Source organism: Glycomyces endophyticus (genome assembly GCF_039531525.1).
GTDB lineage: Bacteria > Actinomycetota > Actinomycetes > Mycobacteriales > Micromonosporaceae > Glycomyces > Glycomyces endophyticus.
In genome coordinates, this window is record NZ_BAAAQF010000003.1 from 1 (window position 1) to 85,237 (window position 85,237).

Below are 85,237 nucleotides of genomic sequence, written 5' to 3' on the forward strand. Positions count from 1 at the left end.
GGGCCCCGGCCCGCGCCCGGTCGGCCCGGCCCCGACGCTCGCCGCGGCCTGACCCGCCGCCGGGCCTGCGCGGCCCGGCCCCCGGACCAGGGTGCGGACCGCGGCGGCGGTTTGGACGCCTGCCGCGGCAGGACGCGGCCCGCACCCTCGATACGACTCGCAGTCGACACAAGGGGGCCGGTGCGACTTCTCGTCGCACCGGCCCCCTCGGGCGTCTTGCGGTTCTGCGGTCGGCGCCGTTCAGGCTCCTAGCGCCGGAGTTCGGCGGTGCAGCACTTGACGGAGCCGCCGCCCTTCTTGAGTTCGGAGAGGTCGACGGGGACGGGTTCGTATCCGGCGTCGCGGACCTTGCGGGCCATGCCTTCGGCTTCGGCGTTGACGACGACGTTGCGGCCGTCGGAGACGAAGTTGAGGCCGAATCCGGCGGCGTCCTCGGCGTCGGCGATCACCGCGTCGGGGAAGAGCCGCTCCAGGAGGAGGCGGCTGCCCGGGGCGAAGGCCTCGGGGAAGTAGGCGATGTTCTCGTCGTCGAGGGGCGCGAGGGCGGTGTCGAGGTGGTAGTAGCGGGGGTCGACCAGGCGCAGCGAGACGACTTGGCGGCCGAACACGTCGGCGGCCTCGGCGTGGGCGCGGGCGTCGGTGCGGAAGCCCCAGCCGGCGAGGACGAGTTCGCGGCCGGGCAGGTAGGTGAAGTCGCCTTCGCCTTCGTTGATGTGCTCGGGTTCGGCGAAGGTCCAGCCGGAGGTGCGGTACCACTTCTCGTGGGCGTCGGCCTCGGGGCGGCGCTCGGGGTGGCGGAAGCTCGCGCCGTAGGCGATGCCGTCGACGACGAAGGCGCCGTTGGCGGCGTAGACCATGTCGGGGAGGCCGGGCTCGGGTTCGAGGCGCAGGACCTCGTGGCCGAGGCCGGTGTAGATGTCGGCGAGCTCTTCCCACTGCGCGCAGGCGAGGGCGGCGTCGACGGGGGCGGTGGTGTCCATCCAGGGATTGATGGCGTACTCCACCGCGTAGTAGGCGGGGCGGCACATGAGGTACGTGCGGCGACCGGGCGACCGGGTCGCGGTCACCTGGTCAGGTGAAGAACGGTGTTTCTCCATTGCGCGAGTGTAGACAGCCGGGGCCCCTGATTCCGAGCCCGGAACCCTCCGACACACGGGAGTGTGACCAAACCGCCGCATTTCCCGCGCCAGCAGGGCCTTTGCACGATCAAGAAGCTTTCTGAACTCCCGCCACCGCCACCGCCACCGCGGCCGTGATTCCCGAGCAGACGGAGTCCAGAGCTTCTGGCCCGTGGGCAGGGTCGTCGCCGCCGACGACGGCCACCGGCCACCGGCCACCGGCCACCGGCCACCGGCCACCGGCCACCGGCCACCGGCGCCGAATTCTGGGCCCCTCCCCCCCCCGCCCACCCTCCGCCTTCCTGCCTGCCTGGTCGCATGCCGTTGATCGCGCGGTCGTCGTCGTGCTGTTTCCGGGTCCCCGGCGGCCTGGCCTCGGCCGCCGGGGGCCTTGTGGTTCGTTGTCGAACTCGGTTATTCGGTGAGGACCGGGCCGGCTCGGGAGACTGCTCGGGCGGGGCCGAGGGCCTGCGGGATGCCGGTCGGGGTCTCGTTGACGTAGACCGTCACCTCGAGGCCGTCGACCTCGCAGTGGACGAACTCGGTCGCGGACCTGTCCACCATCGCCTGCGCTGCGGCGCACGCCTCGCCCTCACCGAGCAGGACCTGGGCCGCGCCCGCGAGGGCCGCGGCGTCGGCCGCGCCCTGGGCCCGGTGGCGGGCCGCGCTGGCCTGGCCGACCGCGGTGAACGCCACCGCGGTCGCGACCAGTGCCACCGCCACGCCGGCCGCCAGGACCGTCGCCGAACCCCGTTCCCCCGATACGTCCGGCGAACCGCGAACGGGTTCCCCACTGCCGGGCTCCGGCGGCCTCCCGCGGATGGGGTCTCGGGTGTGCGGGCCCGTTGCCCTCCTGCGTCCGGCGCCGGCGTCCGAGTCCAGCGGCTCGCCGCGGACGGGATCTCCGTCCCCCGAGCTCGGCGGCCGCCCCCAGCCGGGCGCTCCGGCCATTAGGTCGGGTGGCCGCCCCCAGTTGGGCGCTCCGGCGGTCAGGTCGGGCAGTTGCCCCCGAGCGGGCGCTTCGGTGCTCGGGTCCGGCGGCTTTCCGCGGGTGGGTCGGCGGGTCGTCCGGTCCTCCGTACTGCGGCAGCTGCCGCCGCTCCGGTCTACTGCTGTCGGGCCCTTCGGCTTGCGGCGGTTGCGCGCCAGGGCATCTCGGCGGAGCCTCCTTGTCCGTGTCATGGGTCGAGTCCCGGTTCGAGCGGGGCAACGGCCGTCGCGGTGACGGTCAGCGCCGGTGTCAGGGGCCCGAGCGGCCGGGTCGCGGTCGTGACCACGGCGCGGGCGATCTCGCCGTCGTCGGAGACGGCGACCGTCGCGCCGTCGGGCAGGTAGGCCATGGCGACCGCTTGGGCGTCCTCGCCGCGGGCGGCGGCGATCGCGGCACTGTTGGCCGCGTCGATCGCCCTGACCTTCAAGCCGACCGCCGACACCGCCCACAGCCCGAGCGCCAGGACCGCGACCACTGCGGGCAGTGCCGCCGCCGTCTCGGCCGTGACGAACCCGCGCTGGGCCGGGTCGTCTCGGGCGCGGGGCCTTCGGTGGGGCGAACGGTCCCGACCTCGGTGCGGTGGTCGGCCGCGGCGGCGGATGGCGCTGGTCGTCGGGTTCACACCAGGGCCCTCTCGATCAGGGACTGGAGCGCGCTCTGGACAGTCCCGGAGGTCAGCACCTTCATGAGAACTCCGGCGAAAGCGACCGCTGCGAGCGTGCCGAGGGCGTACTCGGCGGTGCTCATGCCGCTCTCGCCGCGCATCTTGGAGGCGAACCGGCCGCCCCAGCCGGGCTTCGCGGCGGCGCGCATGCGGCCCGGTCGCCATTCGTCGGGTTCGCCGGGGCCCGGGCGGCGGTAGCGCGAGGTCGGGCGGTCGTCGGGGACCTGCGGCGTCCCGGCGGTGATCGGCGTGCGGGCGCGGTTGCTGCCGGGCGACCAGGCCGGTGCGTTCACCGGGACCGCGCTGATCCGGACGGTGGGCTCCTCGACGTCGTCGTGCTCGGGTTCGGGCTCCGGCCGGGCGGCACGGCATCTCGGGGCGACGCAGGTCGCGGTGCGGCAGGTGGGCCAGCGGAGGGTCTCGGGCCGACACGCAGTCCGGTGGGGGGCCGGGCGGTCGTGGGCGGGGCGGCGGCGGGTCGGGAGGGCGACGGTGGTCTCGGTGTCGGTTCGCATTGCGATGCCTCTCTTCAGGTTGTGGCGTGGACGGTCAGAGCGCGGGGCCCAAGGTCTCGGCGACGACGCCGAGGACGACCGGGCCGATGCCCGCGATCACGAACGCGGGCAGGAAGCACAGGCACAGCGGGCCCACGAGGGCGACTGCGGCGCGTCCCGCGCGTTCTTCGGTCTGGGTGCGCTGGTCGGCGCGAAGGGAGGCCGCGAGCTGTTCGAGGCCTCCCGCGACGGCGGCGCCGGTGTCGCCGGAGCGGTCGAGCTGGCGGGCGAGCCGGGCCGCCCCGGGAAGCCGGCCGAGTTCGGGCAGCGCCTCCGACGCGGTGGCGCCGAGGTGGATCGCCCCGGCGAAGCGGCTGAGCCGGTCGCCGATGGGCGAGTCGTCGGTGTCGGCGACCGCGAACGCGGCCTGCGGGAACGGGGCGCCCGAGCGGAGTCCCGCCGCGATCAGGTCGAGGGTCCAGGGCCAGTGGGGGGCGAGTCGCGCGGCGGCGGCGCGCTCCTTGCGGTGCGGGTCGGGCCGCAGGAGGCGGGCGGTGATCCACCAGGTGGCGAAGCCCGCGAGGATGCCGATCGGTCCGCCCACGACGACGGCGGCGGCGGTGCCCGCGAGAGGGCCGGCGAGTCGTCGCAGCATCACGCGCCTCCCGTACCGACGGAGCCGATGAGCGCGGCGGTCCAGGCGGCGCCCGCGGCCTGGAGACCCATCGCGGTCGCCACGCCGGCCGTGCCGAGCGGGTTCGCGAGGAGGAACGCGATCGGCTGGGCGCCGAGCATCTCGCCGAAGCCGACGCCGGCCAGGGGGAGTGCGATGAGAAGTGCGGCGGTGGTGCGGATCGACGCCGTCTGGGCGTGGGCCCGGGCGTTGGACTGCTCGGTCTCGCGGAGGTGCTCGGCGAGGCGGCGGCAGAGTCCGGCCGCGGGAGCGCCGAGCTCGGCGGCGATCGTGAGCGCGGCGCGCAGGCGGGCCGCGGTGGCGGCGGCTTCGGCGGGCCAGTCGGGTTCGGCCGCGGCGAGGGCCCGGACCGGGTCGGTGCCGGCGGCGAGGTCCGCCGCGAGGTAGGCGACCGTGTCGGCGGCGGCCCGCTCCGCGTCGCGTCTGCGTTTGCGCCGCAGGGCCCGGTGCCAGGCGGTGACCGCGGCCGCGGTGTAGACGGCGGCGACCGTGCCGCCGGTGGCGGCGGCGAGCGGACCGAGGCCGCCCTGGTGTCGGTAGCCGGCGAGCCAGGCCGCGAGGAGCGCGGCGGCGACGGCGACGCAGGCCGCGGTGGTCTTGGGGCGGTGGACGAGCAAGGCGTGGGCGACGGCGGTCATGCGGTGCGCTCCCTCAGTAGGCGTTCGAGGATCCCGGCGGACTGGCCGGGACCGTGGCGGGTCCAGGCGGAGGTGACGGTGAGCCCGGCGGGTCCGGGGCCGGATTCGATGACGGCGATCTCCGTCGCCTGGCGGCCGGAGCCGGTGCGTTTCAGGTGGACGACGACGCGCAGGGCCGCCACCAGCTGCGCGTGGAGCCCCGCGCGCGGCAGCCCGTGCGGGAGCGCGAGCGCTTCGAGCCGCGCGGGCGCGTCGGCCGCGGCGTTGCAGTGGAGCGTGCCCGCGCCGCCTTCGTGGCCGGTGTTGAGCGCGGCCAGGAGCTCCACGACCTCGGCGCCGCGGCACTCGCCGACGACGATCCGGTCGGGTCGCATCCGCAGGGCCTGGCGGACCAGGGCCGCGAGGTCGACCGCGCCGGCGCCTTCGACGTTCGCCGGTCGCGATTCGAGCGTGAGCGCGTGCGGGTGGTCGAGCGCGAGCTCGGCCGCGTCCTCGACCACGACGATGCGCTCCTCCTTGGGCGCGTGGGAGAGCAGTGTGGCGAGCAGCGTGGTCTTGCCCGACCCCGTGCCGCCCGTGACGATGAACGGGAGCCTCGCCTCGACCACGCGCAGCAGCAGGTCGGCCATGTCGGCGGTGAGCGTGTCGGCCTCGACCAGCTGCGTGAGCGTGAACGCCTTCGACCGGTGGGTGCGGAAGGACAGGTACGGCCCGGCGGTGGCGATCGGCGGGAGGACGGCGTGGAAGCGGGTGCCGTCCGGGAGGCGCACGTCCGCGTACGGGCTGCCCGCGTCGAGCCGCCTGCCCGCCGCGGCCGCGAGGCGGCAGGCGAGCGCGCGCACGGCGTCGGCGCGGCCGAGGCGGACGTCGGTGCGGTGCAGGCCCTCGCCGCGGTCGACCCAGACGCCGCCCGCGCCGTTGACGACGACATCGGTGACGGCGGGATCGTCGAGGAGCGGCTGGAGCGGCCCGGCGCCGATCAGGTCGCTGCTCAGCGCCTCGGACAGGCGCAGGAGCGACGTCTGGTCGGGCGGGGCGGCCCCGGAGGCCCGCAGGGCCCGCACGATGTCGGCGGTGGCGGAGTCGCGGCCGCCGGGCCGGGACTGGGCGGCGAGTTGGCGCCGGACCTTGTCCAGCAGTTCGAGGCTCATCGCGCGGCCCGGGTCCGGCCGGCGAGGGCGAGGTCGCGGCGCGGGCGTTCGCGGCTGAGCTCGGCGGTGAGGTCGTGGACGCCCTTGGAGAGGCGCCCGCGCGGGACGCGGCCCTGGCGGAGCAGGGCCGGGAGCCGCCGGTCGGTGGGGAGCGCGCCCCACACGGGCGGTTCGGACCAGTGCGCTTCGAGCGGGCCGTCCCAGGCGACGCCCGACGGGCGGGGCCGGGCGTCGCCGCGGAGGACCACGCCGAGGTGGGCGTTGTACAGGCCGTAGGCGGCGGTGACGCTGCGGGCGGCCTCCCAGGAGCGTTCGCCGGGGCCGATCGCGACCGCGACCGAGCGGGCCGCGGCGGCCGCGCGGACGCCCGCGGCGGTGCGGGCGCGGGGCAGGTCGACCACGACCAGGTCGGCGGCGAGTCGGGCAGCGCGCAGGACCTGGTCGAACGCGTCGGCCGGGATGTCGGCGGGGTTGCGCGGGTCGGGGCCGACGACGTGGAGGCCGCCGCGGCGGGGCAGGCCGTCGAGGAGCCGTTCCGGTTCGAGGAGGCCGGTGCCGCCGGTGAGGGACGGCCAGCGCCAGCCCGGTTGGGCGGCGAGTCCGGCTGCGGCGTCGATGCCGCCGCCGGTGTGGTCGAGGTCGATGAGGACGGTGCGGCGGCCGTCTCGGGCGGCGCCGGTGGCGGCGGCGAGCGCGAGTGTGGAGGCGCCGGCGCCGCCGTGCCCGGCGACGGTGGCGACGACGGGTGCGGGTTCGGTGTCGAGTGCGGTGCGGGTGAAGAGGTCGAGGAGCCAGTCGTCGGCGCCGGGGAGGGCGATGACGCTGCCGGCGCGCATCTGGATGGCGAGGGGCCAGAGCATGGAGGCGTCGGTGGAGTCGGCGCCGAGCCAGGCCATGGTGGTGCAGAGGACGAGGTGGTCGCGGGTGGGGAAGTCGGAGGCGATGCATTCGGGGGCGAGGTCGGGTCCGACGAGGACCATGGGGGCGCGCTGCCAGGCGCTTTCGGCGTCGGCGGCGTGGTGGACGCGGCGGAGTGGGTGGCCGGCGGCGGCTGCGAGCGGGGTGACGACGTCGGCGAGCCGGTCGTCGGCGGTGACCAGGAGAGATTCGGCGCCGGGTGCGGCGGTGGCGGTGGTGCGGTCGAGTGTCGCGGCCATGATTGCTCCTACGCTCAGTGGTGTTCGCGTGACTTGGAGCAACCTTGGCGGGTGGGGCGGGGAACTGTCGAGGAAAACTTTCCGGGCCTGTGGATAACCGGCGGCGCGGGCCTGTGGACAACTCCGGGGAGACGGCGAGGGACCGCCCCGTGCGGGGCGGTCCCTCGTGCGCGTTCGCGGTTCCTATTCGGGGCGGATGCCCCAGACGCCGAACCAGGCCTCGCTGGGCGAGAGCTCGATGAGGTCCTCGCCGGTGGCGAAGGCGTTCGGCGGGCAGGTGGTCGGTTCGATGGCGACAGAGGCGCGCTTGCGGTCGCCGTCGAGGCCGTCGGAGGTGTAGATGTGCACCCAGCCGAAGGACTCGTCCATCCAGACGGTGACGGCCTGGCCGGAGACGGGGTCGGCGAGGCGCACTTCGGCCTTCCCGTCGGAGCCGCGCTTGAGGTCGCCGTAGGCGTCGTCGACGACGAGGTCCTTGAGAACGGTCGGCTCGTCGAAGTCGCCGCCGCCGGAGCCGACGGGGATGCGCTGCTTGTCGAGTTTGAGCTTCTTCGCCGCGGGCACGTGGAGGGTGGCCTCGTCGATCCGCTCCAGGGACCCGGGGAGCATGTAGGAGTGGGTCCCGAAGCCGAAGGGGGCGGTCTTGGTGCCGGGGTTGGAGACGGTGTGCGCGGCGCGCAGGCCGCCGGGCCCGACGGACCAGCGGGTGCGGAGCTGGAGCGTCCACGGGTAGCCGAGGCGGGCCGGGAGGCGGCATTCGAGCGTGACGGAGGTGTCGGTGACCTCGACGGCGGACCATTCGGCCCAGGCGACGAACCCGTGCAGCGAGGTGTTCGTCTCGATCTCGTTGACGGGGAGCTGGTACTCGATGCCGTCGTACGTGTACTTGCCGTCGCGGATGCGGTTGGGCCAGGGGGCCAGCATGTGCCCGGACCAGCCGGGGGCGAGTTCGTCGTCGCCGTAGGTCATCACCACGGGTCGTCCCCGGTAGGTGTACGAGCGCACGCCGCCGCCGACAGCGACGATGGTGGCCTCGTGGTCGTTGTAGGCGATCACCCATTGCTCGCCGGACAGCGCCATAGGGGGTACCTCCATGTCGTTATCGATGGGCTGGATGTGCTCTGACGTTAGCTCATGGCCGATGACCTGCGGCACGCGTGTCGATGTGGGCGAGATCGCAGGAAACCGTTGAAACCAACAAGACTCATTATCGAAACCCTCCCATCAAAAGCGACAAACATGGACAAATGACCAGGCTCACGATGCTTGTCTCATATTTTGCGCCACTTCCGTACCGCCATTCAGGATCACCCCCGCACCGCGGGCACTTCCGTCGCGGACGGCCTTGAGGCACCATTTCCAGATAACTACGAACCGTCGCCTCCCGGAAGCCCCCGGTCGGCAACCTCAGGGACAACACACTCAGGAGTACAACGATGTCTGAGTTCAAGCCCGGCCTCGAGGGCGTCATCGCCTTCGAAACCGAGATCGCCGAGCCTGACAAAGAGGGTGGTTCGCTCCGTTACCGCGGGGTGGACATCCAGGACCTGGTAGCGCAGAGCACCTACGGCGACGTATGGGGACTCCTCGTCGACGGGAAGTTCGGGAGCGGCCTGCCCGCCGCCGAGCCCGTGCCCGTCCCGGTCTCCTCCGGCGACACCCGCGTCGACGCCCAGGCCGCGGTCGCCATGCTCGCCCCGTACTGGGATCTGAAGCCGCTGCTCGACATCGACGACGAGACCGCCCGGGACGATCTCGCCCGAGTGTCCGTCACCACTTTGTCGTTCATCGCCCAGTCGGCGCGCGGCTCCGGCCGCCCGGCCGTGCCGCAGTCGGAGATCGACAAGTCCGAGTCGATCACCGAGCGCTTCATGCGCCGCTGGCGCGGCGAGCCCGACCCGGCGCACGTCAAGGCCGTCGACACGTACCTGATGTCGGCCGCCGAGCACGGCATGAACGCCTCCACCTTCACCTCCCGCGTGGTCGCCTCCACCGGGGCCGACGCCGCGGCCGCGATCTCCTCCGGCATCGGCGCGCTGTCGGGCCCGCTCCACGGCGGCGCCCCCTCCCGCGTGCTCCACATGATCGAGGGCGTCGAGAAGTCCGGCGACGCCGAGGGCTATGTCAAGAACCTCCTCGACTCGGGCGAGCGCCTCATGGGCTTCGGCCACCGCGTCTACCGCGCCGAGGACCCGCGCTCGCGCGTGCTCCGCGCCGCCGCCAAGGCCCTGGGCGCCCCGCGCTACGAGGTCGCCGAGGCCCTGGAGTCCGCGGCCCTCGCCGAGCTGCGCGCCCGCAAGCCCGACCGCGTGCTCGCCACCAACGTCGAGTTCTGGTCCGCCGTGCTCCTCGACTTCGCCGAGGTCCCGCCGGAGCTGTTCACGCCGATCTTCACCTGCGCCCGCGTGGCCGGCTGGAGCGCCCACATCCTCGAGCAGAAGAAGCTCGGCCGGATCGTGCGCCCGTCCGCGACCTACGTCGGCCCGGGTCCGCGCGGCCTCGACGAGGTCGAGGGCTGGCAGTAGCCCCCAAGCGCCGAGAGCGGCCCGCACCCCCGTGGGTGCGGGCCGCTTCGCGCTCCCGGCGAGGGCCCTGCCGGGCGGGTCCGGGATAGGATCGGGCCGGAACCCGAACCACCCGAACGAGACGACGCATGCCCTCCCCCCGGCCACCGCACCTGCGCCGCCGCGACCTCCTGGTCGGCGGCCTCGCCGGGCTGGCCGTGGCCGCCGCCGCGGTCGAGTCCACCCGCGCCGTGTGGGACGCCGCCTCCGGCTCGGCCTTCCCCGAGCCGCCCCGCACCGGCCCCGTCCACATGCAGATCGGCGCGCACGCCGACGACTGCCTCTACTTCGTGAACCCGAGGGTCGCCCGCCTCCTGGAGGACGGCGCGAACCTGTGCACCGTGGTCCTCACCGCGGGCGAGGCCGACGGGCGCAACACCTGGGACACCGCCGCCCCCGTCGACTACGCGGGGTACGCCGCCGCGCGCGGCAGCGGCCTGCGCCGCGCCTACGCGCGCATGGTCCTCGGCGACCCCGACGCCCCCTGGGACCGGGTCCGGGCGTCCCTCGACTCCGGGCAGGACGTCGAGCTGTGCGTCCTGCGCGACCGGCCCGAAGTGCACCTCGTGTTCTGCTCCTTGTGGACGAACCTCGGACGCGTCACCGGCGACTTCACCCGCCTTCTCGCCCTGTGGGAGGGCCGCCTCGACGCCGCGGCGGTCCTGCCGCCCGCCGACTCGCCCCTCACCTCCGAGTCCACGGTGGACCGCGAGACCGTCCGCGCCTCCCTCGTCGAGCTGCTCGAACGGTACGCACCCGTCGCGGTCAACACGCTCGACCCCGACCCGGACCCCGTCGTCGGCGCGAAGCTCGGCGCCGAGCAGGACGGCTACTCCGACCACATCGACCACACCGCGGCCGCGCTGTTCGCCTGGGACGCCCTCGGCGCCTGGGGCGGCGCGGCGGCCGTCGAGTCCTGGCGCGGCTACTACAACCGCCGCTGGCCCGGCAACCTCGGCCCCGCCGACCTCGAGGCCAAGGGCCGCGCCCTCGACGCCTACGCGTGGGCCGACGGCGCCGGCTGCGACCACGCCGCCGGATGCGGCGACCGCCTCATCGTCGGCCCCGGCGCCGGGACCACGTACGGCCACGCCACCCACCCCCGCTACACGCAGGCCCTCGCCCCCGTCGACACCGCGGACGGCATCCTCGCGGCCGCCGTCCGCGGCGACCGCGCCGCGGTCCTCCGCCCCGGCGGATGGGACGACCTCGGCGGCCCGGCGCTGCTCCCCTCGGTCACCCGCGCCGGGAACCGGCTCTACGCCGTCGGCCCCCGATTCGCCCGCGACCCCGCCGGCCACGCCCGCGACCTCCACTGCCTCGACCTCGCCACCGGCGAATGGGAGGACCTCGGCAACCCCGGCGGGACCGGCCCGGCCGCGCGCACCGCCGGCCAGCCGGCCGCCGCCGACGACGGCACCACCGCCGTCGCGTTCCTGCGCCACCCCGACGGCGGACTCGCCGCCCGCACCCGCACCGGCGCGGCCTGGGGCGAGTGGACCCGCCTCGACGGGCCCGCCGTCCACGAGGCGCCCGCCGCGTTCGGCGCCGCCGGGGCCTTCACCGTCGTCGCCGCCACCCCCGACAACACCGCCGCCTGGGAAGGCGACGGCACCACCTGGACCCACCGCGACCTCGACCTCCCCGGCCCCGACGGCGCCGTCCACATCCCCGCCGGCGCCGTCACCGCCGCCCTCGCCCCCGACGGGCGGGCCGTCATCGCCTCCCGCGCCGCCGAGAGCAGCGACGTCGTCCTCCACTACGGACGCGGCGACTCGTGGACCGGGACGCTGATCCCCCTCGAAGGCGGCATCCTCGCGCCCGCGGTCGCGATCGGCCCCGACGGCGCGCTCGCCGTCGCCTGCGACGACGGCAGCGGCGCCCCCGCCGTCCTCGTCCTCGGCCTCGCCGACCTCGACCACGGCGGCCCGTACACGCTCCTGTCGCGGCCGTGGACCCGCGGCGACGTCACCCTCGTCAAGCGCCCCGCGGCCGCGTTCGGCTCCGACGGGACCCTGCGGCTGTGGGCGGTCGCCGCCGACGGCGAACTGTGGACGGCGCAGGCCGGGCCCGGCGCGCCGCCGCCCGCCGGGTGGGAGCCCGCGGCCTGACCTGCCGGTCCGGCCGTCCCAGCCAGCGGCCCGGCCGGGCCCGCGCGATCACGCCCCGCAGGGCCGGGTTTACAGTGAGGCCCAGGACCGACCCAGATGGGAGCCTTACCGTGACCGACCAGATCACCATCCCCGCAGAGCTGCTGCCCGCCGACGGGCGCTTCGGATCCGGCCCCTCCAAGGTGCCGTCCGAGGCGATCAGCGCGCTGTCCGGGCTCGGCAGGTCCGTCATGGGCACCTCCCACCGCCAGAAGGCCGTCAAGTCGCAGGTCGGGCGCCTCCGCGCCGGCCTCGCCGAGTTCTTCTCGCTGCCCGACGGGTACGAGGTCGTCCTCGGCGTCGGCGGCGCGACCGCGTTCTGGGAGGTCGCCGTGTTCGGCCTCGTCGACGACCGCGCGCAGGCCGCCACGTTCGGCGAGTTCGGCTCGAAGTTCGCGAAGGCGGTCAAGATCGCCCCGCACCTCGGCGACCCGACGATCGTCACCGCCGAGCCGGGCACCGCCGCGTACCTCTCGTACGAGGAGGGCGTGGACGTCTACGCCACCCCGCACAACGAGACCTCCACCGGCGTGGCCGTCGACGTCAAGCGCGTCGCGCACGAGGGCGCGCTCATGCTCCACGACGCGACCTCCGCCGCCGCGGGCCTGCCGGTCGACCTCGCCGAGACCGACTGCTACTACTTCGCGCCGCAGAAGGGCCTCGCGTCCGACGGCGGCCTGTGGATCGCGATCCTCAGCCCCGCCGCGATCGAGCGCGCCGAGCGCATCGCGGCCTCCGGCCGGTACATCCCCGCGTTCCTCGACCTCAAGACCGCGATCGACAACTCCCGCAAGGACCAGACGTACAACACCCCGGCCGTGGCCACTGTGGTGCTCGCCGCCGAGCAGGTCGACGCGCTCAACGCCGCGGGCGGGCTCGACGCCGCCGCGAAGCGCTGCGCCGAGTCGGCCGGTGCGATCTACTCCTGGGCCGACGCGAGCACCATCGCCGCTCCGTTCGTGACCGACCCCTCCCTCCGCTCGAACGTGGTCGCCACGGTCGACTTCGAGGGCGTCGACGCCGCCGAGATCGCGAAGGTGCTGCGAGCCAACGGCATCGTCGACACCGAGCCGTACCGCAAGCTGGGCCGCAACCAGCTGCGCATCGCCACCTACCCGGCGGTGGACCCGGCGGACACCGCCAAGCTCACCGAGGCCATCGACTTCGTGGCGGCGAAGCTCGGCTAGCGCACGACCCTCGGCTTCGGCCGGTCGGGCGACCCGGCACCCGCATGCCGAGCCGCCCGACCGTCACGACCGTACCGGCGGCCACCGACATCGCCCCGAACGGCACCTTCGAACCGCGCACCGCGAGGGCCGGGCCGCACCGCGGCCCGGCCCGGTTCCGTCTCGGGCGCAACCGGAACGCGCGCCCCGGACCGGCCGTCCGAATCGGAAGCACGCTTCATGCCGTGGCACCGCATCCCCCTCGGCTACATTGAGACCGTGAGCGAAGCACCCGACCTCCGCCTGCTGCCGCAGCTGATCGAGCATCAGCGGGTGCGCACGACCCCGGTGAAGGCCGGCGACTTCTCGATGCCCCTGGAGACCCCGAGCGCCGGTTCGGCGTCGGCGCAGCGGCTCACATTCGACGACGGCTCGCACCTGTTCGCGAAGTTCGCCGAGGGCCGCGCCCCCGGCTACCTCGCCGCCGAGGCGAACGGGCTGCGGTGGCTCGCCGAGGCGACGGACGCGGTGGTGCCGCTGCTGTTCGCCGACGACGCGATGCTCGTCGAGCCGTGGATCGAGGCGGCCGAGCCGACCCCCGAGCACGCCGCCGGGCTCGGGCGCGACCTCGCCCACATGCACGCCGCCGGCGCCGACCGGTTCGGCGCGCCCTGGCGCGGCTACATCGGCGAGACCTTCATGGACAACGACCCGGCCGGGCCGGCCTGGGCCGAGTGGTACGCCGCGAGGCGGATCGCGCCGTACCTCCGGCCGTCGCGCGACAACGGGGCCCTGGACGCCGACGATGTTGCCGCGGTCGAGCGCCTCGCCGAACGGCTCGGGGCGCTCGCCGGACCGGAGGAGCCGCCCTCGCGCGTCCACGGCGACCTGTGGTGGGGCAACGTCATGTGGGGCGCGGAGCGCGCGTGGGTCATCGACCCGGCCGCGCACGGCGGCCACCGCGAGACCGACCTCGCCAACCTGCGCCTGTGGGGCGGCACGCCGCTGCTGGACGCGGTCCTCGCCGGGTACGCGGAGGTCGCGCCGCTCGCCGACGGCTGGGAGGAGCGGACCCCGCTGCACCAGCTGTTCCCCCTGCTGGTCCACACCACCCTCTTCGGCCGGGCCTATCGCTCCCAACTCATGGGACTCGTGTCTCACTTTACGAAACTGTCATAGTGGGGGACTACGCTCGAACCATGCCTGCACCGATCCCCGCACCCGGCGCCCCCGAGGCCCGTGCCCAGGGCCGCGGCGCCCTGCGGGACCGGCACGGACGCGTCGCCACGGACCTCCGCGTCTCCCTCACCGACCGCTGCAACCTGCGCTGCGCGTACTGCATGCCCGAAGCAGGGCTCCCGTGGCTGCCGAAGCCGACGCTCCTCACCGATGACGAGGTCTCGCGCCTCGTCGGCATCGCCGTCCGCGACCTGGGCGTGCGCGAGGTCCGCTTCACCGGCGGCGAGCCGCTGCTGCGCCCCGGGCTCACCGAGATCGTGCGGCACGCCGCCGCCTTGGACCCGCGGCCCGAGATCTCCTTGACCACCAACGCAATCGGCCTCGACCGGCTCGCCGAGGCGCTCGTCGGCGCCGGGCTCGACCGGGTCAATGTCTCGCTCGACACGCTCGACGCGGGCACGTTCAAGGAGCTCGCCAAGCGCGACCGCCTGGAGGCGACGCTGCGCGGCATCGAGGGCGCGGCCGCCGCCGGGCTCGCCCCCGTCAAGATCAACACCGTCCTCATGCGCGGCGTCAACGACGCCGAGGCGCCCGCGCTGCTCCGCTTCGCGATCGAGCACGGCTACGAGCTGCGGTTCATCGAGCAAATGCCGCTCGACGCGGCCGGGGTGTGGCGCCGGGACGAGATGGTCACCGCCGCCGAGATCCTGGAGTCGCTGCGGGCCGAGTTCGACCTCGCGCCCGACCCGGCGCACCGCGGTTCGGCCCCGGCCGAGACGTGGCTGGTCGACGGCGGGCCCGCGAAGGTGGGCGTCATCGGCTCGGTGACGCGCCCGTTCTGCGGCGACTGCGACCGCACTCGCCTCACCGCCGACGGGCAGGTCCGCAACTGCCTGTTCGCGCGCGGCGAGACCGACCTGCGCGGCCTCCTGCGCGAGGGGGCCTCCGACGCGGAGGTCGCCGACCGCTGGCGGGAGGCGATGTGGGGCAAGCTCCCCGGGCACGGGATCGACGACCCGTCGTTCCTCCAGCCGGCCCGCCCCATGTCGGCGATCGGAGGCTGAGGGTGGTCACGGTGCGGTACTTCGCGGGCGCGAAGGCGGCCGCGGGACGCGGCGAGGAGCAGGTGAGCGCGGCCGACGTCGGCGAGCTCAAGGCGGTCCTCGCGCAGCGGCACGGCCCGGTGCTCGACAAGGTGCTGTCGGCCTCGACGCTCCTGGTCGACGGCCTGGCCGCGAAGGATCCGGCGACGGTGCTCCCCGCGGAGGTCACGGTCGAGGTGCTGCCGCCGTTCGCCGGCGGCTGAGCGCGGACCGCCGCGGTGCGGCCGGTCCACGCGACGGGCCGGGGCCTCGGGAGACCGGTTCGCGGGAAGCGGCGGCCTCGTGCGGCCTTGCGGCCTGCTCCGTGTGCGCGGCGGGTCCGCCCGCGGGTGAAATGTGAAAGCGGATTTTCCGGATTTGTCCTTCTCGATGTCCCCTATCCATGACCGTACGCCCCGGGTCCGACACGGTGCGCGTTCGCATGCGGGAGGCGGTTCCCGAAGGGCGCTGATGCGGGAGCGGAGCGCGGATCGGGGCAGGGGCGGAGTACGGATCGGGGTGGGCGGCGGGGGGAGGTTCGGGAGCCGCTGGCTCGGGGGCGTCGCCTGTCTGCGAGGATGCATGTGTGCGCCGTCCTGATGAACGAAAGCAGCCGCAGGTGGCGTCACCGCTGTTCGAGCTCTCGGCCGACATGCGGACCACCGCCGAGCGGCGACGCCGCTCGCACCGGCCCCACTCCCGATACGTCCGCGAGGCCGTGCCGATGCCCGAGCCGGCGTTGACGACGCGGACGCCCGACCCGTGGCTGGATTCGGCGCCGCTGCTCACCGGTATGGACGAGGTGGGGGCGGGCCTCCTCGACTCCCTTGACGCGATGCAGCGCGTCGCCGCCTCCGCGGGCCCCGGGCCGCTGCTCATCAACGCCTCGCCCGGCACCGGGAAGACCCACCTGCTCATCCGCCGCACCGCCTACCTGGTGCAGGAGCTGGGCGTGCCCGCGCGGCAGTGCCTGGTCCTGGCCGCGTCGAAGCCCGGCGCCGCGCGCATCCGCCGCGAGCTGGGGACGCTGCTGGGCCGGGAGGCCGCCGCGATCACCGTCGCAGAGTTCGACGACTTCGCCGCCGCGGCCCCGCCCGAGCTGGGCCACATCTTCATCGACGACCTGCCGCGCATGCCGATGCGGCTGTTCCGCCAGCTCACCGAGCACCGCGGGCCGGAGGCGGACGTGACCGCGACCGGCGACCCGGACTCGGCGCTGTGCACCGGCGAGCCGGCCGCGTTCGCCGCGTTCGGGGAGCAGTTCCCGCAGGCGCACGTGATGCGGCTGTCGCGCAACCATCGCAGCCCCGCCGCGGTGCTCGTGGCCGCCTCGCAGGTGATCGAGCCGATCAGCCGCGTCCCGGGCCGCCTCGTGCAGCCCGAGCGGCCGGCCCTGGAGGGCTCGGGGATCGGCCGGTACTTCGCGGTCGACGCCGACGACGAGAAGCGGTTCGTGGAGGTCCTCACCGACCGGCTCGCCGAGCTCGGGGTCGCCCCCGACGAGCTCGCGGTCATCGGCCCGGACGGCCTGTCGGTCGCCGCGGCCGCCGACGGCGAGTACCGGGTGGTGTGCCTCACGGGCGCGACCGCCGAGGACTGGCCGAACACGGCCGCGGCCCGCCGCGAGCTGTACGTCGCGCTCGGGCGCACCCGCGACCTCGCCTACGTCTCGCACACCGGGGCCGGGTCCCCGCTGCTGGCCGATGTGGACCAGGGCCTGTTCAGTCCTTTCGGGATGGTCCCGCAACTGCGCTCGGGCCCTGAGCAGCCGCGGCTGCTCTAGCACACGCGGCCCGACCACGCGGAGTTCCCGCGCGGACACGGAAGCATGGGACACAATAGGCGGGTAACCGCCGTCTCACGCTGGGAGTCCCGATGGAGCACACCGAAGAGGACACCGTTCCTCTGCACCGGCCGGATGCTCCCGCGTGGTCGCCGTTCGCCCCGCCGGAGGTGAACGCGCAGTACACCGCCGACGGCGGCCGCAATCCACGCACCTCCGACCACGTGCCGAGCGCGCCGCCGCCTCCCGCGACGCCGATGCCCGCCGCACCGCAGGCGCCCGGCCCCCAGGCGTCCGCGCCGACCGCCGGCGGCTGGCCGACGCCGCCGTCGCAGGCGCCGCCCGCGCAGCTCCCGGTGCCGTTCTTCCCCGACCACGCGGGCGCGCTGGAGCGCCTCGGAGTCACCGCCGACGACTTCGCGTCCCGCCGGGTCGTGCCGCCACGGCCGCCGGTCGCCGAGACCGGCCTGCGCGGGGCCCTGCACCGGTTCAGCTTCGGGATGGTCGCCCTGCCGCCGGGCCCGCGGGAGCGCGCGAGGCAGCGCGCAATCGAGACCGTGCGCCGCAACTTCGGGGGCCTGCGCCAGGTCACCGTCGTGAACCCGAAGGGCGGGGCGGGCAAGACGGTCGCGGTCCTCATGCTCGCGAGGACGTTCGGGCGCCACCGCGGCGGGTACGTGCTCGCGTGGGACAACAACGAGACGCAGGGGACGCTTGGCATGCGCGCCCAGCAGGACTTCCATGTGCGGACCGTGCGGGACCTGCTGCGGGACCTCGACCACTTCAAGGGCCCGACGGGGCGGATCGGCGACCTGTCGCAGTACGTGCGCGCCCAGGGCGGCGCGATGTTCGACGTGCTCGCCTCGGACGAGTCCGCGACCGCCGGGGAGATGCTGACGGCGCAGTCGTTCGGGGACCTGCGCGAGGCGGTGTCGCGGTTCTACAAGCTCATCGTGGTCGACACGGGGAACAACGTGCGGGCCGCGAACTGGCAGGCGGCGATCGACGCGACCGACCAGCTGGTGGTGACGATGTCGGCGCGCAACGACTCCGCGGAGACCGCGGCGCGGATGCTCGACCACCTGGAGCAGACCGGGCGGCGCGACCTGGTGCGCGGGGCGGTCTCGGTGGTGTCGATGCCGGCCCACAGGAAGGACGTGGACCTGCCGGCGGTGCAGCGGCACTTCGCGGCCCGGACCCGGGCGGTGCTGCTGGCGCCGTATGAGAAGCTCCTCGACTCCGGCGAGCCGATCCGCTACGACTCGTTGAGCAAGGCGTCGTCCGCGGCCTGGCTGCGGATCGGCGCGGCGGTGGCCGAGGGGCTGTAGGACGCCAGGAGGTCGACCAGGCCGGCGGCGGCGTCGGCGAGGCGGCTCTCGTCCTCGTCGGCGTGGCCGGTGACGAGCGCGCCCTGCACGAACACGAGGGCGGTGCGGGCGAGGCGCCCGGGGTCGGCGGCGGCGTCGAGCTCGCCCTGGGCGACGGCGCGGGCGAGGATCGCGGCGAGCTCGTGCTCGAGGTCGTTCCAGGCGTCCTGGACGCGGCGCATGGTGGCGGGGTCGTCGGCGAGTTCGACGGCGGCGCGCACGATGAAGCCGCCCTCCTTGGAGTGTCGGACGACGACGTCGAGGAGTTCGCCGAGCGCGCGGAGCGCGTCGTCCCCTGGTTCGCCCTCTTCGGCGGCGCGTCGGGAGATGGCGCGCAGCTCGGGTTCGGTGTCGTCTCTATATCGTTGCAGCGCTGTGATGTACAGCTGATGCTTGGAGCCGAACGCGGCGTAGAGCCCGGCGCGGTTCATGCCGGTTGCGGCGACGAGGTCCGACATGGAGGTCGCGGAGAACCCCCGGTCCAGGAACACCCGTGTCGCAGCGCGCAGGACTCTGTCCAAATCGGCGTTCTTATTTCTGCTCACGTTGTGCACCGTATCGACACCCGGTGCTACGGGTCAATAACCGCAAGGCGGGAGTTGACTCACGAGGCGCGAGTGAACGGTCGCACTGCGAAGCCGATCGGCTTGACACCCCTCGCGGCGACCGGCGAGAATGGGCCCCAAACTGAACAGGCGCCAGGCGGGGGAAGTCCGGTGAAAGGCCGGCGCTGACCCGCAACGGTAGTCGCGGTCGTCCCTGGACGACAACCGAGCACCCTTCTCTTCCGCTCGGTCCACCCGCGTGAGCCCGAATGCCCGCCGCGCCCCGGAAATGTCAACGCCTGTCGTGGTCTACAGGCGCTTGCGGCGCCGCTGCTTGCCCGAAGACCCAACTCGCTCAAGGAAAGGTCAGGCAATGCGCCACCTTGCCGGCCGTCTGCTCACCGCAGCGGCCCTGCCCGTCACCCTGCTCGCCGCGGCCTCGCCCGGCCACGCCCAGACCGAACCGTTCGCCGAGCCCGCCGAGGCGGCCTCGTCCTGGCTGGTCGCGCAGTCCGACGGGACCTCCTGGAACCAGGACCCGGCGACCTCGCTCGACGCGATCCTCGCGCTCGAGGCCGCCCGCGTCGGCGGCGACCAGGTCGAGGCCTCGCTCGGCTGGCTCAACGACCCGGCGATCCTCGAACCGTACGTGAACACCGCGGCCGACGGCGCGACCGGCTTCAACGCCGGGTCGGCCGGGAAGGTCATGTACGCCGTGGCGACCGCCGGCGGCGACCCGACCGACTTCGGCGGCGTCAAGCTCGCCGAGCAGGTGACCGGGGCGCAGACCGCGAACGGCACCTACGGCGACGGCACCGCCGGATCGACCGCGTGGGCCGTGCTCGGCCTCTCGCGCACCGACACGCCCGCGACCGAGGCGGCCGCGGCCGGACTCGCCGCGATCCAGTGCCCGGACGGCGGGTTCAACTACGCGGACGTCGACGGCGGGGACGACTGCGTCTCCGACCCGGACACCACGGGCCTGACGGTCTCGGCGCTGGTGGCGCTCGGGGCCCCGGCCGCGGCCTCCCTGGAGACCGCGGTGGCCTGGCTGGAGTCGGCGCAGGGCGAGGACGGCGGGTTCGACGGCGGCTTCGGCGCGAACGCGAACTCGACGGCGATGGCCGCGCAGGCGTTCCTCGCGGCGGGCCGCACCGACGCGGCCGAGCGGGCCGTGGCGTTCCTGCTGACGCTCCAGTTCGACTGCGACGGCGCCGCGCCCGGCGCGTTCATGTACACCGACCCGGAGGACCCGGACTTCGGCGAGGCGACCCGCCTGCTGGCGACCGCCCAGGCGATCGTCCCGGTCTCGGGACAGAACCTCGCGACCCTCGACGCCTCGGGCGCGGCCGCCGACGTGCCGTCCGACCCGTGCGCCGCCCCGGCCGAAGACGACGCGACCTCCGCCTCCGCGGACGACGAGTCCGGTTCGAACTCGTGGCTGCCGTGGGCGATCGTCGCCGCGGTCGTCGTCATCGGCGCCCTGATCCTCGTCTTCGCCCTCCGCGCCCGCCGCGGCAGCGACGCCGGTGCGGCTCCGGCCGACGACGCCTCGGCGCCCGCGGGCGACGAGACGGCCGACGGCGAGTCCGCCGCGGACGAGCCGCAGGCCGACGACTCGGACGAGGGCAAGGACAAGTAGTCCCGCCCGTGCACCTGATAGAACAGCAAGCAGGCAGCGCCCGCCGGATCGGCGGGCGCTGCCTGCGCGCTGTCGCACCTAGAAGGCACCCTTGGTTCGAGGGGGCCCGGGTTCGGACACTCCCGACCTCGGGGAGCGGTGCGGCACCGCGAAACCGGGCACTCCCGGCTGTGGAGCAGGAGACCGCGCCGCGGATTCGGTTCCTTTCGCAGATCGGAGCCGCACCCCGAGGTCGGACGTTCCCGGAGTCGTTGCGCGGTGCGGCACCGCGGGATCGGACGCCTCCGGCTCCGGCGGGCAGCGCCTTCGCCTGCGGGAGGCGCTGATGCGGCGCATCCCGTCCGACTCGCCTGGCGCGCAGTCCCGAAGCTCCGGCCGCGGGGCCCGGAGCGCGCGCAGGACCGCTGCGGTCCGCCGAGCCGCCGCCCTGCTGGGTGCGGTGGTGTTCGCCGTCGCGGTCTCGGCCGGGTCGCCCGCCGGTCCGGCCCGGGCGCAGGAAGCCTGCGCCGGGGTGACCGTCGTGGTCGACTTCGGGACGCTCGGGGCCGAGCCGAGGACCGGCTGCGCCGACGCCCCGGCCGACGGGCTCGACGCGCTCGCGCAGGCCGGGTTCGCGGTCACCGAGGTCGCCTCGATCCGCGGCATGGTGTGCCGCATCGACGCGCTGCCCGAGACCGACTGCGGCGCTTCGCCTCCCGCCGACGCGTACTGGTCGTACTGGCACGCGAACCCCGGCGACGAGGAGTGGAGGTACTCGATGGTCGGCGGCGCCGACGCCTCCCCCGATGCGGGCGACCTCGAAGGCTGGGCGTTCGGCGACGGTGCCGCGCCGCCCGCGGTCGCGCCCGGCGACGCCGTCGCGGACCCGGCCCCCGAGACCGAGGCGCCGGCGCGGGACTACACGTGGATCATCGCCGTCGCCGCGCTCGCCGTCATCGGCGCGCTCGTGGTGTGGCGGCTCCGACGCGACCGGCGCGCCTGACCGTGCCGACCGCCGCCGTCCGCCCGATGCGCCGCCGCACCGCGCACCCCGTCGCCTGGTGGGGGTGGGCGCTGCTGCTCGCGACCGCCGCCGGACGGACCGGGAACCCGTGGCTGCTGCTGCTCATCGCCGCGGTCGCCGGCCTGGTCGTGGCGTTCTGCCGCGGCGACGAGCCCTGGTCGGGCGCGTACCGCGTGTTCCTCTACATCGGACTGAGTGCGGTCGTGGTCCGGATGGCGTTCTATGTCGTCTTCGGCGGCTCCGACGGGCCGACGGTCCTGTTCACGCTCCCTTCGGTGACGCTCCCGGACTGGGCGGCCGGGTTCCGGCTCGGCGGCGGTGTGACCGCCGAGGGGGCGCTCGCGGCCCTGTACGACGGGATGCGGCTGGCGGCGCTCCTGGTGTGCGTGGGCGCGGCGAACGCGCTCGCGAGCCCGCGCCGGCTCCTGCGCTCGGTCCCGGCCGCGCTCTACGAGGTGAGCGTCGCCGTCGTGGTGGCTTTGTCGGTCGCCCCGCAGCTCGTGGCCGGCGTCGGCCGGGTGCGGCGTGCGAGGGCCCTGCGCGGCAACACGAGCCGCACCCCCGCGAACCTCATGCGCACCGTCGTCGCCCCGGTTCTGCACGACGCCCTGGACCGGTCGCTGCACCTGGCCGCCGCGATGTCCTCGCGCGGGTACGGCCGCGCCGCGGGCGTCCCGCCGCAGGCCCGCCGCGCCACCGGCGCCGCGCTCCTGTTCGGGCTCTTCGGGCTCTGCGCGGGCGCGTACGCGCTGCTCGGCACGAGCACGCCCGCGCCGCTCGCGTGGGCGGTGCTGACGGCCGGGGCCGCCGCGGCCGTCTTCGGGATCGCGTTCGCCTCCAGGCGGGTCCCGCACACCAGGTACCGGCCGGACCGCTTCGGCCCCAAGGACTGGGCCGTCGTCGCCTCCGGTGCGGCGGCCGTCGCCGGCACCGTCGTCAGCCTCGCGGTCGAGCCCTCGGCGCTGTGGCCCGCCACCGCACCGCTCCACGCGCCCCCGCTGCCGCTCGCGGCCGCGGCCGGAGTCCTCCTCGCCGCCGCCCCGGCGCTCCTGGTCCCCTCCGCCCCCGAGGGCACCGCCAGCCGGGCCGGCACGGCGCCCCGCAGCAAGCCGAAGACCACACCGGACGGCGCCGCGCCGCCTCCGACTCGGCCGGAAGGGCTCCGATGACCAGCGACACCTCGGCAGAGGAGGGCACCAGATGACCGTCGACGCCATCGCGTTCGAGCACGTCGGCTTCGCGTACGGCGCGCCGCCCGCCGGGGCCGCGCCCGCCGCGGCCCGGCCGGTGCTCGACGACGTGTCGTTCGCGCTTCCCGAGGGCGAGTTCTGCCTGCTCGTGGGGCCCACGGGCGCGGGCAAGTCGACGCTGCTGAAGGCCGTGAACGGGCTCGTCCCGCGGTTCACCGGCGGCGACATGCGCGGGCGGATCACCGTCGGCGGCCGCGACGTGCGCGGGGCGACCCCCGCCGACCTCGCCGACGTCGTCGGGTACGTCGGGCAGGACCCCCTCGCCGGGTTCGTGACCGACGAGGTCGAGCTCGAACTCGCTTATACCGCCGAGCAACTCGGCGTCGCGCCTGCGTCGATGCGCAAGCGCGTCACCGAGATCGTGGACCTCCTCGGCCTCGCCGACGTGCGGGACCGGGCGCTCGCGCAGCTGTCCTCAGGGCAGCGGCAGCGGGTGGCGATCGGCGCGGCGCTCGTGGCCGGGCCGACGGCGCTCGTCCTCGACGAGCCGACCTCGGCGCTCGACCCGACCGCGGCGGACGAGGTCCTCTCGGCCCTGCACCGGCTCGTGCACGACCTGGGGATCACCGTGCTGCTCGCGGAGCACCGGCTCGAACGCGTCGTCCAGTATGCGGATTCAGCCCTCCTTCTCGACGGCGGCAAGGTCGCCGCCGGTCCTCTGGGCGAGATCCTCGCCGTCTCGCCGGTCGCGCCGCCGGTGGTCGGGCTCGGACGCCTCGCCGGCTGGCCGGGTCCGCCGGTGACGATCCGCGAAGCCCGTCGTCACGCGGGTCGGCTTCGCGAGATCCTCGCCGAACGTGCCGGAACCATAGCTCCGGGTACCGACATTCCGGCGGCGGCGCAGGCGGGGCCGCCGCTGCTGGAGGCGCGCGCGGTCACCGTCGACTACCCGGGCGTGCGGGCCGTCGCCGGAGTCGACCTGGTCGCCGCCCGCGGCGAGCGCATCGCGCTCATGGGCCGCAACGGCTCCGGGAAGTCGAGCCTCCTGTGGGCGCTGCAGGGCACCGGGAGGCGCTCGGGCGGCACAGTCGCGATCGGCGGCGCCGACCCGGCCGCGCGCAGGCCCGGGGAGCGGCGCACGCTCGCCGGGCTCGTGCCGGCCGAGGCCGCCGACCTGCTGTACGCCGAGACGGTGGCCGCCGAGTGCGCGGGCGCCGACGAGGACGGGCGCGCGCCGAAGGGCACGTGCGCGAAGATCCTCGACGACCTCGTCGAGGACGTGGACCCCCGGGTCCACCCCAGGGACCTGTCCGAGGGGCAGCGCCTCGCGCTCGCCCTGGCCGTGACCCTCACGGCTGCACCGCCGCTGCTGCTCCTCGACGAGCCGACCCGCGGCCTCGACTACCCCGGGAAGGCCGCGCTCGCGGCCCGGCTGCGGGCGCTCGCGGGGGCCGGGCACTGCGTGGTCGTCTCCACGCACGACGTGGAGTTCTGCGCGGAGTTCGCCTCGCGCGTGGTGGTCCTCTCAGACGGCGAGGTCGTCGCGGACGGTCCGGCGCGGCAGATCACGGCGGCGTCGCCGATGTTCGCGCCGCAGGTGGAGAAGATCCTCCCGGGGTGGATGACGGTGGCCGAGGTCGCGGCGGCGCTGGAGTCCGGCGATGGCTGAAGCGGACGGGCCGGGCCCGGGGGCGCGGCGACCGGGCGCGCCCGGTCCGGAGGCGTCTGCGGACCGTGCCGCCGGGCCGCTCGCGGAGGGCCGCCCCGCGGAGAGCGGGGACGTCGAGTCGGGGCCGCCCGCGGCGGCGGCGCACCGGAACCGCGTGCCGGCGCCGGGCGCGCCCCGTCCGGCGGTGCGCCGCCGCGCGGCGGTGGCGCTGGTGCTCGCGGCGGCGTTCGGGCTGGTGGCGATGTCGTGGCCGCTGCTGGCGGCTCCGGGCGGGGCGCTCACCGAGACCACTTCGGGCCCTTGGCTGTTCGCGCTGCTGCTGCCGCTGGTGACGGCCACGGTCGTGGTGCAGTTGTCCGACGGGGGCCTGGACGCGCGCGCGGTGGCGATGCTCGGGGTGCTGTCGGCGGTGGTCGCGGCGGTGCGGCCGTTCGGGGCGGGCGCGGCCGGGGTGGAGACGGTGTTCTTCCTGATCATCCTGGCGGGCAGGGTGTTCGGGGCCGGGTTCGGGTTCCTGCTGGGCTGCACGGGGTTGTTCGCGTCGGCACTGCTCACCGGCGGCGTGGGCCCGTGGATGCCGTACCAGATGTTCGCGGCGGCGTTCGTGGGCCTGGGCGCGGGGCTGCTGCCGCGCACGCCGGACACGCGGGCGGGCCGCGGCGGCGAGACCGGGCTGCTCGCGGCCTACGGGGTGGTCGCGTCGCTGGCGTACGGGCTGCTGATGAACCTGTCGTTCTGGCCGTTCGCGATCACGCAGGGGGCGCTCGCGTACGTCCCGAGCGGCGGCCTCGGCGAGAACCTGCCGCGCCTGTTCGCGTACACGATCGCGACGTCGCTGGGATGGGACGTGGGCAGGGCGGTGACCACCGCGGTGCTGCTGGTCCTGACGGGCCCGCTGCTGCTGCGGGTGCTGCGGCGCGCGGCGCGGCGCGCGAACTGGTCCTAGGCGTCGATCGAGGCGACCAGGCCGCGCAGGCCCGCGGCGATCTCGTCGGGGCCGGGCGCGGTGTCGGGGTTCGACATCCACTGCATCACCACGCCCGAGACGAGGGCGAGCTGGACGGCGCCGACGGTGCGGATCGTCTCGGCGTCGATGTCCTCCTCGACCTCGCCGGTGGCGAGCGCGGCCATGGCGGCGGTCGCGCCGGGCTGGCCCTGGGCGTAGACGGCGGCGAGCTCGGGTGAGCGCCGCGCCTGCATGAACAGTTCGAAGCTGGCCGTCCACATGGTCGGGTTCGCGCGGATGTGCTCGATGAGCAGGTGCCACACGGCCGCGAAGCGCTTCGGGCCCTTGGGTTCGTCGAGGCGCGAGAGCTGGGCCTGGAGTCCGGCGTCCCAGTCCTCGAGGGACTTGAACAGGGCCTGCTGGAGGAGGGCTTCGCGGGAGCCGTAGTGGTAGCCGATGGCGGCCATGCTCACGTTCGCCGCGGTGGCGATGTCGCGCACCGTGGTCCGGTCGTAGCCCTTCTCGAGGAGGCACTTCTTCGCGCCGTCGAGCAGCGCTTCGCGGTTTCCCATGCGGGCCACTGTAGCAGCGACCTGCGCATCCGCCTGGATCGATCGCCTTGCGCAGATTTCTGAGGCAAACGCATTGCGCAATCGCCCAAATCCTTGTTACGGTCTGCGGGACGCGGACGAACCCGTTCCGCCCGAACCGAAAGCGAGCACCCCAATGGCTTTCCCCAAGACCGCCAAGGCCGTCGCCGCGGCGTTCGCGGCCGCCGGCATCGCCGCCGCGACCGCCGTGTACGGCGCCACGGCCGCGGACGCCGCGCCCCGCGGCGTCGGCACCCTCGTGGACACCGGCCTCGGCGCGCTCCAGGGCGCCACCGACGGCGCCGTCCGCTCCTGGCTCGGCGTCCCCTACGCCGCCGCGCCCGAGGGCGACCTCCGCTGGGAGTCGCCGCAGCCCGCCGCCGCATGGGAGGGGGTGCGGGAGGCGACCGCGTTCGGCCCCGCCTGCGCCCAGGGCGCGGCGAACATGCCGACCGTCCCGAGCGAGGAGGAGGACTGCCTCTACCTGAACGTGTACGCCCCCGACTCCCACCGCGGCGACCGGCCCGTCATGGTCTGGTTCCACGGCGGCGGGAACTCGTACGGCGCCGGATCCCAGTACGACCCTTCACGACTGGTGGAGGAGGGCGCGGTCGTCGTCACCGTCAACTACCGGCAGGGCCTGTTCGGGAGCATGGCCCACCCCGCGCTCGACGAGGGCGGCGCGACCACCTCGGGGAACTGGGGGCTGGAGGACCAGCAGGCCGCGATGCGGTGGGTCCGCGAGAACGCGGAGGCGTTCGGCGGCGACGACCGGAACGTCACGATCTTCGGCGAGTCCGGCGGCGGCTACGACGTCTGCGCGCACCTGACCTCGCCGACCTCGGCGGGCCTGTTCGACAAGGCGATCATGCAGAGCTCGCCGTGCGGTGCCGACTGGGCGCCCTCCCGCGAGGAGGGCCGGGCGCGGGACGTCGGCGTCGCCGAGTCCCTGTGCCCCGGCGTCGAGGCGCTGGACGCGGTCGAGGCGTGCCTGCGGGCCCTTGAGCCCGCCGAGCTGAACGCGGCCACCGCGGGCCTGTTCGAGGTGCAGCCGGTGGTCGGCGGCCCGGTCATGCCGGTCGCCACGGCCGACGCGATCGCGGCCGGCGATGTGGCCGACGTGCCGGTCCTCATCGGGATCAACCGCGAGGAGGAGCAGCTCATGACGGGCGGCCAGGAGGTCCTCTCCGGCGAGCGGATCACCGAGGCGGACTACGTCGAGGCGCTCGGCGCGCGGTTCGGCGCTGACGCGGACGCGGTGGCGGGCGAGTACCCGGTGGGCGACTACGCGAACCCGGCGAAGGCCCTGGCGGCGGTGCTGACCGACGCGGACTGGGCGCTCCCGCTGTCGCGCACGGCCGCGGACCTCGCCGAGCACACCGACACGTACGTGTACGAGCTCGCCGCGACCGACACCCCGTGGTTCTCGGCGTTCGGCGCCCCCGAGTGGCCCACCGACTCGTACCACATGGTCGACGTGGCCTACCTGTTCGAGCCGGACTTCTTCGAGCCCCGCACCGCCGCGCAGGAGGCCGTGGCCGGCGACATGGCCGCGGCGTGGACGACCTTCGCCCGCACCGGCGACCCGGACGGCCGGGGCCGCTGGAGCGAGGGCGAGTGCGCCGCCCGCGCGTTCACGAACGACGGCGTGCGCCGCACCGACCTCGCCGAGGTCCACCACCTGGCGTTCTGGAAGGGCCTGGGCCACTAGGAGATGCGACGGCGGGCCCGAGGCTGATGCCTCGGGCCCGCACGCGTCTCCGGGCGGGCGGCACCCCGGACCGACGACGGAGCACGGGCGCCCCGGCCCGGCGCTCGCCGAACCCGCCGCCCCTGCGGTCGACCGCATCGAGACGTCGCCACCACTCCTCAGTGACGCTGGTCACTGCCGGTCACGTCCGGTCCGCCCGCCGGTTCACACGGGCAACACCATCGAACCGAACCGGAGCACTCCCATGAACATCGCCTTCACCATCGTCACCGTCGCCGCGGCCCTGTGGACCGGGTTCTCGGCCTACTCGATCTGGGCGAAGGCCCCGTACGTGGTCGAGCCCCTCGCCCACTACGGCGTCCCGCAGTCCTGGTGGTTCCTGCTCGGCCTCGCGAAGGCCGCCGGGGCCCTCGGCCTCCTCGCCGGCCTGGTCGTCCCCTGGATCGGGATCGCCGCCGCGGCCGGGCTGGTCCTGTACTTCCTCGGCGCGGTCGTCACCGTGGTCCGGGCCCGCTCGTGGGAGACCCTGGTGGCGCCCTTCCTGTACCTGGTCCCGGCCGCCGCCGCGCTCACCCTCGGCGTCCTCGCGTAGGACGGCAACGGGAAAGGGCCCGCGCGCCGCGCGGGCCCTTCCGTCGCCTCCTGCTACCGCACCCACTGCTCGTGGAGCGCGACGCCGACCTTCGGGGAGCCGATGAGCGCGAGCGGGATGAAGAACCCGATCTGCCCGAGGACGCCGATGAGGACGACGATCTCCTCCTCGGTGAGGTGCTTGCGGGCCGCGTCGACGAGCTCGTCGCTGACGCGCTCGCCGGCCGGGTTCGGGGTGTGGACGGCCTCGGCCAGGGAGAGCGCGGCCCGTTCGGCGTCGGTGAACAGCGGGGAGGTGCGCCAGGTGGCGACGGCGCCGAGCCGCTCGGCGGTGTCCTCTGACCCGGCGAAGTGGCGGGCGGTGAAGTAGCTGTCGCCGAGGAGCTGGCCGACGCGCAGCTGCACGAGGCCGACGGTGGTCGCGGGGAGGACGCCGTCGGCGTTGACCTTGTTGACGGCGGCGGCGATCTCGTTGACGACGGGCAGGTACTGGACGGGGTTCTCGATGCGGGGCTTGATGCTCATGGCGGTGTTCCTTCGCTTCCGTGGTTCGCTTGCACTCCCCTGACGGATGCCGGGCCGCCGATGTGACCGCACATCGTGCGATGCGCGTCACACGAGCGAGCGGACGACGGCGGCGAAGTCCTCCGCGAGCGGGTTCCCGGGCCGCCAGGCGAGGGCGACGCGCAGGGGCTCGGCGTCGGCGAGCGGCACCCACACGAGGTCGGGGCGGGCGTAGTAAGCGGCCATGGAGGCGGGCGCGAAGCACACGGCGGCGCCCTCGGCGACCTGTTCGAGCATCTCCTCGACGTTGTCGTTCTTGGGTCCCCACCGGGGTTCGGACCCGTCGGGGCGGGGGTTCACGGCCCACCAGTCGACCCATTCGCGGGGCGCCTTGTCGGTCCACATGAGCGGTTCGCCGTTCGTCTCGACGACGTCGACGGCGGCGCGGCCGGCGAGGCGGTGCCCGACGGGGAGGCCGACGACGCGCGGTTCGGTGTGGACGAGGGCGGACTCGCAGCCGGCGAGGTCGGCGGGGAGCCACACGAACGCGGCGTCGACGGCGCCGTCGCGCAGCGCGGCGGCCTCGCCGCCCCAGTCGAACCGCTTGGGGACGACGCGCACGCCGGGGCGGCGGCGCGCGAACTCGGCGCGGGCGCGCGTGGTGAGCTCCCCGGCGCCGCTGGCCTCGAAGCCGACGCGCAGGACGCCGCCGTGGCGGTGGCGGTCGGCGGCGGCGCGGACCCGGTCGGCGGCGGCGAGGGCCTCGGCGGCCGCCGCGATCACCTCGGTCCCGGCGGCGGTCGGCTCGACCCCGGCGGGCGTGCGGTCGAACAGCCGGACGCCGAGTTCGGCTTCGAGCCGTTTGAGCGCGTAGGAGAGCGCGGGCTGGCTGACGTAGAGGGCCTTGGCGGCCCGCCCGAGGTTCCCGTGGTCGGCGATCGCCGCCAGATACCGCAACTGCCGCAGCTCCATGCAGCGATGATAAGCCGCGTTTATGGCATCGTCGAATACCGGTATTGGACGGCCCGCGGGCACCGGGGGGATAAAAGAACGGCACACCGACGGAAGGAAACCCCATGAGCGCCAACCCCACCCGCACCGCCGAAGGCCGCGTCTGGCTGATCACCGGCACCTCCTCCGGGTTCGGCCGCGCGATCGCCGAGGCGGCGCTCGCCGCGGGCGACACCGTGATCGCGACCGCGCGCCGCCCCGAGGCCCTCGACGACCTCGCCGCCGCGCACCCGGGCCGGGTCGTGCCGGTCGCCCTCGACGTGACCGACCCGGCCCAGGTCAACGCGGTCGTCGCCGAGGCCGTCCTCTGGTACGGCCGCATCGACGTCCTCGTCAACAACGCCGGCCGCGGCCATGTGGGCGCGGTCGAGGAGACCACCGACGCCGAACTCCGGTCCCTCATGGACCTGCACTTCTTCGGGCCCGCGAACCTGGCCCGGGCGGTGCTCCCGCACATGCGCGCCAACGGCTCCGGCGCGATCGTGCAGCTCTCCAGCATGGGCGGGCGCATGTCGTTCCCGGGCGTGGGCGCCTACTCGGCCACCAAGCACGCCCTGGAGGGGCTGAGCGAGGCGCTCGCCGCCGAGGTCCGCCCGCACGGCGTCGACGTGATGATCGTGGAGCCGAGCGCGTTCCGCACCGGCTTCGCCGGCGGCGTGCACTCCGAGTCCGCGCCGGTCGAAGGGTACGAGGCGACCGTGGGGCCGTTTCGGTCCTCGTTCGCGGCGTCCGACGGGAACCAGCCGGGCGACCCGGTGAAGGCCGCGGCGGCGATCGTCGCGGCCCTCGCGGCCGACGAGGTCCCGCTGCGGCTGGCCCTGGGGGACACCGCGATCGACCGCATCCGGGAGTCGCTGCAAGCGCAGGAGGCCGAGCTGCATGCGTGGGAGCACGTCTCGCGCGCGATGGACTTCGACTAGCGCACGGTCAGCAGCCACCGCCAGCGCGGCAGCTCCGCCCACAGCGACGCGAGCGCCAGGGCGCTGAGCAGGGCCGCGGCCCACCAGGGCCAGGCGGCCCACGCGGCGGCGACCCCGGCGGCCATGGTGGCGGCGAGGATGAGGATCGTGGCCGGTCCGGGGACGGGGACCGCGGCGGTGGGCTTGTCGCCGGGGGTAGCGAACACGGCGGGGATCGCGATCGCGACGACGGCGGCGATGCCGAGGGCGAGGTGCACGTGGGCGGCGGCGGTGCCGATCGCGGCCCACGCGCCGATCTCGGTGAGGAATCGGAGGGCGGCGGCGCGGCGCCGTTTCGGGGAGGCGGCGCCGAGGTCGTGCACAGGGGCGGTGGTCACCGCTCGATGATCCCCGCCGCGGGCCGGAACGGCAACCGGGCCCGACCTGTGCAGGTCGGGCCCGGTTCGCGTCGTGCGGCCGCTACCCGATGAGGGCGCCGGCGCCGAGGAGCGCCTTCAGGTCGGCTGACAGCTCGATCGAGGGCCGCACCCGCCAGGCGTCGCCGAGGGCGAGGAGCGTGGTCTTGGGGCCGTTCGCGAGCTGGACCCGCACCTGGGCCTCGCCGCGGTGGGTCTTGAACGTGTCGGAGAGCTTCTCGATGAGCGCGGGGTTCACCGACGCGGCCCGCAGCGCGAGCGTGATCGGCGCGGAGTTCGACTCCGGGCCCGTCGACGTGTCGAGGACGGCGAGGTCCTGGGCGATGAGCTGCGCGGTGCCGTCGCGCCGGTCGAGCTTGCCCTTGACGCAGCACACGAGGTCGTCGGCGAGCGACTCGGACACCAGCTCGTACGTGTTCGGGAAGAACCGCACCTCGATGGAGCCGGCGAGGTCCTCCAGCGTGGCCGAGGCCCACAGCTTGCCCTGCTTGGTGACGCGCTTGGCGACGTTCTGGAGGATGCCGGCGACGCGCACGTTCGCGCCGTCGGGGACGTCCTCGCCGTGGAGGAGCGCGATCGGCCGGTCCGCGTTCGAGGACAGGAGCCGCTCGAACCCGTTGAGCGGGTGGTCGGAGACGTACAGGCCGAGCATCTCCCGCTCGAACCCGAGCTTGTCGCGCCGGTCCCACTCGTCGTCGGCGATGGTCAGGTCCACGCCGAGCGTGTCGGTGGTCTCCTCCATCATCCCGCCGAACAGGTCGAACTGGCCGCGCGCCTCCTCCTTCTTGATGGAGACCATCGCGTCGATCGCCTTCTCGTGCACCTCCGCGAGCCCGCGGCGGGCGTGCCCGAGCGAGTCGAACGCCCCGGCCTTGATGAGCGACTCCACGGTCCGCTTGTTGCACACCGGCGCGGGGACCTTCTGGAGGAAGTCCTTGAAGTCGGCGTACGCGCCCTTCTCCTCGCGGGCCTCGATGATCCCGGCGACGACGTTCGCGCCGACGTTCCGGACCGCGCCGAGCCCGTACCTGATGTCCCTCCCGACCGGGTGGAACATGTGCCGCGACTCGTTCACGTCCGGCGGCATGACGGTGATGCCCATGCGCCGGCACTCCGACAGGTACACGGCGGCCTTGTCCTTCGAGTCGCCCACCGAGGTGAGCAGCGCCGCCATGTACTCGGCCGGATAGTTCGCCTTCAGGTACGCCGTCCAGTACCCGACGAGCGCGTACCCGGCGGCGTGCGACTTGTTGAACGCGTACCCGGCGAACGGGAGCATGATGTCCCACAGGGTCTTGATCGACCCCTTCGAGAACCCGTTCGCCTCCATGCCCGCCTCGAACGACGCGAACTGCTTCTCCAGCACGTCGAGCTTCTTCTTGCCCATGGCCTTGCGGAGCATGTCCGCCTGGCCCATCGTGAACCCGGCGAGCTTCTGCGCGATGCGCATGATCTGCTCCTGGTAGACGATGAGGCCGTACGTCTCGGCGAGGATCTCCTCCAGGGCCTCCGCGAGCTCGGGGTGGAGCGCGACGACGTCCTGGCGCTTGTTCTTGCGGTCGGCGTAGTTGTTGTGCGAGTTCGCGGCCATCGGGCCCGGCCGGTACAGGGCGTTCACGGCGATGATGTCGTTGAACTCGGTGGGCTGCATGCGTTTGAGGAGCTCGCGCATGGCCCCGCCGTCGAGCTGGAACACGCCGAGGCTGTCGCCGCGCGACAGGAGCTCGTACGTCTTCGGGTCGTCCGTGGCGAGCGTGTCCAGGTCGAGGTCGATGCCCCGGTTGATCTTGATGGCCTCGATCGCGTCGCCGATGACGGTGAGGTTCCGCAGCCCCAGGAAGTCCATCTTCAGCAGGCCGATGTCCTCGCAGGACGGGTAGTCCCAGCCGGTGATGATCGACCCGTCGGGCCTGGCCCACATCGGGATGCAGTCGACCAGCGGCTGGGAGGAGAGGATGACCGCGCAGGCGTGCACGCCCGCGTTCCGGATCAGCCCCTCGAGACCCAGCGCGGTGTCGAAGATCGTGCGGACCTCCCCGTCGTTCTCGATGAGGCTCCGGACCTCGCCGGCCTCCTTGAACCGCGGGTGCTCGGGGTCCATGATCCCCGACAGCGGGATGTCGGTGGCCGCCACCGGCGGCGGCAGGGCCTTCGTGATCCGCTCCGCGATCGAGAACCCGGGCTGGCCGTGGTGGATGCGCGCGGCGTCCTTGATCGCGGCCTTGGTCTTGATCGTGCCGAAGGTGATGACCTGGGCGACGAACTCCTTGCCGTACTTCTCCGTCGCGTAGGTGATCATCTCGCCGCGGCGGCGGTCGTCGAAGTCGATGTCGATGTCGGGCATCGAGACGCGCTCGGGGTTGAGGAACCGCTCGAACAGGAGCCCGTGCTCGATCGGGTCGATGTTCGTGATCTTCATGGCGTACGCGACCAGCGAACCGGCCGCCGAGCCGCGGCCCGGGCCGACGTAGATCCCGATCGACCGGGCGTGCGAGATGAGGTCGGCGACCACGAGGAAGTACGACGGGTACCCGGCGTTGATGATGACGTTCAGTTCGAGCTCGGCCCGCTCGAGGTAGTCCGCGGGCACGTCCTGCCCCGGGAACCGGTCCTTGAGGCCGATCGCGACCTGCTCGCGCAGCCACGTCCCCTGGTCGTGGCCCTCCGGCACCTGGATGATCGGCATCCGGTCCTGCACGGCGAAGATGTCGTCGTACGACGAGACCATGTCGGCCACGCGCATCGTGTTCGCGCAGCCCTCCTGCCAGAAGTCGTCGCCGCGCAGCCCGTACATCTGGTCGGCCGAGCGCAGGAAGTAGCCTTCGCCGTCGAGCTTGAACCGCTTCGGGTCGTCCAGGGTCGTCCCGGACTGGACGCACAGCAGCGCCTCGTGGGTGTCCCGCTGGTCCTCGGTCACGATGTGGGAGTCGTTGGTGACCAGCGGCGGCAGGCCCAGCTTCTTCGCGAGGGTGTACAGCTCGTCCTTGACGCGCTGCTCGATGCCGATCCCGTGGTCCATGACCTCCAGGAAGTAGTTCTCGGCCCCGAAGATGTCCCGGTAGTCGGAGGCCGCCTGCATCGCCTCCTCGACCTGGCCCAGCCGCAGCCGCGTCTGCACCTCGCCGGAGGGGCAGCCGGTCGTGGCGACGATCCCGGCCGCGTTCGCGGCGATGAGCTCGCGGTCCATGCGCGGCTTGTAGTAGTAGCCCTCGAACGACGCGAGGCTGGAGAGGCGGAACAGGTTCCGCAGGCCCGCGGAGTCCTTCGCGAGCATCGTCATGTGCGTGTACGCGCCGCCGCCGGAGATGTCGTCGGGGCGCTGGCCCGGCTCGCCCCAGAACACGGGCTTCTTGTGGAACCGGTCGTGGGGCGCGAGGTACGCCTCGATGCCGATGATCGGCTTGATCCCGGTCTTCTTCGCCTGCTGGTAGAACGCGTACCCGCCGTACATGTTGCCGTGGTCGGTGAGCGCGATCGCGGGCATGCCGAGGCGCTCGGCCTCGGTGAACATGGGTTTGAGCTTCGCGGCCCCGTCGAGCATCGAGTACTCGCTGTGCACGTGCAGGTGGACGTACTGGTTCGACACGCTTCGCTCCCGCTTGACCTGTGGTGTTGTCCTCGCCGACGCCGGTCCCGCGCCCCCGCCGAGGAGCCGCTCCGGACCCTCCAGCCTAGTCCCCCTCCCGGCTCGTCCGCGCGGCCTCCGCGGCCCCGATGGGGTCCGTCCCACCCCCGCCGGCGGCCGCCTCGAAGGCCCGCCGGGTGGTGTCGTCGAGCGGGAAGAACAGCTCCACGGCGAGTTCGGCGACGGTGACGTCGCGGGGCGCGCCGAACGTCGCGATGGTCGTGAACATCGACAGGTCGCCGCGGCTGCTCCGCACCCGCAGCGGCAGCGCGATCGGGCTCGGCGAGGCCCCGTCCCAGCCGCCGTCGTCCTCGGCGACCGGCCGGTACGCGCGCACCTCCTCGATGAGCCCGGTGACGTCGGGGTGGTCGTCGACGGCCAGCTGCGCCCGCAGCCGGTCGAGGAAGTACTGCCGCACCTCCCCGAAGTTCCGCAGCCGCGGCGCGAGGCCGCGCGGGTGGAGCGCGACCCGGGCGAGGTTGACGCGGCCGCTCAGCAGCTCCGCGTCGACGCCCTCCATGAGGAACCCGGCGCCGCCGTTGAAGTCGAGGAGGTTCCCGAACCGGTCGACGACGACCGCCGGGAGCGGGTCGTGGTGCTCCAGGATCCACCCGACGGCCTCCCGGGCCACGGCGAGGCGCTCGTCCCAGTAGTCGGTCTCGGCCCAGGCGGGCGCGAACCCGGCGGCGACGAGGAGGGCGTTGCGTTCGCGCAGCGGCACGTCGAGGGCTTCGGCGAGGCGGAGCACCATGGCGCGGCTGGGTTCGGCGCGGCCGGTCTCGATGCGCGACAGGTGCCTCGCGGACACGCCGGTCTGCACGGACATCTCGAACTGGCTGAGCCGGCGGCGCTCGCGCCACTGGCGCAGGAGCCCGCCGAAGGCGGGGAGGGTCTGGACGGTCACGGCGCAACCGTAGCCGCGCCCGCGCCGCCGGGCCATGACCTCCGAGGTCATTGCGGGCCGGACCCGGCGGGTCGAGCATTGGCGGCATGCAGGGACGACCCGAGTCCCGCCCGACCCCCTTGTGGAGGAACCCATGACCGCTCTCACCGCCACCGCGACCGCTGCCGCCACCGCCGAGACCCGGCTCCGCTCGATTTTGCGCCAGGACGCCGCCGCCTGCGCGGCCTTCGGCCTCCTCATGACCGCGGGCTTCGCCCTGGTCGACTCGCTGCTGGGCCTCGGCCCGGCCTGGGCGGTGCCGTTCGGCGTGTACTTGCTCGGCTGCGCGGTCGCCCTGGCCCTGGTCGCCGGGTACCCGAACCTGGTGCGCGGCCAGGTGGTCGGCGTCGTGGTGAACAACGCCCTGGCCGCGCTCGCGCTCGCGGTGCTGCCGTTCACGGGCCTGGTGGACCTGACGGTCGCCGGCTACATCGTGATGCTGGGCGGCGCCGCGCTGGTCGCACTCTTCGCGGTCCTCGAAGCCGCCGGTGCGGCGCGGATCTAGGACGCCGGGGCCCGGGCGGCGCTGCCGCGCCGCCCGAAACCCGGTACCACTTCCCGACAGAACACGCCAAACAATCCACAGGCCTGATTCGGTTATCCACAGGCGAAAATTTAATTCTTGCCAGTTATCGCCATGTCACGGACAGTTGAGCAATGAACATGACACAGGCGCGAATCAGCATCAACGGCCCCACCGACCTGCTCACCACGGTCCCGCTGCTCCTCGGATTCACTCCCCAGCACAGCCTCGTGATCGTGGGCCTGGTCGACCGGCGCCTCCAGTGCACCTTCCGGGTCGACCTCCCGGGCTCGGCCGACCACCTCGAGCACCTGCGCGACCTCACCGGTCAGCTCAGCCTGAACGAATGCGACGAGTGCGTGATCATCGCCTACGGCGAGAAGGAGGTCGCCGAGGCCTCGATCGAACGCGCGGCCTCCCGCCTCTTCAACGCCGGTGTCACCCCGCTCGACCGCCTCCGAGTCGACCGGGGCCGCTGGTTCAGCCTCACCTGCGACAAGCCTTGCTGCCCGGCCGAGGGCACCCCGATCCCGGAGACCACGCCCGCCTCCTGCGAAGTCGCGGTCGCGGGCTGCTACGCCGCCTCCGACCGCGCGGAGATCGCCGAACAGCTCGCCCCGGCCCCGCCGGGCCGCCGTGCGGCGGTCGAACGGGCGGTCGCGGCGGCCCTCGCCGCCGAGGCCGACCTCGACTGGGCGACCCAGCGCTCCCAGGACCTCCACGCGATCGACCACTGGCTGAGCACGAACACGCTCCCCGGCCCGGAGGACACCGCCGCGATCGGCCTCGCCCTGGGCGACCTGGACATCCGCGACTACGCACTCCGCCGCATCGGCTCCGGCGCCCTCGACGCCAATCGGATCGACCTGTGGCTGTGGGTGGCCCGCCACATGGCCGACGACCTCCGCGCCCCGGCGGCCACGGTCGCGGGTTTCGCCGCCTACCGCTTCGGCAACGGCGTCCTCGCCCTGGAGGCTTTCGAGGCGGCGCTCAAGGCCAGCCCGAACTACCGCCTCGCCCAACTCCTCATGGCGGCCCTCCAGGCCGGCTACCCGCCCGCCTCCCTCACCAACATCGGCACCGCCGAACTGGAGGCCGCCGCAAGCGAGGAATGAACCCAGGCCCGGGCAGCGCTCAGGCCCAGGCGGCACTCAGGCACTCAGGCACTCAGGCACTCAGGCACTCAGGCACTCAGGCACTCACCGAACACCGAACCACCAACACCCGGCCTCCCCCGCCACTGAACCGCAACCGAACCGACAGAAGGGAACCGAATGACCACACGAGTACGCGGTGGGCGCGGTAGACGCTCTGGAACCGCTCCGGCCACAGGCCACCGCACGACGAACCTGCTCGCTAGTCTGGGTGCATGGGTGAACTCCCGAGCGATTTCGCCGCGATCCTCCTGGTCGGCGGCAAGGCCCGGCGATTCGCCGGATGCGCGAAGAGCGAACTGGTCGTCGAGGGCACCACGATCCTCGAACGGGTACTGGCGGCCTGCGGGGGCGCGGCCGCCCGGGTGGTGGTGGGCACGCGGCCCGCCGACGCCGCGGCCCTGCCCGCCGGGGCGGTTCAGGTCCTCGAGGACCCACCGGGCTCAGGCCCGGCGAGGTCGGTGCGGACCGGTCTGGAGCATGTTCCAGACGACTGCTCGCGGGTGGCGGTCCTCGCCGGGGACCTCCCGTTCCTGTCGCCGGAGGCACTGCGCCTCCTCATCGACACCGCGAACGCGGTCGGCCCCGAGTCCGGAGCGGTCTTCTGCGACAACGCCGGACGCCGGCAGTGGCTCTGCGGCGTCTGGCCGGCGGCCCCGCTCCGCCGCAACGCGGCCGAGGTCGAACCCGGAGCCCCCGCACGGCTCCTGTTCACCGGGATCGACGTCGAGACCGTGGTCTGGGAGGACGCCAGTCCGCCCCCATGGTTCGACTGCGACACCCCGCAAGACCTCGACCAGGCCCGATCCTGGGCAGCCGACCTGAAATAGCGACCGACTCACACCAGCGATACGTCGACACAGCGACACGGCACGGCGATGACCGGCCGATCGCGCCATCGCGCCATCGCGCCATCGCGCCATCGCGCCATCGCGCCATCGCCGAGTGAGAGTCGACCATCGCGGGCGGTCAACGACGACCGCCGGCCGCCGCAAAGGCGACGGCCCTCATGATCTTGCAGGCAATCGACATTCGGGGCGGGTGGGCGAGGGGGGTGGGGGGGAGGGGAGGGCCCCGGGCCGGATTCGAGCCGGAGGAGGGCCGTGCCGAGATCGAGCCAGAGCCCGGTGGGCTCCCGGTCCAGATGCGGGCCGGTCTCCGGTCTGCGCGTCGCCGATCCGGGCCGGAGGAGAGCCTTGACGACACCGAGCCGGGCCCGGTGGGCCCCCTGGTCCAGATGCGAGCCGGTCCCCGCTGGGCGCGTCGCCGATCCTCACCCCGGAGCGCCTCGGCCCGAATGCGGGCCGGCGCAATGAAACACCCCCGCGGCCGCCTGGCGGCGGCCCGGGGGTGTCGTGTCCGGAGGGGTCAGACGACGTCGAAGCGGTTGTCGAGGGCACCGGTCTGGAAGAACGTGACCGCGGCGAGCGCGATCAGGAAGACCGCGAAGCCGATCCAGTGGAGCCGGCGCCGCTCGCGCGGCGTGAAGGTCAGGATCGCGCCGCAGATCAGGCCGCCGACAAGTCCGCCGACGTGGCCGGCGAGGCTGAAGTTCATGATGATCGTCAGCACCAGGTTGAGGCCCAGGAGCACATAGATGCCCTGGTTGTCCCGCCGCAGCTTCCGGTTCACCATGATGAGGAGCCCGAATAGGCCGTAGACGGCGCCGGAGGCGCCGACCGTGAACGAGTCGTAGGAGAACAGGTACACCGCGACCGAGCCGGCGAGGCCGGACAGGAAGTACGCCGCGAGGAACCGCGCGGGACCGAGGTCGCGTTCGAGGATGCGCCCGAGCATCCACAGCACCACCATGTTGAACAGCAGGTGGATGGCGCCGAAGTGCAGGAACATCGCCGTGATCATCCGGTAGTACCCGCCCGCGGCCACGACCGGCGCGGTGATCGACGTGCCGAAGACCTCCACGGTGACCTCGGTGGAGTAGCCGGGGAGGAAGCCGATCTCGGCGCCGAGCCAGTGCAGCGGCGTCATCGCGGAGGACGTCGCCGCCGCGAGGCTGCCGCCGGCGACGAGCGCCAGCACGAACACGGCGACGTTCGCGCCGATGAGGACCTTCGTGACGGTCCCTGCCGCGCCCGCGCGGGCGCCGCCGCCGAACGACGAACGCGTCTTGCGCATCGTCCGGCGGCCCTCGGCCACGCAGTCGGGGCACTGGAACCCGACGGGGGCGTCGATCCGGCAGTCGGCGCAGATCGGCTTGTCGCAGCGCACGCAGCGCAGGTAGGTCTGGCGGTTCCGGTGGCGATAGCAGACCGGGGCCGACTGCTCTTCGCTCATCGAGTCCTTGCTACTTCTCGATGACGACGGACTCGATGACGATCTCGTTGACCGGGCGGTCCATCGGGCCGGTCGCGGTCTTGCCGATGCGGTCGACGACCGACTTGGAGTCCTCGTCGGTCACCTTGCCGAAGATGGTGTGGCGGAAGTTCAGGTGCGGGGTCGGGCCCAGCGTGATGAAGAACTGCGAGCCGTTGGTGCCGGGCCCGGCGTTCGCCATGGCGAGCAGGTAGGGCTCGCCGAAGTGGAGGTCGGGGTGGAACTCGTCGGCGAACTTGTAGCCGGGGCCGCCGCGGCCGGTGCCGGTCGGGTCGCCGCCCTGGATCATGAAGCCGTCGATGACCCGGTGGAAGATCACACCGTCGTAGTACGGGCCCGAGCCCGGCTGGCCGCTCTCGGGGTCGGTGTACTCCTTGGTCCCCTCGGCCAGGCCCACGAAGTTCGCCACGGTCTTGGGCGCGTGGTTGTCGAGCAGCTCGATGATGATGTCGCCGGCATTGGTCTTCAGCGTCGCCTTGGTCATGGCGTCCATGGTGCCAGACGGCCGAGGTTCGTCCAACTTTCTCCCCCGTTTCCCTCGACGGGTGTCACAGCCCGGTGCACGATGAGTTGTACAGGCACCTAGAGGAGGCATTCACGATGGGCTTCAGCCGACGTTCCACCACTCCCGCCCGGGAGGCAGTGGACCATTTCAAGCACGGTGTGACCTCGTTCAAGGACGCGGGCTACGCCGCGGCCCGGGGGACGAAGGAGGCGGCGGCGCCGCGGGTCAACGTCGTCCTCGCGAAGGTGGGCCTCCGCAAGCCCCCGGCACCGAAGTGGCCGTGGGTCGCCGGCGCGATCGGCGCGGGGCTCGCGATCGGCGGGGCCGTCGCGTACGTCTGGTACCGCCAGCGGACGGAGTCGATCGGGGAGCAGCTCCTCGCCGACGAACTGCTCGACGACACCGAGCTGGACGACCGGGCCCTGCAGGAGGAGCTCGTCGACAGCGTCCGGCGGTAGCGCGGCGATCCGGGGGGGACGCCGCGGCCGTCACGGCGCGACAAGTGAACAGCTCGGCCGGACGCCGGCCGGCGGCGCGGGAAGCGCCGCCGTGGCGGGAGCGGCGGCCGGGGAATCGGGGATCTGCGGCGACGCGGGTCCCCGGAACCGTTTCGGGGCCTTGGGAAGGGGCACTCCGGAAAGGGCAACGCCGGACCGGTGCCTCGCCTCGGGGGGAGTGGGCGAGTCCACCGATCCGGCGTCATGGGGGCGGGATAACGGGTACCGCCGCGGCAGGGCCGCGGCCACGCAACCGATTGTCGCGCCCCGCTCGCGTTCACGGAAGGGTGACGCGGTGGCGGTTATACGCCATGGCGCATAACCGCCATCCATTGTCGACGGAACGTCCGCGTGTGATCACGGAACGTGCGCCGGGTCAGACGCGGGAGGACTCGACGGCCTTGGCGAGGCGGCGCACACCCTCGTCGATCCGGTCGGCCTTCACGGCCGAGTAGGCCAGGCGCAGGCAGGACTCGCCGCCTTCGAGCACGAAGTCGGTGCCCTTGACGACCTGGACGCCCTCGTCGGCGGCCGCCGCGGCGACCTTCGCGCAGTCGACGCCCTCGCCGAGGTCGATCCACAGGAAGTAGCCGCCGTCGGGCACCACGAACTCGGCGTTCGGCAGGTGCGCGCGCAGCGACGCGGCGAGCTGGTCGACGCGCTCCTCCAGGGCGGCCTTGACCGTCGCGATGGAGCGGTCGAGCGCGCCCGCGGCCGCGAACTGGTAGATCGTGGCCTGCGCGAACATGTTCGGCGCGATGTACGTGTTGGTGGCGGCCGCGGCGATCGAGGCGATCAGGTCCGCGGGGCCGACCAGGTAGCCGGTGCGCAGGCCCGGGCAGACGGTCTTCGAGAACGAGCTCGCGTACACGACGCGGCCCTCGGTGTCCTGCTCGAGCATCGTCGGGAACTGCTCGCCGCGGAAGCGGATGTCGAGGTACGGGTCGTCCTCGAAGATCGTGAAGTCGTACTCGTTCGCGAGCTGGAGCAGCCGGGTCCGCTTCTCGCCCGACAGCGTCACGCCCGCCGGGTTCTGGAAGTTCGGGATGATGTGCGCCAGGGACGGCCGCACGCCGCCCTTGAGGAGCGCCTCGAGCTCGTCGACGTCGAGGCCGTCGGCCTGGACGCGCACCGGGTGGAGCTGCCCGCGGCGCTCGCGCAGCCCCAGGAGGGTCCGGTCGTACGTGGGCCGTTCGACGACCACCGCGGTGTCGGGCTTGACGAGCGCGTCGAACAGGAACGCGTCGGCCTGCATCGAACCGTTGGTGACCAGCACGTTCTCGGAATTCACGCCGTGCTTCGAGGCGATCCACTCGCGCAGCGCGGGGTAACCCACGGACGTGCCGTAGCCGGTGGTCCCGGCCGGGTCGGCGTCGAGGGCGGCCACGGCCGCGGCCTTGAGGCCCTCGGTGTCGACGATGTCGAGCGACGGGGCGCCCCGGGAGAAAGAGATGACGTCGGTGTTCGGCATGACACCAGCGTAAGCGGCCCACAGGCCGGACGTCGACCGGCATGTGCGCGGGCCATGGCGGGCCTCACCCGCCGTCACCGGGAGGGAGCGCGGGGCAGCGCCGGGCAGGGCGCGGCAGGGGCGGCTCGCCGCGCGGGCCGCGCCGCCGTGCGGACCCGGCGCGATACGGTGCAGGAGAAGCCGGTCGCACCGAGGCGGCCGACCGGCGTGCAAGCGCACAATCGAACCGAGGTCCCCGGGCGGCGAGCCGCCCGCGCGGGCCCCGAAGGAGGAGGACGATGACGTCGCTCGACCGCACGCGGGCCCCCTGGCCCTACGATTTCCTTCCCCCGATCCCGTCGTTCACGGTCGTCTCCGACGACGTCGCCGACGGCGAGACCCTCCCGGCCGCGCAGGTCGCCGGGCAGGACGTGTCCCCGCACCTGGCCTGGTCGGGCTTCCCCGCCGAGACCGTCGAGTTCGCGGTGACCTGCTTCGACCCCGACGCCCCGACCGGTTCGGGCTGGTGGCACTGGATGCTCCTGGGCCTGGACGCCTCGGTCACCGAGCTGGCGACCGGCGCGGCCGGCTCGCCGCCGCTCGGCGCGATCCAGCTGCGCAACGACTCCGGCGGGGTCGGCTTCGCCGGCGCCGCCCCGCCGCCCGGCGACCCCGACCACCGGTACCTGTTCGCCGTGCACGCCCTGAAGGACCGGATCGCGGTCGACCCGGCCTCGTCGATGGCGATCGGGGCGTTCCACCTGACGTTCAACGCGATCGCGCGGGCCGTCGTCGCCCCGGTGTACCGCAATGCCTGAGGCCGTCGTCCTCGCCGCCGCCCGCACGCCGCTCGGGCGGCGCAAGGGCGCGCTGGCGCACGTGCACCCCGTCGACCTGGCGGCGGACGCGATGAACGCGACGCTGTCGCGGTCCGGGCTCGGGCCCGACGCCGTCGACGACGTCGTCCTCGGGTGCGTCTCGCAGGTCGCGGAGCAGTCGTGGAACGTCGCCCGGAACGCGGTGCTCGCCGCGGGCTGGCCCGAGTCGATCCCCGGGACCACCGTGGACCGGCAGTGCGGCTCCAGCCAGCAGGCGGTCGCGTTCGCGGCCGCCGCGGTGCTCGCCGGGCACGCCGACGTGGTCGTCGCGGGCGGCGTCGAGTCGATGACCCGCGTCCCGATGGGCGCGACGGTGGTGCCCGACCTGGGGCTGCCGTACGGGCCGGCGGTGCGCGAGCGCTACCGGGCGCAGGTCGACGCGGACGAGCCGGTGCCGTTCAACCAGGGCGTGGCGGCCGAGCGGGTCGCCGCGAAGTACGGGATCTCGCGGGCGGCGATGGACGCGTTCGCGCTCGCCAGCCACGAGAAGGCCGCCGCGGCGGCCGACAAGGGCGCGTTCGCGGCCGAGATCGCGCCGGTCGGCGGCGTCGAGGCCGACGAGGGCATCCGGCGGGACACGAGCATGGAGCGCCTCGCGGGGCTCCAGCCGGTGTTCCAGGCGGGCGGGTCGGTGACGGCGGGGACGTCGTCGCAGATCTCCGACGGGGCGGCGGCGCTGGTGGTGACCACCGACGAGCACGCGCGGCGGCTCGGGGTGCGGCCGCTGGCGCGGATCGCGGCGGCGTGCGCGGTCGGGTCCGACCCGGTGCTCATGCTCGACGGGCCGATCCCGGCGACCGCGAAGATCCTGCGGCGCACCGGACTCGACCTCGACGAGATCGACGTGTTCGAGGTGAACGAGGCGTTCGCCGCGATCCCGCTCGCGTGGCTCGCCGAGACCGGCGCGGACGAGGACCGGCTCAACCCGAACGGCGGCGCGATCGCCCTCGGCCACCCGCTGGGCGCCTCGGGGGCTCGGCTCGCCGCCACGATGCTGCACCACATGCAGGCGACCGGCCTGCGCCGCGGCCTGCAGGTGATGTGCGAGGGCGGCGGCATGGCGAACGCGACGGTGTTCGAACTCCTCTAGGAGCCGACCGAGAAACGGAAGAACCGGATGGATCACGAATTATCGCGATAAATCCACCCTTAAGGGACCCCTGGTGCTAAGTGTACGCCGGGGGTCCGACATCGTTTCCGGGCCGAGTTCTGCGAGGAGGACTCGGGTTTTCAGGGGCGCGGGGGTGTCAGCGCCACTTGGAGAGGACGAGCAGGGCCGCGACCATGCACGAGAAGCCCACGGCCAGGTTCCAGTAGCCCCACGAGGCGACGGGGTACTCCATGCCGGAGAGGTAGAACAGCGTGAGCCATCCGATGCCGATCACGATGAGGGCGACGGCGGTGATGGGGACCCACGTCGGGCTGGGCTCGTAGGCCTCGCCCGAGGTCGTGCTCTTGCTCGTGCCGGAGCTCGAGTAGACCTTCTTCTTGCGCATGCGTGACTTCGGCATCGACGACTCTCCAACTGAGGGACATGTCCGGTCCCCAGGGTACCGTCCGCGGGTGACGCGCCGTCCGCGCGGCATCGCGTAGCTCACACCCCGTGGTCGGGGTGCCCGATTCGGGGCCCCGGGAGCGTGTAGAGAGTAGTGAGGCGCCCGGAGCGGACGCTCCGCCCCCGCGCCCCGTCCCCGGCGGCGCGCCGGGGGCGCGGCGACGGCGGTGGGCTGCCCGTTCGGGCGATACTCGCCCTCGCGGGACAACCCTAGGATTGCCTCGCGCGTTATGGTTACGACAGCGCCCACGTGTTCAGAACACGGGCACGATTGAGGGGAAGTTCCAGGTGAGCGATCAGGACTGGTCCCCCTTCGCGAACGAGACGCCGCCGCCTCGTCCGCTCCCGCCGCAGGGGACGCCGCCCAGTCCGCCGCAGGGCGCCCCCAGTGCGGGCCGGCCGCCGCAGAGCGGCCCCGCACCCCAGCCCTCCCCTGCGCCGCAACCGACTCCGCAGCCGGCTCCGCAGTCGCAACCCCAGCAGCCGCAGGCCGCGCAGCCCCCGCCGAAGCCGCAGCCCGGCCCGCCGCCGGCGCCCCAGCCACAGGCGCAACCCCAGGCACAGCCGCAGTCGCAGCCGCAACCCCAGGCACGGCCTCAGCCTCAGCCGCAACCCCAGGCACGGCCTCAGCCTCAGCCGCAAGCGCAGCCGCAACGGCCCTCGCAGGCGCCGCCACCGCCGGGTCCCGCGCAGGCTCCTCCGCCCGGCCCGCCGCAGGCGCCCCAGCCGCAGGCACCGCAACCGCAACTGCATCCGCAGGGGCCCCCCGCGCCGCACGCCGGACCCCCGCAGCCGCACCCCGGACCCGGTCCGGGTCCCGTTCAAAACCCCGGTCAAGGCCCCGCCAACCCCGGCGCCCAGCAGAGCCCCCCGAAGCAGCCGAGCCCGCCGCGGGCGACGAGCCCCGGCCGCGCCAGCGTGCCGAACGGGAAGGCCCGGGTCCCCGGGTCGCCGCCGTTCGGCGCGGGGATGGCCCCCGCCGAGCCGGCCGAGCCCGACTTCGACACCACGACCGCGCTGCGTCCCCCCAAGCTCGCGAAGGCCCCGCTCGTCCCCGGGCCCGACGGCACCGCGATCCTCCCGGTGATCCCCGCCGACGACGTCCCCGCGCCGCCCGGCGCCGAGAGCGCCGCCCGCAAGAAGCGCACCGTCAAGCGCCACCGCGGCGAGGGCGGCGTCCGCTCCACCGTGCGCGGCCTCGGCGAGGCCCTCATCACCCTCGGCGCGATCGTCCTGCTGTACGCCGGGTACGAGGTCTTCGGCGTCTCCGGCGAGATCAACAGCGAGCAGGACACCCTCTCCACCGACCTCGACACCATGTGGGAGGCCGAGGAGGAGGGCGACGAGGGCTCGCCGATCCCCGAGCTCGGCGACGCGTTCGCCCGCATGTGGGCCCCCGACGTGCGCGCCGAGTCCTGGACCCTCGTCGAGGGCACCGAGCCCGCCGACATCGAGTACGCGCCCGGCCGCTACCTCGACGGCGCGATGCCCGGCGAGCAGGGCAACTTCACCCTCGCCGGCCACAACGTGCCCGCGATCTTCCAGAAGATCCGCGACCTCCAGCCCGGCGACAAGGTCGTCATCGAGACCAAGGACTACTTCTACGTGTACGAGGTGCAGGAGCACGTCGTCGTCGACGAGACCCAGGTCGACATCACCGCGCCCGTCCCCGGCGAGCCCGGCTCCGAGCCCGGCGACGACGACTACTGGCTGACCCTGTTCACGTGCCATCCGCTGTGGGACAACTACGAGCGGTACGTCGTCTACAGCCAGCTCGTGGAGACCATCGAACGCGACCCCGCCGGCGAACTGCCGCCCGCGGCGATCGACCCGGAGGCCTGACGTGTACTCGTGGATCTGGAAGAAGCTTCCGTTCGGCCTGCCGGGCAAGATCGCCGGGTCCCTCGCGCTCAGCGCCGGCACGCTGGCGCTCCTGTGGTTCGTGGTGTTCCCGGCCGTGCGCCCGCACATGCCGTGGAGCAACGTCGACCCCGCCGGCGGCGTCAACGTCGACCAGCCCGCCGACGAGGGCGGCGAGTCGCCGACCTGCACGCCAGGCGTGGACTGCCACGACACCCAGTTCGACCCCGGCGAGTGGGAGACCGCCGAGTCCCCGACCGGGGAGGGCGACGGGTGACCCGCGGGGCCGCGCCGTGACCCGGAGCGTCCTGGTGGTGGACTTCCGCGACTCGTTCGTCCACACCATCGTCTCCTACCTGCGGGCCCTCGGGGCCCGGGTCGACGTGCGCCGCTCCGACAAGACCGATGTGGACGAAGCCGAGCGGCTGCGCCCGGCCGGACTGCTGCTCTCGCCCGGGCCCGGGCGGCCCGACGAGGCCAAGCTCGGCCACGACCTCCTCGACCGGTTCGCCGGCGACGTCCCCGTCCTCGGAGTGTGCCTGGGGCACCAGGTGATCGCCGAGCACTGGGGCGCGGTCGTCTCCCGCGCCGCCGAACTGCGCCACGGCGAGACCTCCCCGATCCGCCACGACGGGGCCGGGGTGTTCGCCGGGCTCGCGAACCCGTTCACCGCCACCAGGTACCACTCGCTCGCCGTCGAGCCCGGCAGCGTCCGCGACCCGCTCCGGGTCACCGCGACCAGCGAGGACGGGACCGTCATGGGCCTGCGGCACCGCAGCGTCGACGTCGAGGGCGTCCAGTTCCACCCCGAGTCGATCCTCACCGAGGACGGCAGCGCGCTCCTCGCCAACTGGCTGCGGCGCCTCGCGGCCCCCGGCGGCGCGTGACGGGCACGGAGTGCGGATGCCGCGGTCGCGCACCGTCGTCGCCTAGGCTGATGCGGAACGCCGCGACAGGCCACGGGGGGACCGCGAATGACCGATGAGGACTGGAACCCTCGCCGCAGGGCGGGCGGCTCCGCGTTCGCCGGCGTCCTCCTGCTGCTGGTCGGGGCCTGGCAGGTCTTCATCGGGTACGCCGTCGCGAGCGGCGACTCGTTCCTGTTCACCGGCGGCGGCTACTGGTACCGCGCCGACAACACCGGCTGGGGCTGGGTGAACCTCGCGATCGGCTTGGCCGCCATAGCGATCGGGTTCCTCCAGCTCGGGAAGCTGCGGTCGCGGCGGCTGGAGCGGCTGCGCGGCGGCGGGTACGCGGGGCTGCTGGTCGCGGTCGTCTCGGCCATGAACCAGTTCTTCCTCGCGCCCCAGTACCCGCTGTGGGCCGTGCTCGTCATCGCCGTCGACGTGTTCGTCATCTGGGCGCTCACCACCGGACCCGGTGCGGGGCGCGAAGACGGCTCGCCGGAGCGGTAATCCGCCCGAACCGCCCCACTCCCGCGCGGAGTCTGGGACGGTGGAGGGATGGGTGGACGCTCGATCATCAAAGCCGCCAAGCGATACGGCTCCGAGAACCGCGGAGACGACGCGGCGGCCCTCACGTACTACTCGGTGCTCTCGTTGTTCCCCGCGATCCTCGTGGGCACCTCCGTCATCGGCCTGCTGAGCGCGAGCGCGACCGAGTCGCTCCTCGACGGCGTCGGGTCGCTCGTGCCGGGCGACTCGATGACGATCATCGAGGACGCCGTCGCACGGCTCCAGATGAACCCCCGCACCGCCGGCCTCGCCGCGCTGGTCGGCCTCGTCGCCGCCCTGTGGGCGGCCTCCAACTACGTCGCCGCGTTCTCGCGGGCCCTCAACGCGGTCAACGGGACCGACGAGGACCGCAAGTGGTGGACGGTGCTCGTCGTGCGGCTCGTGCTCACGATCGTCGTCGGGATCCTCACGGCGGTGTGCGCGGTCGTGGCCGCCACCGGCGGGACCGTCGCCCGCGCGATCGGCCGGGCCCTGCACGCCGACGACGCCGCGGTCACCGTGTGGGCGTGGGTGAAATGGCCCGCGATCACCGTGCTCGTCGTCGTCATCGTCGCGCTCCTGTACTGGCTCGCCCCCGCGAAGCGCTCCCGGTTCCGGCACCGCGCGCCCGGCGCGGCCCTCGCCGTCCTTTTGTGGCTCGCCGCCTCCGCCGGGTTCGGGCTGTACGCCGCGACGTTCGGGAACTACGACAAGACGTACGGCGCGCTCGGCGGCGTCATCGTGTTCCTGGTGTGGCTGTGGATCACCAACGCGGCCCTGCTGTTCGGCTTCGAGTACAACGCGACCGCCGAACCCGAGACCGACACCGCCGGGACCGCCGAGGGCGAGGCCGCCGAACCCAGCGCCGCCGCGACCTGACCGCGACTGAGAGCTGAAGGCCGTAGACCATCCCTAGCCCCCACCCACCCGGAAGGGGACCGTAGGCGCCAGCATTGCCGAGGGGTCCGACAGGAAACCGCCGTCCGCGCCGTCGTGTCACCCGAAAGAGGACACCGGCTCCCTACCCGGTCGCCTTCGGCTGCACCAGGCCCGACTCGTACGCGAACACCACCAGGCCCGCGCGGTCGCGCACCGCGAGCTTCATCATCGCCCGGTGCACGTGCGTCTTCGCCGTCGCCGGGCTGATGAACAGCCGCTCGGCGATCTCCGTGTTCGTCAGGCCGCGCGCGACCAGCGCCACGATCTCCGTCTCGCGTGAGGTGAGCCCCTCGACCTGCCCGGCGAGGCGCGACGGCGGATGGGCGACGTACTCGGCGACGAGCTTCGCGGCGATCTGCGGCGACAGGAGCGTCTCGCCGGACACCGCGGCCCTGATGCAGCGCAGCAACTCCTCGGGCTCGGTGTCCTTGACGAGGTACCCGGCGGCGCCGGCGCGGAGCGCGTCGAAGACGTACGCGTCGAACGAGTAGTTGGTGAGCATGACGACGCGGACGGCGGCGAGCCGGTCGTCGGCGGCGATCGCGCGGACCGCGCCGATCCCGTCGCCGCCGGGCATCTCCACGTCGAGGAGGGCGACGTCGGGAAGGGTCTCGGCGGCGAGGCGGGCGGCGGTCGGGCCGTCGGCGGCCTCGGCGACGACGGTCATGTCGTCCTCCGCGTCGATGAGGGCGCGGAAGCCGCCGCGCATGAGCGGCTGGTCGTCGGCGAGCAGGACCCGGATCACCGCGACTCCTCCAGCGCGGGAACGGACTCCGGTCCGGCGGCGCCGTCGGGGAGCGCCTCGGGGGTGTCGTCGGGGAGCGACGCCCGGACGGTGAAACCGTACTCGCCGGGTCCGACGTGCAGGGTCCCGCCGAGGGCGTCGACGCGTTCGCGCATGCCGGTGAGGCCGCGGCCGGGCGCGAACCGGACGGGGGCGCCGTTGTCGGCGACCTCCACGAGGACCGCGTCGTCGTCGCGGGAGACGCGGACGCGGACGGCGTCGCCGGAGGAGTGGCGGACCGCGTTCGTGAGCGCCTCCTGGACGATCCGGTAGGCGGCGTGGTCGACCTCGGTGCCGACCGGTGCTGCGCGGTCGATGTCGCATTCGACGTCGATTGCGAACCCGAGGCCGCGGTAGCGGTCGACGAGGTCGGCGACGCGGGCGAGGCGGTGGCCGTCGTCGTCGCGGAGCATCGTGAGGGTCTCGCGGAGTTCGCGGGTGGCGTCCTTCGCGGCCTCCTCGACGGCGACGAGCGCGGGCGGCGGGTCGTCGCCGCGCTTGCGCGCCAAGTGGAGTGCGACGCCGGCCTGGACGCGGATGACGGAGATCGAGTGCGTGAGGGAGTCGTGGAGCTCGCGGGCGATGCGGACCCGCTCGTCGGCAGCCTTGCGCTTCACCGCCTCCTCGCGGACGTGCTCGGCCTCGGCCATGTACGCGTCGCGCTGGCGCCGCGACAGGCCGGAGATGAGGGCGACGTGCAGCCAGCCGACCACGAGGAGGGTGCGCTCGACCACTTGGCCGTTCAGCTCCCAGCCCGCGACGTGCAGGTTCCCGACCGCGGTGACCGCGGAGAGGGCGAGCACGGTCCAGACGCTGAGGGCCCGGTAGCCGGTGTACATGGCGACGGCGATGGCGACCAGCGCGGGGACGACCGCGAGGGGGCCGACACCGAGCGGCCCGGAGGCGAGGACGGAGCCGACGGCGACGACCAGGACCAGGCGCGGGTGACGCCGCCACAGCGGGAACACCAAGGGGCCCAGCATGAGCGGGAGCCATCCCCAGAACGGCATGCCGTCGCGGAAGTCCTTGATGAGGCCCGCGGCGAGGGTGTCGGCGAGCATGGCGGCGGTGACGACGAGGTCGAGGCGTCTGCTGGCGAACGGGTCGCGGCCGCCGGCCGGGCGGGTCTCGGGGGAGGGCATGGGTCGATTCTATTGCGGGCGCGGAGCTGCGGCGTCGGCTCGCGGTGCAGGTGGGCCGTACTGCGCTGGGTGTACGCGGGGGCCGGTGCTGCTGCGCGCGGCGAGGGCCCGATCGCCGCCCCGGGGCGGACGACCGCAGGCGCCGCGGCGGGGAGTCTGGAGTGGTGCGGCGGCCGGACGGGCCGCCCCGGGACTCGAACCGAGGAGGCCCCCCGTGTCCCCTGCTGTCAGACATGTCGCCCCAGTCGATCCGAAGCGCGCCGACGGCGTCGTCGCCGAGGTGTACCGCCAGGCGAGGAGCGAGCTGGGTGTGCTGGGCCCGGCGTTGACGATGTTCTCGCCGGCGCCGGAGCTGCTGGCGCCGGTGTGGTCGCTGCTGCGCGAGTCGCTGCTGGTCGGCGGCCCGGAGGAGCGGAAGGCGAAGGAGGTGGTGGCGACCGTGGTCGCGGTGCGGAACGGGTGCCGGTTCTGCACCGACGCGCACGTGACGCTGCTGCACGCTGCCGGGGAGCCGGAGCTCGCCGAGGGCCTGCGCGCGGGCGTCGCGCCGCAGGAGTGGGCCGCGCTGGCCGACTGGGCGGCCGCGCCGACCGCGTCGGGGCCGTTCGCCCCGGAGGCCGCGCCGCGGTTCATCGGGACGGTGCTGGTGTTCGAGCTGATCACGCGGCTGCTGAAGGCGCTGGCGGCGAACGAGGCGCCGAGCCCGGTGCTGACGACGCGGCTGGGCCGGTCGGTGGGGTCGCGGCTGCTGCGGCAGGCGATGGCGGCCGACCTGGAGCCGGGCGCGAGCCTGCCGCTGCTGGAGGAGTGGCCGCAGTGGGCGCGCGGGACGGTGGTGCGCGAGCCGGCCTGGGCGGCGGGGACGCCGGTCGGGCGGGCGTACGGGTCGCTGCGGTCGATCGCGGCGTACGGCTCGATGCTGCTGTCGGACGCGGCCGTGGAGTCGGTGGCGCGGACCGTGGGCGCGCACGGCACGGAGGTCGCGGACGCGGTGCCGGAGCTGACGGGCGGCGCGGGCCTGCCGCGGGAGGCGGCCCTGGGGGCGCGCCTGGCGGTCGCGGCGGCGCTCGTGCCCGGCGCCGTCACGGAGTCCGATGTGGACTCATGGCGGGGCGGGGCGTTCACCGACCACTGCGTGGTCCACCTGCTGGCGTTCGGCGCGATGACCGCCGTCGACGCCGTCCAAGACGAGATCGAGACGAGGAACATCGATGCTTAAGTTCTACCGGGTGTGGATCGGCGTGCTGCACGCCCTCATCGGGATCCAGTTCTTCCTGGCCGGCTACGGCGCCCTGGGCACCGGCTCCCCCGACGAGTCGTTCTCCCTGCACATCATGAACGGCCGGGTGATCGCCGTCGTGGCGCTGCTGGGCATCCTGTTCGCGGCCCTGTCGCGGGCGGGAGGGAAGCTCACCGGCCTGGCGGCGGGCGTGTTCGGCCTGGTGGTGCTCCAGTCCCTCATCGCCCTCGTCAGCGTCGCGGGCACCGTGCCCGGCCAGATCATCTTCGGCTTCCACGCGATCAACGCCCTCATGATCATGGGCGTCGCCGAGTCCTCGGCGCGCCTCGCCAAGCGCCTCATCGAGGAGCGCCGGACCCCCGAGGCGGTCCCGGCCGCGGCCTGACACAGGAAACCGGGCCCGCGGCGCACCCGCGCCGCGGGCCGTTCCGCGCCCGGAGGCGCGAGCGGAGGCGCGACGATCGCCTGCGAGGACCCGACGCGCGCGGGGAGGACCGCGGCGAGGTCCGCGGTGGCGAGGTTGCCGCCGGCTCCGGCGGACCGCATACTCGGGGGATGGGGACCGGGGTGCGGCGGCGCAGGTGCGCGCGGGTGCTGCTGGTGGACGAGGACGAGCGGGTGCTGCTGTTCCACAGCCGGGACTACATGGGCCCGGGCGTGGAGTACTACGTCACGCCGGGCGGCGGCCTGCACGAAGGCGAGTCGCTCGCGGCGGGGGCGGTGCGCGAGGTGTTCGAGGAGACCGGGCTGCGGATCGGGCCGGACCTGGGGCCGGTGGTCGCCGAGACCGCCGGGATCTGGTCCGACGGGCCAGAGCTGGTGATCGACTCCGAGGACGCGTACTTCCTGGTGCGGGTGGCGCACTTCGAGCCGGTGCGCGACGGGCTGGAGGACGTCGAGCAGGAGGAGTTCACCGCCGCAACGTGGCTGAGCGTCGAGGAGGCGGCGGCCGTCGACGCGCTCGTGTTCCCCGCGGGGATCGCGGCCCTGCTCAGGCGCCTCCTGGACGATCCGAGACCCGCTGCGCCGCTTCGCATCCCGTGGGGCGCCTGGACGTGGGACACCGATAGGGGCTGGACGACTACCGAGCGTGCCCCCATACTTGACCGGTGAGCGCGACGAACGAACCCACCCAGATCGACAGGTACGGCGCGCGGTGCATCGTGATCGACGAACGGGACGCGGTCCTGTTCATCGGCCGAGCCGCGACCGCGGAGCACCCCGCCCGGTGGTTCCTCCCCGGCGGCGGCATCGACCCCGGGGAGACCCCGCTCGACGCCGCCGTGCGCGAGCTGTTCGAGGAGACGGGCCTGCGCGTGCCTCCCGGTGACGTGACCGGGCCGGTGGCCCGGCGGTCCTTCAGCCGCTCCCGCGACGGCGTGGTCTTCACGCAGGACAACTACCTGTTCTTCACGCGCACCGCGCGCTTCGAGCCGCGCGTCAGCGGCGGCGACGCCTACGAGCAGGACCTCGAGTTCAAGTGGATCGGCGTCGACGAGCTCGCCGCCGCCGAGGGCCACGACGCGCCGTTCGACCCGCTCCTGCACCTCATCAAGCGCCTCGTCGCCGGCGACGTGCCCGCCGCGGCACTGCGCCTCGAACCGGCCGGCAGCCGCACCGCGGACACCTCCATCTGACGGGCCCCGAGTCCGGACCTGTGGAGGGTGCCGCACCACCGCCCGCGTCCCGCTCCTCGCCCGCGACGGCACCGTCCGCCGCGTCGGCGGCTCGTGCGGTCCCGGGTCCGCGAACCGAACGCGACGGGGCCCCCCCCCCCCCCCCCNGTCTGGGGCGAACCGCCCCCGGCGTCTAGACCTGGTGCTCGGCGCGGTCGCCGGACCAGTCGGTGTGGAAGGTGCCCTCGCGGTCGACGCGCTTGTACGTGTGCGCGCCGAAGAAGTCCCGCTGGCCCTGGATGAGGGCCGCCGGGAGGCGGCGCGAGCGCAGCCCGTCGTAGTACGCCAGCGCCGAGGAGAAGCCCGGGGTGGGGATGCCGGCGAGGGCGGCGGTGGCGACGACGCGGCGCCAGGAGTCCTGGGCGTCGGTGACGATCTTGGTGAACTCGGGCGCGGCGAGGAGCGTCGGGAGTTCGGGGTCGGAGCGCCAGGCCTCGGTGATGCGGTCGAGGAAGCGGGCGCGGATGATGCAGCCGGCGCGCCACAGGGCCGAGCAGGAGCCGAGGTCGATGCCCCAGTCGTATTCGGCGGAGGCGGCGGCGATCTGGTCGAAGCCCTGGGCGTAGGCGACGATCTTGGAGGCGTAGAGGGCCTGGCGGACGTCCTCGACGAACGTCTCGGGGAAGTCGGTCTTGGCGCTGGGCCCGGTGAGCAGGTCGACGGCGCCTTCGCGCTGCCTGGTGCCGGAGGAGAGGGCGCGGGCGAAGGTGGCCTCGGCGATGCCGGTGACGGGGACACCGAGGTCGAGGGCGTTCTGGACGGTCCAGCGTCCGGTGCCCTTCTGGCCGGCCTGGTCGACGATGACGTCGACGAGGGGCTTGCCGGTGGCGGCGTCGGTGTGGCCGAGGACTTCGGCGGTGACCTCGATGAGGTAGGAGTCGAGTTCGCCGGCGTTCCATTCGGCGAAGGTCTTGGCGAGGTCGGCGGGTTCGATGCCGACGCCGCGGCGGAGGAGGTCGTAGGCCTCGCCGATGAGCTGCATGTCGGAGTACTCGATGCCGTTGTGCACCATCTTGACGAAGTGGCCGGCGCCGTCGGGGCCGAGGCGGGTGCAGCAGGGGGTGCCGTCGGGGGCCTTGGCGGCGATGGCCTCGAGGATGGGGCCGAGGGTCTCGTAGGACTCCTCGGAGCCGCCGGGCATGATCGCGGGGCCGAGGAGGGCGCCTTCCTCGCCGCCGGAGACGCCGGTGCCGACGAAGTGGAGGCCCTGGTCGCGGAGGGCGGCTTCGCGGCGGCGGGTGTTCTCGAAGTGGGCGTTGCCGCCGTCGATGATCATGTCGCCGGGTTCCATGAGGGCGGCGAGCTGGTCGATGACGGCGTCGGTGGCGGGGCCTGCCTGGACCATGATCATGGCTTTGCGGGGGCGTTTGAGGGAGGCGACGAAGTCGGCGAGCTCCTCGGAGGGCACGAAGTCGCCTTCGTCGCCGTGCGCGTCGATCAGCTCGGTGGTCTTGGCGTGCGTGCGGTTGTAGACGGCGACGGTGAAGCCGTGCCGGGCGAAGTTGCGTGCCAGGTTGGATCCCATGACGGCCAGCCCGACCACGCCGATGTCGGCGGTGCTCATGCCTGTCTCCCTACGTTGCGAAAGAGGTGTGCGCCCCGATTCTCGCCGGTCGGCCCGGCGCGGGCGGCACCACCGCCGATCGTATCCACGCAGCGGGACGTGCACGGGCCGTTGGCGGGGAGGGACGCGCGTGCCGCACGGGCGGGGGCGCGGGGGCGGAGGCTCTAGGCTGTGGGCATGCAGTACTACGAATCCGTCCTCGGCCTCATCGGGAACACCCCGCTGGTGAAGCTGGGCGCCGTCACCGACGGCGCGTCCGCGACCGTCCTCGCGAAGGTCGAGTACCTCAATCCGGGCGGGTCCATCAAGGACCGCATCGCGCAGCGCATGATCGACGAGGCGGAGGCCTCGGGGGCGCTGCAGCCGGGCGGGACGATCGTGGAGCCGACCAGTGGGAACACCGGTGTGGGGCTGGCGATGGTGGCGCAGCAGCGCGGCTACAAGTGCGTGTTCGTGTGCCCCGACAAGGTGTCGGAGGACAAGCGGAACGTGTTGAAGGCGTACGGCGCGGAGGTCGTGGTGTGCCCGACGGCGGTGGACCCGGAGGACCCGCGCTCGTACTACAAGGTGTCAGACCGGCTGCTGAGCGAGATCGAGGGGGCGTGGAAGCCGGACCAGTACTCGAACCCGGCGAACCCGGCGTCGCATTACGCGCAGACGGGCCCGGAGATCTGGGAGCAGACCGATGGGAGGATCACGCACCTGGTGGCCGGGGTGGGCACGGGCGGGACGATCACCGGGATCGGGAAGTACCTCAAGGAGGTCTCCGGCGGGAGGGTGCAGGTCGTGGGCGCGGACCCGGAGGGGTCGGTGTACTCGGGCGGGACGGGGCGGCCGTACCTGGTGGAGGGTGTGGGCGAGGACTTCTGGCCGTCGAACTACGACCGGGAGCTGGCGGACCGGATCGTGGAGGTGACCGATGCGGAGTCGTTCGCGATGACGCGGCGGCTGGCCCGCGAGGAGGGCCTGCTGGTGGGCGGTTCGGCGGGGATGGCCGTGGTGGGCGCGGTGGCGGTCGCGAAGGACGCCGCACCCGGCGACGTGATCGTGGTGATCCTGCCGGACGGGGGCCGCGGGTACCTGTCGAAGATCTTCAACGACGCGTGGATGACCGAGTTCGGGTTCATGGGCGGTTCGGGCGAGACGACGGTCGGCGAGGTCCTGGCCGGGAAGGGCGCGGACATCCCGGAGCTCGTGCACGTGCACCCGCAGGACACGGTGCGCGAGGCGATCGACATCATGCGGCAGTTCGGGGTGAGCCAGATGCCGGTGCTGAAGGCGGAGCCGCCGGTGACGTCGGGCGAGGTCGCGGGCGCGGTCGCGGAGCGGGACCTGATGGACGCGCTGTTCGGGGGGAAGGCGACGCTGCACGATCCGATCGAGCGGCACATCGGCGCGCCGCTGCCGACGATCGGTTCGGGCGAGCAGGTGGAGCGGGCGGTGGCGGCGCTCCAGGACCGGGACGCGCTGATGGTGTTCGCGGAAGGCAAGCCGGTGGGGGTGCTGACGCGGCAGGATCTGCTGAGTTACGTGGAGCGGTGATGCCGGCGGTTCGTTGACGGACCGGGCCGCCTCCCCGTAATATAAGTCGTAACTTATATAAGGAGGCGTCATGCCCGATCCGCAGGACCCGATCGAGGCCGCCGGCATGGTGGCCCGGGAGATCCGCGACTCCGAGCGCGACGGCGCGGCGACGAAGGTCCTCGTCGCCCGGCGCGCCTACCGCGCCGACCAGGCCGACGTCTGGGACGCGCTCACCAGCCCCGAGCGCCTGCCGCGCTGGTTCCTGCCGGTGAGCGGGGACCTCGAGGTCGGCGGCCGCTACCAGTTCGAGGGGAACGCCGGCGGCGTCGTGGAGCGCTGCGACGCCCCCGACTCCCTGGCCGCGACCTGGGAGTTCGGCGGCCAGGTCTCCTGGATGACCGTGAACCTGAGCAAGGGCGAGGGCGGCACCGTCCTCGAGCTCGTCCACGAGGCCGTCGTCGACCCCGCGATGTGGTCCCAGTACGGGCCCGGCGCGGTCGGCATCGGCTGGGACGGCAGCCTGTACGGCCTCGGCGTCTACCTCGAGACCGGCACGCCGCTCGACGGCGCCGAGTTCGAGGCGTGGATGACCGGCCCCGGCGGGGTCGCGTTCGCGCGGCTCACCGGCGGCGGCTGGGCGCAGGCCGCGGTCGACGCCGGCGACGACCGGGCGGCCGCCGACGCGGCCCTCGAGAACGTCGTCGCGTTCTACACCGTCGCGCCGCCGGAGGAGCCGGAGGCGTGAGCGGGGGAGCCGACGCCGCGTTCGACGCGCTCGGCGACCCGGCGCGCCGCCGCATCATGGAGCTCCTCGCCGAGGGCGAGGCGCCCGCGGGCGCGGTCGCCGCGATCCTCAAGGAGGCGCTCGGCATCTCGCAGCCGGCGGTCTCCCAGCACCTCAAGGTGCTGCGGGAGGCCGGCCTGGTGACGGTGCGCGCCGAGGGGACCCGCCGGTTCTACGGCGCCGACGAGGCCGGGATCGCGCTGGTGCGCGCCTGGTTCGAGCGGTTCGCCGACGGGTTCGCCGGGCCGCTCGACGCCCTCGAGACCGAGCTCGCGCGGGGCAGGCGGGAGCGGCGCCTCCAGGGCCGGACCGAGACCGCCCAGGACCGGCGCCGCCGCGGCGCGGCGTAGCCGCGGACCGGGCCGGCCCGGGTCCGGTGCCGCGACGCGACCGCCTCGAATAGTAAGGAATCCGACTCGTTCGGTTGCGGGCCTTGGCGACACGGCCCGCAAACCGGGCGAGTCGGATTTTATTGCGAGCAGACCTCTTGACAATCGGCGTGACGACCAGCACGATGAGGGAGTTACATTTAGGAATCTTTAAATATCGGGAGGTCCCTTGCGCCCCATCCGCAGAGCGGCGATCACCGCCGCCGTCGCGCTCGCCACCGCGGGCGCCGCCATCGCGGTGCCGATCGCCTTCGCCAACAACGCCTCCGCCCAGGTCGCCTGCGAGGGACCCGCGTGGAGCTCCAGCGCCGTCTACGTCGGCGGCAACCGCGTCAGCCACCAGCAGCGCGAGTACCGCGCCAAGTGGTGGACCACCGGCGAGACCCCCGGCACCACCGGCCAGTGGGGCGTCTGGGAGGACCTCGGCGCCTGCGACGGGGCCGAGCCCCCCACCAGCGAGGAGCCGACCGAGGAGCCCACCGGCGGCCCGGGCCAGGGCGGCAACAACCTCACCGGCTACTGGCACAACTTCGACAACGGCTCCGGCGTCATGGAGCTGAACGCGATCCCCGCGACCTACGACATCATCGCGGTCGCCTTCGCCGAGTCCACCACCACGCCCGGCCAGGTCGACTTCGCGCTCGACGCCAGCCTCACCGGCGCCGGGTACACCGAGGCCGAGTTCAAGGCCGACATCGACGCGATCCAGGCCCAGGGCCGGGACGTCATCATCTCCGTCGGCGGCGAGCGCGGCAACGTCACCATCAACAGCGCCGCCACCTCCGCCGCGTTCGCGAGCTCCGTCGTCGCCCTCATGAACGAGTACGGCTTCGACGGCGTCGACATCGACCTGGAGCACGGCATCAACGCCGGCGCGATCGAGACCGCGCTGCGCTCCATCAGCGCGCAGAAGCCCGGCTTCACGTACACGATGGCGCCGCAGACGATCGACTTCCAGTCCACCTCGGCCGGGTACTACCAGCTCGCGGTGAACACCAAGGACATCCTGACGATCGTCAACATGCAGTACTACAACTCCGGCACCATGCTCGGCTGCAACGGGCAGGTGTACGCCCAGGGCGACATCGACTTCCTGACCGCCCAGGCCTGCATCCAGCTCCAGGCCGGGCTCGCGCCCAGCCAGGTCGGCCTCGGCCTCCCGGCCGTGCAGAGCGCGGCGGGCTCGGGCTACGTCAACCCGACGATGGTGAACGACGCCATCACCTGCCTCGAGACGCGCCAGCGCTGCGGGGACTTCGTGCCCGCGCAGTCCTACCCGGGGATCGGCGGGGCGATGACCTGGTCGATCAACTGGGACCGGACCAACGGCTACAACTTCGCCAACACCGTGGGCGGCTGATACTTCTCCTCTCTCGCAACAGGACCGGCCCCGCTCGTCGAGCGGGGCCGGTCCTGCGTCCGCCGGGGGTTCAGTAGCGCGGGGGCTTGCGTCCGGCGACCGGGCGGTCGGTCGTGCGGCGCTGGAGGGAGGAGAGGTGCTCGTCGGCGCGCAGCTCCTCGTCGGTGGGCACCATGACCACGGTGAACACGAGGAAGAGCAGGACGATCGCGGTGAGCGTGGCCATGGGGAAGACGAGGTCGACGGCGTCGACGCCGCGCACGGGCTCGACGACGGGGTCGCCGGTGCGGACGCCGAGCATCCCGGTGTAGTGCATGAGGTTGACGGCCAGGGCCATGACGGCGGCGGCCAGCCACATCGAGGAGGCGCGCTGGAGCCGCCAGGAGAGCCACAGGGCGGTGGTGGCGGCGACGATCGCGATCGCGACGGACGCGGTCACGTAGCCGGGCCGGTAGTCGAGGTCGACGTCGGCGCTGACGGCGGCCATGCCGGTGTAGTGCATGGCGGCCACGCCGATCCCGGTGAGCGTCCCGGCGACCGCGAGTTTGAGGGGCGTGTAGCGGCCGAGGCCGATCGCGAAGAGGCCGCAGGCGACGACGGCGACGGCGATGAGGGCGCTGAGCGCGGTCGTCCACGGGTCGTAGAGGATGCGGGCGTCGCGGACGGTGAAGCCGAGCATGGCGACGAAGTGCATGACCCAGATGCCGGTGCCGCCGATGGCGAACGCGGCGATGAGGAGCCACAGCGCGCGGCGGCCGCGGCCCTGGTGGCGGCGAGCGTGGCGGGCGAGGAGGAGGCCGAGTGCGGAGCCGGTCATGGAGACCAGGAAGGCCACGGGGAGGGTGGTGTACCCGTGGGAGAAGTGTTCGATCATCGCGGAATCCGAAGGGCTGGGCGGTAGGGAATCGGATCGTATCCGCTGGTCGGGGTCCTGTCAGGCCCTTCGATTCACGCCGATTGCCCTGCGGCGGTTGGTATGCGGCTTTCGCGAGCCGATGCGCATTGCGTGAAACCGCTCGAACGGACACAGGGGCGACAGGGGCGCGCCGATGTTTCCGCCGTGCGGCCGACGGAACTCTGACCGTTCGCACCGATCCGGACAACCGTTGTGCGCTGTCTCACAATTCACTGCGTTCATCAAGCGGCGCAACAGAAAAGGCCGCCGACCGGTGCGGTCGGCGCCCTCCGTTTCACGGCCTATGTCACGGTGATGTGCCGGCGCCGGCCCACGGTGAGGACCGGCTGGCGGGTGGCCTCGTAGAAGTCGTTGCCCTTGTCGTCGACGACGATGAACGCGGGGAAGTCCTCGACCTCGATCTTCCAGACCGCCTCCATGCCGAGCTCGGGGTACTCCAGGACCTCCATGGCCTTGATGTTCTCCTGCGCGAGCTTCGCGGCGGGGCCGCCGATCGAGCCGAGGTAGAAGCCGCCGTGCGCGTTGCACGCGTCGGTGACGCGCTGCGATCGGTTCCCCTTGGCGAGCATGACGAACGAGCCGCCCGCGGCCTGGAACTGGTCGACGTAGGAGTCCATGCGCCCGGCCGTGGTCGGCCCGAACGACCCGGAGGCGTACCCCTCGGGGGTCTTCGCGGGCCCGGCGTAGTAGACCGCGTGGTCCTTCAGGTACTGCGGCATCTCCTCGCCCGCGTCGAGGCGCTCCTTGATCTTGGCGTGCGCGATGTCGCGGGCGACCACGAGCGTCCCGGTCAGGGACACGCGGGTCTTCACCGGGTATTTCGACAGCTCGGCGCGGATCTCGCTCATGGGCCGGTTCAGGTCGATGCGGACCGCGTCGTCGTCGAGGTCGTCCTCGCGGACCTCGGGCACGTACCGGCTCGGGTCGCGCTCGAGCTGCTCCAGGAACACGCCCTCGGCGGTGATCTTGGCCATGGCCTGGCGGTCGGCGGAGCAGGAGACGGCGATGGCGACGGGCAGGGACGCGCCGTGGCGGGGCAGGCGGATCACGCGCACGTCGTGGCAGAAGTACTTGCCCCCGAACTGGGCGCCGATCCCGAACTGGCGGGTCAGCTCCAGGACCTCCTGCTCCAGCGCGGTGTCGCGGAAGCCGTGGCCGGACGGGGAGCCCTCGGTCGGCATGGCGTCGAGGTACTTCGTGGAGGCGTACTTCGCGGTCTTGAGCGCGTACTCGGCGCTGGTGCCGCCGATGACGATCGCGAGGTGGTACGGCGGGCACGCGGCGGTGCCGATCTGGCGGAGCTTCTCCTCCAGGAAGCGCATCATCGCGTCCGGGTTGAGGATCGCCTTCGTCTCCTGGAACAGGAACGACTTGTTGGCCGAGCCGCCGCCCTTGGCGATGAACTGGAACTTGTACGCGTCGTCGCCCTCGGCGTACAGGTCGATCTGGGCGGGCAGGTTCGAGCCGGTGTTCTTCTCGTCCCACATCGTCAGCGGCGCCATCTGGCTGTAGCGCAGGTTGAGGTCGCGGTAGGCCTGCCACACCCCGCGGGAGAGGTGCTCGGCGTCGCGCCCGTCGGTGAGGACGTGCCGGCCGCGCTTGCCCATGACGATCGCGGTCCCGGTGTCCTGGCACATCGGCAGGACCATGCCGGAGGCGATGTTCGCGTTCTTGAGCAGGTCCATCGCCACGAACCGGTCGTTGCCGCTGGCCTCGGGGTCGTCGAGGATCGAGCGGAGCTGGGCGAGGTGCGCGGGGCGCAGGAAGTGGGAGATGTCCTTGACCGCTTCGGCGGCGAGCCGCGTGAGGACCTCGGGCTCCACGGTGAGGAAGCGCCGCCCCGCGGCCTCGACCGTGCTCACCCCGTCGGTCGTGAGCAGGCGGTACTCGGTGGTGTCCGGGCCGGTGGGAAGCAGGTCGGTATAGCGGAACTCCGATGTCATGCCTCCGAATCTAGCGCGGTTCCCGCCGCGCTCCGGGACCGGCGCGACGCCCGCCGAACCGGACGCCGGGCCGGATTCGGTGCGGTGTCGGGCTGCGCGGTGTCGCACCCGGCGGGTAGCGTCACACCCTGGGCGGAGCGGCCCGGCCGCACCGCCCGTAAGCAGGTACGATTGCCAGGTTGCCCACCGCGAGGCGGGCGACGCGCAAGTGATTCCTCCTGCTGCGGAGAGACCGCAGCCGATTGAGACCGAAGGAGGTGGAGCGATCTTGCGGCACTATGAACTCATGGTGATCCTCGAACCCAACCTCGAGGAGAGCCAGGTCGGCCCGACGCTGGAGAAGTTCCTCAAGGGCGTCAAGGACGCCGGAGGGGCCGTCGACAAGATCGACGTCTGGGGTCGCCGCCGTCTCGCCTACGAGATCAACAAGAGCAACGAGGGCGTCTACGCCGTCGTCGACCTGCAGTCCGAGCCCGGTCCCGTCGCTGAGATGGACCGCCAGCTCCGGCTCAGCGAGTCGGTGCTGCGGACCAAGGTGCTGCGACCGGAGCTTCGGTAACCCGACCCTGCAACTGCGAGACCGTCAAGGAGATAGGTCATGGCAGGAGAGACAGTCATCACGGTTATCGGCAACCTCGTCGACGACCCCGAACTGCGTTACACGCCGTCCGGTGCCGCCGTCGCGAAGTTCCGCATCGCATCGACCCCGCGGGCGTTCGACAAAGAGACGAACACGTGGAAAGACGGTGAGGCGCTGTTCCTCACCTGCAGCGTCTGGCGCCAGTACGCCGAGAACGTCGCCGAGTCCCTGTCGCGCGGTACCCGCGTGATCGTGCAGGGCAGGCTCAAGCAGCGCAGCTACGAGACCCGCGAGGGCGAGAAGCGCACTGTGTACGAGCTCGACGTCGAGGAAGTGGGCCCTGCGCTGCGGTTCTCCACCGCGAAGCTCAACCGGTCCGGTGCATCGGGCGGCGGCGGAGGCGGCGGCCGCTCCTTCGGGGGCGGCGGCGGTTCCAGCGCCGGCGGTTCGATGCCCGACGACCCCTGGGCCTCGGCGGCCCCGGCCGGCGGCGGCGCCGGTTCCGGCGGCTTCGACGAGGACCCGCCGTTCTAACCGGGCCCAGCCCGGAACACGATCTCGAGTAAGAGGCAAGACAACACATGGCCAACCCGAAATCGGCTCCCCTGCGGAAGCCAAAGAAGAAGCCGAACCCGCTTGAAAAAGAGGGTATCGAGTACGTCGACTACAAGGACACGGCGCTGCTGCGGAAGTTCATCTCCGACCGCGGCAAGATCCGTGCCCGCCGAGTGACCGGCGTGACCACCCAGCAGCAGCGCCAGATCGCCGCGGCCGTCAAGAACGCCCGCGAGATGGCCCTGCTCCCGTACACCAGCCAGACTCGCTAGGAAGGAGCGCACTTATGAAGATCATCCTGACTCATGAGGTGCCCAACCTCGGTTCGGCCGGTGACGTCGTCGAGGTCAAGCCCGGCTACGGCCGCAACTACCTGCTCCCGCAGGGCCTTGCGATCGCGTGGACCAAGGGCGGTCAGAAGGAGGTCGACGCCATTCAGCGCGCTCGCGCCTCCCGCCAGATCCACGACCTGGACAAGGCCCGTGCGGTGGCGGACAAGCTGAAGCAGACAGACGCCCACATCGTCGCCCGCACCGGCGACGGGGACCGCCTCTTCGGCTCCATCACCGCGGCCGACATCGTCCAGGCCGTCGACGAGGCCGGCGGCCCGAAGATCGACCGCCGCCGCGTCGAGCTCGCCTCGACCATCAAGTCGGTCGGCACCTACGACGTGTCGGTCAAGCTGCACCCGGAGGTGACCGCGAAGTTCAAGCTCCAGGTCACCCCGGCCAAGCGCCGCAAGAAGTAGGCAAGTCCGAACGAGGGCCCGCGACCGTCCGGTCGCGGGCCCTCGTCGCGTCTGCCGGGCCGGGTCAGATCACCCAGCCGGCGGTCCGCAGGATCACCGTCACCAGGCCCGCGCCGAGGATCGCGGCGGCCGAACCCGCCACGCCCGCACGCCATCCCGCGCGCGGGAGGCGCAGCAGGACCGCCACCAGGAGGCTCGCGGTGAGCGACGACAGCGTCCACGCCCAGCCGCCCGAGACGGCGGCGCCGATGCGCCCGGCGGCCGAGCAGCCGGTGGCCGCGCAGGTCGCGTCGACCGGCGGCTGCGACAGCACCCACGTCAGGTAGACCACCGCCGGGACCGCGTACCAGGCGAGGGTGACCAGCAACGTCGGGGTGAACGCGCGCTCGCCGGGCCGGTCGTCCCCTTCGGGGTCGAGGCGGGGCCTGCGTTCGGGGCGCTGCGGAGCGGTCATGAGCCCGCCTCTCCTCTGATCCGTGCCGGGGACGCTCCCAATGCTAGTGGCAAGTTGGCACGAACGGATTTCCGTCCACAGGCGGTGGACGGCGTCCCCGCAGCTCCCGACCCGGAACCGAGCGCCCCTCGGCTCTTTGTCCACAGGTTGTCCACAGGCCCGACCCCGGTTATCCACAGGTTATCCACAGCCTTGTCCACAGGTTGTCCACAGGGCCGTTTGCAACCGTGCCCGACGCGACATAGCGTCGTTGACACCGCCCTTCTGTCGTATGCGGGCGGTACTGTCTCCATGAACGCACGGTGACCGAGGGGGTGGACGGCATGGCCGACGTGTCGACTGACGGCGTCTTCTCGCGAGGCGCCAACGGCTCGAACGGCTCCTATTTCGACACGCCCCCGGAGGACCCGTTCGCCGGCTCCGGCGGCGGCGGCAACGGCTCCACCCGCACGTACGAGCGCACCCCGCCCCAGGACGTGCAGGCGGAGATGTCGGTCCTCGGCGGCATGCTCATGAGCAAGGACGCGATCGCCGACGTCATCGAGGTCCTCGGCCCGGGCGACTTCTACCAGCCCAAGCACGGCATGATCTTCGACGCCGTCATCGACAAGTTCGGCAACGGCGAGCCCGCCGACGCCGTCACCATCGCCGCGGCCCTCGCCGACACCGGCGACCTCGCCAAGATCGGCGGCGGCCCCTACCTCCACGACCTCCTCAACGCCGTGCCCACGGCCGCGAACGCGGGCTACTACGCGAAGATCGTCAAGGAGAAGGCGATCCTGCGGCGCCTCATCGAGGCCGGCACCAAGGTCGTCCAGTACGGGTACGGCGGCGGCCAGGGCGGCCGCGACATCGACGACCTCGTCGACCTCGCCCAGCAGGCCGTCTACGAGGTCACCGACAACCGCCAGAGCGAGGACTTCGCGGTCCTGTCGGACCTCCTCCAGCCCGCCATGGACGAGATCGAGGCGATCGGCGCCAACCAGGGCGTCATGACCGGCATCCCGACCGGCTTCGCCGACCTCGACCGGCTCCTCTCGGGCCTCCAGGCCGGCCAGCTCATCATCGTCGCCGGCCGCCCCGGCGCCGGCAAGTCCACGGCCGCGATGGACTTCATGCGGCACGCGTCCCTGCACCACCGCCACGCCGCGGCCCTGTTCTCCCTCGAGATGAGCAAGCTCGAGATCGTCATGCGCCTCCTCAGCGCCGAGACCCGCGTCCCCATGCACGTGCTGCGCTCGGGCGACCTGTCCGACGACGACTGGACCCGCCTCGCCAAGCGCATGGGCGACATCTCCGAGGCGCCGCTGTTCGTCGACGACACCGCGTCGATGACCATGATGGAGATCCGGGCCAAGGCCCGGCGCCTCAAGCAGCGCCACGACCTCAAGCTCATCGTCGTCGACTACCTCCAGCTCATGACCTCGCCGAAGAAGGTCGAGTCGCGCCAGCAGGAGGTCTCCGAGATATCCCGCGGGCTCAAGCTCCTCGCCAAGGAGGTGCAGTGCCCGGTCATCGCGGTCGCCCAGCTGAACCGCGGACCCGAGCAGCGCACCGACAAGCGCCCGCAGCTGTCCGACCTCCGCGAGTCGGGCTCGCTCGAGCAGGACGCCGACGTCGTCATCCTCCTGCACCGCGAGGACTACTACGACAAGGAGTCCCCGCGCGCGGGCGAGGCCGACTTCATCGTCGCCAAGCACCGCAACGGCGCCACGGACACGATCACCGTGGCGGCCCAGCTGCACCTGTCGCGCTTCGTCGACATGGCCGTCTGAGCGCGGTTCAGTCGCCGAAGAGGATCTGGAGGAGCGTCCGCCGCTCCTTGATCCGCACGGTGTCGGCGGTGTCCGGCTCCGCCGCGGCGTACCCGGGCATCGGCCCGGCCGGGGCGCCGGGGCGGATGTTGTTGACCCACTTCTCGGTGTCGATGAGGTGCTCGAGCTCGCCGCGGTCCAGGAGCACCGCGCGGCAGGCCGAGCACTGGTCGACGACGATGCCGTTGCGCTCGTACTGGTGCATGGCCGCAGCGCACTTGGGGCAGGTGAGGTGCATACCGGTCACGGTACACACCGCGGGCCCGCGGCGCGAGATCCGTTCAGCGCCACCGCCGGTCGGGACCGGTCGTCAGCGCCACCACTCGACGGCGAGGGACGGGCCGGGTCCGGTCTCGTGCTCCAGTTCGTCGACCGCCTCGCTCCCGATCCCCGCGAACAGCGTGGGCGCGCCCGCGATCGCGTCGCGCAGCGGCAGCCACCAGCCGAGGAGCACGACCGGGTACAGGAGGTACCCGAAGCGCGTCGAGGGCATGAGCAGGAACGCGGTCGACAGGCCCGCGGCGCACCACAGGGCCGCCGACGCGGCCGACGCCGGGGGCCGCGTCCACAGCAGCGCCGCGATGACGAGCGCCGCGAGCCCGAGGAGCGCGGGCGCGATGAGCTCGCCGCCGGGCACGTGGTTCGCGATGAGGAACCCCGGCAGCGGCGACTGCGCGGGCGAGGTGACGACGCCGTGGCCGAGGCCGAACGCGACGACGTTGTCGAAGAACCCGCGGGCGTCGAGCAGCAGGACCGGCACCATCGTGGCCGCGACGGGCAGCGCGAACCCGCCGAGGTAGCGGCGCAGGCCGCCGCCGCGCCACAGCAGTACGCCGACGACGACCGCGGCGGGCCACGCGAAGAGCTTGAGCGCCGCGGCGGCGCCGACCGCGAGGCCGGCCGCGAGCGGGCGGTCGCGGTGGGCGAACGCGAGCGCGAGGACGATGAGGGCGACGACGGGCATGTCGTCGCCGCCGGTCGCGAACGTCAAGGCGCACACGGGGAACACGAACGTGGCCTGGAAGGCGCGCAGCAGCGGGCCCTTGCCGGCGCCGAGGACGTCGCCGGGGCGGCGGCGCAGCAGGTTCACGGCCGCGGCGGCGCACGCGGCGGCGGCGAGGAGGAACCAGACGCGCGCGTCGGTCCACCAGTGCTCGCCGAACGCGGCCGCGGGGAGGCCGAACACGGCCATGCCCGGCTGGTACGGGTTGTAGCCGAGGAGCGGCTCGGGGAGCGCGGCGATCGCGTCGGCGCGCAGGTAGGGGCTGCCGGTGTCGAGGAGGCGCGCGCCGGAGGACTCGACGACGAGGACCTCCTCCTGGGCGCGGCCGGTGACGCCGCTCGCGCGGTCGACCGCCATGAACGCCAAGGGCATCGCGGTCACGGCGACGGCCGTCCCGGCGGCCACGAGCGCCCGCCCGCGCCACACCGCGCCCGGCTGGGTGAGCAGCACGGCGACGCAGATCGCGGCGGGCAGGTAGCCGCCGAACGCGATCGCGCCCCACTGCGAGTGCGGTTCGAGCACGGTCCACAGCGCGGTGGCGCCCGCGAAGAGCGCGGCCGCGGCGTAGAAGGCGAGGTCGATCAGAAGCGGACGGTTCGACACCCGACCAGGGTACGGGGACGGGGCGAGTCCCGCGTGGCGGCAGGCGGCGGCCCCGGCGGCGCGGGAATCCCGGGCCCCCGGTTCTGAAGGGCGCCAAAGGGGTCCGACATCCGGTCGGCGCGGTCTAGCGGAAGGGGATGCGGGCCCAGACCTCCTGGGTGCCGTCGCCGAGCGTGCGGACGCCCCAGTCGGTGGACAGTTTGGACACTATGAACATGCCGCGTCCGTGGGCGGAGTCGAGGTTGACCGAGCAGACGTGCGGGTGGGTGCGGGAGCCGCCGTCGATGACGCGGACCTCCACGTCGGCGGGGCCGAGCGTGTAGACGACGCACACCTCGTTGCCGGGGAGCGGGCGGGCGTGGCGGACCGCGTTCGAGACGAGCTCGGTCGCGCACACCAGGAGGTCGTCGCGGGCCTCGTCGGGCAGGTCGGGGAGCGCCTCGCGCAGCCATCGCCGGACCTGGCCGGGCGCCCCGGACTGGTGGGGAACGCGCAGCCGCTCTGGCGCCGGTGTCGCAGCTGGCATCGCGGGTCCCCTTCCTTCCTCGGTGCCGGTCGGAGCTATACAGCAACCTACCTTTTCCGATGCCCCGACGCCAGCATTACCGTCGCACGCGGAGTCCGTCCCGAGACGCGGCTTTCACCCCGTAAGGGTCTGCCGCATGGCCGCGGGCCGGTCGGTGAAGATCAGGTCGACCTCCAGACCCGCCATGCGGTGCGCGGTGTCCGCGTCGTTGACGGTCCAGGTGTACACCTCGTACCCCGCCTCGTGGCTGCGTTCGACGAATTCGGGGGTCGAATCGACGTAGTCGACGCGGGAGCTGAGGATCTGCACGCCCTCCGGGGGCTTGCGGAACGGGTACTCGAAGATCCACACCAGCGGCGTGTCGGAGTCCAGGCCGCGCCAGGTCTTGAGCGCGGCGCGCGAGAACGACATGACCGTCGCGTCAAGGCCGGGCCAGCGGCGGAGCGTCTCCCACAGCCGCATCTCGAGGCGGGGCCCGAACTTGCAGGGGTGCTTGGCCTCGATGAGGAGCTTGATGTCCTTGCCGGAGTCGATGACGAGTTCGAAGAGGTCCTCGATGGTGGGGATGCGCTCGGCCTCGGGGTTGCCGGCGCAGTCGGGGAACTCGTGCGCGAAGTTGAACTCCCGCAACTGAGCGAGTGTGAGCTCTGCCACGGCGCCTTTGCCGTCGGAGGTGCGCTTGACCGTGCGGTCGTGGTGGAGGACGAGCTGGCCGTCGGCGGTGAGGCGGATGTCGAACTCGAAGGCGTCGGCGCCCTCGACGATGGCCTGCCGGAACGCGGCGATGGAGTGCTCGGGGAGGAACTCGTTCGCGCCGCGGTGGGCGGCGATCAGCGGCTGGGACACCCTTTGAACGATAGACGCTGGGGGCGACGGCCGTGCCGCCCTGCGGTGTCCGGTTCGCGTGGCGGCGGTGAACGCGTCCGGTTTCCAGTGAACCGGCGGTGTCCGCGGGCGGGCCCGCGGGCGTCGGGACGGGGCGGCCGCGGGTGGTTCGGGTGGCGGCGGGTGAGGCCTGCGGGGGAGGATGGGGGCGTGCAGTACGAGGAGGGTGCCTACCGCGACCTGGGGTGGGCGAAGATCGACGTCGGGCGGCCGGCCCGGACGGGGACGGCCGAGGCCGTGTACGCGGCGGGGAAGACCCCGGCGCAGGTCGTGGGCGCGCTCGCGGCCCTGCGCGAGGCGCACCCGGGGCGCGTGGCCGTGGCGACGCGCTGCGACGCGGCGTGCGAGGCGGCCGTGCGCGAGGCGTTCGGCGAGGACGTGCTGGTCGAGGCGGGGGTGTGCGCCGTCGGCGGGTTCCCGCCGGCGGAGGCCGGGCCGCTCGCGGTCGTGTGCGCGGGGACCTCGGACCTGCCGGTCGCGCACGAGGCGGAGATCACCGCGCGCGCGAACGGGCTCGACGCCCGGCTGATCGCCGACGTGGGCGTGGCCGGGCTCCACCGGCTCCTCGACAAGCTGCCCGAGCTGCGCGAGGCGGTGTGCGTGATCGTGGTGGCCGGCATGGACGGGGCGCTGCCGAGCGTCGTCGCCGGGCTCGTCTCGGCGCCGGTGATCGCGGTGCCGACGTCGGTCGGGTACGGGGCCGCGTTCGGCGGGCTCGCGCCGCTGCTGACGATGCTGAACTCCTGCTCGCCGGGGGTGACCGTGGTGAACATCGACAACGGGTTCGGCGCGGCGATGGCCGCGGCCCGCATCCTCAACGTGAAAGCGGCACGATGACGATCGCCTGGCTCGACTGCTCGGCCGGCGCCAGCGGCGACATGATGCTCGGCGCCCTCGTCGACGCCGGGGTCCCGCTGGAGCTCGTGCAGGCGGCGGTGGACGCGCTCGGGACCGAGCCGATCCGCTTGCACGCCAAGCCCGTCGCCCGGCACGGGCTCGCCGGGACGAAGGTCGACGTGGAGGTCCCCCAGACGGCGAACGACCGGCGCTGGCGCTCGATCCGGGCGATGCTGGAGGCCGCCGACCTCGACGAGGCGGCCCGCGCGATCGCGCTGGGCGCCTTCGCGCGCCTGGCGGCGGCCGAGGCCGCGGCGCACGGCATCCCCGAGGAGGAGGTGCACTTCCACGAGGTGGGCGCGCTCGACTCGATCGCCGACATCGTGGGCGCGGCCGCGGGGCTCGCGTCGCTCGGGATCACGGCGCTGACCGCCTCGACGGTGACCGTCGGGGGCGGCACCACGCGCGGCTCGCACGGATCGATCCCGCTGCCCGCCCCGGCGGTGCTCCGGGTCCTCGCCGACGCGGGCGCGCCGGTCGTCGGCGCGGTGCCGTACGAGGCGTGCACCCCGACCGGCGCGGCGATCGTCGCGGCCGCCGCCTCGGCGTACGGGCCGCTGCCGGAGATGATCGTGGAGCGCGTCGGCGTCGGCGCGGGCGGGCGCGACCCGCAGGAGCGCGCGAACCTGCTGCGCCTCGTCATCGGCCGCGAGGTCGCGCCGCCCCGGCGCACGGGGCACGCCCATCGCGCGAGCACCGCGGAGGCGGCGCACGGCCACGACCACCACGGGGACCGAGCGCACGGCGCCGAACAGGCGCACCACCACGGCCACGGCCACCACCACGGCGATGCGGGTCACGGGCACGGCCCCGACAGCGCGCACGAGCACCACCACGACGCCCCGCACGAACACGCCCCTCACGACCACCCCCACACCGGCCCGGCCTCCGACACCCTTGCGCGCCAGGAGGGCCGACCGGTCGTCATCGAGACGAACGTGGACGACCTGGACCCGCGCCTGTGGCCGGCGGCACTGGCGGCGCTGCTGGAGGCGGGCGCGTCGGACGCGTGGCTGACGCCGATCCTCATGAAGAAGGGCCGCCCGGCCCACACGGTGCACGTGCTCTGCCGGGCCGAGATGGTCGGCGCGGTGCGCTCGGCGCTGGTGCGGCACACCACCACGATCGGCATGCGCTCCTACGAGATCGACAAGTACGCGCTGGAGCGCCGGTACGCGCAGGTCGATGTGGACGGTCACGCGATCGGCGTGAAGATCGCGCTCGAGCACGGCGAGATCGTCAACGCCTCAGTCGAGTACGAGGACGCGGCCGCCGCGGCCGCCGCCCTCGGCCGCCCCCTCAAAGTGGTCGTAGCGCAGGCCACGGCCCTTGCGGCGCAGGAGTATCCGCGTTGACGCACCCGTGGGCCGGAGGCTATATCCTGCCCGCATGATCGATTTCGAAAATGGCTCGGTTTTCAAGCTCAAGCAGTCCGACGACCCCGGCTTCCGCGACGAGGTCCAGCCCCTGCTGGTCGACGGCGAGGAGGTCGTCCTGACCTACGAAGGCGTCCGCGACTTCATCGTGTTCACGAACAAGCGCGTCATCGCCGTCAACGTCCAGGGCATCACCGGCCGCAAGAAGGACTACGCGTCCCTGCCCTTCAACAAGATCCAGGCCTTCTCCATCGAGACCGACGGCCTCGCCGACAACGACGGCGAGCTCGACCTGTGGTTCTCGGGCCTCGGCAAGGTCCGGTTCGAGTTCAAGGAGAACGTGGACCTGCCCGCCATCGCCAAGCACATCGCCGCCAGCTCCCTGTAGGGCCCGCGGCGCCGCGAGAGCGGCGCCGGACCGCTCCCCGCGGTGCCTGCGGTGGAGGGGGTCCGGCGCCGCCCGGCTCTCAGTGGCCGCCGTGGGCGGCGCCCGCGGGGACCGCGCCGATCTCCTCGCCCTCGCCGAGGACCACGAACTGGCCCATCATCCCCGAGTCCTCGTGGGCGAGGATGTGGCAGTGGTACATGTACGGCAGGTCGGGGTCGGTGTAGTCGGCGAACCGCATGGCCAGCAGGTACTTCCGCTGCGGCACGAGCTGGACGGTGTCCTTCCAGCCGCGCAGGCGCTCCGGCGGCTCGGCGCCGTCGACCGAGACGACCTGGAACTGGACGTCGTGCACGTGGAAGTTGTGCATGTACCCGTCGGCGTTGCTCACCTCCCACAGCTCCACGGTGCCCTCGCGCACCCCGAAGTCGATGCGCTGCAAGTCCATCGCCTCGCCGTTGATCTGGTTGAAGCCCGCGAGGGAGAACGAGCGCTCCTCGGCGGCGTCGGCCGGGTCGAGGTCGGGCGCGGTCCCCATGGCGGCCGGCACCGAGGTCTCGTCGGTGAGCGCGGCCGCGGCGCGGAACTCGCAGACGTCGAGCAGGTCGTCGGCGCCGTTGACGCGGCCGAGCGGGCCCGTGTAGCCCTCGTCGGCCGGGTGGGAGCGCAGGACGGCGGTCTCGCCGGGCTCGAAGGCGACCACGATCTCGGCGCGCTCGCCCGGGGAGAGCTGCAGCCGGTCGGTCTCCCAGGCCTGCGGGAGCAGGCCGCCGTCGGTGGCGATGACCTGGAACAGGCGGTCGTCGGCGAACCCGAAGTTGTACAGGCGCGAGACGGAGCCGTTGAGCAGGCGCAGGCGCACGAGGCGGGTGGCGACGTCGACGTACGGGCCGAGGGTGCCGTTGACCATGATCCGGTCGCCGAGGATGCCCTGCATGCTCATGATCGAGCCGCCGCCCTCGAACTGGCCGTCGTCGTCCAGGTTCCGGTCCTGGACGATCATGGGGAGGTCGTCCACGCCGTAGGTCTTCGGCAGGGGCAGGGCGTCGGACTCCTCGTCGTCGACGATGAACATCCCGGCGAGGCCCCGGTACACATGGTCGGCGGTGCGCCCGTGCGGGTGCGGGTGGTACCAGAGGGTCGCCGCGGGCTGGTTCAGCGTCCACTGCGGGGTCCAGTCGCCGCCGGGCTCGACCTCCTGGTGCGGGCCGCCGTCCATGACCGCGGGCAGGTGCATGCCGTGCCAGTGGATCGAGGTGCCCTCGTCCAGGCCGTTGTACACCGAGAACGCGACCTCCTCGCCGCGCCTGGCGCGGATGGTCGGGCCGAGGAAGTTCCCGTTGATCCCCCAGGTCGCCGTCTCGCGGCCCGCTTCGAACACGGTGGTGCCGGACTTGACCTCCAGGTCGAACACGCGGGCGCCGGAGGGGTCGGGGGTCGACTCGGCGATCGGGGGGATCGCGAGAGGGGTGTCGAAGTCGACCTTCCCGGAGGTGTCGAGCTTCGCGTTGGCCCACATGACGCCGACGGTCCCGGCGCCGCCGAGCACGATCGCGCCCACGCCGCCGCCGACACCGATGAGGGTCCACTTCAGTGCTTTACGCCGCTTCATGAACGCAATGTTCGCGGCGCGGAGGGGCCCGCGCATCGGGCCGGAGAGGGCAATGCGCGTACACCCAGCGGGCTACGCGGCGGCCCGGCGTCAACCCCGGGTATCGGTGCGGGGGACGGGCGTACTCCGGCGGGCGGCCCCGGCGGGATCCGCAGGGGCGCTGGGACAGGCCTTAAGCCTCGGCGAGGTAGCCGCGGAGGTGGGCGGCGTTCACCGCGGCCGCGCGGCCCGCGACCTCGAGCTTCGCCATGGCCCGCGACAGGTGCACGCTGACGGTCTTCTCCGAGATGAACAGCTCCGCGCCGATCTGGCGGTTCGTGAGGCCCCGCGCGACCAGGCGCAGCACCGCGAGCTCCCGGGGCGTCAGCGGCGTCGACGTCGGCATCGCCGTGTCGAGGCGGGCCCGCTCGGCGAGGGCGCACAGCTCCTTGCGCAGCGGCTCCGCGCCGAGCTCGGTCGCGGTGCGCTTCGCGGCGAGGAGCGTCTCGGCGGCCTTGAGCCGGGAGTCGGCGCCCGGGGCGGCGAGCAGGGCCTCGGCGAGGCGCCAGCGCGCGTACGCCTGCCGGTACGGCTCGGCCCAGTCCCGGGCCGGTCCGGTCGTGCGCTCGCGGGTCTCGGCGGGGGCGAAGGGGTCGGCGGCGAGCGGGTCGGTGAGCCCGCCGGCCTCGGGGGCGTCGGCGGTCTCCGGTCGGGCGCCTTCGGTGCCGGGGGCGGTGCGGTAGTCGAAGGCGTCGGCGGCGGCCTGCCACAGGGCGGGGTCGCCGTCGCCGTAGAGGCGGGAGGCCTCGGCGTCGAGCTGGGCGGCCCAGGCGACGCCTTCGGGGCCGAGCGTGCCCGAGAGGGGCTGGCCGTGCTCCAGGAAGTAGCGGCCGCGTTCGGCGAGGCGCTCGCCGGCGGCGACGGCGTCCTTGGCGCCGGTGGTGTCGCCGTCGCGGCGGAGGGTGTGGGCGAGGTCGGCGGCGGCGCCGACGCCGGCGGCGCAGACGGAGACGCCCGCGAGGTAGTAGCCCTTCATGCGGGTCATCCACTCGGCGGCGCGCTCGACGCGGCGGACCGCGTCGGCGGGCCGGTGGCGCCAGCGGTCGAGCTCGGCGCCGCAGAGGGTGGCGAGGGCGAGGACCTGGCCGTCGATCTGCCACCGGTCGGCGAGGTAGTCGAGGCGGCGGTCGGCGGCCTCGAAGCGGCCGCGGGCGACGTCGACGAGGAGGACGGCGGCGGCGAGGCGGGTGAGGACGACGCCGGGGAGGACGCTGGAGGCCATCTCGCCGTTCGCGTCGACGGCGCCCCAGCGGCCGAGCATGTAGTTGCAGATGACCTGGCGGACGGCGATCTCCAGGCCGAAGGCGCTCCACGTGTCGCCGGTGCGGCGGCCGCGCTCCATGCCGCGGTCGAAGTGCGCGAGGGCCTCGGTGACGCGGGAGACCTCGATGAGGGCGAGCCCGTTGTTGAAGTGGGCGCGCAGCTCCACCTCGTGCCAGTCGAGGCCGCGGAGGAGGTCGAGGGCCTCGTCGTTGCGGGCGATGGATTCCTCGACGGTGAGTTCGCCGCGGCGGAACGAGGCGACGCTGTCGGTGAGGATCGCGTCGGCCTTGGCGGCGCGGGCCGCGCACACCTCGTCGAGGTCGGCGGCCTCGGCGCCGATGACGGCGTCGGCGGTGGCGATGGCCGCGGCGGTCCAGGCGGCGGCGTCGGCGTGGCGGCGGTTGGAGTAGACGGTGCGGGCGACGACGGCCTGCGCCCACGCCTTCACCGAGCGGGGCTCCTCGTCCTTGACGAGTTCCCATGCCTCCCAGGCGACCCGATGCGCCTCGGCCTCGTCGCCCTCGATGGTGAGGAGGTGCTTGGCGTACTTGCGGCGGGTGGAGGCGCCGAGGATGCGGTCGCCGGAGTCGTCGGCGAGGCGGACGGCCGCGGCGGAGTACGTCTGGGCGCGCTTGACCTCGCCGGAGGCCTCCGCGTTGGCGGCGGCCCGGGTGGTCAGGCGCAGTTCGGTGACGCCCTGGGGACGCTGGGCGGCGGGGACGCGCTCGAGGAGGGCGAGGGCCCGCTCGATGTGGAGGAGGGCCTCGGCGGGCGCGGCGAGCTCGACGGCCTCGTCGGCGGCGCGCACCGACGCGGCGAGGGCGCAGCGCAGGTCGCCGGACTCGTAGGCGTGGTGGGCGAGCTCGGCCTCGGCGCCCTTGCCGCTGTCGCCGGCGAGGGACTCGGCGATCTTCTGGTGGTACCGGATGCGTTCGCCGGGAAGGAGGTCGGAGTAGACGGCCTCGCCGAGGAGGGCGTGGCGGAACGCGTACGTGTCGGGGCTCTTCTGCGCGATGATGCCGTGCGAGATGGCGGCGCGCAGGGCCTCGTCGAGCTCGCGCTCGTGGCGCAGGCCGGTCTCGTCGAGCATCGACCAGGCGGCGGCGTTCAGGCGCCGGTAGGTGAAGCGGCGGCCGAGGACGGAGGCGAGGCGGACCACGTCGCGGGCGGCGTCGGGGAGGCGTTCGAGGCGGGAGAGGAGGACCTCGGCGAGTTCGAACGTGACGGTGTGGGTCTCGGCGGCGGCGAGCTCCTCGGCGAGGAACGCGTTGCCCTCGGAGGCCGCGGCGATCTTGGCGACGGACACCTCGTCGAGGCCGGTATTGAGCTCGCGCACGAAGTCGGCGGCGTGCTGGGCGTCGAACGGGTCGATCTGGAGGCGCTGGACCGCGGGGAGGCGCACGAGCTCGGACAGGAGCGGGCGCAGGGGGTGGCCGCGGTGGACGGCGTCGGCGCGGTAGGAGCCGAGGATGAGGAGGCGCTGGTCGGTGAGGCGCGAGGTGAGGAACGCGAGGAGGTCGCGGCTGGAGCGGTCGGCCCAGTGGAGGTCTTCGAGGGTGACGACGACGGTGCGGTCGGCCGCGAGGTCGGCGAGCGCGGCGTGGAACGCCTCGAAGAGGCCGAGCCGCCCGAGGTCCCCTTCGGCCGTGCCGGGGTGGCCGGGGAGGAGCGGGCGGAGGCCGGGGTGGGCGGTCGCGAGCTCGGGCTGCTCGCGGGCGAGGGCGCCGACGATCTCGGCGAAGGGGAGGTAGGGGAGGGCCGAGTCGGCCGTGTCGAGGCAGTGGCCGGTGACGGTGAGGACACCGTCACCGGCGTTGTCGTTGAATTCGTGGAGGAGCCGGGTCTTGCCGACCCCGGCGTCCCCCGAGACCAGGACCGTCGCCGGTCGTCCCGTCGTCGCGGCGTCGAGCGCGTCGCGCAGGGCGCCGAGTTCGGCGTCGCGGGCGAAGAGCGGGAGGTCGGAACCTAGGCGCGGCATGTCTGCAATCATGACACGCCCTTAAGACACGGCGGTCCGGCTGTTTTCGCGGGAGGCGGCGGCCTCCTCGCGGTGCTCCTGGTCGTGGCGCAGGCCCAGGGCCCGGGCGACGCGGTCGGCGACGCCGGCGTGCCGGACGTGCGACCCGGCGCGGCGGGTCTCCTTCGCCGCCTTGAGGAGGCGGCGGGCCTGGCGCTCGTTCTCGGCGTCCTTGCGGAGCTCCTCGGAGCGGGCGTAGTGGAGGTAGTGCAGATCGAAGTCGTTCATCTTCGTTCCTTCGGTGTCGCTGGCCGGCGTCTCCGGCCTTGACACCAATACTGGTGCTGAGGCCCGGGGTCGGGCATCGGGCGTCCGCGTCGCGGTCGCCCTTACCCGCCTCAGTTCCGGGCCTCAGCGCCTGCGCACCCCTTACTTTCGGCCGAGGGGCCTTACCCTGGCGAGCCGCGACGGCCACCAGACGGCCTTCCCGATGTCGACGGTGAGCGCCGGGACCAGCAGGGACCGGACGATGACCGTGTCGAGGAGCACCCCGAACGCGACGACGAACGCGATCTGCGCCAGGAACAGGATCGGCAGGACCGCGAGCGCCGAGAACGTCGCCGCCAGGACCACGCCCGCCGAGGTGATGACCCCGCCGGTGGCGACCAGGCCCCGCAGCGTCCCGGCCTTCGTGCCGAGCTTCGCGGACTCCTCGCGGACGCGCGTCATGAGGAAGATGTTGTAGTCGATCCCCAGGGCCACCAGGAACACGAATCCGAAGAGGACGACCGTGGGGTCGGCCCCGGGGAACCCGAAGAGGTGGTTGAACACCAGCGCCGAGACGCCCATGGTCGCACCGAAGGAGAGCACCACGGTGGCCGTCAGCAGCAGCGGCGCCACGATGGACCGCAGCAGGAGCATGAGCACCAGCAGGATCACCGCGAGGACGATCGGGATGATGACCGCGCGGTCGCGCTCGGAGGTCTCCAGGGTGTCGAGCTGGATCGCGGTCGGCCCGCCCACGAGCGCGTCGGCGCCGTCGGCGGCGTGCACGGCCTCGCGGAGGCGCTCGACGGTGGCGACGGCCGCGTCGGAGTCCGGCGCGTCCTCCAGGACCGCCTCGATCTCCACCAGGCCGTCGGCGACCCTGACCTGCCCGGTCTCGTCCACCGTGGCCGCGACCTCGGCGACGCCGTCGACCTCGGCGGCCGCGAGGACCTCGTCCAGGGCCGTCTCGTTCGCGATGATCACCGCGGGCGCGCCCGAGCCGCCGGGGAAGTGCTCCGCGAGGATCTCCTGGCCCGCCACCGAGTCGACGTCGGTGAGGAACACCTCGGTCTGCGCGGTGCCGTCCGCCTTGAGCTGCACCATGAACGCGGCCGCGACCACCAGGCCCGCGGCCGTCGTCGCCCACACGACGCGGGGGCGGCGGGCGACCAGGCCCGCGACGTTCGACCACAGGCGCGAGCGCCGCGGCCCGGAGGTCCTGCCGATCCGGCGCGGCCAGAACGCCGCCTTGCCGAAGATCGCCAGGACCGCCGGCAGGAACGTGACCGCGGCGAGGAACGCCGCGCCGATCCCGATGGCCGCCACCGGGCCCAGGCCGCGGTTCGACTCCAGCTGGCTGAACAGCAGGCACAGCACGCCGAGGATGACGGTGCCCGCGGACGCGGCGATCGGCTCGATCGTCGCGCGCAGGGCCTTGCGGACCGCCGTGAAGCGGTCGGCGCCGGCGTCGAGCTCCTCGCGGAACCGGGCCACCAGCAGCAGCGCGTAGTCGGTGGCGGCGCCGAAGACGAGGATGAACAGGATGCCCTGGCTCTGGCCGTTCAGGTCGATGACGCCCCGGTCGGCGAGCACGTAGACGGCGGCGCTGGCGGCCGCGAGCGCGAACCCGCAGGACAGCAGCACCAGGATCGGCAGGAGCGGGGAGCGGTAGACGAGCACGAGGATCACGGCCACGACGGCGGCGGCCACGAGCAGGAGGAGCCCGTCGACCCCCGCGAAGGCCTCCCCGAGGTCCGCGCCGAGCGCGGCCTGGCCGGTGACGAGGACTTCGAGCCCGTCGGGGCGGCCCTCGTCGAGGACCGAGCGGATCTCGGCGACGGCGTCGGACTCCTCGGCGCCCTCGTCGATGAGGACGACGAGCTGCGCGGCCTCGGGCGGGGTCTCGTCGGAGAGCTGCGGCGGGATCGGCGGGCCGGCGTTGAACTCCAGCTCGGCGAGGGCCGCGCTCGCGGTCTCGAGGTAGGCGAGGTCGGCCTCGTTCAGGCCCCCGGTACGTTCGGCGACGATGATCGCGGGCGTGGCCTCGGTGTCGTCGAAGGCCGCGCGGAGCTCGCCGACCTCGGTGGACTCGGCCGAGGACGGCAGGAAGGCGGAGCCGTCGTTGCTGGCGACCTCGCTGAGCTTCCCGGCGAACGGCCCCGCGAAGGAGCCGAGGGCGAGCCAGGCGAGGGCCAGGAGCGCTGGGACGAGCCAGCGCAGTCGGCGGACGGGTTGCGGTCGTTCGGGGGCCATGCGGGTCTCCTCGCGTCGCGACGGGTCGGTGATTCCATCGACGGATAATTCGATGATCGAAATAGTAGACTGCAATGCGACCACGGACACGGATAGGACGGCGCGTATGACCCGCGACACCGACGGTGGCGGACCGACCGACAGGGACCTGTCGCGGCTGCTCCAGAACCTCACCGTCGAGTCGGACCGGTACGCCGAGCGCTTCGGCGCCAAGCACGGCCTGCACCGCACCGACGTCAACGCGCTGGCGCTCATCATGGAGTCCGCCCGCCTCGGCGTCCCCCTCTCGCCCTCCTCGCTCGCGAAGGAGCTCCGGCTGAGCCCGTCGGCGACGACGGCGCTCATCGACCGCCTCGAAGCGCTCGGGCACGTCGAGCGCGCCCGGCCCGCGGGGGACCGGCGCCGCGTGGCCCTGGAGGTGCCCGCGGCGGCCGTGGAGGCGAACCGGCACCTGTTCACGCCGCTCGCGATGGCGTTCGCGCAGTCGTGGGCCGGGTTCACGCCGGAGGAGCGGGAGGTCGTGGCCCGGTTCCTGCAGGTGAGCACCGAGACGATGAAGGCCGTCAGCGCCGAGGCCGCGGATCAGGTCCGCGACCAGCGGTCCCGGTAGGCCCCTTCGGGATCGAAGCGGCCGGCCTGCCGCTCGTGGTTGAAGCCGCGGTTCGGGCGCGTGTCGTTCCCGGTCCCGGCGGTCCACTGCCAGTTCCCCGCGTTGTTCGCCTCGTCGTAGTCGACCAGGTGGGCGGCGAAGTGGGCCTCGCCGTCGCGCCAGTCGAGGCCGAGGGTCTTGACCAGGTATCCGGCGGTGATGAGGCGGGCCCGGTTGTGCATCCAGCCCTCGGCGTGGAGCTGGCGCATCCCGGCGTCGACGATGTCGATCCCGGTCGAGGCGGTCTTCCACGCCTCCAGGGCCGTCAGGTCGGCCTCCCAAACGTCGTTGCCGCCGTTGCGGTACGCGGTGTCGGCGAGCGCCGGGAACGCGGCGAGGACCTGGAGGTGGAAGTCGCGCCAGCACATCTGCCGCACGAAGTCCTCGCTCACGCGCGGGTCGGCGGCGACCTCGCGCGCCGACAGGCAGCCGAGGGCCAGGTAGGGGCTGAGGCGCGAGGTGCGGTCCCCGGCGAGGTCGTCGTGGCGGTCGCCGTAGTCGCCGGAGTCGGGCGCCCACTCGTCGAGGCGGGCGAGCCCGGCGCGCTCGCCGCCGGCGGGGAGGTCGGTCGCGGTCGGCTCGGCGGGCGCGAGCTCGTCGGAGGCGGGCAGGTCGGGGACGCGGAGCCGGTCCGGTTCGGGCGCGGTCTCGCGCCACCGGACCTGCGACCAGGCGCGCCAGTACGGGGTGAAGACCTTGTAGTGGTCGCCGCCGCCGCTGGGCAGGAGCCGGCCGGGCTCGACCACCGCCGGGCCGGGCGTGACGCGGAGCCCGCCCGCGGATTCGAGGCGCTCCAGGAGACCGGCGGCGAACCGGCCGGCGTCGGAGGCGCAGACGACGTGCTCGGCGCCGGTCGCCGCGCGGACGGCCTGCACCTGCTCGGCGGTGTCGCCGGTGCGGACCACGAGGTCCCCGCCGAGGCCCTGCAGCGACTCGCGCAGGTCGTCGAGGGCGTCGAGCAGGAACGCCCGCTGGTTCGGGTTCGAGGCGCGGCCGGGGTCGTCGACGTACAGCGGCACGACCCGGTCGGCCTCGCAGGCCGCGGCCAGGGCCGGGTTGTCGTGGACGCGCAGGTCGCGCGTGAACAGGAGGACGGCGGTCCGGGTCATGGCGGCTCCCAGGTCGGGCCGACCGGTCGGGCGGCCCCGGCAGCCTAGCGGCCGCGCGGGCCCGGCGCGGGGAGGCGCGTCAGCGCGGCGGCTCGACCTCGGTCTGGGCCTTGGCGACGCCGACCGGGCACGACAGGCCGTTGGGGCCGTGGTTGCAGTACCCGTTCGGATTCTTGTGCAAATAAGCTTGGTGGTAGTCCTCGGCGAGCCAGTACGGCCCGGCAGGGCGGATCGCGGTGGTGATCGGGCCGAGGCCGGCGGCGCGCACGACCGGCTCGAACACCTCCTTGCTCGACTCGGCGGCGGCCTGCTGCTCCGGTGTCGTCGTGTAGATGACGGACCGGTACTGGGTGCCGACGTCGTCGCCCTGCCGCATGCCCTGCGTCGGGTCGTGGTGCTCCCAGAACACCTTCAGGAGCGCGTCGTAGTCGACGTCCGCGGGGTCGTAGACGACCTTGACGACCTCGGCGTGGCCGGTCATGCCGGTGCAGACCTCCTCGTAGGAGGGCCGCTCGGCCTCGCCGCCCATGTACCCGACGGAGGTCGTCCACACGCCGGGGACGCGCCAGAACAGCCGCTCGGCGCCCCAGAAGCAGCCCATGCCGAAGTACGCGAACTCGGCGCCGGGACCGGGGGTGCCTTCGATGGGGTGCTTGAGCACCGGGTGCGTGATCGTCATCCGGCAAGTCTGTCACGACCGGGCTACGGCCTCCACGCGTCGCGGGCGGGCGCTAGCGTGGGCGGATGGTCTCACGAATCAACCAGGTCACCTTCGACTCGCGCGACGGCTACACGCTCTGCCAGTGGTGGAAGCAGGTCACCGGCTACACCGAGAACCCCGAGTTCCCGAACTCCCCGGACGACGACGAGAACTACATCGGCCCCGGTGGGGAGCGCGGCGGGCTCCTCTTCATCGACGTCCCCGAGGGGAAGTCCGTCAAGAACCGCCTCCACCTCGACCTCTCCCCCACGGCCGGCACCCGCGACGAGGAGGTCGAGCGCCTGCTCGCCCTCGGCGCGACCCTCCACGAGGACCACCGCAAGGAGAACGGCGCCGGCTGGGTGACCCTCCGCGACCCCGAGGGCAACGAGTTCTGCGTCGAGCGCTCCGACGCCGAGCTTGCCGGGTAGTCCGCCGACCCGGTCCGCGGGCCGGGCCGCGGGTCACCCCGGGCCGCGGGCCGGGACCCGGTCCGCCGGAACGGCCCCGTCCCCTGCCAGGGGCCCGGACGCACGACCGCGGGCGCCCTCTCCAGGGCGCCCGCGGTGCGAAGTCTGGTGGCCTTCGGGCCCTCCCGGGCCGTTCCGGTCCTGCGGGGCTATTCCTTCTCTGCCACGGCGTCGATGCTGCCGTCGCCGTTGAGGTCGACCGCGGCGGTGTCGTACTTGCCGTCGCCGTCCTGGTCGATGAGCACCTTGTCGATGACGCCGTCGCCGTCGGTGTCGATCGCCAGGAGGTCCGCGGTGCCGTCGTCGTCCACGTCCACGTGGTACTCGACCGACCCGTCCGCGTTGCGGCGCACGCCGACCGTGTCATCGGTGCCGTCACCGGTGATGTCCATCTTGTGTACTTCGTCGAAGCCCATGAGGCATCCCCTAAGTAATGAAGTGGTAAGTGTCGTCTGCACGATAGCGCGCCTATCCATAGCCAGTGGTACTCGCGTCGGCTAGCTTAGGGGCATGCATGACGGTCACGGGTTTTCCACACTCGCCATCCACGCCGGGTCGGAGCCGGATCCGCTTACGGGAGCGGTCGTTCCGCCGATCTACGCGACCTCCACCTACAAGCAGGACGGCGTTGGCGGACTGCGGAGCGGCTACGAGTACTCCCGGTCGGGCAACCCGACCCGGACGGCGCTGGAGACCTGCCTGGCCGCGATCGAGGGGGGCACCCGCGCGTTCGCGTTCGCGTCCGGCCTCGCCGCCGAGGACGCGATCCTCCGCGCGCTCCTCGCCCCCGGCGACCACGTCGTCATCCCCGACGACGCCTACGGCGGCACCTTCCGCCTCTTCGACAAGGTCGCGTCCCGCTGGGGCCTGCGCTACACCGCCGCCCCCGTCACCGACCTCGCCGCGCTCGCCGCGGTCATGAGCGAGGGCACCAAGATGGTGTGGATCGAGACGCCCACCAACCCGCTGCTCAACATCGCCGACATCGAGCAGATCGCCGACCTCGCGCACCGCCACGGCGCGCTCGTCGTCGTCGACAACACCTTCGCGAGCCCGTACCTCCAGCAGCCGCTCGCGCTCGGCGCGGACCTCGTCGTCCACTCCACCACCAAGTACATCGGCGGGCACTCCGACGTCGTCGGCGGCGCGGTCGTCGTCCGCGACGCCGCGATCGCCGACTCGATCGCCTTCCACCACAACGCGATGGGCGCCGTCGCCGGACCGTTCGACGCGTTCCTCACCCTGCGCGGCGTCAAGACCCTCGGCGTCCGCATGGACCGCCACTGCGACAACGCCGAACGCGTCGCCGAGTTCCTCGCCGGCCACGCCAAGGTCGCCGAGGTCCGCTACCCCGGCCTCGCCGAGCACCCCGGCCACGACGTCGCGGGCAAGCAGATGAAGCGCTACGGCGGCATGGTCTCCTTCCGCCACAAGGACGGCGAGCAGGCCGCGGTCGACCTGTGCGCCCGCACCGAGGTGTTCACGCTCGGGGAGTCCCTCGGCGGCGTCGAATCCCTCATCGAGCACCCGGGGCGGATGACCCACGCCTCGGTCGCCGGCAGCGACCTCGAGGTCCCCGCGGACCTCGTGCGCCTGTCGGTCGGCATCGAAGACGCCGACGACCTCCTGGCGGACCTGCGCCAGGCCCTCGGCTGACCCGATCGTCCTCCCGTCGAAACCCCAGTCCCCCGCGAGAAAGGACGATCAGTGAGCTGGTCGGGAACCACCGCGCAGCAGATAGCGAAGGCGGTGCGGCGCGGCGACGCGGACGCGGCGTTCGTCGTCGACCACCATCTGCGCCGCATCGAGGACCACCGCGAGGCCGACGCCGCCATCACCGGCGTCCGCAAGGTCGAGTCCCTCGCCGAGGCCGCGGCCGTCGACGAGATCGAGAACCGCGACTCCCTGCCCGCGGCGGGCGTCCCCGTCGCGGTCTGCGAGCAGCTCCCCGTCGCCGGACACGCCCCGCGGCTCGGCTCCAACGCGGCGGTCCTCCCCATCGCCGACACCGACCACCGTGCGGTGCAGCGCATCCGCGGCGCCGGCGCGGTCGTCGTCGCCTTCGGCCGCTCCTCCGAGCTGGGGCTCTGGCCCGCCACCGACGACGACGGCAACGTCCCCGCCAACCCCTGGCGCCCCGACCGCGGCATCGGCGGCCCCTCCGGCGGCACCGCCCTCGCGGTCGCCACCGGCGCGGCCCCCATCGGCATCGGCCTCGACGGCCCCGGCTCCGCCGGCGGCGTCCGCACCGCCGCCGCGGCCTGCGGCATCGTCGCCTACAGCCCCGAGCACGTGCCCGCCGACATCGACGCCGACCCCGACCACTGGCTCGGCGGCCACGTCGGCGTCATGGCGACCACAGTGGACGACGCGGCGCTCGCGTACGCCGCGCTCACACACCGCGCCCCGCGCACGACCGGCGACCCCGGCCGCCTGCGCATCGCGGCCACCAACATCGCCCCGCTCCCCGCCCGGGTCGACGACGACGCCACGAAGTGGCTCCTCAAGGCCGTCCGCTCCCTCACCGACCTCGGCCACGACACCTTCCGCGCCAAGCCCCGCTTCGGCGCGCGCCTCACCCCCGCGTCTTCGGGCGCGTGGACCTGCGCCGCGTACCTCCGCAGCCTCAAGTGCGGCCCCGACGGCCTCCAGCGGCGCACCAAGCGCCTGGTGGCCGTGGGCGAGCGGACCTACCTGCGGGGCCTCTTCGGCGGCGTCCTCGGCGACGGCAACCGCATCCGCCGCCACCTCGAGGACTGGTTCGACCAGGAGGACTACGACGTCCTCATCACCCCGGGCCTCCCCGGGCCGCCGCCCGCGGCCAAGGAATGGTCCCTGGAGCCGCTGCGCGCCAACGTCGCCCACCTCGCCTCCGCGGCGGCCTTCACCGCTCCGTTCAGCCTCGCCGGGCTGCCCGCGCTCGTGGTCCCGGTCGGCATGCGCTCCGACGGCGCCCCCGCGACGGTCCAGCTCGTCGGCCCGCCCGGGTCCACCGGCCGCCTCTTCGACATCGCCGCGCAGCTCATCGCCAAGCTGCGGCCGCGGCGCTACGCGCCCGGTCTGAGCTGGGACTAGCGCAGAACGCTCGACGCGTCGGGCCGGGCCGCTCCGCGGCCC

83 protein-coding genes and 1 pseudogene are annotated in these 85,237 nt (G+C 73.4%); 47 read left to right on the forward strand and 37 right to left on the reverse strand.

What is annotated here, in order from left to right:
- Positions 1–248: 248 nt before the first annotated feature.
- The 9 genes from ddaH to ABD419_RS02850 all read right to left on the reverse strand — a co-directional run bounded on the left by ddaH (position 249) and on the right by ABD419_RS02850 (position 8,002).
- On the reverse strand, positions 249–1,097 hold the full coding sequence (ddaH, locus tag ABD419_RS02810; protein ID WP_344481485.1) for a dimethylargininase: 849 nt from the start codon (positions 1,095–1,097) through the stop codon (positions 249–251).
- Positions 1,098–1,532: 435 nt separating this feature from the next.
- Positions 1,533–2,300: an Rv3654c family TadE-like protein gene (locus ABD419_RS02815; protein WP_344481487.1), complete on the reverse strand. Its 768-nt coding sequence runs from the start codon at positions 2,298–2,300 to the stop codon at positions 1,533–1,535.
- Positions 2,297–2,731, reverse strand: coding sequence for a TadE family type IV pilus minor pilin (locus tag ABD419_RS02820; RefSeq protein WP_425555898.1), 435 nt, complete (start codon positions 2,729–2,731; stop codon positions 2,297–2,299). The genes ABD419_RS02815 and ABD419_RS02820 overlap by 4 nt, the downstream gene beginning before the upstream one ends.
- Positions 2,728–3,288 carry a DUF4244 domain-containing protein gene (locus ABD419_RS24945; protein WP_425555899.1) on the reverse strand — a complete coding sequence of 187 codons (561 nt, stop codon included), beginning with the start codon at positions 3,286–3,288 and terminating at the stop codon, positions 2,728–2,730. Before ABD419_RS24945 ends, ABD419_RS02820 begins: the two co-directional genes overlap by 4 nt.
- A 34-nt stretch (positions 3,289–3,322) precedes the next feature.
- Positions 3,323–3,922 carry a type II secretion system F family protein gene (locus ABD419_RS02830; RefSeq protein WP_344481492.1) on the reverse strand — a complete coding sequence of 200 codons (600 nt, stop codon included), beginning with the start codon at positions 3,920–3,922 and terminating at the stop codon, positions 3,323–3,325.
- Positions 3,922–4,599 (reverse strand): hypothetical protein, encoded by a 678-nt coding sequence (locus tag ABD419_RS02835; protein WP_344481494.1) that lies wholly within the window; start codon positions 4,597–4,599, stop codon positions 3,922–3,924. Before ABD419_RS02835 ends, ABD419_RS02830 begins: the two co-directional genes overlap by 1 nt.
- Positions 4,596–5,750: a TadA family conjugal transfer-associated ATPase gene (locus tag ABD419_RS02840; RefSeq protein WP_344481497.1), complete on the reverse strand. Its 1,155-nt coding sequence runs from the start codon at positions 5,748–5,750 to the stop codon at positions 4,596–4,598. Before ABD419_RS02840 ends, ABD419_RS02835 begins: the two co-directional genes overlap by 4 nt.
- Positions 5,747–6,907, reverse strand: coding sequence for a septum site-determining protein Ssd (ssd, locus tag ABD419_RS02845; protein ID WP_344481499.1), 1,161 nt, complete (start codon positions 6,905–6,907; stop codon positions 5,747–5,749). The genes ABD419_RS02840 and ssd overlap by 4 nt, the downstream gene beginning before the upstream one ends.
- Before the next feature lie 183 nt (positions 6,908–7,090).
- Entirely contained in the window at positions 7,091–8,002 is a 912-nt protein-coding gene (locus tag ABD419_RS02850) for an aldose 1-epimerase family protein (RefSeq protein WP_344481501.1), read from the reverse strand.
- A 341-nt stretch (positions 8,003–8,343) separates the two neighbouring features.
- Here ABD419_RS02850 and ABD419_RS02855 point away from each other — a divergent pair, with 341 nt between their 5' ends.
- The 8 genes and pseudogenes from ABD419_RS02855 to ABD419_RS02890 form a co-directional block, all read left to right on the forward strand.
- Positions 8,344–9,432 (forward strand): citrate synthase 2, encoded by a 1,089-nt coding sequence (locus ABD419_RS02855; RefSeq protein ID WP_344481503.1) that lies wholly within the window; start codon positions 8,344–8,346, stop codon positions 9,430–9,432.
- Between the two features lie 128 nt (positions 9,433–9,560).
- Positions 9,561–11,582 carry a PIG-L family deacetylase gene (locus tag ABD419_RS02860; RefSeq protein ID WP_344481505.1) on the forward strand — a complete coding sequence of 674 codons (2,022 nt, stop codon included), beginning with the start codon at positions 9,561–9,563 and terminating at the stop codon, positions 11,580–11,582.
- Between the two features lie 110 nt (positions 11,583–11,692).
- The gene (gene serC / locus ABD419_RS02865; RefSeq protein ID WP_344481507.1) at positions 11,693–12,808 is read left to right on the forward strand and encodes a phosphoserine transaminase; all 1,116 of its coding nucleotides are present in this window, start codon (positions 11,693–11,695) and stop codon (positions 12,806–12,808) included.
- A gap of 258 nt (positions 12,809–13,066) precedes the next feature.
- A complete protein-coding gene (locus tag ABD419_RS02870) occupies positions 13,067–13,966 on the forward strand; it encodes a fructosamine kinase family protein (protein ID WP_344481509.1) in 900 nt (299 codons plus the stop codon).
- A 20-nt stretch (positions 13,967–13,986) separates the two neighbouring features.
- Positions 13,987–15,030 (forward strand): GTP 3',8-cyclase MoaA, encoded by a 1,044-nt coding sequence (gene moaA, locus ABD419_RS02875; RefSeq protein ID WP_344481511.1) that lies wholly within the window; start codon positions 13,987–13,989, stop codon positions 15,028–15,030.
- 2 nt (positions 15,031–15,032) lie between these two features.
- Positions 15,033–15,272: a MoaD/ThiS family protein gene (locus ABD419_RS02880; protein ID WP_344481513.1), complete on the forward strand. Its 240-nt coding sequence runs from the start codon at positions 15,033–15,035 to the stop codon at positions 15,270–15,272.
- A gap of 395 nt (positions 15,273–15,667) precedes the next feature.
- Positions 15,668–16,831 carry a UvrD-helicase domain-containing protein gene (locus ABD419_RS02885; RefSeq protein ID WP_344481515.1) on the forward strand — a complete coding sequence of 388 codons (1,164 nt, stop codon included), beginning with the start codon at positions 15,668–15,670 and terminating at the stop codon, positions 16,829–16,831.
- Positions 16,832–16,902: 71 nt separating this feature from the next.
- Positions 16,903–18,159: pseudogene (locus ABD419_RS02890) on the forward strand (MinD/ParA family ATP-binding protein); the annotation flags it as partial.
- Here the strand turns inward: ABD419_RS02890 and ABD419_RS02895 are convergent.
- The gene (locus ABD419_RS02895; protein ID WP_344481517.1) at positions 18,087–18,719 is read right to left on the reverse strand and encodes a TetR/AcrR family transcriptional regulator; all 633 of its coding nucleotides are present in this window, start codon (positions 18,717–18,719) and stop codon (positions 18,087–18,089) included. The pseudogene ABD419_RS02890 and the gene ABD419_RS02895 overlap by 73 nt on opposite strands.
- A 397-nt stretch (positions 18,720–19,116) precedes the next feature.
- On the opposite strand from ABD419_RS02895, the gene ABD419_RS02900 reads away from it, so the two are divergent.
- The 5 genes from ABD419_RS02900 to ABD419_RS02920 all read left to right on the forward strand — a co-directional run bounded on the left by ABD419_RS02900 (position 19,117) and on the right by ABD419_RS02920 (position 25,193).
- Positions 19,117–20,385 carry a prenyltransferase/squalene oxidase repeat-containing protein gene (locus tag ABD419_RS02900; RefSeq protein ID WP_344481519.1) on the forward strand — a complete coding sequence of 423 codons (1,269 nt, stop codon included), beginning with the start codon at positions 19,117–19,119 and terminating at the stop codon, positions 20,383–20,385.
- 511 nt (positions 20,386–20,896) lie between these two features.
- On the forward strand, positions 20,897–21,367 hold the full coding sequence (locus ABD419_RS02905; protein ID WP_344481522.1) for a hypothetical protein: 471 nt from the start codon (positions 20,897–20,899) through the stop codon (positions 21,365–21,367).
- Entirely contained in the window at positions 21,337–22,557 is a 1,221-nt protein-coding gene (locus ABD419_RS02910) for a CbiQ family ECF transporter T component (protein WP_344481524.1), read from the forward strand. The genes ABD419_RS02905 and ABD419_RS02910 overlap by 31 nt, the downstream gene beginning before the upstream one ends.
- 31 nt (positions 22,558–22,588) lie before the next feature.
- Complete coding sequence (locus tag ABD419_RS02915; RefSeq protein ID WP_344481526.1) at positions 22,589–24,247, forward strand: ABC transporter ATP-binding protein; 1,659 nt, start codon at positions 22,589–22,591, stop codon at positions 24,245–24,247.
- Positions 24,240–25,193, forward strand: a complete 954-nt coding sequence (locus tag ABD419_RS02920; RefSeq protein ID WP_344481529.1) for an ECF transporter S component — start codon at positions 24,240–24,242, stop codon at positions 25,191–25,193. The genes ABD419_RS02915 and ABD419_RS02920 overlap by 8 nt, the downstream gene beginning before the upstream one ends.
- On the opposite strand, the gene ABD419_RS02925 is transcribed toward ABD419_RS02920, so the two are convergent.
- Positions 25,190–25,765 carry a TetR/AcrR family transcriptional regulator gene (locus ABD419_RS02925; RefSeq protein ID WP_344481531.1) on the reverse strand — a complete coding sequence of 192 codons (576 nt, stop codon included), beginning with the start codon at positions 25,763–25,765 and terminating at the stop codon, positions 25,190–25,192. The genes ABD419_RS02920 and ABD419_RS02925 overlap by 4 nt on opposite strands.
- Before the next feature lie 154 nt (positions 25,766–25,919).
- Here ABD419_RS02925 and ABD419_RS02930 point away from each other — a divergent pair, with 154 nt between their 5' ends.
- The gene (locus ABD419_RS02930; RefSeq protein ID WP_344481533.1) at positions 25,920–27,494 is read left to right on the forward strand and encodes a carboxylesterase/lipase family protein; all 1,575 of its coding nucleotides are present in this window, start codon (positions 25,920–25,922) and stop codon (positions 27,492–27,494) included.
- 244 nt (positions 27,495–27,738) lie between these two features.
- Entirely contained in the window at positions 27,739–28,086 is a 348-nt protein-coding gene (locus ABD419_RS02935) for a DoxX family protein (RefSeq protein WP_344481536.1), read from the forward strand.
- A 53-nt stretch (positions 28,087–28,139) separates the two neighbouring features.
- Here ABD419_RS02935 and ABD419_RS02940 read toward each other — a convergent pair whose 3' ends face one another.
- Together ABD419_RS02940 and ABD419_RS02945 are read right to left on the reverse strand one after the other, a co-directional pair.
- Positions 28,140–28,610, reverse strand: coding sequence for a carboxymuconolactone decarboxylase family protein (locus ABD419_RS02940; protein ID WP_344481539.1), 471 nt, complete (start codon positions 28,608–28,610; stop codon positions 28,140–28,142).
- Between the two features lie 87 nt (positions 28,611–28,697).
- Positions 28,698–29,561 carry a LysR family transcriptional regulator gene (locus ABD419_RS02945; protein ID WP_344481542.1) on the reverse strand — a complete coding sequence of 288 codons (864 nt, stop codon included), beginning with the start codon at positions 29,559–29,561 and terminating at the stop codon, positions 28,698–28,700.
- 104 nt (positions 29,562–29,665) lie between these two features.
- On the opposite strand from ABD419_RS02945, the gene ABD419_RS02950 reads away from it, so the two are divergent.
- The gene (locus tag ABD419_RS02950; RefSeq protein WP_344481543.1) at positions 29,666–30,520 is read left to right on the forward strand and encodes an oxidoreductase; all 855 of its coding nucleotides are present in this window, start codon (positions 29,666–29,668) and stop codon (positions 30,518–30,520) included.
- On the opposite strand, the gene ABD419_RS02955 is transcribed toward ABD419_RS02950, so the two are convergent.
- The 3 genes from ABD419_RS02955 to ABD419_RS02965 form a co-directional block, all read right to left on the reverse strand.
- Positions 30,517–30,897 carry a hypothetical protein gene (locus tag ABD419_RS02955; RefSeq protein ID WP_344481544.1) on the reverse strand — a complete coding sequence of 127 codons (381 nt, stop codon included), beginning with the start codon at positions 30,895–30,897 and terminating at the stop codon, positions 30,517–30,519. The two genes, ABD419_RS02950 and ABD419_RS02955, sit on opposite strands and share 4 nt — an antisense overlap.
- A gap of 82 nt (positions 30,898–30,979) precedes the next feature.
- Positions 30,980–34,522 (reverse strand): DNA polymerase III subunit alpha, encoded by a 3,543-nt coding sequence (gene dnaE / locus ABD419_RS02960; RefSeq protein WP_344481546.1) that lies wholly within the window; start codon positions 34,520–34,522, stop codon positions 30,980–30,982.
- An 85-nt stretch (positions 34,523–34,607) separates the two neighbouring features.
- Positions 34,608–35,465 (reverse strand): helix-turn-helix domain-containing protein, encoded by an 858-nt coding sequence (locus tag ABD419_RS02965; protein ID WP_344481548.1) that lies wholly within the window; start codon positions 35,463–35,465, stop codon positions 34,608–34,610.
- 133 nt (positions 35,466–35,598) lie between these two features.
- Here ABD419_RS02965 and ABD419_RS02970 point away from each other — a divergent pair, with 133 nt between their 5' ends.
- The 3 genes from ABD419_RS02970 (at position 35,599) to mobA (ending at position 38,011) form a co-directional block, all read left to right on the forward strand.
- A complete protein-coding gene (locus ABD419_RS02970; protein ID WP_344481550.1) occupies positions 35,599–36,009 on the forward strand; it encodes a hypothetical protein in 411 nt (136 codons plus the stop codon).
- 152 nt (positions 36,010–36,161) lie between these two features.
- Positions 36,162–37,142, forward strand: a complete 981-nt coding sequence (locus ABD419_RS02975; protein ID WP_344481553.1) for a DUF4192 domain-containing protein — start codon at positions 36,162–36,164, stop codon at positions 37,140–37,142.
- A 254-nt stretch (positions 37,143–37,396) separates the two neighbouring features.
- Positions 37,397–38,011: a molybdenum cofactor guanylyltransferase gene (gene mobA / locus ABD419_RS02980; protein ID WP_344481555.1), complete on the forward strand. Its 615-nt coding sequence runs from the start codon at positions 37,397–37,399 to the stop codon at positions 38,009–38,011.
- 538 nt (positions 38,012–38,549) lie between these two features.
- Here the strand turns inward: mobA and ABD419_RS02985 are convergent.
- Together ABD419_RS02985 and ABD419_RS02990 are read right to left on the reverse strand one after the other, a co-directional pair.
- On the reverse strand, positions 38,550–39,476 hold the full coding sequence (locus tag ABD419_RS02985) for a rhomboid family intramembrane serine protease (RefSeq protein WP_344481557.1): 927 nt from the start codon (positions 39,474–39,476) through the stop codon (positions 38,550–38,552).
- A gap of 10 nt (positions 39,477–39,486) precedes the next feature.
- The gene (locus ABD419_RS02990) at positions 39,487–39,999 is read right to left on the reverse strand and encodes a peptidylprolyl isomerase (RefSeq protein WP_344481560.1); all 513 of its coding nucleotides are present in this window, start codon (positions 39,997–39,999) and stop codon (positions 39,487–39,489) included.
- A 179-nt stretch (positions 40,000–40,178) separates the two neighbouring features.
- On the opposite strand from ABD419_RS02990, the gene ABD419_RS02995 reads away from it, so the two are divergent.
- On the forward strand, positions 40,179–40,478 hold the full coding sequence (locus ABD419_RS02995; protein WP_344481562.1) for a hypothetical protein: 300 nt from the start codon (positions 40,179–40,181) through the stop codon (positions 40,476–40,478).
- Between the two features lie 415 nt (positions 40,479–40,893).
- On the opposite strand, the gene ABD419_RS03000 is transcribed toward ABD419_RS02995, so the two are convergent.
- Positions 40,894–42,012 carry an aminotransferase-like domain-containing protein gene (locus tag ABD419_RS03000; RefSeq protein ID WP_486327366.1) on the reverse strand — a complete coding sequence of 373 codons (1,119 nt, stop codon included), beginning with the start codon at positions 42,010–42,012 and terminating at the stop codon, positions 40,894–40,896.
- A gap of 254 nt (positions 42,013–42,266) precedes the next feature.
- On the opposite strand from ABD419_RS03000, the gene ABD419_RS03005 reads away from it, so the two are divergent.
- A complete protein-coding gene (locus ABD419_RS03005) occupies positions 42,267–42,785 on the forward strand; it encodes a YbhB/YbcL family Raf kinase inhibitor-like protein (protein ID WP_344481567.1) in 519 nt (172 codons plus the stop codon).
- Positions 42,778–43,935 carry a thiolase family protein gene (locus ABD419_RS03010; protein WP_344481569.1) on the forward strand — a complete coding sequence of 386 codons (1,158 nt, stop codon included), beginning with the start codon at positions 42,778–42,780 and terminating at the stop codon, positions 43,933–43,935. Before ABD419_RS03005 ends, ABD419_RS03010 begins: the two co-directional genes overlap by 8 nt.
- A gap of 157 nt (positions 43,936–44,092) precedes the next feature.
- Here the strand turns inward: ABD419_RS03010 and ABD419_RS03015 are convergent, their stop codons facing one another.
- On the reverse strand, positions 44,093–44,356 hold the full coding sequence (locus ABD419_RS03015; protein ID WP_344481571.1) for a cell division protein CrgA: 264 nt from the start codon (positions 44,354–44,356) through the stop codon (positions 44,093–44,095).
- Between the two features lie 1,013 nt (positions 44,357–45,369).
- Between ABD419_RS03015 and ABD419_RS03020 the strand changes: the two genes are divergently transcribed.
- The 5 genes from ABD419_RS03020 to ABD419_RS03040 all read left to right on the forward strand — a co-directional run bounded on the left by ABD419_RS03020 (position 45,370) and on the right by ABD419_RS03040 (position 48,593).
- Positions 45,370–46,242 carry a class E sortase gene (locus ABD419_RS03020; protein WP_344481574.1) on the forward strand — a complete coding sequence of 291 codons (873 nt, stop codon included), beginning with the start codon at positions 45,370–45,372 and terminating at the stop codon, positions 46,240–46,242.
- 1 nt (position 46,243) lies between these two features.
- Positions 46,244–46,537 (forward strand): hypothetical protein, encoded by a 294-nt coding sequence (locus ABD419_RS03025; RefSeq protein WP_344481575.1) that lies wholly within the window; start codon positions 46,244–46,246, stop codon positions 46,535–46,537.
- Between the two features lie 16 nt (positions 46,538–46,553).
- On the forward strand, positions 46,554–47,147 hold the full coding sequence (locus ABD419_RS03030) for an anthranilate synthase component II (protein ID WP_344481576.1): 594 nt from the start codon (positions 46,554–46,556) through the stop codon (positions 47,145–47,147).
- An 87-nt stretch (positions 47,148–47,234) separates the two neighbouring features.
- Positions 47,235–47,675 (forward strand): DUF7144 family membrane protein, encoded by a 441-nt coding sequence (locus tag ABD419_RS03035; protein WP_344481578.1) that lies wholly within the window; start codon positions 47,235–47,237, stop codon positions 47,673–47,675.
- 48 nt (positions 47,676–47,723) lie between these two features.
- Positions 47,724–48,593 (forward strand): YihY/virulence factor BrkB family protein, encoded by an 870-nt coding sequence (locus ABD419_RS03040; RefSeq protein ID WP_344481579.1) that lies wholly within the window; start codon positions 47,724–47,726, stop codon positions 48,591–48,593.
- A gap of 142 nt (positions 48,594–48,735) precedes the next feature.
- Here the strand turns inward: ABD419_RS03040 and ABD419_RS03045 are convergent, their stop codons facing one another.
- On the reverse strand, positions 48,736–49,398 hold the full coding sequence (locus tag ABD419_RS03045) for a response regulator (protein WP_344481580.1): 663 nt from the start codon (positions 49,396–49,398) through the stop codon (positions 48,736–48,738).
- Positions 49,395–50,579, reverse strand: a complete 1,185-nt coding sequence (locus ABD419_RS03050; RefSeq protein WP_344481582.1) for a sensor histidine kinase — start codon at positions 50,577–50,579, stop codon at positions 49,395–49,397. The genes ABD419_RS03045 and ABD419_RS03050 overlap by 4 nt, the downstream gene beginning before the upstream one ends.
- Before the next feature lie 214 nt (positions 50,580–50,793).
- On the opposite strand from ABD419_RS03050, the gene ABD419_RS03055 reads away from it, so the two are divergent.
- The 4 genes from ABD419_RS03055 (at position 50,794) to ABD419_RS03070 (ending at position 53,456) form a co-directional block, all read left to right on the forward strand.
- Positions 50,794–51,798 carry a carboxymuconolactone decarboxylase family protein gene (locus ABD419_RS03055; protein WP_344481583.1) on the forward strand — a complete coding sequence of 335 codons (1,005 nt, stop codon included), beginning with the start codon at positions 50,794–50,796 and terminating at the stop codon, positions 51,796–51,798.
- A complete protein-coding gene (locus tag ABD419_RS03060; RefSeq protein ID WP_344481584.1) occupies positions 51,791–52,204 on the forward strand; it encodes a DUF6220 domain-containing protein in 414 nt (137 codons plus the stop codon). Before ABD419_RS03055 ends, ABD419_RS03060 begins: the two co-directional genes overlap by 8 nt.
- Positions 52,205–52,374: 170 nt before the next feature.
- A complete protein-coding gene (locus ABD419_RS03065; protein ID WP_344481586.1) occupies positions 52,375–52,932 on the forward strand; it encodes an NUDIX hydrolase in 558 nt (185 codons plus the stop codon).
- Entirely contained in the window at positions 52,929–53,456 is a 528-nt protein-coding gene (locus ABD419_RS03070; RefSeq protein WP_344481587.1) for an NUDIX hydrolase, read from the forward strand. The genes ABD419_RS03065 and ABD419_RS03070 overlap by 4 nt, the downstream gene beginning before the upstream one ends.
- 172 nt (positions 53,457–53,628) lie before the next feature.
- Here ABD419_RS03070 and gndA read toward each other — a convergent pair whose 3' ends face one another.
- Entirely contained in the window at positions 53,629–55,059 is a 1,431-nt protein-coding gene (gene gndA, locus ABD419_RS03075) for an NADP-dependent phosphogluconate dehydrogenase (protein ID WP_344481590.1), read from the reverse strand.
- Between the two features lie 177 nt (positions 55,060–55,236).
- Here gndA and ABD419_RS03080 point away from each other — a divergent pair, with 177 nt between their 5' ends.
- From ABD419_RS03080 to ABD419_RS03100, 4 genes are all read left to right on the forward strand, one after another.
- A complete protein-coding gene (locus ABD419_RS03080; protein ID WP_344481593.1) occupies positions 55,237–56,601 on the forward strand; it encodes a cystathionine beta-synthase in 1,365 nt (454 codons plus the stop codon).
- 70 nt (positions 56,602–56,671) lie between these two features.
- Positions 56,672–57,328, forward strand: coding sequence for an SRPBCC family protein (locus tag ABD419_RS03085; RefSeq protein WP_344481595.1), 657 nt, complete (start codon positions 56,672–56,674; stop codon positions 57,326–57,328).
- Positions 57,329–57,384: 56 nt separating this feature from the next.
- Positions 57,385–57,717, forward strand: coding sequence for an ArsR/SmtB family transcription factor (locus ABD419_RS03090; protein WP_425555904.1), 333 nt, complete (start codon positions 57,385–57,387; stop codon positions 57,715–57,717).
- Between the two features lie 208 nt (positions 57,718–57,925).
- The gene (locus tag ABD419_RS03100; protein ID WP_425555901.1) at positions 57,926–59,116 is read left to right on the forward strand and encodes a glycosyl hydrolase family 18 protein; all 1,191 of its coding nucleotides are present in this window, start codon (positions 57,926–57,928) and stop codon (positions 59,114–59,116) included.
- A 70-nt stretch (positions 59,117–59,186) separates the two neighbouring features.
- Here ABD419_RS03100 and ABD419_RS03105 read toward each other — a convergent pair whose 3' ends face one another.
- Together ABD419_RS03105 and ABD419_RS03110 are read right to left on the reverse strand one after the other, a co-directional pair.
- Positions 59,187–59,990: an MHYT domain-containing protein gene (locus ABD419_RS03105; RefSeq protein WP_344481601.1), complete on the reverse strand. Its 804-nt coding sequence runs from the start codon at positions 59,988–59,990 to the stop codon at positions 59,187–59,189.
- 323 nt (positions 59,991–60,313) lie between these two features.
- On the reverse strand, positions 60,314–61,975 hold the full coding sequence (locus ABD419_RS03110; RefSeq protein WP_344481603.1) for a fumarate hydratase: 1,662 nt from the start codon (positions 61,973–61,975) through the stop codon (positions 60,314–60,316).
- A 268-nt stretch (positions 61,976–62,243) separates the two neighbouring features.
- Between ABD419_RS03110 and rpsF the strand changes: the two genes are divergently transcribed.
- From rpsF to rplI, 4 genes are read left to right on the forward strand one after another with little or no spacing between them, the layout of a single operon-like run.
- Positions 62,244–62,534, forward strand: a complete 291-nt coding sequence (gene rpsF, locus ABD419_RS03115) for a 30S ribosomal protein S6 (protein WP_091054459.1) — start codon at positions 62,244–62,246, stop codon at positions 62,532–62,534.
- 39 nt (positions 62,535–62,573) lie between these two features.
- Positions 62,574–63,089 carry a single-stranded DNA-binding protein gene (locus tag ABD419_RS03120; protein ID WP_344481609.1) on the forward strand — a complete coding sequence of 172 codons (516 nt, stop codon included), beginning with the start codon at positions 62,574–62,576 and terminating at the stop codon, positions 63,087–63,089.
- Between the two features lie 47 nt (positions 63,090–63,136).
- Positions 63,137–63,382, forward strand: coding sequence for a 30S ribosomal protein S18 (gene rpsR, locus ABD419_RS03125; RefSeq protein ID WP_030160643.1), 246 nt, complete (start codon positions 63,137–63,139; stop codon positions 63,380–63,382).
- 14 nt (positions 63,383–63,396) lie between these two features.
- A complete protein-coding gene (gene rplI / locus ABD419_RS03130; RefSeq protein WP_344481612.1) occupies positions 63,397–63,858 on the forward strand; it encodes a 50S ribosomal protein L9 in 462 nt (153 codons plus the stop codon).
- A gap of 64 nt (positions 63,859–63,922) precedes the next feature.
- On the opposite strand, the gene ABD419_RS03135 is transcribed toward rplI, so the two are convergent.
- Positions 63,923–64,312: a hypothetical protein gene (locus tag ABD419_RS03135; RefSeq protein ID WP_344481615.1), complete on the reverse strand. Its 390-nt coding sequence runs from the start codon at positions 64,310–64,312 to the stop codon at positions 63,923–63,925.
- A gap of 323 nt (positions 64,313–64,635) precedes the next feature.
- Here ABD419_RS03135 and dnaB point away from each other — a divergent pair, with 323 nt between their 5' ends.
- A complete protein-coding gene (dnaB, locus tag ABD419_RS03140) occupies positions 64,636–66,087 on the forward strand; it encodes a replicative DNA helicase (RefSeq protein ID WP_425555905.1) in 1,452 nt (483 codons plus the stop codon).
- A 7-nt stretch (positions 66,088–66,094) separates the two neighbouring features.
- Here the strand turns inward: dnaB and ABD419_RS24950 are convergent, their stop codons facing one another.
- The 4 genes from ABD419_RS24950 to ABD419_RS03160 all read right to left on the reverse strand — a co-directional run bounded on the left by ABD419_RS24950 (position 66,095) and on the right by ABD419_RS03160 (position 69,104).
- The gene (locus tag ABD419_RS24950) at positions 66,095–66,364 is read right to left on the reverse strand and encodes a TFIIB-type zinc ribbon-containing protein (protein ID WP_425555903.1); all 270 of its coding nucleotides are present in this window, start codon (positions 66,362–66,364) and stop codon (positions 66,095–66,097) included.
- Positions 66,365–66,436: 72 nt separating this feature from the next.
- Positions 66,437–67,732: a glycosyltransferase 87 family protein gene (locus ABD419_RS03150; protein ID WP_344481621.1), complete on the reverse strand. Its 1,296-nt coding sequence runs from the start codon at positions 67,730–67,732 to the stop codon at positions 66,437–66,439.
- 124 nt (positions 67,733–67,856) lie between these two features.
- Positions 67,857–68,258: an ATP-binding protein gene (locus ABD419_RS03155; protein WP_344481624.1), complete on the reverse strand. Its 402-nt coding sequence runs from the start codon at positions 68,256–68,258 to the stop codon at positions 67,857–67,859.
- A gap of 114 nt (positions 68,259–68,372) precedes the next feature.
- On the reverse strand, positions 68,373–69,104 hold the full coding sequence (locus ABD419_RS03160) for a glycerophosphodiester phosphodiesterase (RefSeq protein ID WP_344481626.1): 732 nt from the start codon (positions 69,102–69,104) through the stop codon (positions 68,373–68,375).
- 189 nt (positions 69,105–69,293) lie between these two features.
- Between ABD419_RS03160 and larB the strand changes: the two genes are divergently transcribed.
- Genes larB through ABD419_RS03175 form a run of 3 tightly spaced genes read left to right on the forward strand, consistent with a single transcriptional unit; the run spans position 69,294 to position 71,804 of the window.
- Positions 69,294–69,980: a nickel pincer cofactor biosynthesis protein LarB gene (larB, locus tag ABD419_RS03165; RefSeq protein WP_344481628.1), complete on the forward strand. Its 687-nt coding sequence runs from the start codon at positions 69,294–69,296 to the stop codon at positions 69,978–69,980.
- Positions 69,977–71,395 carry a nickel pincer cofactor biosynthesis protein LarC gene (gene larC, locus ABD419_RS03170; RefSeq protein WP_344481630.1) on the forward strand — a complete coding sequence of 473 codons (1,419 nt, stop codon included), beginning with the start codon at positions 69,977–69,979 and terminating at the stop codon, positions 71,393–71,395. The genes larB and larC overlap by 4 nt, the downstream gene beginning before the upstream one ends.
- A gap of 34 nt (positions 71,396–71,429) precedes the next feature.
- Positions 71,430–71,804: a PH domain-containing protein gene (locus tag ABD419_RS03175; protein ID WP_125248251.1), complete on the forward strand. Its 375-nt coding sequence runs from the start codon at positions 71,430–71,432 to the stop codon at positions 71,802–71,804.
- 79 nt (positions 71,805–71,883) lie between these two features.
- Here the strand turns inward: ABD419_RS03175 and ABD419_RS03180 are convergent, their stop codons facing one another.
- The 4 genes from ABD419_RS03180 to ABD419_RS03195 form a co-directional block, all read right to left on the reverse strand.
- Positions 71,884–73,413, reverse strand: coding sequence for a multicopper oxidase family protein (locus ABD419_RS03180; RefSeq protein WP_344481632.1), 1,530 nt, complete (start codon positions 73,411–73,413; stop codon positions 71,884–71,886).
- A gap of 172 nt (positions 73,414–73,585) precedes the next feature.
- Positions 73,586–76,693: a helix-turn-helix transcriptional regulator gene (locus ABD419_RS03185; protein ID WP_344481634.1), complete on the reverse strand. Its 3,108-nt coding sequence runs from the start codon at positions 76,691–76,693 to the stop codon at positions 73,586–73,588.
- A gap of 21 nt (positions 76,694–76,714) precedes the next feature.
- Positions 76,715–76,960, reverse strand: coding sequence for a hypothetical protein (locus ABD419_RS03190; RefSeq protein WP_344481637.1), 246 nt, complete (start codon positions 76,958–76,960; stop codon positions 76,715–76,717).
- Positions 76,961–77,101: 141 nt separating this feature from the next.
- Complete coding sequence (locus ABD419_RS03195; RefSeq protein WP_344481640.1) at positions 77,102–79,192, reverse strand: MMPL family transporter; 2,091 nt, start codon at positions 79,190–79,192, stop codon at positions 77,102–77,104.
- A gap of 106 nt (positions 79,193–79,298) precedes the next feature.
- On the opposite strand from ABD419_RS03195, the gene ABD419_RS03200 reads away from it, so the two are divergent.
- Positions 79,299–79,802 carry a MarR family winged helix-turn-helix transcriptional regulator gene (locus ABD419_RS03200; RefSeq protein WP_344481642.1) on the forward strand — a complete coding sequence of 168 codons (504 nt, stop codon included), beginning with the start codon at positions 79,299–79,301 and terminating at the stop codon, positions 79,800–79,802.
- Here ABD419_RS03200 and ABD419_RS03205 read toward each other — a convergent pair.
- Positions 79,775–80,950 (reverse strand): cryptochrome/photolyase family protein, encoded by a 1,176-nt coding sequence (locus ABD419_RS03205; protein WP_344481645.1) that lies wholly within the window; start codon positions 80,948–80,950, stop codon positions 79,775–79,777. The genes ABD419_RS03200 and ABD419_RS03205 overlap by 28 nt on opposite strands.
- A gap of 79 nt (positions 80,951–81,029) precedes the next feature.
- The gene (gene msrA / locus ABD419_RS03210) at positions 81,030–81,629 is read right to left on the reverse strand and encodes a peptide-methionine (S)-S-oxide reductase MsrA (RefSeq protein WP_344481648.1); all 600 of its coding nucleotides are present in this window, start codon (positions 81,627–81,629) and stop codon (positions 81,030–81,032) included.
- 65 nt (positions 81,630–81,694) lie between these two features.
- Between msrA and ABD419_RS03215 the strand changes: the two genes are divergently transcribed.
- Positions 81,695–82,081 carry a VOC family protein gene (locus ABD419_RS03215; RefSeq protein ID WP_344481651.1) on the forward strand — a complete coding sequence of 129 codons (387 nt, stop codon included), beginning with the start codon at positions 81,695–81,697 and terminating at the stop codon, positions 82,079–82,081.
- 188 nt (positions 82,082–82,269) lie between these two features.
- On the opposite strand, the gene ABD419_RS03220 is transcribed toward ABD419_RS03215, so the two are convergent.
- Entirely contained in the window at positions 82,270–82,536 is a 267-nt protein-coding gene (locus ABD419_RS03220) for a hypothetical protein (RefSeq protein ID WP_344481654.1), read from the reverse strand.
- A gap of 94 nt (positions 82,537–82,630) precedes the next feature.
- Between ABD419_RS03220 and ABD419_RS03225 the strand changes: the two genes are divergently transcribed.
- Positions 82,631–83,776: a cystathionine gamma-synthase gene (locus ABD419_RS03225; RefSeq protein ID WP_344481656.1), complete on the forward strand. Its 1,146-nt coding sequence runs from the start codon at positions 82,631–82,633 to the stop codon at positions 83,774–83,776.
- A gap of 51 nt (positions 83,777–83,827) precedes the next feature.
- Positions 83,828–85,195 (forward strand): amidase, encoded by a 1,368-nt coding sequence (locus tag ABD419_RS03230; RefSeq protein WP_344481657.1) that lies wholly within the window; start codon positions 83,828–83,830, stop codon positions 85,193–85,195.
- Positions 85,196–85,237 lie beyond the last annotated feature (42 nt).

Coding starts and splice junctions, on each gene's coding strand:
- ddaH (WP_344481485.1), bottom strand. CDS start 1,097: ATGGAGAAACACCGTTCTTCACCTGACCAGGTGACCGCGACCCGGTCG.
- ABD419_RS02815 (WP_344481487.1), bottom strand. CDS start 2,300: ATGACACGGACAAGGAGGCTCCGCCGAGATGCCCTGGCGCGCAACCGC.
- ABD419_RS24945 (WP_425555899.1), bottom strand. CDS start 3,288: ATGCGAACCGACACCGAGACCACCGTCGCCCTCCCGACCCGCCGCCGC.
- ABD419_RS02830 (WP_344481492.1), bottom strand. CDS start 3,922: ATGCTGCGACGACTCGCCGGCCCTCTCGCGGGCACCGCCGCCGCCGTC.
- ABD419_RS02835 (WP_344481494.1), bottom strand. CDS start 4,599: ATGACCGCCGTCGCCCACGCCTTGCTCGTCCACCGCCCCAAGACCACC.
- ABD419_RS02840 (WP_344481497.1), bottom strand. CDS start 5,750: ATGAGCCTCGAACTGCTGGACAAGGTCCGGCGCCAACTCGCCGCCCAG.
- ssd (WP_344481499.1), bottom strand. CDS start 6,907: ATGGCCGCGACACTCGACCGCACCACCGCCACCGCCGCACCCGGCGCC.
- ABD419_RS02850 (WP_344481501.1), bottom strand. CDS start 8,002: ATGGAGGTACCCCCTATGGCGCTGTCCGGCGAGCAATGGGTGATCGCC.
- ABD419_RS02855 (WP_344481503.1), top strand. CDS start 8,344: ATGTCTGAGTTCAAGCCCGGCCTCGAGGGCGTCATCGCCTTCGAAACC.
- ABD419_RS02860 (WP_344481505.1), top strand. CDS start 9,561: ATGCCCTCCCCCCGGCCACCGCACCTGCGCCGCCGCGACCTCCTGGTC.
- moaA (WP_344481511.1), top strand. CDS start 13,987: ATGCCTGCACCGATCCCCGCACCCGGCGCCCCCGAGGCCCGTGCCCAG.
- ABD419_RS02900 (WP_344481519.1), top strand. CDS start 19,117: ATGCGCCACCTTGCCGGCCGTCTGCTCACCGCAGCGGCCCTGCCCGTC.
- ABD419_RS02915 (WP_344481526.1), top strand. CDS start 22,589: ATGACCGTCGACGCCATCGCGTTCGAGCACGTCGGCTTCGCGTACGGC.
- ABD419_RS02920 (WP_344481529.1), top strand. CDS start 24,240: ATGGCTGAAGCGGACGGGCCGGGCCCGGGGGCGCGGCGACCGGGCGCG.
- ABD419_RS02925 (WP_344481531.1), bottom strand. CDS start 25,765: ATGGGAAACCGCGAAGCGCTGCTCGACGGCGCGAAGAAGTGCCTCCTC.
- ABD419_RS02930 (WP_344481533.1), top strand. CDS start 25,920: ATGGCTTTCCCCAAGACCGCCAAGGCCGTCGCCGCGGCGTTCGCGGCC.
- ABD419_RS02935 (WP_344481536.1), top strand. CDS start 27,739: ATGAACATCGCCTTCACCATCGTCACCGTCGCCGCGGCCCTGTGGACC.
- ABD419_RS02940 (WP_344481539.1), bottom strand. CDS start 28,610: ATGAGCATCAAGCCCCGCATCGAGAACCCCGTCCAGTACCTGCCCGTC.
- ABD419_RS02945 (WP_344481542.1), bottom strand. CDS start 29,561: ATGGAGCTGCGGCAGTTGCGGTATCTGGCGGCGATCGCCGACCACGGG.
- ABD419_RS02950 (WP_344481543.1), top strand. CDS start 29,666: ATGAGCGCCAACCCCACCCGCACCGCCGAAGGCCGCGTCTGGCTGATC.
- ABD419_RS02970 (WP_344481550.1), top strand. CDS start 35,599: ATGACCGCTCTCACCGCCACCGCGACCGCTGCCGCCACCGCCGAGACC.
- ABD419_RS02975 (WP_344481553.1), top strand. CDS start 36,162: ATGAACATGACACAGGCGCGAATCAGCATCAACGGCCCCACCGACCTG.
- mobA (WP_344481555.1), top strand. CDS start 37,397: ATGGGTGAACTCCCGAGCGATTTCGCCGCGATCCTCCTGGTCGGCGGC.
- ABD419_RS02985 (WP_344481557.1), bottom strand. CDS start 39,476: ATGAGCGAAGAGCAGTCGGCCCCGGTCTGCTATCGCCACCGGAACCGC.
- ABD419_RS02990 (WP_344481560.1), bottom strand. CDS start 39,999: ATGACCAAGGCGACGCTGAAGACCAATGCCGGCGACATCATCATCGAG.
- ABD419_RS03005 (WP_344481567.1), top strand. CDS start 42,267: ATGACGTCGCTCGACCGCACGCGGGCCCCCTGGCCCTACGATTTCCTT.
- ABD419_RS03010 (WP_344481569.1), top strand. CDS start 42,778: ATGCCTGAGGCCGTCGTCCTCGCCGCCGCCCGCACGCCGCTCGGGCGG.
- ABD419_RS03015 (WP_344481571.1), bottom strand. CDS start 44,356: ATGCCGAAGTCACGCATGCGCAAGAAGAAGGTCTACTCGAGCTCCGGC.
- ABD419_RS03020 (WP_344481574.1), top strand. CDS start 45,370: ATGGCCCCCGCCGAGCCGGCCGAGCCCGACTTCGACACCACGACCGCG.
- ABD419_RS03035 (WP_344481578.1), top strand. CDS start 47,235: ATGACCGATGAGGACTGGAACCCTCGCCGCAGGGCGGGCGGCTCCGCG.
- ABD419_RS03040 (WP_344481579.1), top strand. CDS start 47,724: ATGGGTGGACGCTCGATCATCAAAGCCGCCAAGCGATACGGCTCCGAG.
- ABD419_RS03050 (WP_344481582.1), bottom strand. CDS start 50,579: ATGCCCTCCCCCGAGACCCGCCCGGCCGGCGGCCGCGACCCGTTCGCC.
- ABD419_RS03060 (WP_344481584.1), top strand. CDS start 51,791: ATGCTTAAGTTCTACCGGGTGTGGATCGGCGTGCTGCACGCCCTCATC.
- ABD419_RS03065 (WP_344481586.1), top strand. CDS start 52,375: ATGGGGACCGGGGTGCGGCGGCGCAGGTGCGCGCGGGTGCTGCTGGTG.
- gndA (WP_344481590.1), bottom strand. CDS start 55,059: ATGAGCACCGCCGACATCGGCGTGGTCGGGCTGGCCGTCATGGGATCC.
- ABD419_RS03080 (WP_344481593.1), top strand. CDS start 55,237: ATGCAGTACTACGAATCCGTCCTCGGCCTCATCGGGAACACCCCGCTG.
- ABD419_RS03085 (WP_344481595.1), top strand. CDS start 56,672: ATGCCCGATCCGCAGGACCCGATCGAGGCCGCCGGCATGGTGGCCCGG.
- ABD419_RS03090 (WP_425555904.1), top strand. CDS start 57,385: ATGGAGCTCCTCGCCGAGGGCGAGGCGCCCGCGGGCGCGGTCGCCGCG.
- ABD419_RS03105 (WP_344481601.1), bottom strand. CDS start 59,990: ATGATCGAACACTTCTCCCACGGGTACACCACCCTCCCCGTGGCCTTC.
- ABD419_RS03110 (WP_344481603.1), bottom strand. CDS start 61,975: ATGACATCGGAGTTCCGCTATACCGACCTGCTTCCCACCGGCCCGGAC.
- ABD419_RS03120 (WP_344481609.1), top strand. CDS start 62,574: ATGGCAGGAGAGACAGTCATCACGGTTATCGGCAACCTCGTCGACGAC.
- rpsR (WP_030160643.1), top strand. CDS start 63,137: ATGGCCAACCCGAAATCGGCTCCCCTGCGGAAGCCAAAGAAGAAGCCG.
- rplI (WP_344481612.1), top strand. CDS start 63,397: ATGAAGATCATCCTGACTCATGAGGTGCCCAACCTCGGTTCGGCCGGT.
- ABD419_RS03135 (WP_344481615.1), bottom strand. CDS start 64,312: ATGACCGCTCCGCAGCGCCCCGAACGCAGGCCCCGCCTCGACCCCGAA.
- dnaB (WP_425555905.1), top strand. CDS start 64,636: ATGGCCGACGTGTCGACTGACGGCGTCTTCTCGCGAGGCGCCAACGGC.
- ABD419_RS24950 (WP_425555903.1), bottom strand. CDS start 66,364: ATGCACCTCACCTGCCCCAAGTGCGCTGCGGCCATGCACCAGTACGAG.
- ABD419_RS03155 (WP_344481624.1), bottom strand. CDS start 68,258: ATGCCAGCTGCGACACCGGCGCCAGAGCGGCTGCGCGTTCCCCACCAG.
- larC (WP_344481630.1), top strand. CDS start 69,977: ATGACGATCGCCTGGCTCGACTGCTCGGCCGGCGCCAGCGGCGACATG.
- ABD419_RS03175 (WP_125248251.1), top strand. CDS start 71,430: ATGATCGATTTCGAAAATGGCTCGGTTTTCAAGCTCAAGCAGTCCGAC.
- ABD419_RS03180 (WP_344481632.1), bottom strand. CDS start 73,413: ATGAAGCGGCGTAAAGCACTGAAGTGGACCCTCATCGGTGTCGGCGGC.
- ABD419_RS03185 (WP_344481634.1), bottom strand. CDS start 76,693: ATGCCGCGCCTAGGTTCCGACCTCCCGCTCTTCGCCCGCGACGCCGAA.
- ABD419_RS03190 (WP_344481637.1), bottom strand. CDS start 76,960: ATGAACGACTTCGATCTGCACTACCTCCACTACGCCCGCTCCGAGGAG.
- ABD419_RS03195 (WP_344481640.1), bottom strand. CDS start 79,192: ATGGCCCCCGAACGACCGCAACCCGTCCGCCGACTGCGCTGGCTCGTC.
- ABD419_RS03200 (WP_344481642.1), top strand. CDS start 79,299: ATGACCCGCGACACCGACGGTGGCGGACCGACCGACAGGGACCTGTCG.
- ABD419_RS03205 (WP_344481645.1), bottom strand. CDS start 80,950: ATGACCCGGACCGCCGTCCTCCTGTTCACGCGCGACCTGCGCGTCCAC.
- msrA (WP_344481648.1), bottom strand. CDS start 81,629: ATGACGATCACGCACCCGGTGCTCAAGCACCCCATCGAAGGCACCCCC.
- ABD419_RS03215 (WP_344481651.1), top strand. CDS start 81,695: ATGGTCTCACGAATCAACCAGGTCACCTTCGACTCGCGCGACGGCTAC.
- ABD419_RS03220 (WP_344481654.1), bottom strand. CDS start 82,536: ATGGGCTTCGACGAAGTACACAAGATGGACATCACCGGTGACGGCACC.
- ABD419_RS03225 (WP_344481656.1), top strand. CDS start 82,631: ATGCATGACGGTCACGGGTTTTCCACACTCGCCATCCACGCCGGGTCG.